Here is an 83,113-nt window from a genome sequence, read left to right on the forward strand (position 1 = left end):
TCCTCTGACTGCTCCTGTTCACCCTCCGGAAAGGGTCACAGGACCTCCTGAGTTACACCACTCGGAGGGGCGCTACCGACGCCTAGTTCCGCCGGTACCGGCCCGACCAGGTGAAACAGGGCCAGGCTGATCATCAGAAAGCAGTGGTGAAGAAGGGCTGTCATCTCAGGCTCAGGGCTGGGAGGTGGAGGTGGATGCGGCGGAAGCGGCGGTCCATGACGATTCATCGTGGCAGAACAACCCAGAATGCCTCGCTCTTTGAGGCTGTTAAACAAGCGGTTGGTTTCAAGAGCTGATACGTTGAATTCATGGTGATCAGTCCCCCGTTATTGCTGCGTTGCTCTGCTGGGGCCGCCCTGGCGGAAGACGGCCGCTGTATCTGAACTACGTCTACGCTCCGATTAAGGAGTGGTGCTCAAGGTAATTGAAGTAAGCAGCGAAGTTGACATAGCCGAAACTCATATATGAAACCAGAGCGATGTGACAGCCCTTGATCAAGTGATCCGCAAGTGAACTCTTAAGTCAGCTCCGTGGAGGTGCAAGATCTCAACCGCGATAGCACCAACTCATCTGCTCGCATCGGCCTCGCCCCCAAGGCGGGAGGGCGAGGCCACAACTGTTGAGACATGGAGGCCCTAGCTTTTTAGTTAGGGCTCGCCTGAGCGCTCGCTGTCAACCACACCCGGCAGGATCAACTCCAACAGGGCACCTCCCTCAGGCTGGTTGCTGGCCTGAATCCGACCACCGTGGGTAACCGCAATCTGCTGCACTATCGACAAGCCCAGCCCACTACCAATCCGTTGACTGCGGGCCCGGGAGGGATCGCCTCGGTAAAAGCGCTCAAACAGATGGGCTAGGTCGTCTTCGCTGAGACCTGGACCCTGATCAGCCACACTCAGCTGGCACCACCCACCGCGGCGATCGAGGCGAACCCTAACCACCCCACCGTCGGGGCTATATCGCAGGGCGTTATCAAACAGATTGAGCAGGGCCCGATGTAGGCGGGAATTGTCGCCGCACAGCTGCAACTGCGCTGGTGCATGAAGTTCGAAGCCGATTTGGCGTGGATCGGCTAGGGGGCGCACGCTGGCCCAAACCTGCTCGACTAGCTGCGGCAGATCCACCACCATGACCCGTGAGCCTGTGCCTGGCAGGGTGTTTTCAAGTCGGGAGAGTTCAAGCAAATCACCTACCAGCTCCTGGAGCCGGAGCAACTCCCGTTGCAGCCGCTCCACCAGACGGGCGTTCTGGCTGTTTACCTGGGCAGCGAGGCTATCGCCCACAAGCAGTAGGGCGGTGAGAGGGGTTTTTAACTCATGGGCTACATCACTAACCCAACGCTCCTGCTGTTCCAGCTGGGCGTCCAAGGAGCGGCGATTCTGCAGTTGAACACCCAACCAACCATCTCGACCAGGCACCACCATCACGTCTAAGTCGTGGCCGCCGGAGTGCCATTCCAGCCGCTGAGGGCGATCCTGGCGGCGGGCGATGCGGATGCTGCTGGACAAACCCGGATCGGGGCAGACTTCACTGAAGGGCTGGCCGATCAATAGCCGACCAGCATCGAGCAGCAGGATTCTTTCCGCCCTTGGATTGATATGGCCAATCTGGCCCTGGCGATCCAGCAGAATCCAGCCGATTGCAGATGAATCTATCCAACTAAGCAGCTGACGGGCCCGGGGCAGGGGGCGGTTCAGGCCAGCACGGCGACGCCAGGATGCTACCCCTAGGCAGGCAAGCAGCCCCAAGCAGGCCCCCAGGACCAGCACAAGAAATAGCTCAAGATTCCTAGCCAAAGCGATAACCGAATCCACGCACCGTGATCAGATGCAGCGGGGCCGAGGGGTTCGCCTCCAATTTTTCGCGCAGCCAGCGGATGTGGACATCCACAGTTTTGCTATCTCCGAAGTAATCGACGCCCCAGAGCTGCTCCAATAACTGATCACGGCTCCAAACCCGCCGGGGATTTTGCATAAACAACTCCAGCAACCGATATTCCTTGGGGGAAAGGTTCACATCTAGACCGTCCCGCGTCACCCGGCACTCCTCCTGGTACAGGCAGAGGTTGGCGTGCTCAAGCACCTTGGCCCGGGCAGCCTGGCTGGAAGAACGCCGCAGCAAGGCCCGGCACCTGGCCACCAGCTCGCGCATGCCAAAGGGTTTAACCAGGTAATCGTCTGCACCAACCTCCAGGCCCAACACCCGGTCAGTTTCGGTGTCGCGGGCACTCACCACCAGAATCGGAGTCTGATTGCTGTGTTGACGCAGCTGGCGGCAAACATCCAGCCCACCCAGCCCGGGCAGCATCAAATCAAGCACGACCAGGGAAAATTCCTGGCCATCGGGCGCCCGCTGGAGCATTTGCAGGGCGTCGCGGCCATTGCCACAGGCCTGCACATTGAAACCCTCAAGCTCCAGGGCTTCGCGGATCGTCTCGCGGATCGTTTCGTCGTCTTCGACGACGAGCAAGGAATGCTGCATTTCACCATTCTCGCCGGCCACCTCCACCCCCCAGAAAGTTGCTTCAACCACAGCGATACCCCTGGCCGCGAACCGTAGTGATCAAGCTGGGCTGGGCCGGGTCGTCCTCCAACTTGAGGCGCAGCCAGCGGATGTGCACATCGACAGTCTTGGGATCGAGCTCTAGAGCCTCGTTTTCTCCCCACACCCGAGTCAGCAGCTCATCGCGACTCCAGATCCGGCCTGGATGGTCAAGAAAAAAGTGAAGCAGTCGAAATTCCCGCGGCGAGAGGGTCACCTCAGCACCATCGCGGCACACTCGGTGTTCCTCCACCAGCATCGACACCCTGCCGCAGCGCAGGACGATGGCGCTCACCGAACCGAGCTTGTGGCGGCGCACCAGGGCCCTACAGCGGGCCAGGCATTCCGCTAAGCCAAATGGACTGGGAAGCACATCGTCGGCACCGACCTCAAGACCACGCACCCGGTCAGCTTCGGAGGCACTAGGGCAAAGCAGCAAGATCGGTATTGATGTCTGAGCCGAACGCACCTGACGGCATAACTGCTGGGCCACCTCGCCCAAACTGCCATCTAGCACAAGCAAATCCCATGTGGCCGGGGGCATCAACTGAGTTGCCGCCTGCTCTACATCAAGGCTCAGAGTCACCTCATAACCCTCCCCGCCAAGGTGCTGACGCAGGCGGGTGGCTGCGGAGCAGTCGGAATAAACCAGCAACAGCCGTAATGACGGCTGACTCATCGATGCTGGTTGCGCTGCTGGGGGAGATGGCTCACCACCAGCCGGCGCTGGCTATCGATGTGCAGCCAACCCTCGTCGCGCAAGGCGCCAAGAATTCGGGTCACCGTTACCCGGGTGGTGCTGAGGGTACTGGCCAGCTCTTGGTGAGTCAGTTTTACCTGAAGGCGCAAACCCTGCTCACAGGGCTGGCCGTAGTCGTTGGCGAGGAGCTCAAGGAAACCTCGAACCCGATCTTCGATGCGGCGCAGACCCAGCAGGGCAAGTAGGGCCTCACTTTGGCGGTAGCGGGATGCCATGCCCTGCAGCAGACCCATGGCCAGGTTTGGCGAACGCTGAATTTCGTCGCAGCTGACGCAAAGCAGGTCGCTATCTACAAGGGTGTTGGCCGCGTAGGCCTCGACGTTGGTGAGGGGATCGCCGAAAGGTTCATTGGGGCCAGCCAACCCCAGCAGCAGCTCATCGCCGTGTATGGAAATTGCGGTCAGTTTCACCATGCCCCGCACCACCAGCCAAACGCTGCGCTTGAGCAGGGGCACCTGGCTCCCAGCCGCAAGGTGCACCAGGCTGCGCTTCTCGTAACTGGTCTCAAGTAAGTCGCGAAAGCTATCGCTGCGACCCGGTTGAAGGGAGGGCGTAAACACCATCGCGGAGCAGACCAGTGAGCTGATGCAACGCTATGAAAGTCCTTGCGCTGCAAAGCAAAGGTCAGTTAGTCGCGGGTTTAAGGCCCGGTTAGGGCTGGGGCTGCTGTCCCGGGTGGCGGCGCACCTGCCAGCGAGCCGCGCAACAGCCACAGACTCTCGCCCTGCTGCCACAACAACCAAAGGAGATCACCGTCTAATAGAGAGCGACCGTGTAACTCAGGGAGGGCGAGGGGTGCAGCGCCGCTTGGGCTAACTGCGCGCAGGCTGATGTCTTCGGGCAGGGGGCCCAGGCCCGCTGCTGATTCCTGCTCCTTGCCACCATCCCAGAGCTCCTGAAGGGCTCGGCCCTGGCCGGGAAGCAGCCACCACTGACGCCGCTGCAGATTTACTAAGGCAGGGGAAACCTCCTTGGGCCTCCCGCCCAGGGCCACCTGCCTCGCCAAACGGAAAGCCTCGCCAGGTTGGGCTGGGAGGGGCAGCTGGGGAACGGCGGCAACGGGCTTGCGGCTGCGTTTCTGGGGCACGGGGTCGGTGGCGAAAGCACCAATGGACAGGGTCGAAGGTGGCGGTGGCGGCAGGCCAGCCAGGCCTTGCAGCGGAATTGTGTTCAGGGAGGTCGCTTGACCCACGCCAGCTGGGGCGCGGCTCCAGCGCAGCAAGGTGGCTGTGTCGTCAGCAGGCACGACTCGGCGACCGCGTCGGCCTTCCGAACCCGAATTGGGCAGGGCCAACAGCAGCAACATCTGGCAGAGAAGGGCGGCCAGCAGGGCTGGTCCCCAACGTCTGAACATGGACTCAGCCAGCCTTGGGGATAGGGGCAGGAAGTTGGATTTCAAGGGTCAGGGGCAAGGAATCAAGCTGGCTCAACAGGCGGCGTACATCCCCCCAGGGGGTGTCGGGGTCGGGCACGATCCGCAAGCGATTCGCCCGACTGCGCAGCGACGGAGCAGCTAGCAAACGCCGTAGTTCGGCGGCAGCGATGGGCTGGTTCCAGAGCCTTAAGCCACCATCGGCGGCGACATGGAGGCTGATTACCCCCTGGGTCATCGGGCGCTGCAGCCGCACCTGGGGCAGTAGCAGCAGGCCCAGGGCCAAACTGCAGAGGGCGGTTGCCAGCACTGCATGGGAGAAAGGTTGCAATAGCCAAGCTCTGTTCACCACTGATCTCCGGGCCACTCAACCAGCACCGGCAAGCGCGAGTGCTGCTGCAACCAAGCAAGGGAGGCGGCTACTTCCGCACTGGCGAGACCGGCAGAAGGCTTAAAACGCAAAGCCACCACGGCTCGCGGTCGAGCCTGGAGTTGGCGGATTAGGCCCCCATCGGCCTGGGGGGCACCGTTGAGAATCCAACGTCCAGTTGCCGAGCGGGCAACATTCATCACGTCGCCGATACCCGTGGCGGGCTCAGGGTGCAGCCGTGGGTTGGGTTGCAGCAAGAGGCTGGGCAGCGCAGCAACCGCTAACAAAACAACGATTGTGGTTGAGACTAGGGGCAGCAAGCCGAGCAATAGCCCTGGGTCGCCCGGAGCGGGCTGGTTCATGAGGGGTTGGCGCAAAGGCGCAGCTGCCAGCGGCGTAGCCCCTGATTGAGCAACAGCAACGCCATCGCCACAAAAGTAATCTGCAAACCCAACAGGGTGGGAAGCAACACGTCGCCGTAGCCCGCCAAGGGGGCCGCAGGCGGCAGCAGCAGCTGGGATCCAAGTTGCTTCAGCACCGCCATTAAGCCCGCCGTCGTACCGATCAGGCCAAGCAGTGGAGCCAACACCACGGCAGCTTGAAGTAGGGGCTCACCCCAAGCCATCTGATTGTCACAGTCGTCCAGCAACTGGCGGCGCGCCTCCAGCGAGGGTGCCTCCGCTAAAGCGGTACGAAGCACCCGCCAGGAACGGCGACCACGCGCCCACCAACGCCACCAAAAAGAGCAACGATCAAACCCTACGGTGAAGACCGCCACCGACAAAAGCAGTAGGGGCAGGGCTACGGGACCGCAGGCCTTCCACAACACCAGGAGGGAAGCCATAGTTAACGCAGACTTGAGAAAGGTTATGAAGTATTAGGGGGCTCTGCCTGTATCCCTGCTGCTTGACATAACAGGCCCCCTGGTCCATTTTCCAGCAAAACCTTATCCGCCCAACTCCACCCAACACCGGCGCCATGGCGGCAAGCTCCAGTCCCGAACCTGCCTGCGCCAGCCAACTCTGCGTGTTTGGGAGCAGCATGGAGGTATTTTGTGGGATCTGCACTGAGCCATAGGGCTGAATTATTCGGGTAGCGCTGCTAAGTTGTGTTGATGATTACTCCCCCCTAGGGCAGGAAATCCCTGTTTAGCCCCGAAGGGTCGTGGGCCCAGCAGGGATTGTTTTACTTGAATTCAAAAGACGACAAAGCGCCCCGTAATTTTGGCTTCCGTATCAACCGGGGCAGTTGAAACTCACACTAAGACAGCTGCATCTACCTGTAAAGCCTACGCATTCTATTATTCGCAGTCAGAACATAAAGATAGTAATGCTAAAGCTAGCCAACACCTTTTCCTTTCTAATTTAATTTAACGTGTTAAAAAGTCTATCTCTTGTACCCAGCCGCCAGGAGGCACCGAAAGAAGTCCTAGCCGGCATCGTGGTGGCCCTCGGCATCATTCCCGAGGCGATCGCTTTTTCACTTGTAGCTGGAGTAGACCCCCAGGTTGGCTTATTCGGCTCAATATGCATTTTAATTGTTGTGGCACCGCTAGGTGGCCGGCCTGGAATGGTGTCGGCCTGCACCGCCGGCGTAGCCCTGCTGATGGGCGGACTAGTACAATCCCACGGTCTTAGCTATCTTTTAGCCGCATCGATCCTTGCGGGAGTATTTCAGATTATCTGGGGTTATCTACGCCTAGCCCAGCAGATGCGCTTTGTGCCCCGTGCCGTCACTGTAGGCTTTATTAATGCAATCGGGGTATTGATTTTTCTAGCTCAACTGCCCCAACTAGGCATTGGCCGCGATGGCGACAAAGCAATTCCAAGCCTCGCGACTACGGGCCAGAGCATCAGTTGGCCATGGGTTTGGGGGCTGGTGATATTTGGGTTACTAATTATCTACTTATTACCACGGCTCACCAAACTGGTGCCCTCCACCTTGGTGGCGATCCTGGCCATCAGCGGCCTGGCTGAATGGTGGCAATTACCCATTCCACGAGTTGGTGATCTGGGCCAGCTTCCCAGTCGCCTGCCGATCTTTCAAATACCTGAAGTCTTTGGATCCTGGACCACCTGGGGCATCATCCTGCCGACCGCCCTGGCGATCTCGTTTGTGGGGCTATTGCAATCGTTTCTCACTGCCAATGTGGTGGAAGATATGCTCGATCAAGAAGCCGATTATGAAGCCGAAGCCCGCGCTCAAGGCATTGCCAATATCACTGCCGGCCTATTTGGCGGCATGGCTGGTGCCGGCATGATCGGTCAATCAGTGATAAATATTGAATCCGGTGGTAGATACCGTCTTTCCATACTCACTGCTGGAATTAGCTTATTAATACTGGTGATTTCACTAAACGCTTGGCTGGAGCGCATCCCAATGGCAGCGCTGGTGGCAGTGATGATAATGGTATCGATTAGCACCGTAAACTGGGATTCATTCCTGAAAGCCAAATTTATACCCAAGAGCGATACCGCCGTCATGTTGCTAACCCTGGTATTGGCCCTAATTACCCGAAATCTGGCTATTGCAGTAGTCGTGGGTGTTGCACTTGCGGGACTTCTATTTAGCCGTAAAGTAGCAAAGGTCATTTCTGTCACCGCCACCTTACTGGATCACGACCACCTGTACTACACGGTGCAAGGCCAGCTGTTCTTTGTTAGCACCGTATATTTCCTGGCTGGATTCAAACAACATACCCATCCAGCTCTGGTCACAATCGATATGGCCCAAGCGAATGTGTGGGATCAAACTGGCATGCGGGCCCTGGATCAAGTGATCCGAAAGCTTCAAGATTCAGGCTCACATATTGAAGTTATTAACCTCAATCGGGAGAGCCTAGATTTATTTGATCGCATCAGCGAAAGCGGCAACTTCATGACTGGTGCTCACTGCAATCTCCCCGCACCAGTCAGCACAGAGGTTCCCTAATCGTAGGCCAACATTAACCCAAATACACTCTCAAGTAACTCACATGCATAAACCAGGCAACGGCTACCGCTACTTCAAGAATGACTGGGTCCAGCGGGCACATCTTCAATATTTAACGGGGAAACAATTTTCGGTTGCGATTAGCGATCGCCACCAGCGAGAGCATCACCGGCACTTCCACTAGCACCCCCACCACGGTTGCCAGAGCGGCACCGGAGTTGAGTCCAAATAAACTGATAGCTACGGCCACGGCCAATTCAAAGAAGTTGGACGCACCAATCATGGCGCCAGGCGCGGCGATCTTTTGGGGCTGGCGCCAGAAACGCATCCACTGGGCACTGATCCAGAAGATTAAATAGGTCTGCAGGATTAGCGGGATGGCGATCAGAACAATCGCCAATGGGTTGGCCAGAATGGCGCTAGCCTGCACCATGAAAAGCAGCAGCACAGTAGTAATCAGGCTAATAATTGCCACTGGCTTTAGGCGCTGCTCTAGGCGCTCAATGCGCCGAGGGGAGCGCAAAATCAAGCGGGTGAGCCAGCCCGCTGCAAGGGGAACCACCACAAACAAACCAACTGCCGTAACCAAAGTGTCCCAGGGCACGATCACCTTGCTAACACCAAGCAGCAGGGCTGCAATTGGCGCAAAGGCAAACACCATGATCAAATCATTGATCGCCACCTGGGCCAGGGTGTAATTAGCGTCGCCATCACACAAACGGCTCCACACAAACACCATGGCTGTGCAGGGAGCCACTCCCAACAGGATCATGCCAGCGATATACTGATCACCCAAATCAGCAGGTATCCAAGCACCAAACAATCCTCGAATAAACAACCAAGCGAGAGCTGTCATCGTGAGCGGTTTGATCAACCAATTCACCACCACGGTGATGATTAATCCCTTCGGCTGATGCCGCAATTCGCCAAGCGAATTAAAATCAACTGCCAACATCATTGGATAGATCATCCCCCAAATCAGCAGACCAATTGGCAAATTGATCCGTGCAAATTCCAATGCGGCAACCGCCTCGACAAATGACGGGAAAATGGCACCGAGGGTGACCCCAGCCACAATGGCTATAGCAATCCATAGGCTTAAGAAGCGCTCAAAAATTCCCATTTCAGCAACAGGGAGTAGCAGGCTGAGCGCAGCGACTGGCCAGATCGGCAAGCCAACCACGAAGTTGCTGCAGCGCTCCGGGCTCAAGCTGGTAATACATCCAACGGCCCTGCTGGCGGCCGACTATCAAGCCCGCCTCCCGCATCACCCTGAGGTGAAAGGAGAGTTTCGACTGGGCAAGCCCCAAATCGCTGGTGAGATCGCAGACGCAGCGCTCACCATCGGCAAGGGCTTCGGCGATCTGCAATCGCAGGGGATCAGCAAGAGCCTTTAATAATGCACGGGCTTGATCAGCTTGAAGAGGGGATGCAACTACAACCAACAGGCCGCCCGCAATGTCCAATCAATCTTAATTGATTGATATGCCAGCCAAGCCGGCCGGACCAGAGGTGCTCCAGGACACCAAAGCAACCTGCCTGGCTTGATTCATCAACTTCTTTTGATCTAGGGTCTTCGACGTACTGCAGCCTGCTCGCCAAGCCAGAGCCGGTCGCCTAAAGCAGAACCCCATGAAAATCGGCATCAACGGTTTCGGTCGCATCGGCCGCCTGGTTTTTAGGGCCCTGTGGGGTCGTCCTGGCGTTGAGCTCGTGCATGTCAACGACAGCGCCGGCGATGCTCACACCGCCGCCCACCTACTCGCCTTTGACTCCGTTCATGGCCGCTGGCAACAGGCGGTGCAAGCAAATACGCGCGGCTTCTTCGTGGGTAGCCAAGCAGTGAGCTACACACGGGAGACCGATCCCACCGCCGTGCCATGGAGGGAAGCTGGCGTGGAGATGGTGCTGGAGTGCAGCGGCAAATTCAAGACACCAGCAACTCTCCAGCCCTATTTCGACCGGGTTGGGCTCAAACGCGTGGTGGTGGCCTGCCCAGTGAAGGGAGAGATCGCCGGGGCCGAGGCCCTCAACGTTGTCTTCGGCATCAACCATCAGCTCTACGACCCCGAGCAGCACCGTCTGCTCACGGCCGCCTCCTGCACTACCAACTGTCTGGCGCCAGTGGTGAAGGTTGTGCACGAGAGCTTTGGCATCAAACACGGCTCAATCACCACCCTGCACGACGTCACCAACACCCAGGTAGTTGTGGATGGCTTCAAAAGCGACCTGCGCCGAGCCCGCTCTTGTATGCAGAGCCTGATCCCCACCACTACTGGATCAGCTAAAGCGATCGGCTTGATCTTCCCAGAGCTGCAGGGCAAGCTCAACGGCCACGCCGTGCGGGTGCCCCTTCTAAACGCCTCGCTTACCGACGCAGTGTTTGAGTTGGCGAGCAGCGTGACCGTAGAGGAGGTGAATAGCGCCTTTGAGGCCGCTGCAGGTGGCGCGTTACGCGGCATCCTTGGCTATGAAACTAGGCCGCTGGTATCAGTCGATTACGTCAACGATGATCGCAGCGCCATCGTCGATGCCCCCTCGACAATGGTGGTGAACGGTACCCAGCTAAAGGTGTACGCCTGGTACGACAACGAGTGGGGCTATAGCTCTCGCATGGCCGATCTTGTTAGCCATGTGGCCCTGATCGACGAGCGCTGAGGCAAAGCCATGACCCGCGCCCTTTCAGCCCTGCAGCAGTACGCCATCGTGACGGCCAATTACTGGGCCTTCACCCTCACCGATGGAGCCCTGCGCATGCTGGTGGTGTTCCATTTCCACGAGCTTGGCTACAGCACGCTTGAGATCGCTTTTCTGTTTCTCTTTTACGAGTTTTTCGGCATCATCACCAACCTCTACGGCGGCTGGCTGGGGGCACGCTTTGGGTTGCGGCTCACTCTCTGGAGCGGCACCTTGATGCAGGTGGCGGCATTGCTGATGCTGATCCCAGTAGCCGACGACTGGCCCAAATGGTGGAGCGTTGCCTACGTGATGGTGGCTCAGGCGATCAGCGGTATAGCCAAAGATCTCAACAAAATGAGTGCCAAGAGCGCCATCAAAACCGTGGTGCCCGAAACGCCGGAAGACCACAGCAAGGGAGAGGGGCAACTATTCAAGTGGGTAGCGATTCTCACCGGCTCCAAAAACGCGCTCAAGGGGGTGGGCTTTTTTCTTGGCGGGGTATTGCTCACCACAATTGGCTTCAACGCCGCGGTTGCAGCGATGGCGACCGGATTGTTCTTGGCATTCCTGGTGACCCTGGTGCTGCCGGCCGAAATCGGCAGAATGAAACAGAAGCCCAGCTTCACGGCGTTGCTTTCCAAGAGCCGCGGCATCAACGTTTTGTCATTGGCGCGCTTCTTCCTTTTTGGTGCTCGCGACGTTTGGTTTGTGGTGGCCCTGCCCGTATTTCTGCAGAGCGCCCTTGGCTGGCGCTTCTGGGAGGTAGGCGGCTTCATGGGCCTGTGGGTGATCGGCTACGGAATCGTGCAGGGATCGGCACCGGCCCTGCGCCGGGCCTGGGGCCAGAGCGCCCCTCCAGGAGTAGCAGCAGTGGAATTTTGGAGTGCGATTCTCACCGCTATTCCAGCCCTCATTGCAATTGCCTTATGGCGTGAGGTTGGCCAGCCTGGTATCGCAGTAGTGGTGGGATTGGCAGTATTTGGTGTGGTGTTTGCGATGAATTCCTCGATTCACAGCTACATGATCCTCGCCTACACTGATGCCGAATCTGTAAGCCTTAATGTGGGCTTCTATTACATGGCAAACGCCGCTGGTCGCCTACTTGGTACGGTGCTCTCAGGCGCCCTATTTATGGTGGGGGGGTTGCAGGCTTGCCTGTGGAGCTCAGCGGTACTAGTTGCCCTAGCAGCCTTGGTGAGTACTCGACTGCCAACACCACCGCGACAGCTTCCAGAAGCTACCTAGTGATAGAAGCGCCCAAGCTAGCTCAACCAAGATTAACGATTAGATGAGAGTGGAGGGATCGAGATTGGAGCCAATTAATTTATTGCCAAAGCTAATATATATAAGAATTAGCACTGCTATTTTGTATCCAAAATGATAAATTAATCCTTGCGATTCCAGAGGAGCAGTGATGCAGAGGTGCGCTCCAAATGATGGCCAAACGCTGAGCAAAAGAAAAGGGATCCCCAAGGGACCCCTTCATTAAGCGTATTGATCAGAATCCGAGGGATTCAGATTTCAATTGCCAATCTTGGCCACAGCTGCCTTGGCACGCTTCAGCACATCACCCTTGAGGGGAACGTAGTCGAGCTCAGCTGCCATCTTCTGAGCCTTGGGTGAAAGGGCCCAGAGCAGGAACTTACGCACGTCTGATGCCTTAGCGCCATTGCCCTTCTGATAGGCCAAGATCCAGGTGAAGGAAGCAATCGGGAATGAATTGGCACCTGCGGGGTTGCAATCTTCGCCGCCTAGATTCGCATCCAGCTTGACACCGTTAAGGGCTGCAGCACCCGTAGTGTCATTGGCCATCACAAACTTACCGGCCTTGTTTTGGACGGCAGCTGCTTTGATATTGCCCTTGACATAGGCCTGGTTGAGATAACCGATTGAGCCGGGGGTGTTGTTGATCACACCAGCGACACCTTCGTTACCTTTACCGCCCACACCTACAGGCCACTTGACGGCCTTGCCCTTGCCGACTTTGCTCTTCCACTCATTGGAGAAGCAGGACAGGGAGTTGGTGAACACGTAGGTGGTGCCAGAACCGTCTGAGCGGTGGGCAACAGTGATTTTGCCCTTGCCGCACTTGAGCTGATCCCAGGTGGTGATCTTGCCCAGGAAGATATCGGCTACCTGCTGCTGGGTGAGCTTGAGGTTCTGGCAGCCAGGGTTGTTGTAGGCCGGGGTAACGGTGCCACCCACCATGGGGATCTGCACCACTCCTCGCGAAGCAGCCGCACCCTTTTTGAAGTCGGCAGCTTGGAGCTCTTCATCGGTGCCGCCGAAATCGACGGTGCCGGCCAGATACTGGCGGACGCCCGCTCCGGAACCTACCGACTGGTAGTTGACCTTATTCTTGGTGTCCTTGAAATACTCCGCCGACCAGCGTGAGTAGACGGCATTGGGGAAGGTTGCCCCGGCACCACTGATGGTGGCCTGGGCAAGCGCAGGAATGACGGCTGAAGTTGCGCCAGCACCGATAGCTGCAACGGTACCGACAATCAGGGCCTTCTTGGCGAAGGTCATGGAAGAAGACTTTAGGGTCAATCCATTAATAGCAAGACGCGTAGCTAACGGTCTTTATCGCCCGGTTAAGGGGCGTTCAAGATTGGCACAAACTAGCCTGGCAAGCAATAAAAAGCCCCCCATTCCTGGGGGGCATAAAACGTGTGAGTTGTAGATTGGAGCGGTGAGGAGTGTCTGGCTAAATACCAGTTGGATCAGAAGCGGAAGGTGGTCTGGATCACGCCGCCCCAGGTGCTGTCGCCACCATTGTTGCGATAGTCATTAGCCCAGAAGATAGCAGGAGTGATGGCGATCTTGTCGGTGACTTGGTACTTGTAGAACACTTCCCACAGCCAGCTCTCGGTGTCGTTACCCTTGTTGAAGGGAGCTTGCCCAAAAGCAAAACCGGCATTGTTGCCCTTCTGGAATACATCCTTCCACTGGAAGCCTGCCATCCAAGACTGGGAATTGGCAAAGCCACCGCTACCGGCGTTGTACCCGTAGCCAAGGCTGATTGAAGGTGCCCAAGCGGCATCCATCGGTTCCCAGAAAGCAGCAACAGAAATGCTATTGGTACTCTGATCTAAACGTACCGAACCAGGGCTGAAGTTGGGAACGCGAATGCTAGAGTTTTCTGAGCCGTAACGATAACCAACCGCTGCACCCCAATTGGCGCCGCGCACACCTAGCTGGCTCAACACGTTTATGCCACCTGCGGAGTCAAATGCTCCAACATTAGAATTGTCGAAACTGCTTTGAGCAACGTAGTTTGCATCAAATACCAAGTAGGGCTTGCCCTTTGCTACCTTCTGCTTCCAGTTAAAACCGAAACCAGCACCGGTGGCCTTGTTGTAGGTGCCAGAAGCACCCGCCAAGCCGAAGTAGTCGAGGATGTCCGACTTATAAGCGCTAGGAATGAAAGTAAGGATCTCGGTGTTCCGCACCAGCGCACCGGCAGTAAGCTTAACCTCGTTGCCCACCGGGAAAGTGTAGAAGAGGCGATCCACCCAGATATTGCTGCTGGTACCCGTACCCTGGGATGATTCAGCCTTATCCAGCTTGAAGATCTGGCTGCTGCTGCCGAAGGGCAGGGAGCTGAAGTTGCCGCTACGCAGACGAGTGCGGAGTAGGTCCTTGCCCGTATAGCTGGTGTCGAAGCTCAGACGCAAGTCGTAGTTGAATGTCGTGTTATTAGGTTGGGCAGTGACGGCACGAGATCCACCAACGCACCCAGTGCTACCGGCAGCACAAGACGCGGCCACACCGTTAGCAACTCTAACGCCAGGTACTGCGGCAGTAATGGTGGTATTAGTGTCGAAATTAGGTGTTCCACCAATGATGAAACTGGCTTCACCACGCAGCTTGGTGGTGGTGGAGAACTGCTGGGCTTCCAGCTTGCCTACTTTCTTCTCGAGGCCAGTGACGCGGCCGGTGAGGGCGGCGAGCTCAGTCTTGAACTCTTCCATCAAGCGCTGCAGTTCGTCGGTCACTTCGGTGACGCGATCGAGACAGGCGTTGAGGAGGGCAGCCGCTTCGTAGCGGGTCATGGCCTGGCCGCCCTTGTAGGTGCCGTTGGGGTAGCCGGCCACGCAGCCGTACTTCTCAACCAGGTTGCTCAGGGCTTGATAGGCCCAGTCAGTGGGTTGAACGTCGGAAAACTGGGTGACGCTGGTGACCTGGTTTTTGGATTCCCAGGCACGGAAGCGATCAACGTCTTGCTGTTGCATGTACTCGTTGATGGCGGCAGTGCCACTCAACGAAGCCAGCTCTTGGGCCGAAGCGGCCATGGGAGCCATCAGGCCAGTGCCAGCCAGAGCCAGCAGCAGCTTTTTAGAAAGATTCATCGGGTCCTCACACCGATTGGGATGACTTCACAAAGGAAGTCGAGAGCAAGTTATCGATGAAGCGAGGCCAAAACGAGCAACTAGGCGACATGACGGATGTGTTCTCAGACACATCTTTTAATTTCCATGGGGCAGCGGGGCCTAAAAAAACAATCGCCCATAGGAGCCTGGTCTGCCAGGCGCTCGTCGACCATCAGCCAAATGCAGTTTGGACTAAGCATTGATCCAGGCTGAAAAAGGGCTTAGAGCTAACTAGCCGATCCAGGCCAGGGCACGCCTTAACCCAGCACCAACCCAAGAAAGCGGCCCGGCTGGTAGAGATTCAGCCATCAGCGCCAGCCGCAGACGGCGGCGCTGAGCTTGGGGCAACAGCTCTTTCACCAGCTCACGCCACTGCTCCCAGCAATGGCGCTGGTGTTGAAGCAGCAGCCACTCCAGTTGGGGCAGAGTCTCTTCAAGCCTGCCTGGCACCTGGTCGTGGATGGCACGCTGCAACACCTGCAAATCATTCCACTCCCCCAGCAACTCCTGGCCCTGCTTGAAGCGGCTGATCCAGGGAGCCGTGGCGGCACCTTGCAAGGGAGCAAGGTTTTCCAGCAAATAACGCACTTGCTTTAACTGCCTGCGCAGCTCATGCAACTGCTCAGATTCAGCAGAAACCTTGCTGATCTGCCAGCCCGGATGCAGAAACAAAACTGAAACCGCGGCCCCCTGCCACTCCACCACCCATTGGGAAATCGGTTGCTCGCCAAGCGACGTAAAGGATGGCTCCTTCAACCAACGCTGCAGCTGGGCCAACCCCTCCAGGTAGGAGCGGCTTTGCAGCACCTCCACCACATGGCCATGGGCTAGCTGACGTTCGCGGCGCAACTGCCTTAGCACCGGGCGCAGCGCCTTCACCTCCGCCGCCGGCAACTGGGGCAGAAAGCCAACTTCGAGGCGTTCGCGTAAAACATCAAGATCCCTAGCCATGCCCAAGCGGCGCACCCATTTGGCAAGGCGCTGATCATTAACAGCCGCTGGCAACTGCAGGGCAGGCTCAAACTGGATCAATGTGGTACGCAGACGACGCATCGCTACCCGCATCTGATGCAAGGGCTCGCTGCCTTCGCCAGATGCCACCGGCGTCTGCAATTGCACCAGTTTGGCCACCTGCTTCTGCACCAGCTCCCTCGCAAAGGCACCACTGGCCTCACCGCGGTGGCGATCCATCAACACCATGCCGAACTCAGCGGAATTCTGGTTTTTTAATGCTATCTAAACTCCGCTGCAAAGCTTGGCCGGTGCTGAGACCGACTGGTAAATCGCCGCCAAATGCCGTGCCAAGCACGTGGCGGTAGAGCTTGCTTTCTACTAAGCGGTAGGTGCTGGAGGGCAGGGGTATATACCCAGCCTGTTTAACCAGCTTCAAACCATTTTGCATGGTAAAGACAACAAATTTTCGCAGCTCGGGTTGGCTACGCAATGCCTGATCATTAAGGTAGATAAAAAGAGGCCTGGATAGGGGCACATAATTTTCCTTCTGAACCGCCTGCAGCGATGGGTAAACTGGACCCTTACCACCAACAACGCTAAGGGCCTTGAGTCGCTTAGAGTTGGCCTGAAAATAAGCATAACCAAAGTAGCCCAGGGCGTCTGGGTTACCCGCCACGCAGGCTACCAAATCGTTGTCATTTTCACTGGTAAATACATCGGTACGGGAATTATTCTCATCTCCATTTATAGCTTTATTGAAGTAGTCAAAGGTACCCGAATCCTTACCGGGGCCACACAGGCGGATCGGCCGATCAGGCCAATCCAGATTAACCTGGTTCCAGCGGGTCACCTTGCCGGCAGCCGCCCGGCTCCAGAGGCGGGAGAGCTCACGGGTGGTAATGCGTGTGGCCCAGGTGTTTTTTGGGTTCACCACCACCGTGATCGCATCGAAGCCGATCGGCAGCTCAAGAAAACGCACCCCCTTGGCGGCGCAAGCCTTGAGCTCAAAGCGCACTTGGCGGTTGGCGCCAGCTTTTTGATAAGACTGAATAGCAGTCTGCATCACCGGAAACACGGTGCTGGAGCCGCCGATGCGCAGCGAGGCCGGAGCCACCGTTTGGGCAACCACCGGCGGCAGCAGTGATAAAAGGGCTAAGGGGAGCCAGGAAAAGCGCAGGGCTGGGCGCATAACAGTCACAACCACAACAGAACTCTGGATGATCTCTGGGCCCAAGGTGGTTAAGGCCAGGTTGTGAGTTCAGCGCGGTGCGGTCCAATCCGCAAACCAGCCGCGGCGCCACAACCAATAGGACTGGATCACGGCCACGATCGCCATTAAAACAATGCAGTAGAGATAGCCCAGATGCCAAGCCAGCTCAGGCATATTGACAAAATTCATGCCATAGATACCGGCGATGAAGGTGAGCGGCGCAAAGATGCTGGTTAGGATGGTGAGAGTTTTCATCACCTGGTTCATCCTGTTGCCAACGCTGGCCGCATAGGCCTGGGTGATGGCATCGCACTGGTGGCGCAACAGCTCACAGTTTTCAAATAACAGCTCCACCAGATCAGCCATTTCCTGAAAGCCAACCAGGGCATCGGCCCCTAGCAGCTGCTGCCTTTGGCGCAGCAGCACCCTGATCTGGTGGCGCAGGGGCCACACCTGGTTGCGAATCGTGCGCAGGTTGCTGCGATGCACAAATGCCCGCGCCAACAATTTCGGCTTGGGGTCCCGCAGGGCCGCTTCTTCCAGGTCGTCGAGGCGGTTGGCGATCTGCTCGAGCATGGGATATAGGGCGTCGAGCAGCTCATCCACCAGGAAATGGAGGATGTCGTCGAGATCACGGTGTTCCACAGACCCCACCCGGGATTCCAGCCAGGCAGTGAGCCCTGGAAACGACTCTCCCACCGGCGCCTCTTCAAAAGTGACCAATAGGTTGGGCAACAGCAGCAGGCCCACCTGGGAGCTGAGCAGGTGCAAGGGATCACGCGCAAAGCTGAGCCGGTGCAGCACAACTATCAGGGCCTCCCCCAGCCCATCAACCCGCGAGCGCTGGGGCACCTCCAGCAGCGGCGGCAGCAGCATGCGTGGCACCTGGAGGGTGTCGAGCATGGCCTCTACGGCCCCTGGATCGCCCAAACCCATCACCCTCAACCAGAGGGGATAGCCGAGCCCATGCAACTTTTGGAGTTCGGCCGGGTTGTGCAAGGAAATCAGCCGGGGTCCCTCCGGCTCAAACAGCACGGCACTAAAACAACTGCGGTGACGCCCGCCAGACACGTACAGATGGGCCGGCAGATTGGCGGGCCGCTCTTCCAGCAGGTGGGAATTCAGAGCACCAGGGGTGGGGCGCAGCACGTTGGAATCGGATCAGGAGCCTGCCAACGGATCAAGAGTTGGCCACCGGCAACAATGCTGGCCTGGATCAGCAGGCACATCATCACTTGAGACCACCAACCACCCGTGGACTGATCCATGAGAGCGCAGATCGGAAGGTTTGGCATGTTGTGGCCGCCGACGTGGGGCCGGCGGTGCTCCAGACGACACCCCAGCGCCCTTCAACACTCCTTAATCCAATCCTTCTAAATTGATTTGACTTAAACAGAATCCAATGTCCATTGCCGGGCCCCGGCCCACCCCATCCGATCCGGAAGCCATGACCGACGGCATGATCTCGCCGATGGAGCCCCATTCCGCCTACCGCGGTTCTGACTGGACCCCCCAGCGTTTGATGTTCCACCAAAACCTCGAGTCATTCGCCGAGAGGGTCGGACTGGTGGTGGGCCTGCAAAGCAATGGCAAGGTGAGTCAGGAGCAGGCCTACGCCGAGATCCGCCGCATCTGGAAAGACCTAAAGGATAGTAAGGGTACCTTACTAAAGTCACAAAACGATAGCTAAGCAACGATCGGCTGCTCATCAAAACCTATCATGAGACTTGACGGAAAAACTGGCTGTTTTGTAGTGTTAGCTGATCTATTTCGCCCAGCTTGGATTCTGTAGCCCAATTCCCTCTGGTATTCCACGACCAGCAAGCAGTGGTGGATACCGATCCCCAAGCCCTGGCGACCAAGCTGGCCCAGCACTTTCCTGTAAAGGATTTTGCCCCTCGCAACCCCCTGCTCAACCCGTTTCGGCACCGGGCGAGCACTGCCGTGGCGGGAGACCTGACCCTCACTTCTGGATATACAAGCCCTATTCATGGCTGCATCGGTGAAAACACCGGCGTAGGCGCAATCAACATTTGCTATCAAGGGGAGTCGGCCTACGAAGCGGACGGGCACACCTTCCACATTCATGCTGAAGCACCCCTCTACTTCAACCCAGGCTTTTCCTACACCTACGCCACGGGGCACTACAACGGGCTGGTGTTGCACGTAGACCTACAGCGGCTGCAGGACACCGCCGCTGCCATCGGCGGGATGGGGCTCTCCAGTCGACGCTTTGCGCCAGATTTGCAGCGTCCCAAGGTGCTCTCAATGACTGAGGGCCGGCAGGCAGCACTGCTGCACACCATGCGCCGGGCCTTTGCACTGCTGGATGCGCCGGAGCTGCAAGGCCGGGGCGATCTGGAGATGCTGAAGATCGACGACCTCATCTATCGCGTCCTATCCCTAGCCCTCTGCCCCCGACTCGAGAGGCAGGAGCAGCGGGGCCGCCGGCAGAGCGTGGGACTTTCTAGGGAGCTGATCTTCGAGGAGCTGCTGGAGTGGATTGGAGCCAATCTGCAATCACCAATCAACCTCACGGAACTCGAGCTGCGCAGCGGCTATTCCAGGCGCAATCTGCAACTTGCCTTCAGCAAGCGCTTTGGTTGCGGCCCGATCCAGTGGATCCGCCGCCAGCGGCTTGGACTGGCCCGGCACCACCTGCTCAACCCCTCACCTAGCGACAGCGTTGCCGGCATCTCCTCAAAACTCGGCTTTGGCAACCTCTCCGCCTTCAGCCGCGACTTCCACAACGTTTACGGCATTCGCCCTTCAGAAGTATTGCGTGAGGGGCCGCGACTACACGGCTAAAACAAAGTTCAGACCGGCTGGGTAAACTCCCGCTTGAGCAGTGCATAGAGATAGTCGGGATCTTTATATCGATTTGGCAAGCAATTGTGTAGCAATTTAAGCCTGTCCCAAGCCACGGTGCGCTGAATGGTTTCAATCGAACGCCCTTGCCGGATCAAGATTCTCAAGGCCTTGCAGCAACCCGGATAGCCAGCCTCAAGCTTGCCGATCGAGGGTTTTGGGGCTTCGCTCATGCCCTAATACTAGTCAATCCACTCTGCGCTCGGGGCGAAACTCGCTCTGCCATCCCAGACAGCCCTTGCTGAAAAGAACGGAGTAGCTGTCGGGCCAACTGCTGCAACGGATGGCCCCCCGGTCCAGCCGAGTGGAAACACTTCTGCTCGCGCAATTTGCTTTTAGAAAGCATAGTCACCTCAGGCTCTACCTGAGAAGCAAGGGCAGGCCTTGTTACGTCAAAAAGCAGCAAACAACCATCGCGGGGGAGCTGCCACTGAGCGAGCGACCTGGGACACCGTTAATTAATCCATTAGAAGCGATAGACCCGCACGCGGCGGCGTGAGCAGCTTGGCCAGCTCCGGACGAACTTGCCGCCCCACCTGCAGCAGTCGCTCGCGCCGCTCCGGCAGCAGATCCGCCAACAGAAGCGCCGCCGAGGCATACCAGGTGGCATGGCCACTGGGGAACGAGAAGCCGGCCTCTAGCGGTAAACAAGGCTGCAGCTCTGGGTGGCTCACAAAAGGACGGGGCCTGGCGAGCTCATCTTTGAGTACGTCCTTAACACCGTCTATTCGTTTAAAAAAGGAAGACAGCCCCTGAAACAGGGTTGGAGCCGACTTGGAGAGATCGGAACCGATAGCCGCATCAAAACTGCTCAGATTGCGATAAAGAAACCTCCAGGTGTAAACCACTGACTCGGGAGTGCGGTTGCGTTGGTTCCAGCGCAGAATTGCCAGGTCGTCGGATGCAGCTGGACTGCCAATCGCTGGTGGCTTACCAATCACGGTGCGATAGCGTTCAGTCTCAAGTTTTATGCTGGCCGCCGGATCAACCAAGTGAGCCAAAGCGATCATGCCGGGGTGAAAGAATAAACTTATCACCTAAATGGTGAGCAGCATCCGGGTTTGCATGGGCGTGCGTTGAGGACTACATAGAAGAAGTGCCAAGCTGGCAAGTTTTATGTTTGAACAACTTGCTACCCCAACTGGCACTCAGACAATCACTTCTTGACCCCGGGGATAAGGTGCCGCTCATGTTGGGCGCCGGTGAGCATCCGATTCCAATAAAGCCCCGGTAACACTTTGCGCTTGATCCACCACATGCTCCAGCGCTCCTTGGTGGGATTGAGCGGGAAGGAGGGAACCGGCTCCTGCTTATAGTTGAATTCGGCCATGATCGTTTTGCCGAAGCCTGTGATCAGCGGGCAGCAGCTATAGCCGTCGTAGGCGGCTTCCAGAGGCAAGCCATCCAAATGGGCCAGCAAGTTGGCCACTAGCACGGGCGCTTGGCCGCGAACGGCAGCAGCGGTTTTGGAGTTGGGCATGCCGCTCACATCGCCCAGCGAAAACACATTGGGGAAGCGGCTGTGCTGAAGATTGAACTGATCCACCTCCACATATCCGGCACCGTTTGCCAGGGAGCTGGTTGCCACCACCTCAGGCGGCCCCATCGGCGGTGTCACGTGCAGCAAGTCGTAGGGAATCACTTCCTCGCGGCTGGTCTCCCCCTCGCTAACGATGAACACCGCTTCTTGCTTCTCGACTCGCACTGCGGTAAGCACGTGGCTGTAGCGAGCGTCGATGCCCTTGCGCTTCACCACCTCCCGCAGCGGCTCCGCATACACCGGAACCCCAAAGATGCCCGGGGTAGCGGTGGCATAAATCACGTTGGCTTTGAGACGCTTCTGCTTGAACACATCGGCGGCCAGATAGGCGATCTTCTGGGGCGCACCGGGGCACTTGATCGGCATTGGCGCGCAGGTAAACAAGGCGTTACCGCCCTTAAAGGCTTGAATTGCCTCCCAGGTGTAAGGCGCAAAGTCCTTGCTGTAGTTGCTGCACAGGCCGCGCTTCCCCAGGGCGCCTGGCAACCCCTCGATCTTGTCCCAGCGCAACGTCAGGCCGGTGGCCACAATCAACACGTCGTAGCTAAGCGTTGCGCCCGTGCTGGTGGTGACGGTATTGCGATCCGGATCAAAGCTGGCAGCCTTCTCCTGGATCCAGTGAACCCCCGAGGGGATCAGGTCGCGCTCGGGGCGACGGGTTTCCTCCAGGCTGAACACACCAGCCCCCACCAAGGTCCAGCCTGGCTGGTAATAATGCTCAGCCGAGGGCTCCAGGATCGCCACCTCCAGGCTGTTGCGAGCCCGCTTGAGCTGGGCGGCAACGGTGATGCCAGCGGCACCGCCGCCAACTATCAGGATCTGGTGATGGGCCATGGGGAAAGAAAGCGGGCAACCACCGCTCGTCGTTCAGATTTAGGAGGTCAAGCGGCAGCCGGCACCCGATTGCAGTGAATCTTTCAGGCCTGGCACGGTACTAATCAGGTGAGTCACCAACCCATGCAGCAGCAACCCCAGCAGCTGAGCCTGCGTCAACCCGATGACTGGCATGTGCATCTGCGGGATGGCTCCATGCTCCAGGCCGTTGCCCTGGCTACGGCCCGCCAATTCGCCCGGGCGATCGTGATGCCAAATCTCAGCCCGCCTATCACCACTGCGGCGGCCGCTGAGGCCTATCGCCGCCGCATCCGCGAAGCCTTGCCCGACGGCAGTCGCTTCGAACCACTGCTGACGGCATACCTCACCGATGCCATTGATCCCGCCGAGATCGAACGGGGCTTCAACTCGGGGGCCTGGGTGGCCTGCAAGCTCTACCCGGCCAATGCCACCACCAATTCCGCCGCCGGCGTCAGCTCAATCGAGGCGCTCACGCCCGTGTTCGACACCCTCGAGCGCATCGGCATGCCCCTGCTGATCCACGGCGAGGTAACCAGCGCCGATATCGACATTTTTGATCGGGAAGCGGTATTCATCGAGCGCCACCTGGAGCCCCTACTGGGGCGCCACCCCGACCTGAAGGTGGTGCTGGAGCACATCACCACCATCGATGCGGTTGATTTTGTGCGCAGCGGCCCGGCCAACCTGGCGGCCACGATCACACCCCACCACCTGCACATCAACCGCAACGCCATGTTTGCCGGCGGCCTGCGGCCCGACCTCTACTGCCTGCCGGTGGCCAAGCGGGAACTGCACCGCATCGCCCTGCGGGGCGCCGCCACCTCCGGCAACCCAAAGTTTTTTCTTGGCACCGATTCCGCGCCCCACGCCCGCACTGCCAAGGAAGCGGCCTGCGGCTGCGCTGGCATTTTCAATGCCCCATTTGCGTTGGAGAGCTACGCGGCGGTTTTTGAGCAGGAGAGTGCCCTGGAGAGGCTGGAGGCCTTCGCCTCGGAGTTTGGGCCCCGGTTTTACGGGCTACCGCTCAACGAGGCCACGGTCACCCTGGAGCGGCAGCCCCTGGAGGTGCCCAGCCGGCTCCACCTCAATGATGCGGCCGGCACCGCCGTCGAACTGGTGCCCTTCCATGCTGGAGAAACCCTGCCCTGGCGGCTAGGGCAGCCCTGAGCCACCGAGGTGATAGCAGGCCCGCCCCAGGTGCTGGCTCACCCGCCGCAGCCAGCGAATCGCCTCCAGCCGGGCCGTGCCGGCATCGACATCGAGCTCGCCCCTGGCCACCGCAGCCAGCACCTCCTGGCGGTATGACCCGTCGCGGCGTTGTAAGGCCTGGGCACAGGCACTAACCAGGGCGCTGGCTTGAGCCCAGCGGCCCTGCTGCACCAGCCCGGGCAGCTGCTCAAGAGCGGCCAGGAGCTTCTGGCGCTCGCTAGCCAAACTCGAGCTGGTGGCTGCGGTGCGCAGCCGGTCCTGCTCCTCTTCACAACGCTCATGTAAACGCTGCAGATGATCAAGACCATGCAGCAGGTGGAGCAGGGCCTCCCTTACCGCTTCATCGCTGCCCGGACGCGGCCCCGGCGCTAGATGGATCTGATCGAGATAAAGCTGGAGTCGATCTAAATCGGCCTGCAGCACAGCCAAGCGCTGAGCGCCTGAGGCGGGCCTGCCGTTGCCCCTAGCCAGCCCATCGCTCAGCAACTGGAGCATTTCCAGCAGACACGCCTGCAGGGACTGGCGGGCCAGGCCGATGGCGGTAGCGAGATCGGCCGGGGGCGTGTCAGCCAGATCATCGATCAGGCGTCCCTCCCCCGGCCGCACCACCCGCCGAATCAGGGCGGCAAATGGCGCGGTGAACGGCAGCACAAGCAGCACACCAAGCAGGTTGAAACCGGTGTGGAAAGCGGTGAGAGCAAATTCAGGGTCCTGCTGGCTCAGGGCTGGCCAACCCAGCCGTAGCAGCGCCAGGTAGGCCGGCAGCAGCAGGAAGGCCCCGATCGCGGTGAGGAGGTTGAAGATCACATGAGCCGCCGCGGTGCGGCGGGCGCTGAGGCTGGCGCCAAGCGAGGCCATCACGGCGGTGACGGTAGTTCCCACATCCATGCCGATCACCAAGGCACAGGCCTGGGGCAGGCCGATCACCCCGCTCGCCAAGGCCGCCAGGGTGGTGGCCACCCCCGCCCCCGAAGATTGGGTGATCACCGTGCTGAGCAGACCGAGCAGCAGCAACTGCAGCCGCCCCCCCGGCAGGGATGCATCAAAGCGGGCCGGATCAAGCAGCAACCCCTGACCAGCCAGCGCCTCCTGCAGCGCGTCGATACCCAAAAACAGCAGCGCTAGCCCAGCCAAGGCCTGACCCAGCAGCGCCTGGCGGCCGCGGCCCAGCAGCCGCAGGCCAGCCCCCACCAGCAGCAGCGGCAGCATCACCCCGGCCAGCTCAAACTTGATGCCGAAAAGGGCCACCAGCCAGCCCAGGCCCGTGCTGCCCACGTTGGCGCCGAAGATGATCCCGAGGGAAGACTGGAAACTGAGCAGCCCAGCGCTGACAAACCCCACCGTGGCCACGGTGGTGGCGGTTGAAGATTGCACTAGGGCCGTACCGATCGCCCCAGCGGCGGCACCGCTCCAGGGGGATCGGGTGAAGCGCAGCAAGGCCTGACGCAAGCTGTTGCCCGCCAAGCTGCGCAAGGCCTCGGTCATCAGGCCCATACCCAGCAAAAACAGTCCCAGACCGCCGGCAGCGTTGAACAGGGAACTGCCGGAGAGCGTCATGGGGGTGTCATGGGCGCCAGCGGCTACATGCGCCAGGGACTGGCATCTATGGCGGCTCTAACGCAGCCTTGCCAGGCTATGCCCGATACCGGCCTGCACCCGATCGCATGACCCACGCCCTGGTGGTGAACACGGGCAGCTCCAGCGTCAAGCTGGCCCTCTGCGATCCGAGCGGCCGACGGCTCTGGCAAGAGCAGCGCAGCTGGGGGCTTCCCCAGGCCGATTCGGGCGGCCAGCAGCTGGCTGAACTCTTGGAGCAGTGGCTCTCCCCCCTGCTCGCGGCCCTTGAGCCCCTACCACAGCTTGTAATTCACCGGATCGTGCACGGTGGTGCCCGCTTCAGCGCTCCCACCCTGCTGAGCCCGCAGGTGCTGGCGGAGCTGGCAAACCTGGTGCCCCTAGCCCCGCTGCACAACGGCCCAGCGCTGGAGGCCATCACCTGGCTGCAAAGCCAGCTGGAGGGTCAACTGGAGGGCAGCTCCATCCAGCAGTGGGCCTGCTTCGACACCGCCTTCCACGCCAGCCTCAGCGAAGCTGCCTCCACCTACGCCATACCGGCGCCGTGGCGCCAGCAGGGCCTGCGCCGCTTTGGCTTCCACGGCCTCAACCACCAGCACGTGGGCGAAACGGTGGCGGCCCGTGAGCCAGACATACGCCGCCTGATCAGCTGCCAGCTCGGCGCCGGCTGCTCCCTCTGCGCGATCGAAATCGATCCCCAGGGCCAGCCGCGCAGCGTCGACACCACAATGGGTTTCACGCCGCTGGAGGGGCTGGTGATGGCCAGCCGCAGCGGCAGCGTGGATCCAGGACTACTGCTGCACCTGCTGCGCCAGGGAATGGGCGTCTCCGAACTGGATACGGCACTAAATCGCCAAAGCGGCCTGCTGGGGCTATCCGAGCTCAGCGGAAACATGCGGGAGCTGCGCCTACAGGCTGGCGAGGGCCACCGCGGCGCCCAGCTGGCAATCGCGGTGTTCCGCCACCGGCTGCTGCAAGGAATTGGGGCGATGGCAGCCAGCCTTGGAGGAGTGGAGGCCATCGCCCTCAGCGGCGGCATCGGCGAACACGACGACGCCCTCGCCACCGAACTGGAGCAGGCCCTGGCCTGGTTGCCGGGGCTGCGCTGGCTGCGGGTGGCCGCCGATGAGGAAGGGTTGATGGTGCGGCTGATTGCAAAGAGCTGTGTCACCAGCCGGCGGACAGGCCAACGGCTGGCTTAACAACGAGCCCAAACAGCCTGCGGGCGATGGGCTTCTTCGTAAAACTCACCGACGCCATCGCCGACCGCCAGTCGCTGCTGGTTACCGGGCTTGATCCCAACCCGGAGATGCTGCAGAGCTGGGCAGCGCGGCGGGGCCTGGCGGGCCGCTCCTTCCTCAGCCAGGCCCGCCACTGGATCAAGGCGGTGATCGAGGCCACAGGGCCCCATGTGTGCGCCTACAAGCCCAGCCTTGGTTTTTATCAGGCCCTCGGGCCGGTGGGACTGGAGCTGCTGCTGGAGGTGCGCGACCTGGTGCCCCGCGATCTCCCCCTGATTATCGACGCCAAACACGGCGATCTCAACTCCTCCTCGGCCCTGGCCCACTACCTGTTTAAAGATCTGGGCGCCGATGCGGTGACCCTCTCCCCCCTGGCTGGCCAGGACATCGCTGCCCCCTTCCTGCTCTATCCAGACAAGGCCGTGGTGATGACCTGCCACAGCTCGAACCAGGCGGCGCGCCAGATCCAGCACTACCCGAATGAGGAGACACCGCTCTACCTGCAGATTGTGCGCGAGACCCAGCTGTGGGCCACCCCCGACCAGCTGCTGCTGGAGGTGGGCACCAGTGATCCGCAAATCCTGGCGCGGGTGCGGGCCGAAGCGCCCGAGCGCTTCTTGATCCTGCGCAGCCTCTGGGGGGAAGAGGAAAAGCTCGACGCCATGCTGCAGGCCGGCCTGGGGGCCGCCGCCGATGGGCTGCTGCTGCCCCTACCTCAAAACCTGCTGGTAGAAGACGACATGGCCAGCCGAGCCGAGGCGCTCAAACAGCAGATCACGGCTAAGCGGCACCAGTGGCTGGAAAATCACGACAAGGGCAACCCAGATACCTGTGCCCTGTGGCTACCTGAGCAGCAACCAAGCGCCGATCCACTCGAAAGCTTAATTGTTGATCTCTTCGACATCGGCTGCCTGCTATTTGGCGAATACGTACAAGCCTCGGGCGCGGTCTTCAACTACTACGTCGATCTGCGCCAGATAATCTCCGACCCAAACCTGTTCCACCGGGTGCTCCACGCCTATGCCGGCAAGTTGCAGGGCCTCGAATTTGACCGCATCGCCGGCATCCCCTACGGCTCCCTGCCCACCGCCACTGGGCTTTCGCTGCAACTGCACAAGCCGCTCATCTACCCCCGCAAGGAGGTGAAGGCCCATGGCGCCCGGCGCCTGATCGAGGGCGATTTCGAGGAGGGCGACCGGGTGGTGGTGGTAGACGACATCTTGATCACCGGCGGCAGCGTCCTGGAGGGCATCGGCAAGCTGGAGAGCTCGGGCCTGAGGGTGCAGGACGTGGTGGTGTTCATCGACCATGGCGGCGACCATGACCGCCGCGCCCGGGAGCGGCTGGCGGCGGCCGGCTACAGCTGCCATTCCGTGCTGGACATTGCCCAGATCACCGCTGTGCTGCAGCGGGCCGGCCGGCTCAGCGATGCCCAGGCGGCGAGCCTCGGCTCGGCCCATGCCGACTCAGCCCAGCCGTGATCGCGACCCTCTTGGCTCAGCCAGCCCTCTTTGCTCAAGCACCAGGTCTTAATGGGGTGCCCTTGGAAGGTCAGCTTATGCGGGGCTGAAAACGGATATCAAAACTATCCGGGGCTTTTTGGAATATGGCCTGGCCCTGGCGGTAGGCGGTGTGGTTATGTGGCCAATTTGTGATTAATGAGCTGGCCCACGACAAATCCCAGCTACTGATCGTGGCCATGTCTATTGCCTTTGTAGATTATGGCTGTAGCTACTTCCTAGGCGGATCCGGATTGATTTCGGTGTACATCACTGGAATGATGATGACCAACATGGTCTACCGCCAAGCCGATATCAACCATGAATCCATTCAAGAGGTGCTGCTGCCCTTCAACACCATGGCTGAGAGCGGCGGTGTTGATGCTGGTGGTGCGACCAATCAGAGTCTTGGTGTTCCAACCGCTCTCCCCCTTCCGCTGGCAAGACAGCGTGCTGGTGTCTTGGTGTGGCCTTAGGGGGGCAGTGCCACTGGCCCTCTGTTACAGCGCGTTCGATCAAATCAGTCACCTACGCGGTGTCGACCCAGGCTCCGTCGTTGCCCTAGCCCACAACGCCCAAAGCGTCCTATTCATTGTGGTGCTGATCAACCTGCTAGCCCAAGGCCTCACCCTGCCGCGGCTCTGCCGCCGGCTCAACCTGATTTCGGCGCCACCTGAAGCCGTAGGGTTGTAGTTGCGTCTTTGCAACTCCTGGACGCCCACCCGTGCGATGAGCAGCAGTCAGGGACTCACCATCGGGGAACTCGAGGCCAATTATTCGCTCTATTGCAAGGCCCTGCGGCTGCTCCTAAAGGAGGGAAAGACCGTAGCCGCCATTCAGCGCACCGTCTGCTGGAGCCGTTTGGAGCAACTGCATATCTGCCTGCCTAGTCGCTATAAAGCGCCTGACTATCTATGCGTTGTGCTGAAACGCGATCTCGGCTGATCCTTAATCCCGGCCCGAGCAGAGCAACGCAAAGGCTCCCATGAAATCGATCTCAGATCCCTTTCTGCGCCGGCCCGTACTCACCTTGGTGGTGAGCCTGCTGGTGCTGTTAGTAGGGCTGGTGTGTTTACCGCTGCTGCAGGTGGAAAACCTGCCGCCGATTGCTCCCAACCGGGTCACGGTGCGGGCCACCTACCCAGGCGCCGGCCCTGAGGTGGTAGAGCAGGGGGTCACCGCCCTGCTGGAGCAACAGCTCAACGGCCTCGAGCGGCTCGACAGTATCCGCTCCACCAGCTCCGCCAACGGCAGCTCCATCACCCTGGGATTTGAGGGCGGCGACCCCGAGCTCAACCAGATCAACACCCAGAACGAAGTGGCGGTGGTAACTCGCCAGCTGCCGGCACCAGTGGCGCGCTTCGGGGTGCAGGTGCGGCGCAGCTCCGACGACCTGCTGATGATTCTGAGCTTCAGTGCCGATCCCAAGCTCTATGGCGACACCTTTTTGAGCGGCTGGCTCTATCAGGTGGTGAAAGAGAAGCTGCAGCGGGTGCCTGGGGTGGGCAATGTCACCCTTTCAGGTGGCAACAGCCTGGCCTTCAGGCTCTGGCTCAACCCGGCCCAACTCGAGGAGCGCGGCCTCACCATTACCGAGGTGCGCACAGCCCTGCAGCAGCAAAACGTGCTGGCGGCCTTGGGCCAAACGGGTGAAGCCCCCAGCCCCAGTGGACAGGAGCTCACCCTGCCGTTGCGCATGGAAGGTCGCCTGCGCAGTCCAGCGGAATTTGAGCAGCTGGTGGTGGCCCGCAGCACTAATGGCGGCGTGACCCTGCTGCGGGATGTGGGCCGGGTGAGCCTGGGCAGCGAGACCTACGACACGATCGCCACCAACCTGCAGGGCAGACCAGCGGTAGCCGTGCTGATCAACCAGCGCGACGGCAGCAACGCCATCGCCGTAAGCGAAGCGGTGAATGCAGCCCTCGATGAGCTTGCACCCGAATTTCCGCCCGGGGTAGATCAGCAGCTGATTGTTGATGAGGCCGACTTTGTGCGCGGCAGCATCCAGGGCACCCTCAACAGCCTGCGCGATGCGGTGTTGCTGGTGTTCTTGGTGCTACTGCTAGGCCTTGGCAACAGCCGCCTGGCCCTGATCACAGCTGCCGCAGTGCCAGTGGCCCTGATCGGCTCGTTGAGCGTGCTGAAGCTTGCCGGCCAATCGCTCAACACCCTCACCCTGTTTGGCTTGGTGCTGGCCTCTGGACTGGTGGTGGACGATGCAATCGTGGTGAGCGAGGACATTGGCCGCCGGCTGCAGGCTGGTAAGCCGCCCTTGCTAGCTGCCCGCGAAGCCATGGCCGAGCTGGGCGGGGCCGTGGTAGCCACCTCCCTAGCCCTGGTGGTGGTGTTTATTCCGGTGCTGGGCCTGGGGGGCAGCTTGGGCCGGCTGTATGCGCCGATCGCGATCACGATCAGCGGTGCCATCGCCTTCTCCACCCTGAATGCTCTGAGCTTTACGCCGGTGGCCAGCAGTCGCCTCCTCAATCCCGAGCGACGCGAACCGACCTGGCTGCTGCGTTGGATCGACCCGCCACGGCGCTGGCTCGAAGGGTTGGAGGTGCCCTACGGCCGCTGGCTGGCCTGGACTATGGAGCGGCGGCGGCTGGTGGTTTCCCTGCTGCTGGCCGGCCTGCTGCTCACAGGATTTGGCCTGCAAGCCCTACCGAAAGCCTTCATCCCCCAGGAGGACAACGGTCAGCTGCGCGGGGTTGTGATATTGGCCGATGGCCTCGGATTGCAGCAGACCCAACGGGTGCTGGAGCAGGTACGCCAGGTGGTGGCCGAAGAGCCGCTGATAACTCGGGCCAACTTTTATGCAGGCCGCTCCTTTGGAGACAGCAGCCCCAACAAGGGCATCTTCTTCATGCGTTTGGCGCCGATCGAGCAGCGCCGCAGCGCCGAGGCAGCTACGCGGGCCGTAGTGCAGCGACTCAATGGCGAGTTGCGCCGCCGCGTCTCCGGTGCAGTGGTGCAGCTCAGCGAGGCCCCCTCTGTGCGCGGTTTTAGTGCCGAAGGCGGGCTCGAGCTCGAACTACTGGACAACAGCAACGGTCAACTCAGCCTCTCTGACTTCGAGCAGCAAGCCCAGGTCTTTATCCGGGCCGCCCAAGCCACCAATCGCTTTGAACGGGTTTCAACCCGCTTCACCGCCGGTGCCCCCCTGGTGCAGCTTGTGCCAGATCGGCTGCAGATGGCCTCCCTCGGGGTGGATCTCAGCACCGTGGTTGACACCCTCGGGGCCAGCTTCGGCAGCGACTATGTCAATGACAGCTTTGAGAGCGACCAGGTGCGCAAGGTGATTGTGCAACTCGACGGCGCCTCGCGCCGCAGCGCCGATGATGTGCTCTCCCTACAGGTAAAGACCCGCGACGGCCAGCTGATCCCCCTGGCCCAATTGGTGCGGATCGAACAAGGCACAGGCCCAACCTCGATCAACCACACCCGGCTGGTGCGTTCGATCAGCATCCGGGCCCTGCCCCGCTCTGGCGTGAGCAGTGGCCAAGCCATGGCCAGCCTGATGGAAGTGCAGCGGCAGCTGGGCGGCAGCACCGAATTGGAATGGGCCGGCCTGGCTCGGGAAGAGTCGCGCGCCGGTGGCGGCAACGTGAGGGTGTTTGCTCTGGCGATCCTGGTGATGGTGCTGGTGCTCGCAGCCCTCTACGACAACTTTGCCGACCCCTTCATCATCCTGGTGACCGTGCCCCTTGCCATGCTTGGGGCCATCGGCGGCCTGATGCTGCGGGGCCTGCCCCTGGACGTTTATGGCCAGATGGGCTTGCTGGTGATGGTGAGCCTGGCTGCCAAGAACGGCATCTTGATCGTGGAGTTTGCCAACCAGCGCATGGCAGAAGGACTGGATCTAGACACGGCGATCAGGGGCGCCGCCATCGCACGCCTACGCCCGATTCTGCTTACGGCCATTTCCTCACTGGCGGGCTTCGTGCCCCTGCTGCTGGCCAGTGGCTTCGGCTCAGGCAGCAGGGTGAGTATCGGCACGGTGGTGTTTTCGGGGCTACTGGTGGCCACCGTCCTCAGCCTGTTCGCGGTGCCGGTGGTTTACCGAATCGTTAAGGGCTGGGAGCGGGGCGCCCCTAAGGCTGCTGGCGTGGGGTAGATCCCCCATCCATCAATCGAAGCCGAGCAGGTCGAAGATCTCCCGATCCTTGAGGGATTCGGCCTCCAAGGGCTCGACGTCATCGAGCATCCGGCGGGCCAGCTTGAGGTATTCCTCCTGCACCGCGACCACTTCCGGCGTGCTTTCCATCTCAAAGATGGTGCACTTCTTGAGGCGGGATTTACGAATCGCGTCCACGGTCTTGAAATGGGCCATGGTGCGCAGACCCGTACGGGCATTGAACTTGTCGATTTCGTCGGTCTCCTCAGAGCGGTTGGCGATCACACCACCGAGACGCACCTTGTAGTTCTTGGCCTTGGCATTGATGGCCTGCATGATCCGGTTCATCGCGAAGATCGAATCGAAATCATTGGCAGTAACGATCAGGCAGTAGTGGGCGTGCTGAAGCGGTGCGGCAAAGCCACCACACACCACATCTCCCAACACATCAAAGATCACCACATCGGTTTCTTCGAGCAGGTGGTGCTCCTTGAGCAGTTTCACCGTCTGACCAGTGACATAGCCACCGCAACCAGTACCCGCCGGCGGACCACCAGACTCCACACACATCACACCGTTGTAACCCTCAAACACGAAGTCTTCGGGCCGCAACTCTTCAGTATGAAAATCAACCGTTTCGAGAATATCGATCACGGTGGGCACCATCCTCTTGGTGAGGGTGAAAGTGCTGTCGTGCTTGGGATCGCAACCGATCTGCAGCACCCGCTTACCCAGCTTGGAGAAGGCGGCCGACAGGTTGGAAGAGGTGGTGGACTTGCCGATCCCACCTTTGCCATAAACCGCCAGCACTAAGGCACCCTCCTCAATCGCCATAGTGGGATCAAGGTGTACCTGCACGCTGCCCTCGCCATCGGGCTTGGAAGTGGCTGGCGGATTGAGTGTTGTGGTCATTGAAGTTGGGGAAACAGAAAAGATCGGAACTTAAACTCTTAGCTAAACAATTAAGGAGCGTCTGGGTCACCCCCGCAGCGCGGGCCAGCTATTGCCATCCAATTCATCATGGAGCGAAATGGGCCTTGGCCTCATAAAGGGCTTCGCTGTCGATCAGAGCTAGGCCCTGCTCGCGGGCGTAGGCCTCCGTGTTTTTACGCACCTTGCCCCGCACAAAGAAGGGGATCTTGGCCAGCTCAGCTTCACCATCAGGGCTCCAAACGATCACCCCATCGCCGGGAATGCTGGCTGGCGCAGTGTCATTAGCTGGTGTCTCGGGGTGCTTGGCGGGGGCACTGGCACCCTCCAAGTGGCTGAGGTGCCCATCCACGAATTCAAAATCGTGGCGGAACATGCCGATCAGGTGCTCCTCCAGACCCATCATCAGCGGATGCACCCAGCTATCGAAGATCACGTTTGCCCCCTCCCAACCCATCTGGGGCGAGGTGCGCGCTGGCACATCCTGAACATGCAGCGGTGAGCTGATCACTGCGCAGGGGATGCCGAGGCGCTTGGCGCTGTGGCGCTCCATCTGGGTGCCGAGCACAAGCTCCGGGGCCGCCTCCGCCATCGCCGCCTCCACGGCCAGGTAGTCGTCTGAGATCAACGCTTCCAGCCCCAGCTCCTGCGCGGCCGCCCGCACCTCCCGTGCCTGCTCGCGGCTGTAGCTCCCCAGGCCGACCACCTTGAAGCCCAGCTCGCGGCTGGCGATGCGGGCTGCAGCGATGGCGTGGGTGGCATCGCCAAAAATGAACACCCGCTTACCGGTGAGGTAGGTGGAGTCCACCGAGCGCGAATACCAAGGCAGCCGCGAGCGCTGTTCAGCCGCGCAGGTGCCGTCGGCTGCAGTTTCAAGCTCAGCGGGCAGCTCCAAACCCAGCACCCCGTGCAGCTCCCGCAAAAAGGCGGCCGTAGCGCCAATGCCGATCGGCACGGTTTTCACCGTCTGCATGCCGAAGCTGCGCTCCAGCCAGCTGCATACCGGGCCCGCCAGCTCGGGATAGAGGCTCACATTGGCGTCAGCCGTGGGGATCCGCATCAGGTCGGCCGGACGGGCCCCCAGGGGCGCCACCACCGCCACATCAATGCCGTAGCCAGCCAGCAACTGGCTGATCTCGCCCACATCGTCGCGGCAGCGGAAACCCAGCAGGCTTGGTCCCAGCAGATTCACCCGGGGCCGCCGGCCCTCGGCACGCCAGCGAGTCGGATCGGGCTTGGGCTCGCCGGGCGGCGGCACCTGGGCCTTGAGCAGGCCTCGCACCAGTTGATAGAGGGTTTCAGCGCCGCCCCAGTTCTCCTTTTTGGAGTAGGCCGGCAGGTCCAGGCTCACCACCGGGATGCCGCCCAGGTCCATGGTCGCCGCCAGGGAGCCAGGCTGGTCCTGGATCAGCTCGGCGGTGCAGCTCTCGCCCACCAGCAGCGCCTCGGGCTGGAAGCGCTCCACGGCTGCAGCGATCGAACGCTTCACCAGCTCGGCGGTGTCGCCACCCAGGTCGCGGGCCTGGAAGGTGGTGTAGGTAACGGGCGGGCGCCGGTCGCGCCGTTCAATCATCGTGAACAGCAGATCGGCATAGGTGTCGCCCTGGGGGGCGTGCAGTACGTAGTGCACCCCCTCCATCGAGGCGGCTATGCGCATGGCACCCACGTGGGGGGGGCCTTCGTAGGTCCAGAGGGTGAGTTCCATGACTGATTAATGGGACGGGTGGTCAGGAAAAGGAGAGTGCGGCGCGGCGGCGCAGGGAGCGGGCAAACAATTCGGCCAGCTCGCCAGCCTGGTCGCAACCGTGGATGGGGCTGAACACCAGCTCAATCGACCATTTTGTAGCGATGCCCTCGGCCTCCAGGGGATTGGCCAGGCCGAGGCCACACACCACAAGATCAGGCCGCTCGGCGCGGACCCGCTCCAGCTGGCGTTCTACGTCTTGCCCCTCGCTAATGCGCGTGCCAGGTGGCAACAGGGCCAGCTCCGCATCGAGCAGCTGGCGATCGAGGTAGGGCGTGCCCACCTCGACCAGCTCCATGCCGCACTCGCGCTGCAGGAACCTCGCCAAGGAGAGCTCCAGCTGGGAATCGGGCAGCAGAAAAAGCCGCTTACCGGCCAGTAGCTCCCGGTGGGGAGCTATGGCCCGCTGGCCCCGCTCCACCAAGGGATCGAGCACCTCGGCAACCAGGGACGGCGCTACCCCGAAGGCAGCGGCGCCCGCAGCCATCCAGGCCCGACTGCCCTCCACCCCAAACGGATAGGGAGCCGTAAGCAGCTGGCCGCCGCGGCTCACCAGGGCCCGCGCCGTGGCCGAGAGGAAGGGCTGGGCCAGCAGCACCCGGGTGCCGGGACCAATGGGGGGCAGCTCGGTGGAGCGCCGCGGCGGCAGGCTCGTGACCACCGGAATACCCAGGCGACCAAACAGCTGCACCAGCCGGTCTTCCACCGCATCGGCCAAGGTGCCGACGATCAACAGCTGGTCGATCTCGCTGCTGGGCATCAGGGGAACCATCGCCAGCAGGGCCTGGTCTTCTCCCTGGGTGAAGGTGGTTTCGATGCCGCTGCCGCTGTAGTTCAGCACCATCACCCGGCCGGTTAGCTGGGTATTGAGCCGCTCGGCAGCCTTAGCCAGATCCAGCTTGATCACCTCGCTGGGGCAGGAGCCCACCAGAAACAGGGTGCGGATTTCGGGGCGCCGCTCCAGCAGATCCTTCACCAGCCGGTCGAGCTCATCATTGGCATCGGCCAAGCCGGCCAGATCCCGCTCCCCCAGAATTGCAGTGCCGAAGCGGGGTTCGGCAAAGATCATCACGCCGGCGGCGCTCTGAACCAGGTGGGCGCAGGTGCGGGAGCCCACCACTAGAAAAAAGGCATCCGGCATGCGCCGGTGCAGCCAGACAATCGAGGTGAGCCCGCAGAACACCTCCCGCTGGCCACTTTCCTTGAGCAGCTGTAGGGGCGGCTGCTCTGCCAAACCAGTTGTCATGTCACCAATCACCGAAGACGCGCCCATCCAGGCGACCCCTGCGGAAAGAACCTTTAATGGTTAACGGAGCTGGCAGGCCATCTGTCGACAACGACTACAAATGTTCGGGATCAGCCCACAGGCCGTAACTTATTGGAGTCAGTAATCTGGCTTCAGAGATCTGGCGCTTCAGGTCCAGATCCCAATGGCAAAGCCTTTCTGGTTCATTCGGCCAAGACGACCACCCTCCATGCGAGCACGCAAGCCTTGGAGGGCACCCCTGGCTCTGGCCTTGCTGGTGAATGCCGGTGCCATCGGTTATCACTTTAGTGAGGGCTGGGATTGGGGCGATTGCTACTGGATGGTGCTGATCACCCTCAGCACCCTGGGATTTAGCGATGGTCACACCCAGATCCTGAGCGCGAGTGGGCGGGTGGTCACCACCCTGCTGATCCTGGGTGGCCTAGTGGTGGTTCAGATCAGTATTCAAGGGGTGCTGGGACTGTCTGAGTCCGGGTACTTCCGGCGCATGCGCGAGCGCCGATTCCGCAGTTGGCTATCCACCATGCATAACCATGTGATTCTTTGCGGCTATGGCCGCATTGGCCGCGAGATCGCCGAACAACTTGCCAGGGAAAACGTTCCCCTGCTGGTGGTGGAGATGGACGTGGAGCGCCGCGAGGCAGCAGAGGAGCGAGGGCTGGCCGTGCTGATGGCCGACGCCACCCTCGATGAAACCCTTCTGGAGGCAGGCATCCACCGCTGCCGTGCCCTCGTGGCGGCCCTACCCAACAACGCATCCAACCTCTACGTGGTGCTGAGCGCCCGGGGTATGGCGCCCAACTGCCGGCTCATAGCCCGTTCCGACAGTGAGGAAGCGGAACGCAAGCTGCGCCTAGCCGGCGCCGATCAAGTGGTGAGCCCTTATGTGAGCGGGGGGCGCACCATGGCCGCCACCGCCCTACGGCCCCTGGCGGTGACCTTCATGGATCTTTTGGCTGGCTCTGGCTGCGAGGTGGAGGAATTTCTGCTCAGCAGCGACCCAGCCGACCTTGGCAGCCTCAATGGCGCATCCCTGGCGGAGCTCCAGCTCGGCTCGCGCTCTGGGGCCCTAGTGCTGGCGATCGTGCCCCCCAAGCCTGCAGGCAGCGATGTCCCGAGGCAATACCGGGGATCCCAATACTCCCCACAGCGACCGGAATTGCTGGCAAATCCCGGTAGCGACACTCGCCTGGCCCCGGGCCAGATGCTGGTGGTGATGGGCAGCCAAGAGCAGCTGGACCTATTCACCCGGCTGCTTGGCACTGCCCTTAAAAGTGTGGACGTGATGGCCACCTGAAACAGGAGCAACTAGTGGAGCTCAGTCGTCATAGACAAGGCAATTGACATCGGATGGATTGAGATCACAGAACACTTCAAACGGTGTTGGGGCTTCAGTTTCCTCCGGATGGCGCACCTGAAACTCCTGCAGCTCCTTGATCTGCTCATCAATTTTGCGGGCAACGGCCTTATCTCCTCGCTCCGTAGCCTCCGCCAGGGCTGAGCGATAGGAAACCAACTGGTCAGCGATGCTCGACATGGCTCTGGCTCCCCGGAAGGAGTTGTAAACGCACGGCTGAAAATTTAGTCCCGGTAATTGCCTTCGTGGTTGCCCCATCGGCCAACGGCAACAGAATAGGCAATACGTGTCAGTTTCCACACTGAAGCCGCAACCCTCGCCAAGGTGTGGCGAATTACAGAGACTCCGATGGCAGACGCTCCATACATGGTGGCCCTGGCCTTGGTGGAACTTGATGGCAAGCGGGCCCTGCCCCTGACCGGCAAATCCCAGCGAGATGACAGTCCCGGCAAACCCGGCGATGACGGCCGCACCCTGGCTTTGGAACTGCTGCTGCGGCTGTGGCAACGCAGTGATGAGGGTCCTCTGCAGCGTGCCGCAGCTGCAGACAGCCTATTGCTGCTGGAAATGCCGCTCGAGGTAATGAGCGAGCGCTTGCCGGTGCTTAAGGCCAACTGGATCGCTGGTGGCTCCACCGAAGAGTTGCTAGCCAGCTTGAAGCAACTAGCCCCGCGCCGCTGGCGGATCAGCATCGTCAAATACCAGCCCGCCACCTTCACGCCCTGGCCCTAAGCAGGCGCGACTGCGCTCAGAGGCGCTGGGCGCGGGACCAGGAAGCTGGGGAAAATGCGTGGCCCTGCTCCAGGGCAATCGCCACGACCGCATCGACACTGCCTGCTGCATCCACCCGAGCCCTTAAGGCGGTGTCAGCGTCCACCTTGACCATGAAGGCTGTGAGTTGGGCTTTCGACATGGCGCTACAAGGCTTGGAACCAACCACTCCTAGCCGGGGTTGGCGGATCTGGCATCGCCACGGTCTCAATGAGGGCGTTGGACGGGGTGCTTAGCAGGGGGTGAGCTTGGCGGCGCTGTAAGGTAAAAAGTGATTCAAAGATTTCTCTCTAGCGAGCTGACCACTTTCTGTTGGGCCGTCGAAGGATCAATTCATAGTTTCTGAGTTCATGACCATTTACGTCGGCAATCTTTCCTTCGATGCAGAAGCGGAAGATGTCCAGCATCTGTTCAGCCAGTACGGACAGGTGAGCAAGTGCAGCCTCCCCCTCGACCGCGACACCGGCCGCAAGCGCGGTTTCGCCTTTGTCGAAATGGCCAATGAGGCCGAAGAGACCAAGGCCATCGAAGACCTTCAGGACGTCGAGTGGATGGGTCGCGCCATCCGCGTCAACAAAGCTGAGCCCCGCGGCAGCGGCGGCGGCGGCGGTGGTGGTGGTGGCGGTGGCGGCGGTCGCCGCGACTTCGGCGGTGGTGGCGGCTACAACGGTGGCGGCTACGGCGGTGGCGGCAGCAGCCGCTACTGAGCTCCGTTTACCAATTCACATTTCAGGATTACTGCGGTGATTCTTGCGCCGCTCCTCCGGGGGCGGCTTTTTTTATGGGGGACCAGCCGGCTCCCTAGCCTGGATTGATGGCAAGCGCTCCCCCCCTAGTGCTGGTGCACGGTCTATGGGACACGCCGCACCTGTTCGACCGCCTCAAACTCCAGCTAGCCGACCGGCGATCTCCGCTGCTGATCCCCTACCTACCCAGCGGATATGGTGCCGTCCCGATCCTGCGGTTGGCTGAGCGGCTAGGCAGCCACATCGAGGCAGCCTTTGGCCCCCATACCCAAATCGACCTGCTGGGTTTCTCAATGGGCGGCGTGATAGGCCGCTCCTGGATCCAACTGCAGGGCGGCCATTTGCGCACCCGCCGCTTCATCAGCGTCGGCAGCCCCCAACAGGGCACCCTCACGGCCCAGCCGTGGCCGAGCTGGCTGCTGGCTGGCATCGCCGACATGAAGTGGGGCAGCCCCTTACTGCGCCAACTCAACAGGGATCTCGAGGGGCTAGGCCAAGTGGAGTGCTGCAGCTTCTACTGCGCAGCCGACCTGATGGTGCTGCCTGGCTGGCGCGCCGTATTGCCGCTGGGTCCGCGGCAGCAGTTACCCGTGCGCACCCACAAGCAGCTAATGCAACATCCGGCGGCACTGGAGCCTCTGGTGAACGAATTACTGCGCCCCTGAACTGGACCCAAACCATGGCCCTACCCACCCCAGAGCCCCTGGCCATATCCCTGCTGGTGCGCTGGCTGCTGGGCTGGTGGCTGTGCCTGCCGACACCGGCCCTGCCGGATCTAACGCCAAGCGGTCAGCCCCGAGTGTCGGTACTGATCCCCGCCCGCAACGAGGCACTCAGCCTGCCCCGACTACTGGAGGCCCTGGCTCAGCAGAGCCTGCGGCCCCTGGAGGTGATCGTGATCGACGACCATTCCAGCGACGCCACAGCCTCCCACGCCGCAGCCGCCGGCGTCACGGTGTTGGCCTCTGAACCGCTACCCCCCGGCTGGTGCGGTAAAACCTGGGCTTTACAACAAGGCGCCACTGCGAGCTCTGGGGACCTACTGGTGTTTCTTGATGCCGACACCGAACCAAATTCCTGCTTCCTGGCCAGGCTGATCGCCAACCAGCAGCAGCAGGGCGGTTTGGTGTCGGTGCAGCCTTTCCACCGCACCGAAAAGCCCTACGAGCAGCTCTCGGTGCTGTTCAACTTGGTGGGATTAATGGCCGTGCCCCTGGGGGCAAAGGTGGGCGTGGCCTTTGGCCCAGCGATGGTCACGAGCCGCGGCGACTACAACCTCATCGGCGGCCACGCCTCGGTAGCAGACAAGGTGGTCGAAGACTGGTTTTTGGCTCACCGCTACGAAGCAGCTGGCCTGCCGGTGAGCGCCTACTTAGGCCGCGGCAGCCTCTCCTATCGCATGTATCCCGGCGGCTTAAGCGACATGGTGGTGGGTTTTGACAAAAACTTCGCCACAGCCGCCGGTGAAGTGCACTGGCACTGGATGCTGGGAGTGCTGCTATGGCTCTCGGGCCTGTTCTGGGCCGCCTGGTGTCTGCCCGCCTCCCTGCTGCACTGGCCAATGGTGGGCGATTCCGCCACGGCACCAAACCTGGTGCTCTACGGCGGTTATGCCCTGCAGCTACTGATGCTCACTCGCCGCATCGGTAGCTTTGGCTGGATCAATTTGGTTTTTCCGATACCAGTGCTGTTTTTTCTGGGGGTGTTCCTGCTGGCGATCTTCAACCTGGAGCGGGGATCGATTAGCTGGAAAGGCCGCCAAGTCCCCACCCGATAGCCCGCCACAGCGCGAGGTCCTCGGCTCGTCAATTTCTCTGAAACTCTGAAGGGTTTCGCGATTCCGGGCAATTGGATCCAGAATCTGGTCATGGCTGATCCAAAAGCTTCGGGTCGTTATCGCGTACGCGCCGCAGTGGAGCGCGAACAAAGCGTGCCGCTTCAGGTGCAGGCGGCACGCTTTAACACCAGAGATGACGCAGAAACCTTTGCCCACCTAGTCGCCCAAGATCGGCTACAAAATGTCGTTGTCGAAAAGCTGGCCCCCGGTGGTTGCTGGCTGCAATTAAGCCTGGTGGCCTGCGCTTTTTGAGCTGTCAGCCCGTCGAGCAAGCAGGGCGTGATTGCTTGGGATCCTGAGATCCCAGGCCAAGCCGCAACGCTCCAGCAGACGGATAAAGCGGAAGGTGGGATCTGGCAACAATTGCACTCGTCCCTGCCGCAGGGTTATGCCCTGACGCACCGAAGCTTGGAATGCGTGGTGGAGGTTGTGCCAACCCTCACCCAGGGTGATCACGGCCACAAAAAGGTTGTTGCGACTGGCATCTCCCGTTGCAAAGGGCTGACTGCCGTATAGGTGGGCCAGGGAATTCACACTGGCTACCCCGTGATAAAGCACTGTGGTGCTTAGGCAGAAAGCTGCCAGCCAGGGCAGTCCGCCCAGTTGCCAAGACAACCCGGCCAGCAGCAGCACGGGCACAAAATGCAGCCGATCGATCAGGCGCAGCACCGGATCCGCCTCCACATCTGCGGGCAAGGTGGTGGGGAAGAAGCTTGATGACAGCAACCAACCAGCCTGGGAGCGCCACAGGCCACGCCATCCAGCTGAAGGAGCAAGCGGTGTGTGGGGATCAGCGCAAGTGTCAACATGGCGGTGATGGGTTTGGTGGTGAGCCTTCCACCAACTGGGGCCCATCTGGCCCGCCGAAGCGCCCACAAAGGCACCGATCCAAGCGACAGGCCGGGGGGCTTTGTAGCTGGCGTGGGTGATCAGGCGGTGATAGATGGCCGTGGTGGCCAGCATGCGCACTAGGTAAAGGCCCAGAGCCCAGAGGGCCGCATCGATGCTGAGGCCAGTCCAAAGCAGCAGCAGGCAGCCAAGGTGGGCAGCAATGGTCAGAATGGGCCCGAGGGAGTACAGAAGACGACGTAAACGGGGCACTAAGCCCACTCCCAGCTTGCCCTTGAGCCTAGAGGCAGAACGCTGCAGCCTGAGTCACTGCGGTGCGGGATCCCGCCGCAGAACCACCATCTCTGGAACGAAAACAAAGGTGAGGTCATCAAGGCATTCGGCCTGCCCGTCGATGGCACTGACACCACCAGCTACAAAGTCGATCAACCGCTGGGCCTCGCTGCGCTCCATTGCCCCGGCGTGCACCAACACGGTTTTGCGCTCGCGCACGTGGTGCACAATCCACTGGGCCTCCTCAAAGCGGGTGGGGTGAAACACCACCACTTCGGGCATCCATTCGCCGAATGGGCTGGGCATGCCTTGGGGACCCCTATGGCGATGGGCACTCAACGTATGGGGCTATTGCTCCATGTGCAACGAACGGCCCCGCCAGCCACAACCTGTTGAGAGGCGTGCTGAAACTGCGGCGACTCCCGAACCGGATCGCCCAGCGCAGCGAGATCCACAAGGTTGCGAACTATCCCAGAATTCAGCAGCTCCGCTGACGCAGCTGGCGATCAGCCTCGGCCCGCCGGCACACCCGACGAAAGGGTGCCAGGCCAATGCCAAACAACTCCTCAAACAGCCGATTAGCTGCCATCACCGAAGCCAGGCCACAGCGGTGCACCTGCTGCTGAAGGGTGGTGTGGGGTTGGGAAGCAATGCCTTCAAACAGCCGGCTGAGCCGAATGTGCTGGAGCGTCTGAAACGGCGTCTTGCCGCGGCAGTGGTCGAAGCAGAGGTCGAGCCACTCGGCACTAACCCCGATCGAGTGGGCCACTGCCTCCAGCTCGATCTCCTCGGAAAAGTGATGGGCGAAATAACGGGCAGCCCGGTTCACCACATCAAGCTGCTGGGCGGGACCCACGGGGAGGCTCCGGCAGCGGCGCGGCGGGCTATGCGCAGCACTAACAAGTGCTGTTGGTAGGGGAACGGGCCGCATCGCACTCCGGGAGTTGATCGCCTGCAAGGCATCCAAGAGGCCTTGTCTTCCAACTGATAGCCCCCCATAAGCAGGGGGTGCAATTGCAATCGACACCGTTTGGGCGATCTGTAGCAAGGCTGCACCTATCGCAATGATCGGCAGCACACAGGCCTAGGCCAGGGCGCAGAGTTCATGGGCCAGCTTTTCCCCACTGCGCAGGGCCCCCTCGATCCGCCCAAATCCAACCCCAGCGATGAAGTCGCCGCAGAATCCCACCCGGCTGTCGGGGCAGCAACTGAGTTCGGAAGGCAGCCCTGGGGCGATGGGAAAGGCGGCACCCCAGCGCATCAGCTGTCGATCGGCAGAAGCCAGCTCAAGCCCGGGTAACCAGGGGGCCATCACCTGCTCGAGGGCGGTGGTGAGAGCGGCGATCACCGTGTCTTCGCGGCCCTCATCGGGGGGCAGCTGAAGCATGCGGGCTACGGCGGAATGGGTGCCATACACATCGAGATGATCGGCGGCAAAGGATTGGCTGGAATGAGCCACCACCGCGCAGCGCCCGTCGGCCAGGGGCTGGATGGAAATCCGCTGAAGCCCCCAGCGCTGCTGGGCCGCCGCATCGAAATGGAGCAAGCTGAAGGGAAGATCGACCCAGTGACGCGCCGCGGCTGCCTTGAGCAGCACCAGCAGATTGCTGCGAGCCTCGGTGCGGATGCCGGCGATCACGGTGAGGGCATGCTCGAGCCTTAAATCACCCAGCCGTTCCGAAGCCTGCTTCAGGGGCACCGCCTCCCAGCCAAAGATCAAGCGGCTGCGGGGGTGAGCCAACAGGGTGCTGCTCAACACCAGCCAATGGGCCTGGCCCAGCAACTCCCCCTGCCGGCCCAGCAGCTGCCAAGCACCGTCGCTCCAGCTGAGGTGGCGCACCAAAGTGCCGTAGTGCGGCTGCCACGCTTCACCGGCATCACCGGCCAAGCTCAACAGCCCTTCGCAGAGATGATCCATGCCACCACGACCCCTGTAGAGCTGGCCCAGCCCCAGGGCGTCAGCCTGCGCAGTCCGCAAAGTTGCTTCCCCCTGGAGCTGGGCAATCAGACCCGTCCACGGCTCGATCCAGCTCCCCGCCAGCAGGGGCTGCAACAGCAGCGGGTCCGTATCAGCGGTGATGTTGAGCAGGGGCGCGCCATGGTCTATGCACAGCTTGCGATCGTGACGGGAGCGCCTGGTGCTGGCGCGTCCGCCGGGGCCCCGACCGGTCTCCCAAATGCTGAGGGCGCCGGCGTAACCCAAGCGACGCAGCTGAGCGACAAGAGCGCAGCCCGACACCCCGGCACCAATCACGGCGATGGATTCAGGGGCCGAACTGGGCATAGACAACAACTAAGCCGCTATCACTTCAGGATGACAGCGATCTCCAAGGCTGCAGCCGATGATTGATCACCCGGCATCTGAGCCTCCGGTATTGGTGTTTGACGGCGGCTGTCCCTTCTGCCGCCATTTCGCTGAGCTGGCGGAACTGCGCAGTGGCATCCCGAACCTGGCGATCCGCGATGGCCGCAGCGACCATGACCTGCGGCGCCAACTGCGCCAGCAGGGCTGGGACCTGAGCCGCGGCGCGGTGGTGCTGGCGGAGGGCCGGGTGCTGCACGGGGCCGAGGCTATTCAGTGGATCTGCTGCCGGCTGGAGCCCAGCGCCACCCTGCTGCAGCTGCTTGGCCCCCTAATGGCCACCCCAGGCCGAGCTCGGCGCCTTTACCCAATGCTGCTTCTGGCCCGGCGCCTTGCCCTCGCCGTGCGTGGGTTGCCGCTGGACCCGGACAAACCGGCTACGCCAGTGGCAACAGCTAATTTGGACTGACTAGGGAGTGGCTGTGGCGCGGTTTTTAGTGGTGCTTAAACCGGTCACCCCGATATCGGCAGAGTCGATGCTGGAAGCTCTGCACCCGGTCCTAAATGGACTCAAAGCGGAGATCGAGCACAGCACTCCAGCCCACCTCAGCGCCATGATCCGCGGTGGCGGTGAAAGCCAGCGCATGCAGCTGTTTGCCGATGTGCAATCAAAAGCAGATGGCAAGGTGCTGGAGCTGGTGCTGCTGAGCCGCGAAGCCATGGGCACTACCGCACCCCACACCCGCGAGGTTTTCAAGCTGCTGCTGGAGTTGATCCAGCAGCATGTGCCCTCCATGCATCTCACCTTCCGCTCCGACCAGGACGGCCCAGTGCCGTCCGCAACCTGAGCGACCATCCCTGAAATTTAATAAAGGCTTAGGATTTGCGAGTAGGTCCTGGATTTGCTTCGTGAACGAGAACCACCCCGTGCTGCTCTCGTTCGACGCCGAGCTGGATCACCTGCGCAGCGCTTACATCCAGCATCCCAACGAGCAGACTCGCTACCAGCTGGTGCGCCTCGAACAGCTGATCCACCAGTGGGCACCGGGTCGCTCCAGCAACGGCTGAGCTTGATTAGCTGGCAGGCTGGGCCTCCTCCAAAGTAGGCGGAATCACCAGCCGCAGCAGGATTGGGGCCAGGAAGGTGGTGCCAATCACCATCAGCAAGATGGCAGCCTCCAGGGCAGGTGTAAGGATGCCGGCCTGGCTGCCGAGCCCCAGGAAAATCAGGCCCACTTCGCCGCGGGGCATCATTCCCAGCCCAACCACCAAACGATTGGTGGGTTCCTTACTGAAGTAGCTCCAGCCGGCAGCCACCTTGCCAGCCATGGCCACCACCAGCAGGAAAGCAGCCACGATCAGGCCCTCCCGATTAGCCGGATCGAAGGGGTTGAGCACCGAGAGATCCAGGCCGGTGCCGATCAGCACAAAAAACACCGTGGCAAACAGGGCCACCAAGGGCTTCACCGCGGCGTCGATGTCGTGGGTGTGCTTCGAGGCGCTGAGAATCAAGCCAGCGGCGAAGGCCCCCAGGGCCGCCTCTAACCCAATCGCCTGGGCGGCAAAGCAACAAACGGTGAGCACCAGAAAGCTTGCCACTGCCACATCGCCGGGGGCCTTGAGCTGATCCACCACCCAGTCGAAGGCGGGTGCGGCCTTGCGGCTCAGCACCAGGGCCACCGCCACAAACGCCACCGCCGCCAGACACAGCTTGAGCACCGGGCCAAGACTGAAGGCGCCACCACCAACGATCGCCACCACAACCGCCAAGATCACAATGCCGATGATGTCGTCGAGCACGGCGGCACCGATGACGATCTGGCCCTCGCGGCGCTTCAGCCATTTCAGCTCGCCGAAAACACTGGCGGTAATACCGATGGAAGTGGCCGTCATGGCGGCCCCGGCAAAAACAGCGGGAATCAACGGCACATGAAAGATGAAGTAGAGGCCAGCAGTGCCTAGGGCAAAGGGCAGCACGACGCCGGCCACAGCCACCGTGGTGGCCTGGACACCCACAGCCACCAGCTCGTCAAGCTCGCTCTCCAGACCGGTGAGAAACAACAGAGCAAACAGCCCCAGCTGTGAAACCGCCTGCAGATTGGGGAAGGTTTCGCTGTAGACCTCTCGTGCCGCGTCGGGGCTGATCTGGGCCAAGGAGGCAAGCAGACCGGCGACTCCGGCACTGAGCTGGGCCTGGGTTTCTGGCGGCACGATCAGATGCAGTCCCGAAACACCGATCAGCACCCCAGCCACTAGCTCACCGAGGATCGTGGGCAACTGCAAGCGCACCATCACTTCAGCGATGGCCCTTGCAGCTAGGAAGATCACCACAAAGCGGCCCACCTGAATCAGGGTTTCCGCCACCTCAAGCTGGTGGGAACTGAACTCCAGCAACAGCAGCGGAATCGGCAGCATCGGCAATGGGCAGCGTTGCAGATTTATAGAGCCGTGGCCCTAAGTTTGGGGTGGCAAAGCCAATGAGACCCAGAATCTTCCTAGCGGTCAGTCGGGGCCAAGCCGGGCCTCGGGCGAATGGGCCAGAGAGCATGGATCTACCCATCTCTTATTGGGACACAAAGGTGGTTTATCTACTGTGATTAGCGCCGCTTCTCAGCCGCATTGCCACAAGCAATATCAAGAGCACTCAGCTAGCACCCAACCGGCATTGGGCCCTACCTAAGGTTCTGTGCCAACCAATACATACATAAATGACGTCCGCTCCGTCTCCGCCCCAGCGACCGGCCCTGCGGCTGCTGAACCACATCAGCACAAAAAACATTAAGGGCGATCTTTTCGGTGGCATCACCGCAGCGGTGATCGCCCTGCCGATGGCCCTTGCCTTCGGTGTGGCCTCCGGTGCAGGTGCCGCCGCCGGCCTCTGGGGCGCTGTGCTGGTGGGCCTTTTTGCCGCCCTGTTCGGTGGCACCCCTTCCCTAATTTCTGAGCCCACCGGACCGATGACGGTGGTGATGACCGCCGTCATCGCCAGCTTCAGCGCCAGCGATCCGGAGAACGGCCTGGCAATTGCCTTCACCGTGGTGATGCTGGCGGGGGTATTCCAGATCGCCTTCGGCTTTCTGAGGCTCGGCCGCTACATCACCCAGATGCCCTACACGGTGATCTCGGGCTTCATGAGCGGCATCGGGATCATCCTGATCATCCTGCAGCTGGGCCCCTTCCTAGGTCAGGCCATCCCCAAAGGAGGGGTGATCGGCACCCTCAACTCCCTGCCGCAACTGATTCAGAACGCCCGCCTACCGGAGGTGATTCTGGCCCTGATCACCCTTGCCATTCTCTGGTTCACCCCGGCGGCGCTCAAAAAGATCGCCCCTCCCCAGCTGATCGCCCTGGTGGCCGGCACCCTGCTCTCCCTCACCCTGCTCAACGGGGGCGCTGGCGCCGAGGGCGGGGAAGGAGTGCGTCGCATCGGTGAAATCGCCTCAGGATTTCCCGAACTGCGCATGCCCTATGTGGAGTGGGGTCTGGCGAGCAAGATGCTGATAGATGCCGCCGTGCTGGGCATGCTCGGCTGCATCGATGCCCTACTGACAGCCGTAGTGGCCGACAGCATCACCCGCACCGAGCACGACTCCAACAAGGAACTGATCGGCCAGGGTTTAGGCAACATCGCTTCTGGCCTGTTCGGCGGCCTGCCCGGTGCCGGAGCAACCATGGGCACGGTGGTCAACATCCAGGCTGGCGGCCGCAGCGCCCTCTCGGGCATCAGCCGGGCCGTGATCTTGATGGTTGTGATCCTGGCCTTCACTGGCGTCGCCGCCCAGATCCCCCAGGCCGTGCTGGCCGGCATCGCCCTCAAGGTGGGTGTCGACATCGTCGACTGGGGCTTCCTCAAGCGGGCCCACCGCATCTCGATCAGCGGCGCCCTGATCATGTATCTGGTGATCGGCCTCACCGTGCTGGTGGACCTAATCGCCGCTGTGGGCATAGGCGTGTTCATCGCCAATATCCTCACCATCGACAAGATGAGCGCCCTGCAGAGCAAGAGCGTCAAGTCGATCAGCACCGGCGACGGCGACCTACTGATTCCCGACGACGAGAAGGCCCTGCTCGACCAGGGCAAAGGAAAGGTGTTGTTGTTCCAGCTCAACGGCGCCATGATCTTCGGTGTTGCCAAGGCCATTGGCCGTGAACACAACGCCATCGGCGATGTGAAGGCTGTGGTTTTTGATCTCACCGAGGTGTCACACCTGGGGGTGACCGCCGCACTGGCCGTGGAGAACGCAGTTGAAGAAGCAATCGAGAAAGGGCGTGAGGTATTCGTGGTGGGAGCCAGCGGCACGACTCAGCGCCGCTTGGAGAAGCTCGGCCTCTACAAGAAGCTGACACCTGATCGCACAAACCTGAGCCGTCGCGACGCCCTGCAGCGCTCGGTCGCAGCCATCGGCTGACGCCCTAATCCAAACCCCCCAGGGCTCGGCAAACCGGGCCCTTTTTTGTCTTTGATGATGGCCAATAAATCTATTCAACGTCAAACGATTCCTCTCAACCATCCATGGATATGAGCGACAATCGGGTTCGGCCTACTTTTATCGCCTTGGAAGTGCTATAGAACCTGAATGCCTGCCTGCGTGATCAGGTCGTTCAAATTGAACTGGTTTTAATCACCGCCATGACTGCCGTAGCTCGATAAAGTCCCCGAACAAGAAGCCGAGTGGGGAACCTTTGAGCCTGATGCGCCCATGACCTGGCACCCCCATCTCTGGCATCCCACCACCCAGGTGGCCACCAGCCCGGCGCCCCTGAGGGTGCAGTCGGCACGCGGCAGTGAGCTGGAGCTAGACGATGGCAGAAGGCTGATCGACGCCATCAGCAGCTGGTGGGTGACCCTGCACGGCCACGCCGAACCTGCCATTGCGGCGGCGGTTGCGCGCCAAGCCCAGCAGCTGGAGCAGGTGATCTTCGCCAACTTCAGCCACGAACCCGCCGAGCAGCTGGCCACCCGGCTCAGCGCCCTCACGGGGCTGCAGCGCCTGTTTTTCTCCGACAACGGCTCCACCGCCGTGGAGGTGGCCCTCAAGATCGCCTGGCAGTGGTGGCGCAACCAGAGCAGCGAGCGCCGCCAGTTAATCGCCTTTGAGGGCGCATATCACGGCGACACCGTGGGCACCATGGCCCTAGGTGATCGCTCCCTATTCACCGCCGCCTACGAGCCCCTGCTTTTTGACGTGGCCAGGGTCGCCTGGCCCCACAACCACTGGGGCGACGACAGCGTTGAGCCGCGGGAACAGCAGGCCCTTGGCCAGCTGGAGCTGGCCCTGGAGACACCCACAGCAGCGGTGATTTTTGAGCCCCTGATTCAGGGGGCCAGTGGCATGCGCGTCGTGCGTCCAGCGTTCCTGCGGGCAGTGGCGGCAAGAGTCCAGGCTGCCGGCGCGCTGCTGATCGCCGATGAGGTCTTCACCGGTTTCGGCCGCACCGGAGCCCTGTTTGCCTGCCAGAAAGCCGGTATCCAGCCCGACCTTATGGCCCTCTCCAAAGGGCTCACCGGTGGTTTTCTGCCCATGGGCGCAACGATGGCCAGCGAGCGGCTCTACCAGGGCTTCATCAGCGAGAAGCCCAGCGATACCTTTTTCCATGGCCACAGCTTCACGGCCAACCCCTTGGGCTGTGCCGCCGCCCTGGCCAGCCTGGATTTACTGCAGCAAAACCCTGAGCGCTTTGAGGGCTTTGAGCAACGGCACACCCCCCTGCTGGAGCAGCTGAGCCGCCAGACCCGGGTGCTGCGCCCCCGCTGCCTAGGCACCATGGCCGCCTTCGAGCTCGACGCCGGCGAAAACAGCTACCTCAATCCGATCGGCAAACTGATCCAGCGTCAGTGTCTGGAACACGGGGTCTACCTTCGCCCCCTCGGCAACGTGGTGTATCTGCTACCGCCCCTAGGCAGCAGCGATGAGCAGCTGCAGCAGTGTTATCAAGCCCTGGAGCAGTCGATAGCTGCTTTGGGCTAAGGCGACGCCAGAGCTGCCAAACGGCGGCCTAGCAGCAGCAGGCCAAGCACCGTGGTGCAGCTCACCGTCACCACCAGAGCCGAAAACTGCGCGGGGGTGATCACGCCGCTGGCCAGGGCTGTGGAGGCAAACACCAAGCCCGGCAGGCCCCGCGGAATCAAGCCGAACACCACCACCCAGCGATCGATGCCAGCAGCTTGATCCTGGCGGCTGATACCCAGGGCACAGATCAACTTGCAACCAATCGCCAGCAGCAGCAGGCTCAGAGCCAGGGCCCAGGCAGCTGGCTGCAGCAGGGTGCCGGCCTGGATGCGCATGCCCACGCTGATGAAATAAAGAGGCAAAAACACCTCAGATAGCAGGGCCAGGTTGCTGCGCAGGTCTGAAGCCTCGGCGCTGCCCTCCGGCATCGGCGCCAGGCGGCTCAGCAGCACGCCGCCCCATAGGGCCCCAAGCAGGCTCGTGAGCCGGCCCATCTCGCCGATCCAGCTGCAGCCGATCAACAGCAGCAACACCCAAAGCAATCCCGGCCGCCAGGGGCCGTAGCGCCGCAACCACCAGCTACTAGCCGGCAGGCTCAACAGCACCAGCCCCAATGCCAGCGCCGGCAGCAGCAGGGCGGGGTATGGACTGGTGGCTCCAGGCGCCGCCCCCAGTGCCACCGCAAGGGTGAGCAGGGCTATGGCCGGCAGGTCGTCGAGCACCGAAACCCCCACCAAAAGACGGCCCGAAGGTGTGTTTAGGGCGGAGGCCTGGCCAAGGGCGCGCAGGGTCACGCCGGTGCCGGTTGCACTGAGCACTGCCACGCACAAAACGGTGGAGGCAGTGGAAAGACCAAAGCCCTGCTGCAGCGGCCACCAGGCCAGCAGCGGCGTGAGCGCAGAGAGCAGCACGGTGCGCAGCACTGCCGCCGGTCTGGATCCCAGCAAGCCCCCGCGCACTTCCAGGCCCACCATGAAAAAAAGAGTGAGCACCCCTAATTCGGTGAGTCCGGCGAGGGGGGCGATGCTGCTGAAGGGCAGCACGCTGTTGCCCAGCAGGAAACCCACCAGCAGCTCCAGCACGATCGCCGGCACAGCCCAACGCGCCAAGCGAGTGGCAGTAAGCCTGGCCAACAGGGCCCCCACCAGGAGCAACAGCAGGGTGCTGAGCAGGGAAGAACCCATTTATGTGCGGTGTGGGAGTGTCGCAATTAGGGCCCTAATCAGCCCGGCAAGATGACGCGATCGATCACATGCACCACGCCGTTATCGCAAACGATATCGGCATTGACAACCGTGGCGTTCTTGACCTCAAAGGGCTCGCTGCGGCGGATTGGAATCGGAGCCCCCTCCAAGCTCGGCCACTCGGCCTGGGCCACCAGGGCCTCGCGGGTGTAGGCACCAGCCAGCACGTGGTACATGAGGATTCGAGCCAACTGGGGTGGGTTGTCTACCAACGTTTGCACCGTGCCCGCAGGTAGTGCCGCAAAGGCATCGTCCAGCGGGGCAAACACCGTGAAGGGGCCCGGGCCCTCCAGGGCTTCGCCCAAACCTGCCGCTGAAACGGCAGCCAGGAGGGTGTTGAAGCAACCGGCTGCGGCAGCGGTTTCAAGAATCGAAGCCATGGCGTTTCTGCTAGCGGTAATCCTGGGTCTGAATGTCGGCAAGGCGCGCCTCGGGCCGCAGGAAGCGATCCATCTGGGCTTCAAAGAAGCGACGGTTGGCCTGCAGATGCTCGGGATCCGTGTCGTCGAGGGGATAGAGCAGGGCACAGCGCAGGGCCTGGATCACCGCCGAGGTCACGTTGTACATCGAGCGCTGAAAAGTGATGCCCAGCTGGATCAGTTGATCTTCTTCGCCGCGCTTGTGGGTCTTGTACATGTCCTGCAAATAGGGCGGCAGAAAATGCAGCATGTCCTGCATTAACAAGGTGGGGGGAATGCCAGCAGATCCAACCGGGAACACATCGGCGTAGAGAATGCCGTAGTGAAAATCAGCCTGATCGTCAGGCACCTGGCCCGCCTGGGCGTTGTAGCTCTTGGTGCCACGGAAAGGTGAGGTGCGATAAAAAACTGCTTCCACATAGGGAAGGGCCGCCTCATAGAGCCAGGTGAAGCCCTCACTTTTGGGAATGATCTCTATACATTCACCCCCGATATACACATGGTGATAGATCGGCCTGCCAGCCACTGCAAAGATGCCATTCACCAAAAAGTCCATGGCCTGGGGCACGGAGGTGAGCTTGCCCTCGTCGTAGAGGTCGCTCATCTCGAAAAACACCGGCGCCATCACCTCCCAGAACAAGCCAAGGTTGGCGTAGAAGGAGAGTTGCTTGACCTGCTCCATAAACATATCCGGGAACAGCTTATAGAGACCCAGCATCAACAAATTTCCGTTGAAGTAGGCCTTGATCGCCCGATCCGCATTAGCCCGATATGCCTCACCCTCCAGGTAGTCGTTGAAGCGACCGCCCATACCCTGGTGCCAGAACATGGCTTGCATGCAGGCCTCGGCAAATTCCATGTTCACCCGGTCGTGCCAGAGGTGATGCAGCAGCTTGGGCATAGCTCGGGTTTCACCCCGCTCCATGAAGGCCACTAGCTCCGGATGAGCCTTTTCACCGCCGCGCCAGATACGCAGCCTGGATTGATCACCGGCGTAGCTATTGGGGAGATCGAGATACTCCTGAGAAATAAAATACTTAAACGCGGGCAGAGGATTAAGAAATACTCGCTCAGCGATATACAAAAGATCGCGCCAATAGAAGTCCATTGGCACGGCGTAGGCCTTATAGATACCGATGATCTGCTGCAGGTTCTCGGGCGTATCGGGCAGCATTGATCCTCCCGCCTCAAGCCGGTGGATCACCTCTGCGTAGGGATGGGTTGAGGGAGGAATCAGGGGTGTGCGGACACCCGGGGGCAAAACGGTGGGTGTCATACGGGCAGTTGGGTGCGGAGGGCAAGGGCAGCGGTGGCGGTTTCACTCCAGCCGGTGAGGCCTAGGGGCCATAGGCCGGTGAGCAGCACCAGCAGGGTGAGCACAACGGCCGGTAGCCGCTCGACCAGGCTGGTGCCCTGCCAATCAGCTCGGGCGTTATCGAGCCGGCCAAACCCAACCCGGTTGAATAGCCGCACCGCGTAGACAGCAGTAAAACCAGAGGCCACCAGGCACACCAAAGTTGCCCTGGGGAAGACGGTCCAGCTGCCCTCAAACACCAGCAGTTCTGCAGGGAAGCCAGCCAGTCCAGGGATGCCAGCGGCGGCCATCAGGGCCAGCAGCAGCAAACTCATCGTGAAGGGCAGGCCCCTAATCGGGTTGAGCAAGCCTGAGAGCTCGGCAATAACGGTGGTGCCGGTCTTGCGCTGGATTAGCTCAACGCAGGCGAATAGCAGGGCCACTATTAAGCCGTGAGCAATCACCTGGGCCATCACTCCCTGCAGGCTCAAGGGCGTGGCTGCGGCCAGGGCCAACACCAGCAAGCCCATATGGCCAAGGGAGCTGTAGGCCATCAGGCGGCGCATATCTGTAGCTGCAACGGCATTGAGGGCTCCATACACGGCACTCACGGCACCGGCGGCAGCGATCCAGGGGGAGAAAGCGGTCCAGGCGTCGGGCAACAGGCCCACACCGAAGCGCAGCAGGCCGTAGGCACCAAGCTTGGAAACGGCCCCACCCAGCAACATCACCACCGGAGCAGGGGCCTGGCAGTAGCTGAACGGCTGCCAACCATGCAGCGGCACCACGGGCAACTTCAGGCCAAAAGCAAGCAGCAGCAGGGCCAGCACCCAGGCCTGGGCAGCTGGAGCTAGGGGCGTTGCCGCCAGGGCCTCAAAACTGAAGCTCACGGTGCTGCTCGCCGCGCCCTGCCCCAACCAGCCGAAGGCCAGCACCCCACCAAGCAGGCTGAGGCCAGAAACGGCGCCATAGATCAGGAAGCGGGTGGCAGCGCCTGCTCGTCGCTCCCCTCCCCAGATAGCCACTAGCAGCGTGGTGGGGATCAACACCAGCTCAAATGCCAGCACAAACAGCAAGGCATTGCGAGCGAGGAAGGCGCCCACCACCCCGAAGTTGGTGGCAAGCATTAAGGAGAAGTAGAGGCGCGAGCGGCCCTGATCGGCAGGAGAGGCCAACACCGCCATGGCAGTAAGCAGGGCGGTGAGCAGCACCAGGGGCAGGGAGATGCCATCAAGTCCGAGCTCCAGGGCAAGGCCCAGCCGCGGCAGCCAGGTAAGGCTGAGGTCGGCGGGGGGCTGCAGCCAGCAGTACACCCCAACCAAAAACTGGGCCAGGGCGGCCAGGGCCGCCAGGGAGCGCACCAGGGCGGGACGCCCCTCCGGCAATCGGGACAGCAGCAATCCCGCAACCCCGGGGATCAGCACTAGTAGCAGCAGCGGGGTAGGGGTCACGGCAGCAGGGGCAGGGGTGAGGGGGCGGGGCTGGCCAACAGCCAGGCCGCCATCAGCAGCACCCCCAGCACCAAGCTGAGGGCATAGGCCTGGGAGCGGCCGGAGGTAGTGAGGCTGAGCCGGCGGGCTCCAGCCATGGCGGCGGCCCCGGTGCCACCACTGAAACCATCCACCAGGCGGCTATCACTCCAGGCGCCAAAGCGGGCTAGAGCGAGCACCAGGGCCACCACGGTGCGGTGATAAAAGCGCTCGGTTTGCATGTCGTGGGCGAGCCACTCCTGCAGGCCGGAGAGGACCTGGGGCAACCGGGCCAGGCCGTGGGGCCGCAGGTAGAAGGCAGCGGAGAAGCCCCCTCCCACAAGGGTGGAGACCAGCAGAGGCCAGGCCAGCGGTCCCCAACCCGGCAGGGGCGTGAGGCTAAAAACGCCATTGCGCACCAGCAACTGGGGTAGGTGCAGCTCCAGGCCCATCAGCACGGTGGTAGGCAGCACCATCAACCACAACACCTCGGCGGAGCGCTGGGTGAAGGGGGTGGGGCGACCACCCCAGATTTGGCCAAATACACGAATCAGCCCTGCGCTGATCAGGCCATTGGTGAGCAGCACCAGCCCACCCAATAGCCAGGGGTGGCCGCTGGCCGCGGTGAGAGCCAGCAGCTCGCGCAAGGCGGCAAAGCTGGCGAAGGGGGGCAGGCCCATCAGGCCAGCGGCCCCGGTGAGGAAGGCCAGGCCCATCAGCGGCCGCCGGCTCCAGAGCCCACCGAGCTGGGTGAGGTCCTGGGTCACGTTGCTGATCACGATCGTGCCAATGGCCATGAGGATCAGGGCCATTGGCAGCGGGTAGACCAGCAGCAGGTGATCGGCCACCGCTGTACCCCCCAAACCCACCGCCACAAACAGCAAGCCAAGCCAGCTGCTCACCAGAAAGGAGAGGGCTCGCTTGACATCCACCTGAGCCAGGGCAATCAGCGAGGCCACCACCGCCGTGGTGCCGCCAACGGCAACCAGCACGGCCTGCACTACTGGGCTGAGTTCGATCAGGGGCTCCAGGCGCAGCAGCACCCAGGCGCCACCAACCACCACTACCGAGTTGCGCAGCACGGTGGAGGGCAGGGGGCTCTCCATGGCCTCATCGAGCCAAAGGTGCAAAGGGATCTGGGCGCACTTGCCCATGGGGCCAGCGATCAGGGCCAGCAGGATCAAGGTGAATCCGGCCGGCAGGGGTTGGCCGTTGTTGGTGAGATCGGCGGCCCAGCCCTGCAGGCCATGAAAATTCCAAGTGCCGCTCACCGGCAGCAGGGCAATTACCCCCGCTAGCAAAATCAGGTCGCCGATGCGCTTGGTCAGAAAGGCGTCGCGAGCCCCCTTCACCACCAGGGGTTGGTTGTACCAGGTGGCCACGATCAGGTAGGTGCCCAGGGTGAGCAGCTCGAGAATTACGTAGCTGAAAAACACCGAATCTGTGAGTACCAGACCACACAGGCCCGCCTCAAAGAAGCTCAGGCTGCCAAAGAAGCGGGGCCAACCCCAGTCCATTTCCATGTAGCCGATGGCGTAGATCTGAACCAGCAGGTGCAAGCCGGTGATCACGGTCATGGCGATCAGCACTGGCTCGGTCACCAGCCCGTCGAAGCCCACCCGCAGCCCTGCTGTCTCAAGCCAGGTCCAGCTGAAGCTCACCGGCCGGTAGAGCGCTTGAGCCCCCGCTGCGGCATTGGTGTGCAAGGCCGTAAGCGCAAGCAAACTGTGGCTGAAGGCCACGGCCACCATGGCCAAGTTGAGGTAGCCGCAGGGGCGCGGACCCGTGCGGGAGATCAACCCCGGCGACCAGGCCAGCGACAACAGGGCCGCCAGCAGTGGATAAAAGGGAACCAGCCAAGCAGTTTGAAGCAGAACAACGGTCATTATGTCAACCAGGCAATAGAAATCTCAATAGTTCAGACATGCGAAATAGGGCGACTATGCCTTTGGATCGGTAACGATAGAAACAGTTCAATCGACTTGGGGCGGCAATGGTAGGGCATAAATAAACGGTGCTAATAGAGATGCTTATCAAGCGTCGAGATCGTCTGGAGTCCCTCTCGGCTCCATACTCTTCCACTCCGTAAAAACTATGGCCTGCCCAAAATGCGGCTGCCGCCTATTCACCAAGGTGGGGCGCTCTAAGACGATGCTGATCTGCAGCGATTGCAGTTACCCGCGCGAACCATCCTTTGAGCAGCAAACCTTCCAGTGGCGCCAGCTGTTCACGTTAATGCTTGTGTTGATGGGTGCTGGAGTTGCTGTGTATCCCACCGTGGTTTTAGACATTGTCAATTCCATGTCCACACCATTAACTAATAGATCTCAAATAGAAAAGACCAACTAACCCGGTCCACCCGTCTCTTGGCCCTCACTGCCAGCGGCCCGGCGACGCAGCTGCCACGCCCGTAGCAGCACCAGCACTCCGCAGACAAGTGCAACCTCCAACACCAGTTTGATCCCACCGGCCCAGGGCGCCAGCAGCCCCTCCACCTGGCGGTAGGCCTGGCCCATCGCCAGGCCAGCCAGGGTGAGCAGCATGGTCCAGATCAGGCTGCCGGCAGTGGTCCATACCAGAAACCTCCCCTGGGGCATCTGTTCAATACCGGCCGGCACGGATACCAGGGTGCGCACGCCTGGGATCAAACGTCCCCAGAAAACCACCGCCGAGCCGTGGCGGTTAAACCAACTGCGGCTTCTGGCTAGATCATCTGGCTGAATGCCCAGCCAGCGGCCACGGCAAGCAAGCCACCCAGCAATCCGCTCCTCGTTTATCCAGCGACCAATGCCATACCAAAACCAGGCACCCAGCACGGTGCCCACCAGTCCGGCCAGCACCGTGGGGAGAAATTGCAGCCGGCCCGCGTACACCAAATAACCCGCGTAGGGCATCACCACTTCCGATGGAATCGGTGGGATGAGATTTTCCAGGAGCATCACCAGGGCTACGGCTCCGTAGCCGAGCATGGGGTTGGTGTCCACCGCGGCGCTGATCAGGTCTGGCAGCCCGTCGATCAACTGCTGAATCAAAGGGGAAATCCCGGCACAGGACTGTGATTAGGGTAGGCATCTCCAACGCAACATCAGCCTGACCAGCACACCCTGGAACGCTCTTAAGACGTGGCGCCAGCGCCTCACGGTGCCCCAATTCACGCTGGTCACCGGCGCCCTAGTGATCGCCATCGGCACATTGGTGCTGGCCAGCCCGCTCTGCTCCACCGATGACGTGGGTCTATGGCAAGCACTATTCACCGTGACCTCCGCTATCACGGTAACTGGCCTTTCGATCATCGATGTGAGCCGCGATCTCACGGCCTTCGGCCAGCTAACGCTGGCTGGTTTGATCATCACCGGCGGCCTTGGCCTAATGGCGATCACCACCTTCTTGCAGGGTTTCGTGCAGGGACATTCGGGTCTGCGCCACAGGCTGGATAGGGGCCGCGCCCTCGACGAGTTTGGGGTGGGGGGCATCGGCCCCACTTTTAACAGCATCCTGATCACCGGCTTCTGTGTGATGGGGCTCGGCACGGTGGTGCTTTACGGCTTCGGCTTCACCGACATCGCCAACCCGCTTGAGCGCTTCTGGGCTTCCCTTTTCCACTGCATCAGCGCCTACAACAACGCCGGCTTCGGCCTCTGGGGCGACAATCTGGTGCGCTACCGGGACAACCCGGTGGTGAATGGGGTGATCGCCTCGATGATCGTGGTAGGCGGCATCGGCTGGCGGGTAATCAACGATCTGTGGAGCAACCGCTCCCGGCTGCAACGGCTGCGCCGCCTCAGCCTCCACACCCGGCTGGTGCTGCGCAGCACAGCCTTGTTAATTGTATTTGGGGGCCTTGGCCTGCTATTCACCGAACAATTCGCCGCCGGTGGCGTAATCGAGAATCTGCAGTGGTGGCAGCGAATCCAGGTAACCCTGTTTCAGTCAATCACGGCCCGCACGGCGGGCTTCAACACCGTTCCCCTGTCGATTCAGACCTTTTCCGATGCCGGGCTGCTGCTGCTGATCGTGCTGATGTTCATTGGTGCCAGCCCGGGCGGCACCGGCGGCGGCATCAAGACCACCACCTTTGCCACCTTGATGGGAGCCACCCGCTCCACCCTGCAGGGGCGCGAGGAGGTAGTGATCCACCAGCGCCAGATCCCAGACACGGTGGTACTGCGGGCAGTGGGGGTGACCCTGGCCTCAGCCATTTTTGTGATCCTGATGGCTCTGCTGTTGGGATTGGGACCAACCACCTCCGGAGAATCCACCCGCACCAGCTTCAACTTCCTCGAGAAGCTGTTTACCTGCATGTCTGCCTTCGGCACCGTGGGCCTTGACCTAGGTGTTACAGCCCAACTAAACCGCTGGGGCCAGCTGGTGCTGATGGTAGGGATGTTTGTAGGCAGACTGGGCATCCTGCTACTGCTCTCGGCGATCTACGGCAGCAGGCCCCAACCCCGCGTGGGTTATCCCCGCGAAGAGATTTACATCTGAAATTCTTCTCATGACAAATTGGTGGCATTGGAATCCATCTGAAGGCGCCACTAAAGGCGGCTTTGCAGTAATTGGTGTGGGGCGCTTCGGCTCGGCCGTGTGTAGCGAATTGATCAAGGCCGGGGCAGAGGTGTTGGCCATCGACGCCAGCCAGCGGGCCATAGATGAGCTACGTCAAATCGACCCCGCCATCGAGGCGCGGGTGGTGGACTGCACCGATGAAGAAGCCCTGCGGGCCGCCGGGGTACTTGACATGACCACCGTGGTGGTGGCGATGAGCGAGCCGATTGAGGCCAGCGTCACGGCCACCTTGATTGTCAAAGACAGCCCCGGCAGCCAGGTAAAACAGGTCATCGCTCGGGCCACCAGTGATCTGCACATGAAAATGCTGCAGCGGGTGGGCGCCGATCGGGTGGTTTTTCCCTCAAAAATGCAGGGTCACCGCCTAGGCATGGAATTGGTGCGGCCCAATCTGCTGGAGCGGCTGCGCCTCGACGACCGCAACAGCATCGAGGAGATCCGCGTGCCCAAAGCCTTCATCGGCCAGTCATTGCGCGAGCTCAATTTGCGTAAGAACTTCAACGTGAGCGTGCTGGCCGCTGGGCCTGACAACCGGCTCACGGTTAATCCCCCCGCCTCCCATGTGCTCCAAGCGGGCGAACTGCTGGTGGTAATGGGCGCCAGTGAAGCTCTGGCCAAACTACCCGGCAGCTGAGGCGAGTGGTCGCGGGCCCACACCAGTCACCACTTAAAACTCCTATCTCGATCAAAAAACCGTGGTTTAAGATCTAGTTGCCCCAGGAACAGTTGTGACCGAGCTTCTGCAGGCCTCACTCCAGCCCGGGGCCCTAATCACCCTGGCGGTGCTGGTCCTCTCCATCGTGCTGTTCGTGTGGGGCGTGATCGCGCCGGAGGTCACGGGTCTGCTGGCGGTAGGGCTGCTGATGGCCACTGGGGTGCTCAAACCAGGGGAAGCATTGGCAGGCTTCGGCAGCCCGGCCCTACTCACGGTGATGGCCCTGTTCGCCTTGTCGGCGGGCTTGTTTCGTTCGGGCGCCCTCGACCGTCTGCGTGGTCTGATCGGCTCCGATGCGGTGCGCAGCCCCAGGCGCATGATCGTGTTGTTATCAGCTGTGGTGGGGCCCGTATCGGCGTTTGTACCCAACACCCCAATCGTCGCCTCCCTACTGCCGGTGGTGGAGGGCTGGTGCCACCGCCGCCACATCTCTCCCTCCAAGGTGCTGCTGCCCCTTTCGTTTGCCACGGTGCTGGGCGGCACCCTCACCCTGCTGGGCAGCTCGGTAAATCTGCTGGCCAGCGAAGTGAGCGAAAAGCTCGGCTACGGCGCCTTCGGCCTGTTCAGCTTCACAAAAATCGGCATCGGCGTCTGGCTCGTGGGCAGCCTGGTGATGGCCCTGCTATCAGATCGCTTGCTGCCAGATCGTGGCAGCAACGATGACGACCTTGCCCGCGATCTAACCAGCAGCGGCTATCTCACCGAAGTGATGATTCCGGCCAGCTCGGAGTTAACAGGTCAGTCGTTGCATGGCAGCCGCCTGCAGCGACGCTTCGATGTCGATGTGCTCGAGCTGCACCGAGGCCCGGAACGCTTCACCCCACCCCTAGCCGACCGCCCCCTGCAGCAGGGCGACCGACTACTACTTCGCTGCACCCGGGCCGATCTACTGCGCCTGCAGCAGGAGCACATGGTGGTGCTTGCGCCCACCCCCGAAAGCCCCGACAGCGCAGACACCCTTTCAGGCAGCCAGCGCATAGTGGAGGTGCTGCTACCTTCCGGATCGAGCCTGGCTGGCGGCTGCCTGCGCGACCTGCGCTTCCGCCAGCGCTACAACGCCACAGTGCTAGCCCTGCGCCGTGGCAACGCCGTGCTTAGGGAGCGGCTGGGCAAGGCAGTGCTGCGCGAGGGCGATGTGCTGTTGCTGCAGGGACCCAAGGACGCCATTCGCGGTCTTCAGGCCAACAACGATCTGGTGGTGCTGGAGCAGCTTGAAGATGACCTACCAACTGTGAGCCGCAAGCGCCTGGCCCTGGGCATAGCCGTGCTGGCAATCCTGCTGCCGAGTTTGGGGCTAATTCCACTTGTGGCCTCGGTACTGCTTGGCACCGTGGCGATGGTTGCTACAGGCTGCCTGCGCAGCGGCGAGCTACAGCGCTCAATCCGGCTAGATGTAATCCTGCTGCTGGGATCCTTGGGCAGCTTCAGTGTGGCCCTTGAGAAAACAGGCCTGGCCGAAGCCATGGCCAAGGGACTGCTCAGCGGCCTTAATGACTGGCCGATCTACTGGGCCCTCGCGGCCGTGTTCTTGTTCACTACCCTGCTAACCGAGGTGATGAGCAATGCCGCCACAGTTGCCATGCTGATTCCAATCGCCGGCAAACTGGCTGTAGGCCTTGGCATTACACCGATGGCGCTGATCTTCACCGTGATGTTTGGGGCCAGCCAGAGCTTTTTAAGCCCGGTTGGCTATCAAACAAACCTAATGGTGTTTGGCCCCGGCCGCTACCGATTTTTAGATGTGGCCCGCTACGGCTTCCCCCTCACCGTAGTGATGACCCTGCTGGTTCCCCTGCTGATCTGCCGCCAATTTGGTATCTAAGCGCAACTAAATCAAACACTTATTTCAGCAATTACGAGCTGGGGCATGGGAGTTGTCATAAAAGAAGGAGTAGTTGGGGTTGAGTACTTAGGGAGAACTCAGCTGATCTGACTAAGGAATTGCTTGCTGCGCTCATGCTGCGGGTTAGTGAAAAACTGCTGCGGCGGCGCCACCTCCACCACCTCGCCATCAGCCATAAGAACGACCCGGCTGGCCACCTGGCGCGCAAAGCGCACCTCATGGCTCACCACCACCATGGTCATGCCGTCGCGGGCCAGCTCCTGCATCACGGCCAGCACCTCCTGCACCATCTCGGGATCTAGGGCGCTGGTGGGCTCGTCAAACAACATTATGCGGGGCTCCATGCAAAGCGAGCGAGCAATTGCCACGCGCTGCTGCTGGCCGCCAGAGAGCTGGCCTGGAAATTTGTGGGCCTGCTCGGCGATCCCAACCCGCTCCAACAACTCCAGGGCCTGGCGCTCCACCTCCGCTTTAGGGCGTTTGCGGACTTTCACCGGCGCCAGGGTGAGGTTGTCGAGCACCGAGAGGTGGGGAAACAAATTGAACTGCTGAAACACCATGCCCACCTCCCGGCGGATCGCATCGATGCGGCGCAAATCATCGCTGATCTCAATGCCATCCACCACGATTGAGCCCTTCTGAAAATCTTCCAGGGCATTAAAGGTGCGCAGAAAAGTGCTCTTACCAGAGCCCGAGGGGCCCATGATCACCACAACCTCACCTTGGTGGACGCATAGGTCAACACCACGCAGGGCATGAAAGCCGTTGGGATACCACTTCTCGACCCCACGGGCCTCGATCATTAGGGCGGGTGAGCTGGTGGTCATGCCTGGGGCGCGGAGGGGGAATGGGGATTAAGGCGAGTTTCTAAGGCGCGACTGCCCAGCCCAAGGGCCGCGCAACAACTCCAAAACAAAATGGCGAGCACAAAATAAACCTCCGCGCTCTTACCAAGAAACATCGGGTTGGCCATCACCGTACGGGCGGTGCCGAGTAGGTCAAGCAGGCCGATCAAGGAGAGCAAGGTGGTGTCTTGCAGCAGGGAGATGAATTGGCCCACCGTGGCTGGCAAAGCAACTCGAATGGCCTGGGGCAGCACCACATGCACCAGAGCCATAGGCACCGGCAGTCCCAGGGAGCGGGCCGCCTCCATCTGACCCGCAGGCACTGCTACCAAACCTGATCGCACCGCCTCAGCCACATAGGCGGCAGCGAAGAAGGTGAGCACCCAGGCAGCCCGCCAGACCCGATCGGGAGTTAAACCGCCTGGCAGCAGGAAGCCCAGGATGTTTTGGCCCAGAAACAACAAGGTGATCAGCGGTGCTCCGCGGATGAACTCGATGTAGATCACCGAGCCCCAGCGCAGCAGTGGCAGCTCGCTGCGGCGGCCAAGGGCCAGCAGCACTCCCAGGGGAAAGCACAGCAGGATGGCAAAGGTGGCCATCAACACCGTGAGCAGCAAACCACCCCACTCGGAAGGTGGCACCTGCACCAGCCCCAGGCCGCCACTAATGAGCACCATGCCCACCAGGTAAAGCAGGGGCCACAGCAGGGGAATCAGCCGGCGGCAAGCTTGGGGAATGGCTGGGCCGTAGCGACCGGCGGCCCAGCGAGCGAGAAGCATTAGGCCTGCGATCCCCCACCAGCGCACCTGGATGGCAAGGGTTAGGTTGAGGGCCAAGGGACGCCAGAGGGCGAGCAGCACCAGGATTGCGGCGGCCCAGCGGTCATTGCGGGGCCAAAGAGCACGAACAGCGCCGGAGCCGGGAAAAGCCCTCAGCAAACCCCAACTCAACCCGGTGGCCAGGGCCAGCAAGCTAGTGAGCAGCCATAGGCGCCACTGCTGCTCAATTGGGTAGCGACCAACCGCAAAAAGGGTGCTGTTGGCACTGAGCACGGCCCATTGGGCCTGGAATAGCGCCCAGCGGAAAAAGCCCAAGCCCGCTGCCAGCAGGGCTGCCAGCAAGGCGATCGAAATCAGACCATCGAGTCGGCTGCCAAAGAGCTCCTTTTGCAATCTGCGCAAGGGAGTCGCTCGCACCACCAGAGGGGCTGTACTTGCCATTTCAGCGTTCTCTCAGCTGCACAAGGCCATTGAGCCCGTTCATCAGGGCTGAGATCACCAAGTCGATCACCAGATAGGAGCCCAGCAGGATCAGCATCACCTCCACGGCCCGGCCGGTCTGGTTGAGGGTGGTTTCCGAAACTGAATAGAGATCGGTGAAGCCGCAGGCCACTGCCAGTGAGGAATTCTTGGCCAGGGAGATGTACTGGCTGTTGAGACCGGGCACAATCACGCGGAAGGCTTGGGGCAAAACTATCCGCCGCAGGGTAAGCAGGGGCGAAAAGCCGAGCGAGGTGGCTGCCTCCCACTGCCCCCTAGGCACAGAGGCAACACCGCCGCGCACCACCTCGGCGATAAAGGCAGCGGTATAAACCACCAGCCCGGTGAGCAGAGCCCCAAATTCAACGGTGAAGCGCAGGGGGGCCTGCCAAACGCCATCTACCAGTTCGGGGGAGCCTAGAAAAAGTCCTGATTTAGCGAGCACTATCCCCGGCAGCTGCAGAGCGTCGCGGCCATTCGGCAAGGCAAGAAACACCACGAAATACCAGAAGATCAATTGCAGCAGCAGGGGGATATTGCGAATCACCTCCACGTACACCCGAGCCAGTTTCCGAAGAAGGCCATTGCTACTGAAAGAAGCAGTGCCGATAAGGGTGCCGAGCACAGTCGCCCCCACCAAGCCAGCGATCACCACCCGTAGGGTGTTGACCAAGCCCGCAAGCATGGCCCGCCAGTAGGGAAGGCTGGCATCAAACGGCAGGATTGTTTCTGCCAGATCAAATCCCGCTGGTTGCCCCAGCCAGCTCCAGCTGAGCAGCAGGCCCCGGGCGGTGAGGTTGAGCAACAGATTGGTGAGCAGAAATGCCACCACCACCCCAATTACCAGAGCCACCGCGCCCTGGACAAGCCAGGGCAGGTAGCGGCGGTTGCGCCACCAGGGGGGGATTTGAGAGCGGCTGGTCATGGCAGCGTGCCGGCGCTAATGGACCTCACAGGAAGGGCGGTGAATACATCAGGCCGCCTTGGCGCCATTGCTGATTCATACCTCGCTCCAGCTTGAGGGGTGAACCCGTTCCCACATTGCGCTCGAACACCTCGCCGTAGTTACCCACAGCCTTGACGATCCGAACCACGAAATCGGCAGGCAGGCCAAGCTGCTTGCCAAGGTCGCCCTCAACTCCAAAAAAGCGACGAAGCTGGGCGAGGTTTTTGTTTGCCTTGGCCTCTGCCACCTTTGCATCGATGTTGGCGGCAGTGATGCCCAATTCCTCGGCCTGGATAAGGCTGTAGACCACCCAGCGCACGGCATCGGCCCAGGCCGGATCGGCGTTGATGGTGGCGGGGTTGAGGGGCTCCTTGCTCAACATATCGGGGAGCAGGAGGTGCTCGGCGGGGTTGGGGAAGCCGGTTCGCTTGGCGGCCAGCTGGGAGCGATCAGAGGTGACCGCCACGCAACGACCCTGCAGATAGGCCGCAAAGGTCTGATCCCCAGACTGGAATTTCAGCGGCGTGTAGGTGGCATTGAGCTCCCGCATCCGGTCGGCCAGGTTGAGCTCTGTGGAGGTTCCGGTCTCCACACAGATCGGCTTACCGGCGACTTCTTTGAGGGATTTGATACCGCTGCTGGCGGGCACCATCACGGCCTGGCCGTCAAAGAAGGTGGTGGGGGCAAAGGCGAGCGCATTGCCGCCAGGAGCATCGCGGCTGAGGGTCATGGTGGTGTTGCGGGAAAGCAGGTCAACTTCACCGCTGCCCAGGGCTGCAAAGCGCTCGGTGGAGCTGAGGTCTCGGAAGGTCAGCTTGGCGGGATCCGATAAAATTGCCGCCGCTGTTGCCTTACAAATATCTACGTCCAGGCCGCTATAGCTGCCGTCAGCTCCCACAAAACTGAAACCCGGCAGCTTGCCGTCCACACCACAGATCAAGCTGCCCCGGGCCTTAATGGCAGCCATTTTCTGGCTTTGAACTCCACCTCCGTCACCTGCACAACCAGTCAGAAGCAAGGCCCCCAAAAGTGATCCGGCAGAAAAGGCCTTTCTAAGCAGGGCCATAAGAAGATTTGACTTGCGGGACTATGACATCGAATTTACTGGTCATTCGGTCAGCAAATTTGAGGCCGGCTCAAAAGCTCATGCAAAGCGATCCCGGCGCCAGCGCAGGGTTTGCCATACGAGAAATACAAACACCAGCGGCAGGATGGCTACAAGGGCCACAAACCTGAACTCATCAACTGCTGATGTGACCGTATTCGTCAGCACCTGCTCCAGCAGATACAAGCCGTAGAGACCTACCAAGATCCCCCCTTCGAGGCGGCTGATCACGCCATGGGTCCAGAAAATCGGCAAGCAAGCCAGGGTTGTGAGCACCATGACTGGAAAATCACGGCTCACCATCACCGGATCAACCGCCAGGCCCTGGCCACCGGAAGCTAAGCCGCAAACCCCAAGTATCAACAACTGGTTGAGCAGGTTGCTTCCTACCACGTTACCGATTGCCAGGTCTGCCTTGCCGCGGTAAGCAGCCACAAGTGATGTAACCAATTCCGGCATCGAGGTTCCCGCAGACACGATCGTGAGGCCAATGACTGTTTGGCTGACGCCCAAGCCCACGGCCGCTGCGGTGGCCCCCTTCACAAGAATTTGTGATCCCACTACGAGCAGCACAAGCCCGGCCGCCAATTTGGCCACGGCTACCGGCGGTGTGGCCCGATCGTTTTCGTCAATATCCTCTGCCTCATCAGGATTCTCACCGGCAGTACGCATCTCCCAGACGATGTTGATCACCAAGCCGACCAGCAAGGCCAGCCCGGCCTGCCAGGTGAGCCGGCCGCCGGAGGCCATGCCCCACACCGCCACCGACACACCAAGCAGTAAAGGAACGTCACGGCGTACCAGTCGGCTCTTGACCCGCAGCGGCACCACTAGGGCACTGAGACCAAGCACCACCAACACGTTGAAAATATTGCTACCAACGATGTTGCTGACGGCAATATCGTCGCCGCCTTGAATCGTGGAGATCAAGCTCACGAATAGCTCTGGCGCGCTGGTGCCGAGAGACACCACCGTTAGCCCGATCACGATTTGGGGTATGCCAAACAACAGGGCCACAGCCGTGGACCCACCCACAAACAGCTCGCCGCCACCGAACAGCAGCAGGATGCCAACGATGATTTCGATGGCGCTGGGCAAAAGGGGCATCTGTTAAGGGCTGCCAAAGAATCGATATTGGGATTCTGTACGGTCGCCCGCCGACAGGGGTTAACCCCGAGCGATGGGCCTACGCTTTACTTAAATTTTGGGCAGACATTCCCAGTGATTGATCCGGACGCCACAATCGCCTCAGCTGCATCGGGCCAGTCTGACGAGCTCGAAAGTCTCTTTACCTTTCTGGGCCAGATTCAGCAGGATGGTTCCCTGCGCGACCTGCTCAACGAAGTAATCACCGCTCCAGATGTGGTGTCCATAGCTGCAGATAAAGGCTTCAGCTTCCAGACATCCACATTGCTGGGCCTGTTCGAGCGCTGCAATGAAGCAGCTGTTGCGCGCCAGGGGCTGATGGACGAAAAGTTGATTCGCGTATTTCTGCAGCGGCAGCGCCTGCAGGCCCCATGACGGCAGCCAAGCTCCAGCAGCAGAACTTGTAAGTGAAGCTGTATGTGCCCGGGGGTGAGCATCAAGAACTGCTGTTCAACACCTCAGACACCCCTTGAGATGGGGTCAGCAACTTTGCGGCCCTACTTAGCGCTGGCCGAGCAACTCCTCCCAAGTAAGCGGTTGGGAGGTGGGACGCCCTTGGGGACGGGAGTGAAGCGGGCAGCTGGGGTAGCTGACGCGGCTGGAGCGGGAAGTGGTCATGGAAACAAAAAACATGGAAAATTGAATCGATATGGATCCCGCACCGAAGGATTGCCATTTCCCTGGAGGGAATTCACAAGGAGCGATCGCTAAGCAGAACAATCAAACTGGACTGAGCTGACTTGGCCGACAGATCTGAGTTGGCAGATTGGTCGGCAATCCCCAGGAAGCACAGGGGATGCATGGTGCTGGTTCTGGCGTGCGCGGACTCTTAAGCCTGCCGGCTTCTGCCAGACCCAACAACCATACCCCAAAAGCAGGGACCTTCCAGCCAGGAAATTTAAATGGTGAGTTTGAGCAACAAATAAGCAAAAAGCCAATGGGGGCAGGGGGACTTGAACCCCCACAACGTCGCCGTCTGCGGATTTTAAGTCCGCTGCGTCTACCAATTCCGCCATGCCCCCGGCTCGAGCATCCTAAATTGCCTTGAACACGAAGGTCTGCTGTGCAGCTTCCCGGGTTTCTCCAATCCGTTTCGCCAGACCTGCTTCTGGTGCTCGTGGCGTACGCCCTGATCGGGGGTGCCTATCTGGTGGCGGTGCCCCTACTGCTTTACGCCTGGATGATCAAGCGTTGGACGGTGATGGGCAAGCTCGAGCGCTTAGGGGTTTACGGATTGGTGTTTCTGTTTTTCCCTGGCCTGATTTTGTTTGCTCCCTTCATCAACCTGCGCATGGCGGGCCAGGGCAACGTGCTCTCATGACCAACGGTCGGGCCCTGCTGCTGGCTTTAGGGGTATTTGGCTTGGGGGGCGGTGGTTATGGGCTTTTTAAGGCCGGGGGCTTTGAGGGCTTTTCTGCTGGTATAGCCGCCTCTGCCCTGCTGATGGTGCTGGTGCTCGCCTGGACGGGCAGCTACCTATTTCGGGTGGTCACAGGCAAAATGACTTTTATCCAGCAGCGGCGCCAATACCGCGAGGCCTACGACGCCTTCACCACTGAAGCTCTGCAGCGCAAGTTTGACGCCCTTAGCCCTGAAGAGCAGGAGCGACTACTACGCGAAACGGGCCAGCTGCCAGAAGCTCCCCAGGGCGAGGCATAGGCTCACTGGCCGAAGCCCCTCTCGCTGCTGTGTCTGCCGCCCCTACCCAAATCCAGCAGCGTTTTAGCTCCCTACGCCAACGGGGGCGATGTGCCCTGATGCCGTTTTTGATGGCGGGCGATCCGGATCTGGCCCACACCCGCGCAACTCTGCTGGCCCTGCAGGCCAATGGCGCCGATCTGGTAGAGCTCGGCATTCCCTACAGCGACCCCCTCGCCGACGGGCCGGTGATCCAGGCCGCTGCCAGTCGAGCCCTGAAGGCTCGCACCACCCCAGCCGGGGTGCTGGAGATGCTCAGCTCCCTCAAGGGTGAACTGACCATGCCCGTGGTGCTGTTCACCTACAGCAACCCCTTGCTAAACCGCGGCATGGAGGCCTTCTGTGCCGCCGCCGCCGCCGCCGGTGCCGCCGGCTTGGTGGTGCCCGACCTACCCCTTGAAGAGGCCGAGAAACTCTCAGCAATCGCAGCAGCTGCTGGCCTCGATTTGGTGCTGCTGGTGGCCCCCACCACTCCAGCCGAGCGCATGGGGAGAATCCATCAGGCCAGCCGCGGCTTTACTTATCTGGTGAGCGTCACCGGCGTAACCGGGGTGCGCGCAAACCTTGAGTCCCGGGTGGGCGATCTGGTGGGCCAGCTCAAGACCCTGGGAGATACGCCAATCGCCGTGGGCTTTGGCATTTCCAGCCCTGAGCAAGCACGCCAGGTGCGCGATTGGGGCGCTGATGGAGCAATTGTGGGCAGTGCCCTAGTAAAAATGATGGCGGCCGCCCACGGCCCGCAGGACAGCGTTGCCGCCGCGGCCGGACGCTTCTGCGCCGAGTTGCGCGCGGGCCTCGACGCTTAAGCCCAAATCAGTCTGCAGCGATTTCCCCGCATGCTGTTTTCCCCCGCCTGCGAGCGCAACAAAGGGCCGATCCTGGCTGTTCTTAAAGAGTGGCTGCCGGCCCAGGCCCTGGTGCTGGAGATCGGCTCAGGCAGTGGCCAGCACGCAGCTTTCTTCTGCCAGCAGATCGCAGGCCTCACCTGGCAGACCAGTGAACGCCAAGAGAGCCTCATGGATCTGCAGGCCCAGTTGGAGGCCCTGAGCCCCACGCTGCCACCCGCCATCGCCCTGGATGTCACGGACGCTGGGCAGTGGCCACGCCAGGGCTTCGATGCTGTTTTCAGCGCCAACACCTGCCACATCATGTCGGCAACGGTCATACCGCATTTACTAGCCGGAGCCTCGCGGGTGTTGCGGCCGAGCGGGCTGCTACTGCTCTACGGCCCCTTCCACGACGGCGGTGTACACACTGCCGCCAGCAACGCCGCCTTCGACCAGCACCTGCGCAGCCTCGATCCAGCCATGGGGGTGCGTGATGCCAGTGAGCTGGTGCAGCAAGCCCAAAACCTCGGCCTCGAGCGTCTAGCCGATCTGCCCCTGCCAGCCAACAATCGAATGCTGGTGCTAGAGCGTCGATGAGCGAGGCAGTCCATTTATTCGGCGCGGTGGCTTCGGCCTACGCCCGCCACCGAATCACCTACCCCACTGCCTTCTTCGAGCTCTTCCTGGGCCAGCTGGTCAGCAACCCCCTGGTGTGGGACTGCGGCTGCGGCAGCGGCCAGGCCGCAATCGACCTAGACACCGCCGGTGCCCGGGTGATTGCCACAGACGCCAGTGCAGCCCAGCTCGCAGCCGCCCGCCCCCACCCCCAGATCAGCTACCAGCTCGCTGAGGCATGCAGCAGTGGCCTGGACAGCGCCAGCGTCGACGGGGTGCTGGTGGCGGCCGCAGTGCACTGGTTTGCCGGCGATGCTTTCAACACCGAAATGCGGCGGGTGTGCAAATCGGGGGCTGTGGTGGCCTGGATTGGCTATCTGCCGTTGCGCTTGGCGGATCCACGGCTCCAGTCATCACTAGATGAGTTCCACAGCGTCACCCTGGGCCCCTGGTGGCCCGCCGAGCGCCGCTGGGTGGAGCAGAGCTACGCCGGTTTGGCCTTCCCAGCTGAGGAGTGGCCGTTTCCTACGGGGCTGTGGATCGAACGCCACTGGACCCTGACCGAACTGATCGCCCATATCGGCACCTGGTCGGCGGTGCAGCGCAGCCGAGAGGCCGGCAGCGATCCAGTCCCCAACCTTCTGGCTGAGCTGGAGTCCCTATGGCCCGAGCTGGGTCAAGCCGCGTTGTTGGTGCGCTGGCCCTTCATGGGTCGCTGGGGCCAGCTGTAGCCAGCAGGCAGCGCAGGCCGCTGAAAAGCCGATCAAGGGCCTCAGCCAGATCCGCAGCGTCGAGCAGGCCGTAGCTGAGCCGCAACACAGGCCCTGCGTCGCTGGAATCCAGCCCGAAGCTGCCGCCGCTCAGGGTCGCCACCCGGTGCTCGAGCACCAGCCGCCGCATCAGCGTGTCCGCAGCGAAGGGCAACGGTGCTGCAACTTGCAGCAGGGCGTAGAAGGCCCCATCGGGCTGGGCCAGCAAGCACACCGGCATGCCCTGGGCCTGCTGCGCTGCCACGGCAGCCAGCAGCTGCAGGCGCAGCTCCGCTAGGGCTGCGATCCGGGGTGCGCACCAGGCCGGCCCGGCAGCTAGAGCGGCCCGGGCGGCGTGCTGGGTGAGTCGGGGCGGACAGATCAGCACCGTGTCCTGCACCTTCAGCAATGCGGGCAGCAGCGCCTGAGGTACGGCCATGTAGCCCAACCGCCAGCCGGCCAGGCCATAGGCCTTAGACAGCGAATGCAGCGACACAGTGTGGTCGGCGCTGCCGGGCAGGGAACCGGCGCTCCAGTGGGGCACCTCGCCGTAAACGAATTGCTCGTAGGCCTCATCGCTGATGTGAAACAGGCCGTGCAACGCACAGAGCTGGTTGATCGCCGCCAATACCTGGGCCGGAATCACCACGCCGCTGGGGTTATTTGGCGACACGGTGACGATGGCCCGGGTGCGCGGGGTGATTGCCGCCGCCAGCCGCTCGGGATCGGGTATCAGGCCGGCCTGCACAGGTACCGGCACCGCACCGGCCAGCTGCACCGCCATCACGTGGTTGAAATAAAAGGGCACAGGCAGGATGACCTCGCTGGGTTCCCCGGGGGGACCCGCTGCGATCACTTGAGCCACCGCGTTGAAAGCCATATTGCTGCCGGCTGTGACCAGCAGCTCAGCCCCTGTGAGATCGAGGTCGTTTTGGTTGGTGAGCTTGGCGGTGATCACCGCCAGCAGCTCTGGATCACCCTGGAGTAGCCCATAACGGTGCAGGGCTGGCCCCCGGTGACTAGGGCCTCGGCCACGGCGAGAGCTACGCCCGGTGGCGGATCCCAGCCCACCATGCCCTGGGCCAGCGACAGGGTGCCTGGGGTCTGGTGCACCAGGGCAGCCAGCTCAGGAAGGATTGGGCTGAGCACCTTCGCCAACCGCTGGCTTGGGCCAGGTAGCGGGTAAGCGGCATCGCTCACAACCCTAAAAATCAAGGGTTGTATTTGGCCGTCGACTGCTTGACGCAGATGGTCTTGGCCTGATCCAAGCTCTGGCCTTTGCCGTAGCCATCGGCAATGCAGCCACAGGTCTCAGCGACCATGCCAGCAGGGGGGGTCTTGCCTGCCTTCTTGAAGTCATCCTGCATGGCGCTGGAGCATTTGCCGACGATGATCTGCCTCACCATGTTGGCGTGGGCAGGAGCCGCAAATAAGGCGGCACCAGCAAGGAGGAGACAGGAACGCAACACGAGAATTAGGAAGGTTGTAACCCCTTTTCCTAACACCATTGGGCGGCAGCCAAAAGCCTATAAACCCGTAATGTCAGGTCCCGATCACTCCCATCACCATGCGCTTCGTGCTCTGGGGCACCTACTGCGATGACGCCCTCGAAAAGCGCAGCCCCTATCGAGACGAACATTTGGCAGGACTGCAGGGTCTTAAGGACGCCGGCACTCTGATCACCCTGGGCCCCACAGAAGGCAGCACCCACGTGTTCGGTATCTACGAGGCGGGCAGCAAGGAGCAGGTTGAAGCCCTTGTCAAGGCAGATGTTTACTGGCGCAATGGCATCTGGACTGAGGTGCAGGTGTATGCCTGGATCCAGGCCTTCTGAAGCAAGTTCAACCCTTGGGCCAATCCAGCTGGGCCTGCTGCCACACGTAGGCGGCCACCGCCTCTGCCCCCCCATCCCCAAGCACGGCTGCATAACCAGACATCTGGCCCTGGCCCGCGGCGGCTATTGCGGCGATCCGCTCTGGAGCATCGACGCCATTGCGCTCCAGGGCCGCCAGGTGCAAGTTTTTGCCGCGGCGAATGATGTTGCCGCCATTGACGTGGCAGCCAGCGCAATGGTTGGTAAACAGCTCTGCCCCATCCGCCGCAGGGGCAGCCCAGGCCGGCTCTACGCTGATCACCAGCGCCGCCATCACCACGGCTAACAACGCCAATCTAACCAACCCCAATCCCCGCAACAGCTTCTGCAGCACCTTGGCAATCCTGCTATTGATGATTCCAGTGTGCGCCTGCAGGCGCTAAACAGGGAGGACCGCTGCCACCAGACCCTGGCAAGCCACTCGCCACTCGTCACCCTGCTGCACAGCGCCGACTGGCAGATCGGCAAGCCCTATGGGCGAGTAAGCGATCCAGACAAACGCGCCCTGCTGCGCCAGGTGCGTCTCCAGGCAATTGGCAGAATTGCAAGCCACGCCGCAGCCACAGAGGCCGACTTGGTGGTGGTTGCCGGCGATTTATTCGACTCACCCACGCCCGGGGCCGCAGATGTCAGCGCCGTGTGTGCCGCCATCGGGGCGATCCCGTGTCCGGTGCTTGTGATCCCCGGCAACCACGACCACGGTGCCCCAGGCAGCGTGTGGCATACGCCCTATTTCCAGGCAGAGCAGGGCCGCCGCGCCGCCAACCTGCAGGTGTTGCTGCAGGCCACACCCATCGAACTGGAGACCGTGGTGGTGCTGCCCTGCCCACTACTGCGTCGCACTGATGCAAGCGATCCCTGCGCCTGGCTCAACGGCCTCAACTGGGCTGCGCTGCCAGAGGCCAAGCCCCGGCTGGTGCTCGCCCATGGCTCGGTTCACGGCTTTGGCGCCACCGACCTCGATGCCGCTGGCGAGACAGACGATGACAACCCCGGCGATGCCAGCAACCGTCTGCGGCTGGAAGGTGCCTGGTTGGAGCAGGTGGACTATGTGGCTCTGGGCGACTGGCACGGCCTAAAACGGGTATCCGAAAAGGTTTGGTATAGCGGCACCCCGGAGGCAGATCGCTTTCCCCGCAGCACCGATTACCGCTGCGGCCAGGTGTTGCAGGTGCAGCTTGGGCGGGGCGTGCTGCCCCAGGTGACCCCCTTAGTCACCGGAGCCCTGGGCTGGCATCCCCTGCGCATTCAGCTGCAGCAAGACAGCGACCTGGAGCGGCTCGAGGTTCAGCTAGACACCCTGCTCGGCGGGCGCATCGGCAGCGACCTGCTGCTGCTGGAGGTAGGCGGCAGCCTCAGCCTGGCTGGCCATCGCCGCTACGCGGAACTGTTGGAGCGCCTGGATGCCCAGCTGTTGCGCCTGAAGCTGCGGGGTCGCTGTGAAGCGGCGCCCGGAGATGCCGAACTAGCCGAGCTCACCCAGCGCCCCGGCGATCCCCTGGTTGCCCGGGTTGCCCAAGAGCTGCATCGCTGCCTGGAGACCCCTGGCGACGCCGACCCCACGGTGGTAGGTCTAGCCCTCAGCGAGCTGCACCAGACCGTGGCCCAGTTGCAGGGCTAAATATGCGCCTGCTGCACGCCACCCTGCGCCAGGTGCGCTTGCACCAGCAGCTCGAGCTTCAGTTTGATCCCCGCTTCACCCTGCTGGGCGGACCCAATGAGGCGGGCAAAAGCACGGTGGTGGAGGCCCTGCACAAGGTGCTGTTCCTGAAGGCCAGTGCCACGGGCCGGGCGGTAGACGAAATGCGCTCACGACTGCATAGCGGCCTACCGGAGGTGGAGCTGGGTTTTGAGGCGGCCGGCGCCCGCTGGGAGCTACGCAAACGCTTTTCCGGAGCAAGTGGCACCTGCCAGCTCAGCAGCGATGCTGGTCTGGCCCTGCGGGGGGCGGCGGCGGAGGAGCAGCTAGCCCGTCTACTGGGGGTGGATGGGCCAATCGAGGGCAGGCGCCACAGTCAGTTGCCGTTGCGTTGGGCCCACCTTTGGGTCCGCCAGGGGGAGGCCGGTACCAACCTGCTGGGCAGCCCCAGCGAGGCCTACGACGTTGAACAGCTCGTACAGCAACTACAGCAGCGGGGCGCCGCGGCCGCAGCCCTGGAATCGCCCCTCGACCGCCTGGTGAGCGATCAGCTGCAGACACGACTGAATCAGCATTTTACGGCCACCGGCAAGGTGAAGGCCGGTTCCCCCCTGGCCGAAGCCCACCAGCGCTGCTCAGCCGCCCGCTTGGACCTGGAGCAGGCCCAGTCCCTACAAGCTGAGCTAGAAGCGGCCATGGAAGAGCTGCACCAAATAGGTGAACGGTTGCAGTTGATCGAAGCCCAGGAGAGACCGCAACTGCAGCGAGCTCTCCAACTGGAGGCCCAAATTCAGCTGCGACGAGCCCAGGTCGAGCCCCTGCGCCAGCAACTGAGCAATCTTGAGCAGTCTCAGGCGCAGTTGCAAGCGGTGCAGCAGCAGCTGAGCGAACTAGGGGCCAAGCAGCGGCAGTGGCAGCTGCAACGCACCAGCAGGCAACAGCTGTTCCGCAAATTGGAAGCCAATTGCCAAGGCTCAGACCAGGTCTGCCAGGAGCTGGCAACCCAGCAGCAGCGCCTGGTGGAGCGTCTCGAACTAGCCCAGCAACTACTTGATTTAGCCAACCTCGAGCGGGAGGGTCAGCAGCTCCTAGAGCATCGACAACAGTTCCAGCGACTACAGCTCCAAGCGGAGCAGTGCAAGCAGAGCCTTGCCCAGCTGGCTCCGATCGATGCCGCCGCGGTGAAGGCCCTGCGGCAGGCCGAACAGCAATGGGCCCAGGCCGAAGCCCGCAGCCAGGCCATGGCCACTGCACTTTATTTAATCCAAGCAGATCAGCCCGTAAGCCTCGCCGGCCAGCGGCTATCCCCGGGAGAAACGGTTCAGCTCAATGGCAGCGCCGAGCTGGCGGTGGGCCTAGGGGTGCGGCTGCGCATCAGCCCAGGGGGCGGTGAGGCGACCGCCCAGGCAGCGGCTGCCCTGCAACACAGCGTTGAGGCCCTGTGCGAGCTGCAGAGCGCCATTGGCGTGGCCAGTAGCGAAGCGGCAGAAGCGATTGCCCAGCAGCGCCAGGCCCTGGAGCTCGAGCTGGCCAACCTGCGCCAAGCGGCCAGTGCCATCCCCTGGAGTCGCCTTGAAGAGCAGATAGCCGCCTTCGCCCCCAGGCGTCAGCGCCTGCTCAGCCGGCTGGAGCGCCATCAACAACAGCGCCAGGCACTGGCCGAAAGCGGCGAACTGCCCCAGGAGCGCGAGGACCTGGAGGCCTGGATCGAGCAACTCCGACAACAAACCAACGAGCTCAGCCACAGGCAACAGCAGGCTGAGGCCGAGCGCACAAGCCAGCGGCAGCAGCTTGAGGAGCAGCGCCAAGCCAACCAGTTAGTGGAGCGAGATCTTGAGCAACTCACCGGCTCGCTTAACACCTTGGCGGCACGCCAACTAGCTCTGCAAGCCAGCCACGGCGACATGCCGCAACTAATTGAAGCGGTGAACAGCAGCCGCCAGGCCCTGCGCCTCCAAGAGGCGGAGTTGACCAACCTGGATAACGAATTGCTTGGCAAGCTGCCAGCTGGCGGCGCCATGGAGCAGCGCCTACGTTTGCTCGATGCCGAAAAAGACGCCCTACTCACCAGCCGGGGCCAAAATGAGCAACGCTGTCTGACTCTTAGCTCGGATGATCCAGCGGCATTGGTGGAACATCGCCAGGCGGCTTGGGAGGCGGCGCTGGCAGATCTAGAGGCGCTGGAGCGCCAAACCCAGGCATTGCAGATGTTGCAAACGCTGTTTCACCAGACCCGCCAGGATTTCTCCCTGCGCTACAGCGAACCGCTGGAGCAGGCCATTGGGCCCTACCTCCAGTACCTGCAAAACGGCAGGCAGCAAGCAAGCCTGGACTTTGACCCCAAAAATGGTTTTGGCAATTTCGAACTTCAGCAGGGTCAGCACCGCTTTGGCTTCGAGCAGCTGAGCGGAGGCATGCGTGAACAATTAGCCGCCGCTCTACGCCTGGCCCTGGCGGAGGTGCTCCAACCGGCTTACGCCAATTGCCTGCCACTGATATTCGACGACGCCTTTACCAACAGCGATCAGCAGCGCCTCCAGGGGCTGCAGCAGATGCTGCGCCGCGGCGTGCACAACGGCCTGCAATTGATTCTGCTGTCCTGCAAGCCAGATGATTATCAGGCGCTGGCTTCTGAGCTTGGCAGCATTATCGCCCTGGCTGGCCCCTGACCACAGCACCAGTGAGCAAGCAGCCATGAAAAACCCCGGACTAGCCGGGGTTAACAATCAAAATAAGCTTAAGCAGCGTCGAATGGGGACGCCAATATCACTCTTCGTCTTCGTCAGTGGCACCAGCGGGAATCAGGCGGATCTGCTTGCGGCCAAGCTTGATCTCAAACTCATCGCCGGGCCTGAGATCAAGCAGAGCTGTGTAGGCCTTGCCGATCAGCAGGTTGCCGTTGCCCTGCACGGTAGCGATGTAGCTGAGTTTGCGTCCACCCTTACCAACTTTGCCAGCGCCGCCAAGCTCAACGCCCTTGGCTTCCAGCAAAGCCTCATAAAAGGCGGTGAAGTTAAGGCGCTCGCCGCCATCCTTCTTATTGGAGACATAGCCGCAGGCCCGGACGATCTCCGATTTACCCACATCGCCAAGCTCTTTGACTTTGGCAAGCAGTTCCGATCCAGTGAGCATCGATTTAGGGGATTAAGGGGTGAAATGGCGGGGCATAAGAGGTTTGCCCCTGGGAATTACATTCAGAATTTACACCATTAACTGCAGCTGCCAAGCTTTACCAGGCAAATCAAAGCCTCAAGATTCAGTCCATTTCGATGCTGGCTAGCAGCGGTGATAGAAAGCAGGCTGAGCCCAGCAACGGGATGAAAAACCTACGGATGCTGCATCCTGGCGATCTAGATCAAGTAGCAGCGGTTTATCATGACGCTGTGATCAGCCAGGCCGAAGGCCTTTACAGCAACGCCCAGATTGCTGCATGGGCCAACCATGCCCACAGAAGCAATGCTGTTCGCGAAGCCCTGCACAGGGGCTACGGCCTAGCCAGCTGCGCAGCCAACGACCCAGGCCTGATTGAAGCTTTTGGGGTACTGGATCCGTTGCAACGGCTATCCCTTCTCTATTGCCGCGGACGCTCCTCTCGGCAAGGACGCGGCCGCCTAATCCTGCAGTCTCTCGAGATCCACGCCTGGAAGCAGGGTTGCCGCCACTTGCACACCGAGGCGAGCCAGTTGTCAAAACCGCTTTTGCTCCATCTCGGCTGGCAGATCGATACCGAAGAGAAGGTGATCTTTGCCGGAGAGTCCTTCGAGCGATGGCGGATGATCAAAGAGCTGAACCAACCGCAGGAAATGGGCCGCAATGGCTGAAGCCCAACTGCAGCAATTTCTAGAAAAGGTGCGCCAGCTGAATGCCTTTGTGGCCCTCAGCGAAGCTGAGCCGTCTCTACGTCAGGCCCTACGGGACTGCAGCGATCACCATGCGGTGGTGGCCCTGGCCCAGAGCCGGGGCTTTGAAATCGGCCGGCGCTGGGGTGAAACCGAGCCTCCCCGCCAAGCTGAAGCAAAGCTCCTGGCTACGCCCTGCCCTGCACCAGGGCAGGAAATCAGCGTCGTGTTGCTAAGTCAAGCTGGCTGGCGGCTTGAGCGGATCCACTCCTGTCAGGCCGCTAGCCCTCCGGGTTTTTGGTATGACCAAGAAGAACACGAGTGGGTGACCCTGCTCCAGGGCAGCGCCCTGCTTGAGCTAGACGGTGAGACGGGGCCCCTGGAACTCTGCCGGGGCGACAGCCTGCTGTTTCCGGCCCACCGGAGGCACCGGCTCCTGGCTACGGATCCTGCTCCGGGGACCGTATGGCTGGCCCTGTTCTGGCGGGAGGTTGGCGGATATTGACGCTACGAACTAGCCAGAAAGCTCCTGCTAGAGCGAGCACGGCGATGCCAAGACCGCCAAGCAGCGCGGGCTTATTTTCGGCCCCTGGGGGCAGCACGATCACCTTCCGCGCCACGGCGGTCATGGCGGTAAGCAACACCAACTCGATCTGCACCACATGGCGGCGCAGGTAGGAGGTGACGTTCTGAAGCACCTCCACGGCAATTAAAAGTGTCAGTAAGTCACCTAACACTGAATTCATCTTGCTGCCGAGCCAGGGGGTATCGGGCTGCAGAAACGCCGTGGTCACAACGATCATCAACTGCACGGTGCCAGCCACAAGCACCACCAGCAGCACGATGCCGAGCAGCTTGGCCAGGGTTTGCTCGCTGCGATCAATCAGCTGGAGATAGGCAGCGTCTTGCCAGAGCCGGCGCAGATTTCTCATCACAACCGCCAATTAATTCTTGAACTGCTCATAGATAGGTCGGGCCTGGGTATCGCTGGGGGAGTTTTCCAGCTGAGTGTCACAAGTAATTGATCCATCCGCCCCCGTGACGCAATTTTTGGGCTTCACCTTTGTGGATGGCCCCACGGAACTGCCCGGACCAACCAGGAAACTTTCGACCTGAGCCAGAGCTGGGGCGGTGCCAAGCAGGCTCGCCGTAGCGATCAAGGTGCTGGCAGCGAGGATTGTCCAGGAGACGCCGGCGTGCTGCATTGATGGGATTGCTGTTGTGAATCCACTTTGAACGGCAATGCTCAGGTTTGCTGCCCTTGGCGAATTTCCTGCAACAGCAGATCTAGCTGGCCAAGCGAATCTTCCAGGCCCGGCAGGCCTGCGCCATCGCTCTGGCCAGCCCCATCCTCGTTTTGCCATAGCTCTTCAACCCCGCAAAGCTGCTGGGCGAGGCCAGACAAACCCTCGCGGCTATGGGTGCCTTGCAGCACCTCAAGCAGGACGGGCATCCGAATCGAAGCTGCTTGCAGGGCGCGCCTGAGATCGGCCTGGGTGCGTCCGGTATGGCGCAGCCAGTCTTTGAGAAAGCTCTGCAGATCCTCGAGCTCTTCGCCAGTGAAGGAGGCCATCACCATCAGCGATTCAGGGGGAACCAGTTGTCCAGTCTGCGCTGGGCCCGCAACTGCACGGCCGGGGTGCGATGGCGGTTGCATAAACCAAGCAGCGCGGTGACGGCCACAAGATCGTCGCTGAAGCCAGCCGCTGGAATGAAGTCTGGGATTAGGTCGAGGGGAACCAGTAAATAAGTAAGTGCTGCCAGCACGGTGAGTTTGGCTGGCGCGGGCGTCTGGGGATCAAGCAACAGCTCCAGACACTCAAGGGCTGGGCGGGCCAGGGTGCGGCCTGCCCGGCGCAACAACTTGAGCAACACCGCCTCATCTACCTCGGTGCTCTCCAGCACTTGGGCATCTACGACGGTTGCGTCCATTGCGGGAGCATCTGCGGCAATCGGGTCCACAAACTGGGTCACGGGCAGCAAGGCAGCCAACCTGCTCATTCAAGGAGCAAGCGACAGCTAATCGGCCTCCACCAAGCCGCTATCGATGCCGGTTTTCCGCAGTTTGCCCAGCTCACGGCGATGCTGAGTAGTTCGCAGCCCAGCAAATCATCCACTTCCAGCTGGGGCCTCCTGGGGCAGGCAGATGCAACAGCAACATCTGGCCAAGCAAAAACGGACTCACCGAAAAGCTTGCGACTTTCAAAATAGCTGCTGATTCCAGCTCACTTTTGAGCAAGCAGCCGGCCAGCTGATCCGCCGGTTACGGTTGCCAGCAACTGCCTACTACAAATGCCTGGCTTGGCTGCCATCCCCCCTGAAGTGCTCTCCCGCGCTGGGGTGGCCTACGTGCACTACGTGAGCTTCATGCTCTGTTTTGGCGCCTTGGTGCTGGAGCGGCGCTTGATCAAGCCAAATCCAAACAAGGCAGATGCCACCTTGATGGTGATCACCGATGTGGTGTACGGCCTGGCAGCCCTTGCCCTGCTGGTGAGCGGGATTCTGCGGGTTCTGTACTTCGGCCAGGGAAGTGAGTTTTATACGGAGAACCCCCTGTTCTGGTGGAAGGTTGGGCTCTATCTAGGGGTGGGCGGCCTGTCCCTTTATCCCACCATCACCTACATCCTCTGGGCTATCCCGCTGCGCAAGGGCGAGCTGCCCCAAGTGAGCGAGGCTCTAGCCACCCGTCTGGGCTGGATTCTCAATATTGAGTTGGTGGGCTTTGCCCTGGTGCCCCTGCTAGCCACCTTGATGGCCCGCGGCGTCGGCCTGCCTGCCTGATGCTGCGCAGGTTAAGCCGGCGATTAAGCCGAGCGAGCCTGCCGGTTTGCGGCCTGGTGCTTGCTCTGGGTCTTTCCCCCGCCAGGGGCTTGGCCGCAGAAGCCGCTGCTGGTGATTACCGCCAGCGGCTGGTGCCCACACCCCACGGCTGGCCCAAGCGTCAAAGTTGGTGCGTGTGGATCGAGCCCACCGCAGCGTCCGGGCCTGCCGCCCGCTGGGATCAGCTTTGGCTGCAAGCCGTAGAGGCGGCACTGGCAAGTTGGGCTGAATTAGTCACGATTCAGCGCAGCGAAAGCAGGGAATCGGCCCAAGTACAGATTTTGAGGCGCCGGCCACCTCTGCAGCGGGGCCGGGCCAGCCATGGCCGCGCCGAGCTAGCTCTGGCGACGAACAAGCCCGGCGACCCGCCAAAAATCGAGCCGCGGGTACTGGTGAGCATCAGCCCTGAGCAGCGACCGGAGGCAATCCAGGCCACGGCCCTGCACGAGCTCGGCCACGCCTTCGGGATGTGGGGGCACAGTGATCAGCCCCAAGACGCCATGGCGGCCGTGCCTGGAGCGACCCCAGTGCTGCAGCTCACGGCCCGGGATCGGGCCACTTTTATGTGGCTGCAACAGCAGCCCGGCCTACCAGGCAATGAGCCAACTGCAGCCGGGGGCCAGGCCGGCTGCCATTAATTGCGCGATGTTGCGCATTGTCAAGTTGTCTGATAATCCAACGAATCTTTTAAAGAGCGCTTGAAAAAACTTATACGTTGCTCGCCTTGAGGATTTTTCACCCCTGTGCCCTTGCCCGTTCTGGCCACCAAGCCACTCACCAACAGCGCTCGCGTCAGCAGCTTTCTGGCCGCCGGTGAGGAAAGCCCCCGCCAGAGCGACACCACTTGCCTGGTACGGGATCCGGCAGCCACCGATGCCCTGATTGAGCAGGCCTACCGTCAGATTTACTTTCACGCCTTCAAAGTGGACCGTGATGCGGTGCTGGAATCCCAGCTGCGCTCCGGTCAGATCAACACCCGCGACTTCATCCGCCAACTCCTGCTCTCCGAGAAGTTTCAGAGGGATTTTTATCGCTGCAATAGCAATTACAGGGTGGTGGAACAGGTGGTGGGTCGGGTATTTGGCCGGCCGGTGCATGGCCAAGCCGAACAGATCGCCTGGTCGATCGTGATCGCCGAGCAGGGTCTGCCCAAGTTTGTTGACGCGCTACTGAATTCCGACGAATACCGCGACAACTTCGGCGACAACCTGGTGCCTTTTCAGCGCTCGCGGGTGCTTCCCGGCCAGGCGGTAGGCACCATGCCCTTCAACCAGCAAGCGCCTCGCTACGACTCCTACTGGCGTGAGGCGATGGCCAGGCGCGCTCCCGCTGGCGGATATCCCTGGACGGCGGGCGGCGGCTGGCCGCGCCCAGCCTGGCTGGAAGGGCAGCCCACGCCAAGGGTTCAAGCTATTTGGCAGTACACCGTGGCAACTGGGGGCTTTGTGCTCACCGGCCTGGTGATCTGGATTGCTGCGGCCATGCTCAGCACAGGCTGAGGCGGCTCTCAGTCCCGCCGCGGCGCGCCGCGGCGGGCGGCCAGCACCTGCTGCACCTGGCGCCAACTGACGCCGTGGTGAGCAAGCGCCACCTGCAAGTGGAAAACGATGTCGGCGGCTTCGCCTGCGATCTCCTCGCTGTTGTCGTCCTTGCAAGCCATCACGAATTCGGCGCTCTCCTCTCCGATCTTCTTGAGGATGCGGTTGTCGCCCCCCTCAAACAATTTGTTGGTATAGCTGCCGGGCTCGGGAAGGTCGCGGCGCCCTTCGATCACCCGCATCAGTTCGGTGCAGACATCTGCCGGCGGCTGATTGGCCGATGGCCCCCCGGCCGTGGGCTCGGGACCGTTGTCGTAGAAGCAGCTGCGGGCACCGGTGTGGCAAGCCACATCGCCGCTCTGCTCAATGCTGAGCAGCAGCACGTCGGCGTCGCAGTCGTAGCGCAGGCCCTTGAGCTGCTGGATATGGCCGCTGGTGGCCCCCTTGTGCCAAAGCTCCTGGCGAGAGCGGCTCCAATAGTGCACCTCGCCGCTGGCGAGGGTGCGCTCGATCGCCTGCTGGTTCATCCAGGCCACCATCAACACG

The 83,113-nt window shown here is 61.3% G+C and carries 90 protein-coding genes, 1 tRNA gene and 1 pseudogene; 41 read left to right on the forward strand and 51 right to left on the reverse strand.

Going from position 1 to position 83,113, the window contains the following annotated elements; genetic code table 11:
* Positions 1 to 35: 35 nt before the first annotated feature.
* The 9 genes from AC01FP_RS02490 to AC01FP_RS02530 form a co-directional block, all read right to left on the reverse strand.
* Positions 36 to 164: a hypothetical protein gene (locus tag AC01FP_RS02490; protein WP_474477762.1), complete on the reverse strand. Its 129-nt coding sequence runs from the start codon at positions 162 to 164 to the stop codon at positions 36 to 38.
* A gap of 483 nt (positions 165 to 647) precedes the next feature.
* The gene (locus AC01FP_RS02495) at positions 648 to 1,814 is read right to left on the reverse strand and encodes a sensor histidine kinase (protein WP_474477765.1); all 1,167 of its coding nucleotides are present in this window, start codon (positions 1,812 to 1,814) and stop codon (positions 648 to 650) included.
* Entirely contained in the window at positions 1,789 to 2,481 is a 693-nt protein-coding gene (locus tag AC01FP_RS02500) for a response regulator transcription factor (RefSeq protein WP_474477982.1), read from the reverse strand. Before AC01FP_RS02500 ends, AC01FP_RS02495 begins: the two co-directional genes overlap by 26 nt.
* A 43-nt stretch (positions 2,482 to 2,524) precedes the next feature.
* A complete protein-coding gene (locus AC01FP_RS02505) occupies positions 2,525 to 3,220 on the reverse strand; it encodes a winged helix-turn-helix domain-containing protein (RefSeq protein ID WP_474477768.1) in 696 nt (231 codons plus the stop codon).
* On the reverse strand, positions 3,217 to 3,864 hold the full coding sequence (ptrA, locus tag AC01FP_RS02510) for a Crp/Fnr family transcriptional regulator PtrA (protein ID WP_474477771.1): 648 nt from the start codon (positions 3,862 to 3,864) through the stop codon (positions 3,217 to 3,219). The genes AC01FP_RS02505 and ptrA overlap by 4 nt, the downstream gene beginning before the upstream one ends.
* A 77-nt stretch (positions 3,865 to 3,941) precedes the next feature.
* Entirely contained in the window at positions 3,942 to 4,655 is a 714-nt protein-coding gene (locus AC01FP_RS02515; protein ID WP_474477774.1) for a hypothetical protein, read from the reverse strand.
* 4 nt (positions 4,656 to 4,659) lie between these two features.
* Positions 4,660 to 4,983, reverse strand: a complete 324-nt coding sequence (locus AC01FP_RS02520) for a hypothetical protein (protein WP_474477777.1) — start codon at positions 4,981 to 4,983, stop codon at positions 4,660 to 4,662.
* 35 nt (positions 4,984 to 5,018) lie between these two features.
* Positions 5,019 to 5,405, reverse strand: a complete 387-nt coding sequence (locus tag AC01FP_RS02525) for a hypothetical protein (RefSeq protein ID WP_474477780.1) — start codon at positions 5,403 to 5,405, stop codon at positions 5,019 to 5,021.
* Positions 5,402 to 5,887, reverse strand: coding sequence for a MotA/TolQ/ExbB proton channel family protein (locus AC01FP_RS02530; protein WP_474477783.1), 486 nt, complete (start codon positions 5,885 to 5,887; stop codon positions 5,402 to 5,404). Before AC01FP_RS02530 ends, AC01FP_RS02525 begins: the two co-directional genes overlap by 4 nt.
* 530 nt (positions 5,888 to 6,417) lie before the next feature.
* Between AC01FP_RS02530 and AC01FP_RS02535 the strand changes: the two genes are divergently transcribed.
* Entirely contained in the window at positions 6,418 to 7,974 is a 1,557-nt protein-coding gene (locus AC01FP_RS02535) for a SulP family inorganic anion transporter (protein ID WP_474477786.1), read from the forward strand.
* A 112-nt stretch (positions 7,975 to 8,086) separates the two neighbouring features.
* On the opposite strand, the gene arsB is transcribed toward AC01FP_RS02535, so the two are convergent.
* Positions 8,087 to 9,097: an ACR3 family arsenite efflux transporter gene (gene arsB, locus AC01FP_RS02540; protein WP_474477789.1), complete on the reverse strand. Its 1,011-nt coding sequence runs from the start codon at positions 9,095 to 9,097 to the stop codon at positions 8,087 to 8,089.
* Between the two features lies 1 nt (position 9,098).
* Positions 9,099 to 9,440, reverse strand: a complete 342-nt coding sequence (locus AC01FP_RS02545; RefSeq protein WP_474477792.1) for an ArsR/SmtB family transcription factor — start codon at positions 9,438 to 9,440, stop codon at positions 9,099 to 9,101.
* A 166-nt stretch (positions 9,441 to 9,606) separates the two neighbouring features.
* On the opposite strand from AC01FP_RS02545, the gene AC01FP_RS02550 reads away from it, so the two are divergent.
* Positions 9,607 to 10,632 (forward strand): ArsJ-associated glyceraldehyde-3-phosphate dehydrogenase, encoded by a 1,026-nt coding sequence (locus AC01FP_RS02550; RefSeq protein WP_474477795.1) that lies wholly within the window; start codon positions 9,607 to 9,609, stop codon positions 10,630 to 10,632.
* 9 nt (positions 10,633 to 10,641) lie between these two features.
* Entirely contained in the window at positions 10,642 to 11,898 is a 1,257-nt protein-coding gene (gene arsJ, locus AC01FP_RS02555; protein ID WP_474477798.1) for an organoarsenical effux MFS transporter ArsJ, read from the forward strand.
* A gap of 276 nt (positions 11,899 to 12,174) precedes the next feature.
* Here arsJ and pstS read toward each other — a convergent pair whose 3' ends face one another.
* From pstS to AC01FP_RS02580, 5 genes are all read right to left on the reverse strand, one after another.
* Positions 12,175 to 13,182 carry a phosphate ABC transporter substrate-binding protein PstS gene (gene pstS, locus AC01FP_RS02560; protein ID WP_474477800.1) on the reverse strand — a complete coding sequence of 336 codons (1,008 nt, stop codon included), beginning with the start codon at positions 13,180 to 13,182 and terminating at the stop codon, positions 12,175 to 12,177.
* Positions 13,183 to 13,376: 194 nt separating this feature from the next.
* A complete protein-coding gene (locus tag AC01FP_RS02565; protein WP_474477803.1) occupies positions 13,377 to 15,005 on the reverse strand; it encodes an iron uptake porin in 1,629 nt (542 codons plus the stop codon).
* A gap of 252 nt (positions 15,006 to 15,257) precedes the next feature.
* Complete coding sequence (locus AC01FP_RS02570; RefSeq protein WP_474477806.1) at positions 15,258 to 16,226, reverse strand: CHAD domain-containing protein; 969 nt, start codon at positions 16,224 to 16,226, stop codon at positions 15,258 to 15,260.
* Positions 16,227 to 16,233: 7 nt separating this feature from the next.
* Positions 16,234 to 17,169, reverse strand: a complete 936-nt coding sequence (locus AC01FP_RS02575; protein ID WP_474477809.1) for a substrate-binding domain-containing protein — start codon at positions 17,167 to 17,169, stop codon at positions 16,234 to 16,236.
* A 69-nt stretch (positions 17,170 to 17,238) separates the two neighbouring features.
* Positions 17,239 to 18,339: a CorA family divalent cation transporter gene (locus AC01FP_RS02580; RefSeq protein WP_474477812.1), complete on the reverse strand. Its 1,101-nt coding sequence runs from the start codon at positions 18,337 to 18,339 to the stop codon at positions 17,239 to 17,241.
* Positions 18,340 to 18,592: 253 nt separating this feature from the next.
* On the opposite strand from AC01FP_RS02580, the gene AC01FP_RS02585 reads away from it, so the two are divergent.
* Positions 18,593 to 18,880 (forward strand): DUF7219 family protein, encoded by a 288-nt coding sequence (locus tag AC01FP_RS02585; protein WP_474477815.1) that lies wholly within the window; start codon positions 18,593 to 18,595, stop codon positions 18,878 to 18,880.
* Between the two features lie 89 nt (positions 18,881 to 18,969).
* On the forward strand, positions 18,970 to 19,998 hold the full coding sequence (locus tag AC01FP_RS02590) for an AraC family transcriptional regulator (protein WP_474477818.1): 1,029 nt from the start codon (positions 18,970 to 18,972) through the stop codon (positions 19,996 to 19,998).
* A gap of 8 nt (positions 19,999 to 20,006) precedes the next feature.
* On the opposite strand, the gene AC01FP_RS02595 is transcribed toward AC01FP_RS02590, so the two are convergent.
* From AC01FP_RS02595 to AC01FP_RS02605, 3 genes are all read right to left on the reverse strand, one after another.
* Positions 20,007 to 20,231 (reverse strand): DUF3136 domain-containing protein, encoded by a 225-nt coding sequence (locus AC01FP_RS02595; RefSeq protein ID WP_474477820.1) that lies wholly within the window; start codon positions 20,229 to 20,231, stop codon positions 20,007 to 20,009.
* Between the two features lie 285 nt (positions 20,232 to 20,516).
* Complete coding sequence (locus tag AC01FP_RS02600) at positions 20,517 to 21,068, reverse strand: phosphatase PAP2 family protein (RefSeq protein WP_474477823.1); 552 nt, start codon at positions 21,066 to 21,068, stop codon at positions 20,517 to 20,519.
* A 146-nt stretch (positions 21,069 to 21,214) separates the two neighbouring features.
* Positions 21,215 to 22,432: an NAD(P)/FAD-dependent oxidoreductase gene (locus AC01FP_RS02605; RefSeq protein WP_474477825.1), complete on the reverse strand. Its 1,218-nt coding sequence runs from the start codon at positions 22,430 to 22,432 to the stop codon at positions 21,215 to 21,217.
* A 123-nt stretch (positions 22,433 to 22,555) separates the two neighbouring features.
* Here AC01FP_RS02605 and pyrC point away from each other — a divergent pair, with 123 nt between their 5' ends.
* The gene (gene pyrC / locus AC01FP_RS02610; RefSeq protein WP_474477827.1) at positions 22,556 to 23,620 is read left to right on the forward strand and encodes a dihydroorotase; all 1,065 of its coding nucleotides are present in this window, start codon (positions 22,556 to 22,558) and stop codon (positions 23,618 to 23,620) included.
* Here the strand turns inward: pyrC and AC01FP_RS02615 are convergent.
* A complete protein-coding gene (locus tag AC01FP_RS02615; protein WP_474477829.1) occupies positions 23,606 to 25,219 on the reverse strand; it encodes a Na/Pi cotransporter family protein in 1,614 nt (537 codons plus the stop codon). The genes pyrC and AC01FP_RS02615 overlap by 15 nt on opposite strands.
* 68 nt (positions 25,220 to 25,287) lie before the next feature.
* Here AC01FP_RS02615 and AC01FP_RS02620 point away from each other — a divergent pair, with 68 nt between their 5' ends.
* The 6 genes from AC01FP_RS02620 (at position 25,288) to AC01FP_RS02645 (ending at position 32,091) form a co-directional block, all read left to right on the forward strand.
* Positions 25,288 to 26,439: an acetate/propionate family kinase gene (locus tag AC01FP_RS02620; protein ID WP_474477831.1), complete on the forward strand. Its 1,152-nt coding sequence runs from the start codon at positions 25,288 to 25,290 to the stop codon at positions 26,437 to 26,439.
* Between the two features lie 26 nt (positions 26,440 to 26,465).
* Positions 26,466 to 27,959, forward strand: coding sequence for a bifunctional orotidine-5'-phosphate decarboxylase/orotate phosphoribosyltransferase (locus AC01FP_RS02625; RefSeq protein ID WP_474477833.1), 1,494 nt, complete (start codon positions 26,466 to 26,468; stop codon positions 27,957 to 27,959).
* 170 nt (positions 27,960 to 28,129) lie between these two features.
* Complete coding sequence (locus tag AC01FP_RS02630; protein WP_474477994.1) at positions 28,130 to 28,453, forward strand: hypothetical protein; 324 nt, start codon at positions 28,130 to 28,132, stop codon at positions 28,451 to 28,453.
* Positions 28,359 to 28,670: a cation:proton antiporter domain-containing protein gene (locus AC01FP_RS02635; protein WP_474477984.1), complete on the forward strand. Its 312-nt coding sequence runs from the start codon at positions 28,359 to 28,361 to the stop codon at positions 28,668 to 28,670. Before AC01FP_RS02630 ends, AC01FP_RS02635 begins: the two co-directional genes overlap by 95 nt.
* Positions 28,671 to 28,706: 36 nt before the next feature.
* Complete coding sequence (locus tag AC01FP_RS02640) at positions 28,707 to 28,922, forward strand: DUF3136 domain-containing protein (RefSeq protein WP_094561403.1); 216 nt, start codon at positions 28,707 to 28,709, stop codon at positions 28,920 to 28,922.
* A gap of 40 nt (positions 28,923 to 28,962) precedes the next feature.
* Positions 28,963 to 32,091, forward strand: coding sequence for an efflux RND transporter permease subunit (locus AC01FP_RS02645; protein ID WP_474477836.1), 3,129 nt, complete (start codon positions 28,963 to 28,965; stop codon positions 32,089 to 32,091).
* A 12-nt stretch (positions 32,092 to 32,103) separates the two neighbouring features.
* On the opposite strand, the gene bchL is transcribed toward AC01FP_RS02645, so the two are convergent.
* The 3 genes from bchL to AC01FP_RS02660 all read right to left on the reverse strand — a co-directional run bounded on the left by bchL (position 32,104) and on the right by AC01FP_RS02660 (position 36,011).
* Positions 32,104 to 33,003, reverse strand: coding sequence for a ferredoxin:protochlorophyllide reductase (ATP-dependent) iron-sulfur ATP-binding protein (gene bchL, locus AC01FP_RS02650; RefSeq protein WP_322765358.1), 900 nt, complete (start codon positions 33,001 to 33,003; stop codon positions 32,104 to 32,106).
* Between the two features lie 106 nt (positions 33,004 to 33,109).
* Positions 33,110 to 34,726, reverse strand: coding sequence for a ferredoxin:protochlorophyllide reductase (ATP-dependent) subunit B (locus AC01FP_RS02655; RefSeq protein WP_474477839.1), 1,617 nt, complete (start codon positions 34,724 to 34,726; stop codon positions 33,110 to 33,112).
* Positions 34,727 to 34,748: 22 nt separating this feature from the next.
* Positions 34,749 to 36,011: a ferredoxin:protochlorophyllide reductase (ATP-dependent) subunit N gene (locus tag AC01FP_RS02660; RefSeq protein ID WP_474477842.1), complete on the reverse strand. Its 1,263-nt coding sequence runs from the start codon at positions 36,009 to 36,011 to the stop codon at positions 34,749 to 34,751.
* Positions 36,012 to 36,240: 229 nt separating this feature from the next.
* On the opposite strand from AC01FP_RS02660, the gene AC01FP_RS02665 reads away from it, so the two are divergent.
* Positions 36,241 to 37,329 carry a potassium channel family protein gene (locus tag AC01FP_RS02665; protein WP_474477845.1) on the forward strand — a complete coding sequence of 363 codons (1,089 nt, stop codon included), beginning with the start codon at positions 36,241 to 36,243 and terminating at the stop codon, positions 37,327 to 37,329.
* Between the two features lie 21 nt (positions 37,330 to 37,350).
* On the opposite strand, the gene AC01FP_RS02670 is transcribed toward AC01FP_RS02665, so the two are convergent.
* Positions 37,351 to 37,569 (reverse strand): CP12 domain-containing protein, encoded by a 219-nt coding sequence (locus AC01FP_RS02670; RefSeq protein WP_474477848.1) that lies wholly within the window; start codon positions 37,567 to 37,569, stop codon positions 37,351 to 37,353.
* A gap of 168 nt (positions 37,570 to 37,737) precedes the next feature.
* Here AC01FP_RS02670 and AC01FP_RS02675 point away from each other — a divergent pair, with 168 nt between their 5' ends.
* Positions 37,738 to 38,121 carry a hypothetical protein gene (locus AC01FP_RS02675; protein WP_474477851.1) on the forward strand — a complete coding sequence of 128 codons (384 nt, stop codon included), beginning with the start codon at positions 37,738 to 37,740 and terminating at the stop codon, positions 38,119 to 38,121.
* Positions 38,122 to 38,137: 16 nt separating this feature from the next.
* Here AC01FP_RS02675 and AC01FP_RS02680 read toward each other — a convergent pair whose 3' ends face one another.
* Positions 38,138 to 38,302, reverse strand: a complete 165-nt coding sequence (locus AC01FP_RS02680; RefSeq protein WP_322765352.1) for a Nif11-like leader peptide family natural product precursor — start codon at positions 38,300 to 38,302, stop codon at positions 38,138 to 38,140.
* 208 nt (positions 38,303 to 38,510) lie between these two features.
* Here AC01FP_RS02680 and AC01FP_RS02685 point away from each other — a divergent pair, with 208 nt between their 5' ends.
* From AC01FP_RS02685 to AC01FP_RS02700, 4 genes are all read left to right on the forward strand, one after another.
* On the forward strand, positions 38,511 to 38,867 hold the full coding sequence (locus tag AC01FP_RS02685; protein WP_474477853.1) for an RNA recognition motif domain-containing protein: 357 nt from the start codon (positions 38,511 to 38,513) through the stop codon (positions 38,865 to 38,867).
* Between the two features lie 107 nt (positions 38,868 to 38,974).
* On the forward strand, positions 38,975 to 39,571 hold the full coding sequence (locus tag AC01FP_RS02690) for an esterase/lipase family protein (RefSeq protein WP_474477856.1): 597 nt from the start codon (positions 38,975 to 38,977) through the stop codon (positions 39,569 to 39,571).
* 14 nt (positions 39,572 to 39,585) lie between these two features.
* Positions 39,586 to 40,683 (forward strand): glycosyltransferase family 2 protein, encoded by a 1,098-nt coding sequence (locus AC01FP_RS02695; protein ID WP_474477859.1) that lies wholly within the window; start codon positions 39,586 to 39,588, stop codon positions 40,681 to 40,683.
* A 90-nt stretch (positions 40,684 to 40,773) separates the two neighbouring features.
* Positions 40,774 to 40,995 carry a hypothetical protein gene (locus AC01FP_RS02700; protein WP_474477861.1) on the forward strand — a complete coding sequence of 74 codons (222 nt, stop codon included), beginning with the start codon at positions 40,774 to 40,776 and terminating at the stop codon, positions 40,993 to 40,995.
* On the opposite strand, the gene AC01FP_RS02705 is transcribed toward AC01FP_RS02700, so the two are convergent.
* From AC01FP_RS02705 to AC01FP_RS02720, 4 genes are all read right to left on the reverse strand, one after another.
* On the reverse strand, positions 40,969 to 41,853 hold the full coding sequence (locus AC01FP_RS02705; protein ID WP_474477864.1) for an acyl-CoA desaturase: 885 nt from the start codon (positions 41,851 to 41,853) through the stop codon (positions 40,969 to 40,971). The two genes, AC01FP_RS02700 and AC01FP_RS02705, sit on opposite strands and share 27 nt — an antisense overlap.
* Positions 41,854 to 41,898: 45 nt before the next feature.
* The gene (locus AC01FP_RS02710; RefSeq protein WP_474477866.1) at positions 41,899 to 42,171 is read right to left on the reverse strand and encodes a cell division protein SepF; all 273 of its coding nucleotides are present in this window, start codon (positions 42,169 to 42,171) and stop codon (positions 41,899 to 41,901) included.
* Between the two features lie 172 nt (positions 42,172 to 42,343).
* The gene (locus AC01FP_RS02715) at positions 42,344 to 42,721 is read right to left on the reverse strand and encodes a helix-turn-helix transcriptional regulator (protein ID WP_474477869.1); all 378 of its coding nucleotides are present in this window, start codon (positions 42,719 to 42,721) and stop codon (positions 42,344 to 42,346) included.
* 228 nt (positions 42,722 to 42,949) lie between these two features.
* Positions 42,950 to 44,149 carry an NAD(P)-binding protein gene (locus AC01FP_RS02720; protein ID WP_474477872.1) on the reverse strand — a complete coding sequence of 400 codons (1,200 nt, stop codon included), beginning with the start codon at positions 44,147 to 44,149 and terminating at the stop codon, positions 42,950 to 42,952.
* 58 nt (positions 44,150 to 44,207) lie between these two features.
* Between AC01FP_RS02720 and AC01FP_RS02725 the strand changes: the two genes are divergently transcribed.
* The 3 genes from AC01FP_RS02725 (at position 44,208) to AC01FP_RS02735 (ending at position 45,235) form a co-directional block, all read left to right on the forward strand.
* Positions 44,208 to 44,636, forward strand: coding sequence for a DCC1-like thiol-disulfide oxidoreductase family protein (locus tag AC01FP_RS02725; RefSeq protein ID WP_474477875.1), 429 nt, complete (start codon positions 44,208 to 44,210; stop codon positions 44,634 to 44,636).
* A 13-nt stretch (positions 44,637 to 44,649) separates the two neighbouring features.
* A complete protein-coding gene (locus AC01FP_RS02730; RefSeq protein ID WP_474477878.1) occupies positions 44,650 to 45,015 on the forward strand; it encodes a hypothetical protein in 366 nt (121 codons plus the stop codon).
* A gap of 61 nt (positions 45,016 to 45,076) precedes the next feature.
* Complete coding sequence (locus AC01FP_RS02735; protein WP_474477881.1) at positions 45,077 to 45,235, forward strand: hypothetical protein; 159 nt, start codon at positions 45,077 to 45,079, stop codon at positions 45,233 to 45,235.
* A 6-nt stretch (positions 45,236 to 45,241) separates the two neighbouring features.
* Here the strand turns inward: AC01FP_RS02735 and AC01FP_RS02740 are convergent, their stop codons facing one another.
* Positions 45,242 to 46,582, reverse strand: coding sequence for a cation:proton antiporter (locus AC01FP_RS02740; RefSeq protein ID WP_474477884.1), 1,341 nt, complete (start codon positions 46,580 to 46,582; stop codon positions 45,242 to 45,244).
* Between the two features lie 293 nt (positions 46,583 to 46,875).
* Between AC01FP_RS02740 and AC01FP_RS02745 the strand changes: the two genes are divergently transcribed.
* The 3 genes and pseudogenes from AC01FP_RS02745 (at position 46,876) to bioA (ending at position 50,136) form a co-directional block, all read left to right on the forward strand.
* A complete protein-coding gene (locus AC01FP_RS02745; RefSeq protein ID WP_474477886.1) occupies positions 46,876 to 48,576 on the forward strand; it encodes a SulP family inorganic anion transporter in 1,701 nt (566 codons plus the stop codon).
* Positions 48,577 to 48,716: 140 nt separating this feature from the next.
* A pseudogene (locus AC01FP_RS02750) lies at positions 48,717 to 48,815 on the forward strand (phosphate-starvation-inducible PsiE family protein); the annotation flags it as partial.
* 52 nt (positions 48,816 to 48,867) lie between these two features.
* A complete protein-coding gene (gene bioA, locus AC01FP_RS02755; protein WP_474477888.1) occupies positions 48,868 to 50,136 on the forward strand; it encodes an adenosylmethionine--8-amino-7-oxononanoate transaminase in 1,269 nt (422 codons plus the stop codon).
* Here the strand turns inward: bioA and AC01FP_RS02760 are convergent.
* The 6 genes from AC01FP_RS02760 to AC01FP_RS02785 all read right to left on the reverse strand — a co-directional run bounded on the left by AC01FP_RS02760 (position 50,133) and on the right by AC01FP_RS02785 (position 57,513).
* A complete protein-coding gene (locus AC01FP_RS02760; protein WP_474477890.1) occupies positions 50,133 to 51,302 on the reverse strand; it encodes a cation:proton antiporter in 1,170 nt (389 codons plus the stop codon). The two genes, bioA and AC01FP_RS02760, sit on opposite strands and share 4 nt — an antisense overlap.
* Before the next feature lie 38 nt (positions 51,303 to 51,340).
* Entirely contained in the window at positions 51,341 to 51,742 is a 402-nt protein-coding gene (locus AC01FP_RS02765; protein ID WP_474477893.1) for a fasciclin domain-containing protein, read from the reverse strand.
* A gap of 10 nt (positions 51,743 to 51,752) precedes the next feature.
* On the reverse strand, positions 51,753 to 53,057 hold the full coding sequence (locus tag AC01FP_RS02770) for a CO2 hydration protein (protein WP_474477896.1): 1,305 nt from the start codon (positions 53,055 to 53,057) through the stop codon (positions 51,753 to 51,755).
* Positions 53,054 to 54,526 (reverse strand): NADH-quinone oxidoreductase subunit M, encoded by a 1,473-nt coding sequence (locus AC01FP_RS02775; RefSeq protein WP_474477899.1) that lies wholly within the window; start codon positions 54,524 to 54,526, stop codon positions 53,054 to 53,056. The genes AC01FP_RS02770 and AC01FP_RS02775 overlap by 4 nt, the downstream gene beginning before the upstream one ends.
* Positions 54,523 to 56,430: an NAD(P)H-quinone oxidoreductase subunit F gene (locus tag AC01FP_RS02780; protein ID WP_474477902.1), complete on the reverse strand. Its 1,908-nt coding sequence runs from the start codon at positions 56,428 to 56,430 to the stop codon at positions 54,523 to 54,525. Before AC01FP_RS02780 ends, AC01FP_RS02775 begins: the two co-directional genes overlap by 4 nt.
* Positions 56,431 to 56,889: 459 nt before the next feature.
* Positions 56,890 to 57,513: a DedA family protein gene (locus AC01FP_RS02785; protein ID WP_474477987.1), complete on the reverse strand. Its 624-nt coding sequence runs from the start codon at positions 57,511 to 57,513 to the stop codon at positions 56,890 to 56,892.
* A 172-nt stretch (positions 57,514 to 57,685) separates the two neighbouring features.
* Here AC01FP_RS02785 and AC01FP_RS02790 point away from each other — a divergent pair, with 172 nt between their 5' ends.
* From AC01FP_RS02790 to AC01FP_RS02800, 3 genes are all read left to right on the forward strand, one after another.
* Positions 57,686 to 59,029 carry a TrkH family potassium uptake protein gene (locus AC01FP_RS02790; RefSeq protein ID WP_474477904.1) on the forward strand — a complete coding sequence of 448 codons (1,344 nt, stop codon included), beginning with the start codon at positions 57,686 to 57,688 and terminating at the stop codon, positions 59,027 to 59,029.
* A 10-nt stretch (positions 59,030 to 59,039) separates the two neighbouring features.
* Entirely contained in the window at positions 59,040 to 59,744 is a 705-nt protein-coding gene (locus tag AC01FP_RS02795) for a potassium channel family protein (RefSeq protein ID WP_474477907.1), read from the forward strand.
* A 94-nt stretch (positions 59,745 to 59,838) separates the two neighbouring features.
* Positions 59,839 to 61,647: an SLC13 family permease gene (locus AC01FP_RS02800; protein WP_474477910.1), complete on the forward strand. Its 1,809-nt coding sequence runs from the start codon at positions 59,839 to 59,841 to the stop codon at positions 61,645 to 61,647.
* Positions 61,648 to 61,745: 98 nt separating this feature from the next.
* Here the strand turns inward: AC01FP_RS02800 and AC01FP_RS02805 are convergent, their stop codons facing one another.
* The 5 genes from AC01FP_RS02805 to AC01FP_RS02825 all read right to left on the reverse strand — a co-directional run bounded on the left by AC01FP_RS02805 (position 61,746) and on the right by AC01FP_RS02825 (position 66,930).
* Positions 61,746 to 62,495 carry an amino acid ABC transporter ATP-binding protein gene (locus AC01FP_RS02805; protein ID WP_474477913.1) on the reverse strand — a complete coding sequence of 250 codons (750 nt, stop codon included), beginning with the start codon at positions 62,493 to 62,495 and terminating at the stop codon, positions 61,746 to 61,748.
* Positions 62,492 to 63,733 (reverse strand): amino acid ABC transporter permease, encoded by a 1,242-nt coding sequence (locus AC01FP_RS02810; protein ID WP_474477916.1) that lies wholly within the window; start codon positions 63,731 to 63,733, stop codon positions 62,492 to 62,494. Before AC01FP_RS02810 ends, AC01FP_RS02805 begins: the two co-directional genes overlap by 4 nt.
* A 1-nt stretch (position 63,734) precedes the next feature.
* Positions 63,735 to 64,697, reverse strand: coding sequence for an ABC transporter permease subunit (locus tag AC01FP_RS02815; protein WP_474477919.1), 963 nt, complete (start codon positions 64,695 to 64,697; stop codon positions 63,735 to 63,737).
* A gap of 25 nt (positions 64,698 to 64,722) precedes the next feature.
* A complete protein-coding gene (locus AC01FP_RS02820; RefSeq protein WP_474477922.1) occupies positions 64,723 to 65,685 on the reverse strand; it encodes an amino acid ABC transporter substrate-binding protein in 963 nt (320 codons plus the stop codon).
* Positions 65,686 to 65,862: 177 nt separating this feature from the next.
* On the reverse strand, positions 65,863 to 66,930 hold the full coding sequence (locus AC01FP_RS02825) for a calcium/sodium antiporter (protein WP_474477925.1): 1,068 nt from the start codon (positions 66,928 to 66,930) through the stop codon (positions 65,863 to 65,865).
* 114 nt (positions 66,931 to 67,044) lie between these two features.
* Here AC01FP_RS02825 and AC01FP_RS02830 point away from each other — a divergent pair, with 114 nt between their 5' ends.
* Entirely contained in the window at positions 67,045 to 67,344 is a 300-nt protein-coding gene (locus AC01FP_RS02830) for a Nif11-like leader peptide family natural product precursor (RefSeq protein WP_474477927.1), read from the forward strand.
* Between the two features lie 563 nt (positions 67,345 to 67,907).
* Here the strand turns inward: AC01FP_RS02830 and AC01FP_RS02835 are convergent.
* A tRNA-Leu gene (locus tag AC01FP_RS02835) sits at positions 67,908 to 67,991 on the reverse strand.
* 41 nt (positions 67,992 to 68,032) lie between these two features.
* On the opposite strand from AC01FP_RS02835, the gene AC01FP_RS02840 reads away from it, so the two are divergent.
* The 5 genes from AC01FP_RS02840 to AC01FP_RS02860 are packed head-to-tail and all read left to right on the forward strand — an operon-like array spanning position 68,033 to position 70,840.
* The gene (locus AC01FP_RS02840; protein ID WP_474477930.1) at positions 68,033 to 68,290 is read left to right on the forward strand and encodes an NAD(P)H-quinone oxidoreductase subunit L; all 258 of its coding nucleotides are present in this window, start codon (positions 68,033 to 68,035) and stop codon (positions 68,288 to 68,290) included.
* Positions 68,287 to 68,628 (forward strand): DUF3007 family protein, encoded by a 342-nt coding sequence (locus tag AC01FP_RS02845; RefSeq protein ID WP_474477933.1) that lies wholly within the window; start codon positions 68,287 to 68,289, stop codon positions 68,626 to 68,628. The genes AC01FP_RS02840 and AC01FP_RS02845 overlap by 4 nt, the downstream gene beginning before the upstream one ends.
* A 29-nt stretch (positions 68,629 to 68,657) precedes the next feature.
* Positions 68,658 to 69,473 (forward strand): tryptophan synthase subunit alpha, encoded by an 816-nt coding sequence (gene trpA / locus AC01FP_RS02850; RefSeq protein WP_474477935.1) that lies wholly within the window; start codon positions 68,658 to 68,660, stop codon positions 69,471 to 69,473.
* 30 nt (positions 69,474 to 69,503) lie between these two features.
* Positions 69,504 to 70,091: a DUF938 domain-containing protein gene (locus tag AC01FP_RS02855; RefSeq protein ID WP_474477938.1), complete on the forward strand. Its 588-nt coding sequence runs from the start codon at positions 69,504 to 69,506 to the stop codon at positions 70,089 to 70,091.
* The gene (locus AC01FP_RS02860) at positions 70,088 to 70,840 is read left to right on the forward strand and encodes a methyltransferase domain-containing protein (RefSeq protein ID WP_474477941.1); all 753 of its coding nucleotides are present in this window, start codon (positions 70,088 to 70,090) and stop codon (positions 70,838 to 70,840) included. The genes AC01FP_RS02855 and AC01FP_RS02860 overlap by 4 nt, the downstream gene beginning before the upstream one ends.
* Here the strand turns inward: AC01FP_RS02860 and AC01FP_RS02865 are convergent.
* The 3 genes from AC01FP_RS02865 to AC01FP_RS02875 are packed head-to-tail and all read right to left on the reverse strand — an operon-like array spanning position 70,815 to position 72,324.
* Complete coding sequence (locus AC01FP_RS02865) at positions 70,815 to 71,816, reverse strand: aminotransferase class I/II-fold pyridoxal phosphate-dependent enzyme (RefSeq protein WP_474477943.1); 1,002 nt, start codon at positions 71,814 to 71,816, stop codon at positions 70,815 to 70,817. The genes AC01FP_RS02860 and AC01FP_RS02865 overlap by 26 nt on opposite strands.
* Positions 71,813 to 72,073, reverse strand: a complete 261-nt coding sequence (locus tag AC01FP_RS02870) for a hypothetical protein (protein WP_474477946.1) — start codon at positions 72,071 to 72,073, stop codon at positions 71,813 to 71,815. The genes AC01FP_RS02865 and AC01FP_RS02870 overlap by 4 nt, the downstream gene beginning before the upstream one ends.
* Positions 72,070 to 72,324 (reverse strand): hypothetical protein, encoded by a 255-nt coding sequence (locus AC01FP_RS02875; RefSeq protein WP_474477949.1) that lies wholly within the window; start codon positions 72,322 to 72,324, stop codon positions 72,070 to 72,072. Before AC01FP_RS02875 ends, AC01FP_RS02870 begins: the two co-directional genes overlap by 4 nt.
* A gap of 101 nt (positions 72,325 to 72,425) precedes the next feature.
* Here AC01FP_RS02875 and AC01FP_RS02880 point away from each other — a divergent pair, with 101 nt between their 5' ends.
* Complete coding sequence (locus AC01FP_RS02880; protein WP_474477952.1) at positions 72,426 to 72,692, forward strand: YciI family protein; 267 nt, start codon at positions 72,426 to 72,428, stop codon at positions 72,690 to 72,692.
* 7 nt (positions 72,693 to 72,699) lie between these two features.
* Here the strand turns inward: AC01FP_RS02880 and AC01FP_RS02885 are convergent, their stop codons facing one another.
* Positions 72,700 to 73,005, reverse strand: coding sequence for a c-type cytochrome (locus tag AC01FP_RS02885; protein WP_474477989.1), 306 nt, complete (start codon positions 73,003 to 73,005; stop codon positions 72,700 to 72,702).
* A 90-nt stretch (positions 73,006 to 73,095) separates the two neighbouring features.
* On the opposite strand from AC01FP_RS02885, the gene AC01FP_RS02890 reads away from it, so the two are divergent.
* A complete protein-coding gene (locus AC01FP_RS02890; RefSeq protein WP_474477954.1) occupies positions 73,096 to 74,352 on the forward strand; it encodes a metallophosphoesterase family protein in 1,257 nt (418 codons plus the stop codon).
* Positions 74,353 to 74,354: 2 nt separating this feature from the next.
* Positions 74,355 to 77,039, forward strand: coding sequence for an AAA family ATPase (locus AC01FP_RS02895; protein ID WP_474477957.1), 2,685 nt, complete (start codon positions 74,355 to 74,357; stop codon positions 77,037 to 77,039).
* Between the two features lie 97 nt (positions 77,040 to 77,136).
* Here the strand turns inward: AC01FP_RS02895 and AC01FP_RS02900 are convergent, their stop codons facing one another.
* Positions 77,137 to 77,502, reverse strand: coding sequence for an AbrB family transcriptional regulator (locus AC01FP_RS02900; RefSeq protein ID WP_474477959.1), 366 nt, complete (start codon positions 77,500 to 77,502; stop codon positions 77,137 to 77,139).
* A gap of 185 nt (positions 77,503 to 77,687) precedes the next feature.
* Here AC01FP_RS02900 and AC01FP_RS02905 point away from each other — a divergent pair, with 185 nt between their 5' ends.
* Complete coding sequence (locus AC01FP_RS02905) at positions 77,688 to 78,191, forward strand: GNAT family protein (protein WP_474477962.1); 504 nt, start codon at positions 77,688 to 77,690, stop codon at positions 78,189 to 78,191.
* Positions 78,184 to 78,714 carry a Nif11 domain/cupin domain-containing protein gene (locus AC01FP_RS02910; protein WP_474477965.1) on the forward strand — a complete coding sequence of 177 codons (531 nt, stop codon included), beginning with the start codon at positions 78,184 to 78,186 and terminating at the stop codon, positions 78,712 to 78,714. The genes AC01FP_RS02905 and AC01FP_RS02910 overlap by 8 nt, the downstream gene beginning before the upstream one ends.
* Here AC01FP_RS02910 and AC01FP_RS02915 read toward each other — a convergent pair.
* The 3 genes from AC01FP_RS02915 to AC01FP_RS02925 form a co-directional block, all read right to left on the reverse strand.
* Complete coding sequence (locus tag AC01FP_RS02915; RefSeq protein WP_474477968.1) at positions 78,650 to 79,141, reverse strand: phosphate-starvation-inducible PsiE family protein; 492 nt, start codon at positions 79,139 to 79,141, stop codon at positions 78,650 to 78,652. The genes AC01FP_RS02910 and AC01FP_RS02915 overlap by 65 nt on opposite strands.
* 314 nt (positions 79,142 to 79,455) lie before the next feature.
* A complete protein-coding gene (locus tag AC01FP_RS02920) occupies positions 79,456 to 79,782 on the reverse strand; it encodes a hypothetical protein (protein ID WP_474477971.1) in 327 nt (108 codons plus the stop codon).
* 5 nt (positions 79,783 to 79,787) lie between these two features.
* The gene (locus AC01FP_RS02925; protein ID WP_474477992.1) at positions 79,788 to 80,141 is read right to left on the reverse strand and encodes a YkvA family protein; all 354 of its coding nucleotides are present in this window, start codon (positions 80,139 to 80,141) and stop codon (positions 79,788 to 79,790) included.
* A gap of 369 nt (positions 80,142 to 80,510) precedes the next feature.
* Here AC01FP_RS02925 and AC01FP_RS02930 point away from each other — a divergent pair, with 369 nt between their 5' ends.
* The 3 genes from AC01FP_RS02930 (at position 80,511) to AC01FP_RS02940 (ending at position 82,528) form a co-directional block, all read left to right on the forward strand.
* Entirely contained in the window at positions 80,511 to 80,990 is a 480-nt protein-coding gene (locus AC01FP_RS02930; protein WP_396093408.1) for a DUF2214 family protein, read from the forward strand.
* On the forward strand, positions 80,990 to 81,667 hold the full coding sequence (locus tag AC01FP_RS02935) for a peptidase (RefSeq protein ID WP_474477974.1): 678 nt from the start codon (positions 80,990 to 80,992) through the stop codon (positions 81,665 to 81,667). The genes AC01FP_RS02930 and AC01FP_RS02935 overlap by 1 nt, the downstream gene beginning before the upstream one ends.
* A gap of 105 nt (positions 81,668 to 81,772) precedes the next feature.
* Positions 81,773 to 82,528, forward strand: a complete 756-nt coding sequence (locus tag AC01FP_RS02940; protein WP_474477977.1) for a phycobilisome rod-core linker polypeptide — start codon at positions 81,773 to 81,775, stop codon at positions 82,526 to 82,528.
* 8 nt (positions 82,529 to 82,536) lie between these two features.
* Here the strand turns inward: AC01FP_RS02940 and hisIE are convergent.
* Positions 82,537 to 83,113, reverse strand: a 577-nt coding sequence (hisIE, locus tag AC01FP_RS02945) for a bifunctional phosphoribosyl-AMP cyclohydrolase/phosphoribosyl-ATP diphosphatase HisIE (RefSeq protein WP_474477979.1), incomplete at its 5' end; no start/stop codon positions are given.

This window comes from Cyanobium sp. NIVA-CYA 375, from assembly GCF_056108345.1.

Excerpts from the sequence above, each read along its gene's own strand:
- AC01FP_RS02490 (WP_474477762.1), bottom strand. The coding sequence starts at position 164 with ATGACAGCCCTTCTTCACCACTGCTTTCTGATGATCAGCCTGGCCCTG.
- AC01FP_RS02500 (WP_474477982.1), bottom strand. The coding sequence starts at position 2,481 with ATGCAGCATTCCTTGCTCGTCGTCGAAGACGACGAAACGATCCGCGAG.
- AC01FP_RS02505 (WP_474477768.1), bottom strand. The coding sequence starts at position 3,220 with ATGAGTCAGCCGTCATTACGGCTGTTGCTGGTTTATTCCGACTGCTCC.
- ptrA (WP_474477771.1), bottom strand. The coding sequence starts at position 3,864 with ATGGTGTTTACGCCCTCCCTTCAACCGGGTCGCAGCGATAGCTTTCGC.
- AC01FP_RS02515 (WP_474477774.1), bottom strand. The coding sequence starts at position 4,655 with ATGTTCAGACGTTGGGGACCAGCCCTGCTGGCCGCCCTTCTCTGCCAG.
- AC01FP_RS02525 (WP_474477780.1), bottom strand. The coding sequence starts at position 5,405 with ATGAACCAGCCCGCTCCGGGCGACCCAGGGCTATTGCTCGGCTTGCTG.
- AC01FP_RS02530 (WP_474477783.1), bottom strand. The coding sequence starts at position 5,887 with ATGGCTTCCCTCCTGGTGTTGTGGAAGGCCTGCGGTCCCGTAGCCCTG.
- arsB (WP_474477789.1), bottom strand. The coding sequence starts at position 9,097 with ATGGGAATTTTTGAGCGCTTCTTAAGCCTATGGATTGCTATAGCCATT.
- AC01FP_RS02550 (WP_474477795.1), top strand. The coding sequence starts at position 9,607 with ATGAAAATCGGCATCAACGGTTTCGGTCGCATCGGCCGCCTGGTTTTT.
- arsJ (WP_474477798.1), top strand. The coding sequence starts at position 10,642 with ATGACCCGCGCCCTTTCAGCCCTGCAGCAGTACGCCATCGTGACGGCC.
- pstS (WP_474477800.1), bottom strand. The coding sequence starts at position 13,182 with ATGACCTTCGCCAAGAAGGCCCTGATTGTCGGTACCGTTGCAGCTATC.
- AC01FP_RS02565 (WP_474477803.1), bottom strand. The coding sequence starts at position 15,005 with ATGAATCTTTCTAAAAAGCTGCTGCTGGCTCTGGCTGGCACTGGCCTG.
- AC01FP_RS02570 (WP_474477806.1), bottom strand. The coding sequence starts at position 16,226 with ATGGTGTTGATGGATCGCCACCGCGGTGAGGCCAGTGGTGCCTTTGCG.
- AC01FP_RS02575 (WP_474477809.1), bottom strand. The coding sequence starts at position 17,169 with ATGCGCCCAGCCCTGCGCTTTTCCTGGCTCCCCTTAGCCCTTTTATCA.
- AC01FP_RS02585 (WP_474477815.1), top strand. The coding sequence starts at position 18,593 with ATGTCCATTGCCGGGCCCCGGCCCACCCCATCCGATCCGGAAGCCATG.
- AC01FP_RS02595 (WP_474477820.1), bottom strand. The coding sequence starts at position 20,231 with ATGAGCGAAGCCCCAAAACCCTCGATCGGCAAGCTTGAGGCTGGCTAT.
- AC01FP_RS02600 (WP_474477823.1), bottom strand. The coding sequence starts at position 21,068 with ATGATCGCTTTGGCTCACTTGGTTGATCCGGCGGCCAGCATAAAACTT.
- AC01FP_RS02605 (WP_474477825.1), bottom strand. The coding sequence starts at position 22,432 with ATGGCCCATCACCAGATCCTGATAGTTGGCGGCGGTGCCGCTGGCATC.
- pyrC (WP_474477827.1), top strand. The coding sequence starts at position 22,556 with ATGCAGCAGCAACCCCAGCAGCTGAGCCTGCGTCAACCCGATGACTGG.
- AC01FP_RS02615 (WP_474477829.1), bottom strand. The coding sequence starts at position 25,219 with ATGACGCTCTCCGGCAGTTCCCTGTTCAACGCTGCCGGCGGTCTGGGA.
- AC01FP_RS02625 (WP_474477833.1), top strand. The coding sequence starts at position 26,466 with ATGGGCTTCTTCGTAAAACTCACCGACGCCATCGCCGACCGCCAGTCG.
- AC01FP_RS02635 (WP_474477984.1), top strand. The coding sequence starts at position 28,359 with ATGCTGGTGGTGCGACCAATCAGAGTCTTGGTGTTCCAACCGCTCTCC.
- AC01FP_RS02640 (WP_094561403.1), top strand. The coding sequence starts at position 28,707 with ATGAGCAGCAGTCAGGGACTCACCATCGGGGAACTCGAGGCCAATTAT.
- AC01FP_RS02645 (WP_474477836.1), top strand. The coding sequence starts at position 28,963 with ATGAAATCGATCTCAGATCCCTTTCTGCGCCGGCCCGTACTCACCTTG.
- bchL (WP_322765358.1), bottom strand. The coding sequence starts at position 33,003 with ATGACCACAACACTCAATCCGCCAGCCACTTCCAAGCCCGATGGCGAG.
- AC01FP_RS02655 (WP_474477839.1), bottom strand. The coding sequence starts at position 34,726 with ATGGAACTCACCCTCTGGACCTACGAAGGCCCCCCCCACGTGGGTGCC.
- AC01FP_RS02660 (WP_474477842.1), bottom strand. The coding sequence starts at position 36,011 with ATGACAACTGGTTTGGCAGAGCAGCCGCCCCTACAGCTGCTCAAGGAA.
- AC01FP_RS02665 (WP_474477845.1), top strand. The coding sequence starts at position 36,241 with ATGCGAGCACGCAAGCCTTGGAGGGCACCCCTGGCTCTGGCCTTGCTG.
- AC01FP_RS02670 (WP_474477848.1), bottom strand. The coding sequence starts at position 37,569 with ATGTCGAGCATCGCTGACCAGTTGGTTTCCTATCGCTCAGCCCTGGCG.
- AC01FP_RS02675 (WP_474477851.1), top strand. The coding sequence starts at position 37,738 with ATGGCAGACGCTCCATACATGGTGGCCCTGGCCTTGGTGGAACTTGAT.
- AC01FP_RS02680 (WP_322765352.1), bottom strand. The coding sequence starts at position 38,302 with ATGTCGAAAGCCCAACTCACAGCCTTCATGGTCAAGGTGGACGCTGAC.
- AC01FP_RS02685 (WP_474477853.1), top strand. The coding sequence starts at position 38,511 with ATGACCATTTACGTCGGCAATCTTTCCTTCGATGCAGAAGCGGAAGAT.
- AC01FP_RS02690 (WP_474477856.1), top strand. The coding sequence starts at position 38,975 with ATGGCAAGCGCTCCCCCCCTAGTGCTGGTGCACGGTCTATGGGACACG.
- AC01FP_RS02695 (WP_474477859.1), top strand. The coding sequence starts at position 39,586 with ATGGCCCTACCCACCCCAGAGCCCCTGGCCATATCCCTGCTGGTGCGC.
- AC01FP_RS02700 (WP_474477861.1), top strand. The coding sequence starts at position 40,774 with ATGGCTGATCCAAAAGCTTCGGGTCGTTATCGCGTACGCGCCGCAGTG.
- AC01FP_RS02710 (WP_474477866.1), bottom strand. The coding sequence starts at position 42,171 with ATGCCCAGCCCATTCGGCGAATGGATGCCCGAAGTGGTGGTGTTTCAC.
- AC01FP_RS02720 (WP_474477872.1), bottom strand. The coding sequence starts at position 44,149 with ATGCCCAGTTCGGCCCCTGAATCCATCGCCGTGATTGGTGCCGGGGTG.
- AC01FP_RS02725 (WP_474477875.1), top strand. The coding sequence starts at position 44,208 with ATGATTGATCACCCGGCATCTGAGCCTCCGGTATTGGTGTTTGACGGC.
- AC01FP_RS02740 (WP_474477884.1), bottom strand. The coding sequence starts at position 46,582 with ATGCTGCCGATTCCGCTGCTGTTGCTGGAGTTCAGTTCCCACCAGCTT.
- AC01FP_RS02745 (WP_474477886.1), top strand. The coding sequence starts at position 46,876 with ATGACGTCCGCTCCGTCTCCGCCCCAGCGACCGGCCCTGCGGCTGCTG.
- bioA (WP_474477888.1), top strand. The coding sequence starts at position 48,868 with ATGACCTGGCACCCCCATCTCTGGCATCCCACCACCCAGGTGGCCACC.
- AC01FP_RS02760 (WP_474477890.1), bottom strand. The coding sequence starts at position 51,302 with ATGGGTTCTTCCCTGCTCAGCACCCTGCTGTTGCTCCTGGTGGGGGCC.
- AC01FP_RS02765 (WP_474477893.1), bottom strand. The coding sequence starts at position 51,742 with ATGGCTTCGATTCTTGAAACCGCTGCCGCAGCCGGTTGCTTCAACACC.
- AC01FP_RS02770 (WP_474477896.1), bottom strand. The coding sequence starts at position 53,057 with ATGACACCCACCGTTTTGCCCCCGGGTGTCCGCACACCCCTGATTCCT.
- AC01FP_RS02780 (WP_474477902.1), bottom strand. The coding sequence starts at position 56,430 with ATGACCGTTGTTCTGCTTCAAACTGCTTGGCTGGTTCCCTTTTATCCA.
- AC01FP_RS02785 (WP_474477987.1), bottom strand. The coding sequence starts at position 57,513 with ATGCTCGGCTACGGAGCCGTAGCCCTGGTGATGCTCCTGGAAAATCTC.
- AC01FP_RS02795 (WP_474477907.1), top strand. The coding sequence starts at position 59,040 with ATGACAAATTGGTGGCATTGGAATCCATCTGAAGGCGCCACTAAAGGC.
- AC01FP_RS02805 (WP_474477913.1), bottom strand. The coding sequence starts at position 62,495 with ATGACCACCAGCTCACCCGCCCTAATGATCGAGGCCCGTGGGGTCGAG.
- AC01FP_RS02810 (WP_474477916.1), bottom strand. The coding sequence starts at position 63,733 with ATGGCAAGTACAGCCCCTCTGGTGGTGCGAGCGACTCCCTTGCGCAGA.
- AC01FP_RS02815 (WP_474477919.1), bottom strand. The coding sequence starts at position 64,697 with ATGACCAGCCGCTCTCAAATCCCCCCCTGGTGGCGCAACCGCCGCTAC.
- AC01FP_RS02820 (WP_474477922.1), bottom strand. The coding sequence starts at position 65,685 with ATGGCTGCCATTAAGGCCCGGGGCAGCTTGATCTGTGGTGTGGACGGC.
- AC01FP_RS02825 (WP_474477925.1), bottom strand. The coding sequence starts at position 66,930 with ATGCCCCTTTTGCCCAGCGCCATCGAAATCATCGTTGGCATCCTGCTG.
- AC01FP_RS02845 (WP_474477933.1), top strand. The coding sequence starts at position 68,287 with ATGACCAACGGTCGGGCCCTGCTGCTGGCTTTAGGGGTATTTGGCTTG.
- AC01FP_RS02855 (WP_474477938.1), top strand. The coding sequence starts at position 69,504 with ATGCTGTTTTCCCCCGCCTGCGAGCGCAACAAAGGGCCGATCCTGGCT.
- AC01FP_RS02860 (WP_474477941.1), top strand. The coding sequence starts at position 70,088 with ATGAGCGAGGCAGTCCATTTATTCGGCGCGGTGGCTTCGGCCTACGCC.
- AC01FP_RS02880 (WP_474477952.1), top strand. The coding sequence starts at position 72,426 with ATGCGCTTCGTGCTCTGGGGCACCTACTGCGATGACGCCCTCGAAAAG.
- AC01FP_RS02885 (WP_474477989.1), bottom strand. The coding sequence starts at position 73,005 with ATGGCGGCGCTGGTGATCAGCGTAGAGCCGGCCTGGGCTGCCCCTGCG.
- AC01FP_RS02895 (WP_474477957.1), top strand. The coding sequence starts at position 74,355 with ATGCGCCTGCTGCACGCCACCCTGCGCCAGGTGCGCTTGCACCAGCAG.
- AC01FP_RS02900 (WP_474477959.1), bottom strand. The coding sequence starts at position 77,502 with ATGCTCACTGGATCGGAACTGCTTGCCAAAGTCAAAGAGCTTGGCGAT.
- AC01FP_RS02905 (WP_474477962.1), top strand. The coding sequence starts at position 77,688 with ATGAAAAACCTACGGATGCTGCATCCTGGCGATCTAGATCAAGTAGCA.
- AC01FP_RS02910 (WP_474477965.1), top strand. The coding sequence starts at position 78,184 with ATGGCTGAAGCCCAACTGCAGCAATTTCTAGAAAAGGTGCGCCAGCTG.
- AC01FP_RS02915 (WP_474477968.1), bottom strand. The coding sequence starts at position 79,141 with ATGAGAAATCTGCGCCGGCTCTGGCAAGACGCTGCCTATCTCCAGCTG.
- AC01FP_RS02920 (WP_474477971.1), bottom strand. The coding sequence starts at position 79,782 with ATGGCCTCCTTCACTGGCGAAGAGCTCGAGGATCTGCAGAGCTTTCTC.
- AC01FP_RS02925 (WP_474477992.1), bottom strand. The coding sequence starts at position 80,141 with ATGGACGCAACCGTCGTAGATGCCCAAGTGCTGGAGAGCACCGAGGTA.
- AC01FP_RS02935 (WP_474477974.1), top strand. The coding sequence starts at position 80,990 with ATGCTGCGCAGGTTAAGCCGGCGATTAAGCCGAGCGAGCCTGCCGGTT.